This window comes from Agrobacterium sp. 22-221-1 (assembly GCF_053522445.1).
This window is the reverse complement of record NZ_JBNWCL010000004.1, coordinates 170587-285929: the sequence shown is the minus strand read 5'-3', so window position 1 is coordinate 285929 and position 115343 is coordinate 170587. Positions and strand designations below refer to the sequence as shown.

Sequence of the window (115343 nt, the reverse complement as noted above, 5' to 3'; positions counted from 1 at the left end):
TTTGTTTCGCAGGCGCTGGACAAGGGCGAGGCTGTCGGGCGCATCGCGATTGTCCAGACGACAGGCAATGCGGAGAGCCTGAAGCGTGTTGCGGCGCTGAACAGCGGGGCACCTTACCCCGTGCGTATTCGCGGTATCCGCGATGGGCAGGAAGTGGATGAGGAAATTCAGGGCGGGGCTGTCGCGCGGGCGCTGACGGCTGCGACCGACTGGGCCGAAGTGCGCCGCCTTGCCTGCGAGGCCGAGGTTATTCTGTCCAATACGGGCGATCGCGGTTATGAGCTGGATTCGGCGGATAATGCCGGGCTTGCTGACGATTTCACGATCGTACCGAAAAGCTTTCCGGCAAAACTCTGCATGTTGCTGCTGGAGCGTTTTCAGCGCAATCCGGAAGCGCCTGTGTCCATCTTCCCCTGTGAGCTCGTGCCGCGCAATGGCGAAAAGCTGAAACAGGTCATTCGCCGGCTTGCCGATGAATGGCAATTGCCGGCTGGTTTTGCCTTTTATCTGAATGAGAAGTGCCGTTTCGCCAATAGTCTGGTGGATCGCATTGTCTCCGAGCCTATCGACCCGGTGGGTGCGGTGGCGGAACCCTATGCGCTATGGGCTATAGAGAAGCAGGACGGGCTTGTCCTTCCCTGTACGCACCCTGCCGTGGTGCTGACGGACGATCTCGATCACTATGAAAAGCTGAAGCTTTTCCTGCTCAATCTCGGCCATTCCTATCTGGCGGAACGCTGGTTGCAGGATGCGCGTGCGAAGGACGAGACGGTGCGTCAGGCAATGGCCGACGATGCTCTCGTTGCGGATCTGGAGACGCTTTGGCGGAGCGAGGTTCTGCCGGTCTTTGCCGCTGAAGGCATGGGGGACGATGCGCAGGCCTATATTGGCGTGCTGCGGGAGCGTTTGCGCAATCCCTTTCTCGCGCATCGGCTCTCCGATATCGCCGGCAACCACGATGAAAAGAAGCGCCGCCGCTTTGTCCCGGTCATTGCTGCGGCAGAACGGCTGGGTTTGGACCTGCCGCAGACAAAGCTGCGCGCTGCGCTCGCCACCATCAAGCAATAACGGAGTTTTTCATGCAGCGCATGGGCATGGTCATAGGCGTCAAACCGGAAATGATCGGGGAGTATAAAAGGCTGCATGCAGCCGTCTGGCCTGAAATTCTGGCGCTTATCAGCGACTGCAATATCCGCAACTACACGATCTTCCTGCGCGAGCCGGAAAATCTGCTCTTCGGCTACTGGGAATATCACGGCAGCGATATCAGCGCCGACATGGCGAAGATGGCCGCAAGCCCCAAGAACCAGGAATGGTGGTCCTTCACCATTCCCTGCCAGCAACCGCTCGAAAGCCGGAAGGAAGGCGAGTGGTGGGCGATGATGGAAGAAACCTTCCACCACGATTGAACGATTTCCTTTGACACTGACCGCGAGTGAACGGCCATGACCAAAATTACTGATCTGCGTGTTTTCGACCTGCGTTTTCCGACCTCCCAGAGCCTCGACGGTTCGGATGCTATGAACCCCGACCCGGATTATTCGGCGGCTTATGTCATTCTCGATACCGATGAGCCGGGTCTCAAAGGCCACGGGCTGACCTTCACCATCGGCCGCGGTAACGATATCTGCTGCATGGCCATCGAAGCGATGCGTCATCTGGTCGTCGGCACCGATCTTGCCACCGTCACCGAGAACCCCGGCAAATATTGGCGGCATCTGACCAGCGACAGCCAGCTGCGCTGGATCGGGCCGGACAAGGGCGCGATGCATCTCGCCACCGGCGCCGTCGTCAATGCCGTATGGGATCTGCTGGCCAAGAAGGCGGGCAAGCCGGTCTGGCAGCTCGTTGCCGATATGAGCCCGGAAGAAATCGCCGATATCGTCGACTATCGTTATCTGACCGACGTGCTGACCCGGGACGAGGCGCTTGCGATCCTCAAAAAAGCCGAAAGCGGCAAGAAGGAACGTATCGAGACGCTGAAGAGCGAAGGTTATGCCTGCTACACGACCTCGGCCGGCTGGCTCGGTTATGACGACGCCAAGCTGCGCCGTCTTTGCCAGGAAGCCATCGATGCCGGATTCAACCATGTAAAGATGAAGGTCGGCCGCGATCTGGAAGACGACATCCGCCGCCTCACCATTGCCCGTGAGGTGATCGGTCCCGACCGTTACCTGATGATCGACGCCAACCAGGTATGGGAAGTAGATCAGGCAATCGACTGGGTGAAGAAGCTCGCCTTCGCCAAGCCATTCTTCATTGAGGAGCCGACCAGCCCGGACGATATTGCCGGCCATCGCAAGATCCGCGCCGCCATCGGCCCGGTGAAGGTGGCGACCGGTGAAATGTGCCAGAACCGTATCATGTTCAAGCAGTTCATCGCCGAGGGCGCCATCGATGTGGTGCAGATCGATAGCTGCCGTATGGGCGGGCTGAACGAGGTGCTGGCGGTGCTGCTGATCGCCGCCAAATACAATTTGCCGGTCTGGCCGCATGCCGGTGGCGTCGGCCTTTGCGAATATGTGCAGCATCTGTCGATGATCGACTATCTGGTCGTATCAGGCACGAAGGAAGGCCGCGTGATCGAATATGTCGACCACCTGCACGAGCACTTCATCGAACCCTGCGATATCAGAAATGCCGCTTACATGCCGCCGAAACTGCCGGGCTTCTCCATCGAAATGAAGCCGGAGTCCATTGAGACCTACACTTTCGAGGAATAGTCAAAGGATGACAGCGCCTCCTTGAGCCGCTGCCACTCCGTTTCTCTACCGGGAAGGCCGAAACGCATGTCGTTCGGCCTTTCATCAAAAATGCGGACCAGAATGCCGTGTCGGCCAAGATGGCTGAACAGGTCTGCGGCGCGGGGAGCCCGCACCAGAGTAAACAGCGGTGTGCCGCCGGCAATTGCCAGCCCCGCTTTCTCCAGCATGGCGTTCATGCGCCGGGCGTCTTCGGCAAGGTGCAGACGCATGGATGATTGCCATTCCCCATCCGCAAGAGCCTGTGTCGCGATATGCAGCGCCGGGCCGGAAACCGCCCAGGGGCCGAGCCTTGCCTCCAGGTCGGCAGCGATATCGGGATGCGCAATCGCGAAACCCAGCCGAACGCCCGCCATGCCGTAAAACTTGCCGAAGGAGCGCAGGACCACCAGCGCATCCTGACCGGCGGCATCTGCGAGGCTTTCGGCAAGTCCCGTCTCTATGAAGGCTTCGTCCACGACGAGCAGTCCACCCTTGCGGCGCATGGTTTCGGCCAGCGACAACAATGCAGCGCGATCCGTGATGCGGCCATCGGGATTATTGGGATTGACCACCACGGCATAGTCATGAGCCGACATCGCGTTGATGTTTTCCACCTCGGTCACAGCCAGTCCGGCCATGCGTGCGGTCCGGGCATGTTCCGCATAGGCGGGTGAAAGCACGGCGCCGCTCTTGGCCCCGTGGGCGATAGCGATCTGGGCCAGCAATGGCATCAGCATCTGGGTGCCGGGGGAAAGCGCCACATGCCGGGCGGAAGGCGCATCGAAATGCGTTGCGGCCAGATGTCTCAATTTTTCGGCGGCGTCCGGTTCCGGCAGGCGCGCGAATGCGCTGGCGGGGACCGGCGAATGCGGATAGGAGTGCGGATTGATCCCGGTCGAAAGGTCGATCCACGGTTCCGGCGCTTCAGGAAACATCAGACGCGCCCTGCCGAGATTGCCGCCGTGACGGATCGCAGCTTTCGCCTTTTCTGGTACTGTCTCGCCCATGTTTTTTGCTCTCGCTTTCCTGTCGCTCGTGATCGAACGCCTGACCGGCTATCCGGACTGGCTGTTCAAACGCATCGGCCATCCCGTCACCTGGATCGGTTCGCTTATCGCGCTGCTGGACAAAAAATGGAACCGGGAGAGCGCGTCATTTTCACAGCGCAAGGGGGCAGGCGTGGCGGCTCTCGTTGTTTTCGCCGGGCTGACGCTGTTTGTCGCATGGTTAGCGCAATCCGTTCTGCTTTTCCTGCCCTTCGGCCTTTTGCTGGTCGCCGTGCTTGGCGCTTCGCTGCCGGCGCAGAAAAGTCTCGAGCAGCATGTGGAGGCTGTCGCCACTGCGCTGGAGCGCGAGGGTGTGGAAGGCGGCCGCAAGGCGGTATCGATGATCGTCGGGCGCGATCCGCAAAAGCTGGACGAGGCGGCGATCTGCCGGGCGGCGATCGAAAGTCTGGCAGAGAATTTTTCCGACGGCATCGTCGCGCCCGCCTTCTGGCTCGGTCTCCTGGGCCTGCCGGGCGGCGCGACCTACAAGGCGATCAATACGGCCGACAGCATGATCGGCCATCGCTCACCCCGCCATGAGGCCTTCGGCTGGGCCTCCGCCCGGCTGGACGATCTGGTCAATCTGCCGGCCTCACGGCTGAGCGGCGGTCTTTTCGTGGTCGCGGCGTTTTTTGTTAAGGGCGCATCACCTAGCGGGGCCATGGCAGCGATACGTCGCGATGCCCATCATCACCGTTCTCCCAATGCCGGCTGGCCGGAGGCGGCGCTGGCTGGCGCTCTCGGCTTTGCGCTCGCAGGGCCGCGCTCCTATGGCGGGCAGATGATCGAGGCGCGTTTCATGGGCGAAGGCGGCAGGGCGGCGCTGGTTGCCGGCGACATTCGCAGGGCGCTGCGGCTTGCGCGGGTTGCCGACCTGTTGTTGATCGGCCTGTTGGGACTTCTGGCGATCCTTATCGCGCTATAGCGAGCAGACGGTCGAGATCGAGGTGCTGTTCCATATGCGCCGCGAGGCGATCAAGAACGGCGTCCACCTGCGCATCGTAGTTCAGTTCCGTGTTCTGTCCGCCAAGCCGCTCAAGCCACGCGCCGCGTTGGCGGTCATCCGAAAACAGGCCGTGAATATAGGTGCCGAAGATGCGGCCGTCAGGCGACACAGCGCCGTCTTCATGCCCATCAATTTTCGAAAAAGGCAGGCTGTCGGTTCCGCGCGTGGTTTCACCGACATGCATTTCATAGCCGGATAAATCAACACCGTCGAAACTTTTCCCTGTAACGGAAACCAGCCTTTTGTCCCCCGTCAGAACAGTGTCGACATCCAGCAGGCCGAGCCCGTCGACTGTTGCCGGCGGTCCTTCGATGCCTTCGGGATCGGCAACGGTTTTTCCAAGCATCTGGTATCCGCCGCAGAGGCCCAGAACATAGCCGCCGCGTCTCACATGCGCCTTGATATCGATGTCGAGCCCTGTATTTTTCAGCACGGCAAGATCGGCGATGGTGGTTTTCGAGCCGCAAAGCAGTACCAGTCGGCAATCGGCGGGAATGGTTTCGCCCGGCCGCACGCGGATGAGCTCGACATCCGGTTCCATGTCCAGCGGATCGAGATCGTCGAAATTGGAAATATGCGGCAGGATCGGCACGGCGATGCGGATCTTTGCGCTAGGTTTCCGCTCAGCCGGGCCGGAAAGCCCGAGAGCATCCTCTGCCGGCAACTTAGCGGCGTCGGCAAAATGCGGCAGGAGCCCGATGGAGGCCCAGTCGGTCTTTTCCTCAATTATCCGCATGCCGTCCGAAAACAGGGCCGGGTCGCCGCGAAAGCGATTGACGATGAAACCTTCGATCATCGCCGCGTCTTCAGCTTCGAGCACGACTTTGGTGCCGACGAGGCTGGCGATGACGCCGCCCCGGTCGATATCGCCGATCAGGATCACAGGCGCGTCCGCAGCTCTCGCAAAACCCATATTGGCGATGTCATTGGCACGCAGGTTGATTTCTGAGGCGCTGCCCGCGCCTTCCACCAGCACCAGATCGGCCTGTTGTTTCAGGCGGTTGAAGCTTTCGAGCACGCGCGGCATCAGCCCGGCCTTCATGTGCTGATAATCGGCCGCTTTGGCATTTCCGGCGATCTTGCCCTGCACCACCACCTGTGCGCCGGTCTCGCTCTGTGGCTTCAGGAGCACCGGGTTCATGTGCACGGAAAGCGGCACGCCCGCCGCCCGTGCCTGCAGCGCCTGCGCGCGGCCAATCTCGCCGCCATCGGCGGTGACCGCCGCATTGTTCGACATGTTCTGCGGTTTGAACGGCATGACGGACAGGCCGCGCTTGACGAAGGCACGGGCAAGGCCGGCCACCATCAGCGATTTGCCGACATCCGAGCCGGTTCCCTGAAACATCAGCACACGTGCAGCCATGTCAGAATTCTATCCCCGCCTGCGCCTTCACGCCCGCCTTGAAGTGATGTTTCACGAGGGTCATTTCCGTCACCATATCAGCCGCGTCGATGAGCGGTTGCTTGGCGTTGCGGCCGGTAACGATGACATGCAGATCGGGCCTGCGGCTAGAAAGCGTTTCGACCACCTCTTCCAGCGGCAGGTAATCGTAACGGAGCGCGATATTCAGCTCATCGAGGATCAGCAGGCCGATGGTCTCGTCGGCCATCAGTACCTTGGCTTCTTCCCAGGCCTTTGCCGCCGCTGCGACGTCGCGTTTCAAATCCTGTGTGTCCCAGGTGAACCCTTCGCCCATGGTGCGCCACACGACCCTGTCGCCGAACAAAGTCAGCGCCTGCTGTTCTCCCGTCGACCATGCGCCCTTGATGAATTGAACGACACCGACCCGCCGCCCGGTGCCGAGCATGCGCAGGGCAAGACCGAAAGCGGCGGTGGATTTGCCCTTGCCCGGGCCGGTATTGATCATCAGCAGACCTTTTTCGATGGTCTTTTCCGCAACCTCGGCGTCCTGCACCGTCTTGCGGTTGACCATTTTCTGCCGGTGACGTTCGGCTTCGCTGTCGCTGATGTCGCGTGTCATCGCGTTTTCCTTTTCATCCAGCGGTGCGGGACCCGGTGCCCCCGCCGTTCGGAGCGGCGACTATACCCAATTTGCCGCACCCGGCAATGTGCGGGCCACAGGGCCGCGGCATTGACCCTCACGCCCGTTCAGCCTAAGGGTAACGGACTGACGGTCTTTTCCCGGCAACGGGAAAAGCTAAGAGGGAACACGGTTCCAGCCCGACTACCGGGTCATTCCGTGGCTGCCCCCGCAACTGTAAGCGGTAAGCCCGCACCGTAAAGCCACTGGACACCTCAACGGGTTCGGGAAGGCGGTGTCAGGGTGTAAAGCCGCGAGCCAGGAGACCTGCCGTTTCAGGAAAAACGTCTGCCGGGCGGGGTGCTCCGGTCAGTCGGTTAGATCGAACATCCGGTTTGCGCCTGTCCGCTTACCGTATTCGACATCCGCACCCCCGAGATTTTTTTGCAAGGCGCGGGAAACGATACGGTTTGGATATTTCAGCGACATCTTCATGTGCAGGCGGAAACACGCAGGACGAAACGGCGTCCGGCGTGACCGTCTTCGTTTGCAGAAGCTGTCGCGATGAAGCCGACCCCAATGCCGAACCGCGCCCCGGCTCACGCCTCGCCGATGCCGTCATCGCAAAGGCGGAGGAAACGGGTGTCACCGTTCGTTCCGTCAACTGCCTCGCCAATTGCAAGCGCGGGCTTAGCGCCGTGCTGCGCAGCACCGATGGCTGGTCCTATGTTTTTGGCGGGCTGACAATAAGTGACGCGGAAGATTTGCTGACCGGCGCGCGGCTGCTGGCTGCCGCCCCCGACGGTTTGATGCCCTGGCGCGGCCGCCCCGAACCCTTAAAGCGCGGCATGGTGGCGCGCATTCCCCCATTCGATTTTACCGAGGAGAGATCATGAGCACCCTTCTGGACCGCGTTCCCTGCACCATCGTCACCGGCTTTCTGGGGGCTGGCAAAACCACGTTGCTGCGCGGCCTTCTCGAAAAGCTGGACGGCAAGCGGCTGGCGATCATCGTCAACGAATTCGGCGATATCGGCATCGATGGCGAGATTCTCAAAGGTTGCGGTATTGAAAGCTGCCCGGAAGAAAACATCGTCGAACTGGCCAATGGCTGCATCTGCTGCACGGTGGCGGATGATTTCCAGCCCGCCATCGAACAGATTCTGAGCCGCCAGCCGAAGGTGGAGCATATCCTCATCGAAACCTCGGGCCTCGCCCTGCCGAAGCCGCTGGTGCAGGCCTTCCAGTGGCCGGCGATCAAGAGCCGCGTGACGGTGGATGCCGTCGTGGCCGTGGTGGATGGCGCTGCCCTTGCCGAAGGGCAGGTGGCGCACGACATGGAAGCACTCGCGGCCCAACGGGCCAATGACGAGGCGCTCGATCACGATGACCCGGTCGAAGAGGTTTTCGAGGATCAGGTCGCCTGCGCCGATCTTATCGTGCTGACCAAGGCCGATCTTCTTGACGATGCCGGCCTGGACAGGGCCAAGGCGCATGTTCTCGAACATCTGCCGAAGGCGGCAAAGATCGTCGTGGCTTCCAATGGCGCCATCGACCCCGCCGTGCTGATCGGTCTTGGCCTTGCGGTGGAAGAGGATATCGAAAACCGCCGTACCCATCATGACGGTGAACTCGACCACGAGCATGACGATTTCGACAGTTTCGTCATCGATCTGCCGGCCGTGACCGATCCGGAAGCGCTGGCAGCCCGTATCGCCGAGACGGCGGCTGCGGAAAATGTCCTGCGCATCAAGGGCTTCATCGAGGTTTCCGCAAAGCCGATGCGCCTGCAGGTGCAGGCTGTCGGCAGCCGTGTCAACCATTATTACGACCGCCCTTGGGCTGCGGGTGAGGAACGCCGCAGCCGCCTCGTCGTCATCGGCGAAAAGGGCATCAACCGCGAAAAGATCGAACAGATGCTGGCCGCCTGACGATGCACATTCTCGCCACCACATCCTCGTCTCTGGACGACCTGATCGAGCCGGTTGATCTCAACCAGCCCCGGTCGGATGTGGTGGTACTGTCTTTTTCGGCAAGCGATCTGGCCGGGCTGGAACAGGCTTGGCGGCGAACAGAGGGTGCGCTCCCCTCCCTGTCAGCCGCCAACCTCTCCGAGCTTCGACATCCCATGTCGGTCGATCTCTGGATCGAAAAGACGGCGGAACATGCCAGGGTTATTCTTATCCGAATTCTCGGCGGTGCGGAACGCTGGCGTTACGGTGTCGATCAGCTTTCCATTCTTGCACGCAGGCGCGGCATCAAGCTTCTGCTTTTGCCGGGTGAGTGCAGCGAAAGGGACGAGAAACTCGAAGCGGCCTCGACCGTCGATCGGCGGACTTTGGCCTCGGTCCTCTCCTTCTTTCGCGAGGGCGGGCAGGAGAATATGGACCGGCTTGCCCTTGGTCTCGCCGCTCTTGCAAGGGGTGAGGCATGGCCGGATATTGAAGCCGAACCGCTGCCGAAAGCCGGTTTCTACCGGCCCGGCAGGGGCGTTGTGGATAGGGCGGAAGCTTGCGCGGGTTTTCCCGACGGTGCGTCCCTTCTGCCCATCCTCTTTTACCGTTCCATGCTTCTGGCGGCAGATGCCGCACCGGTGGACGCGCTTTTCGAGGCGCTCTCGCAGCGCGGTTTTGCACCCTTGCCGATTTTTGTCAGTGGCCTGAAGGATGGCGAGGCGCTCCGTTTTCTCGAAACGGTGCTGCCCGATCTGAAGCCCGCCGCCATCATTGCCGCCACCGCCTTCGCCAGCCAGACGGATGAAAACGGCGCAACGCTGTTCGACCGTCTCGGCGTGCCGGTGTTTCAGGTGGTGATGGCGACGACGCGGCGGGACGGATGGGCGGAAAATGCGCGCGGTCTCAATCCCGCCGATCTTGCCATGCATGTCGTCCTGCCGGAACTGGATGGCCGGATTCTCGCCGGTGCAATCTCGTTCAAACAGGCGCGCATGGATGGCGGCGCGAGTTTGCTCAATGTACCCGAGGCTGATCGCGTCGAGCAGGTGGCAAATCGCATTGCCTCTTTCCTGCGGCTGAGGAATGCCCTTCCGCGGGATCGCCGCATCGTCATTCTGATGCCGGATTATCCCGGTGCGGCGCCCGGGCGAACCGGTTATGCCGTCGGTCTCGATGTGCCGCAAAGCGTTCTCGAAATGATGCAGGATCTCGCCGGGGCCGGTTATACGGTCAAGGATATTCCTAAGACCGCGCGGGCGCTGCTCGACTGTGTCGAACAGCAGGAAGCGGCAATTGATCTTTCCACCTACGAGGCTTTTTTCTCCGCCTTGCCCTCGGCATCTGCCGGGTCCGTGAACGCGACATGGGGTGTGGCAACCGATGACGATGCACTCGTCGATGGCGCATTCCGGTTCCGCGCCGCCCGTTTCGGCGAAGTGTTCGTGGCGCTAGCGCCGGACAGGGGCCGCAATGAGGATCGTCGGGTGGACTACCACGACCCTGCCCTGCCACCGCGTCACGCGCTTGTTGCCTTCGGTGCATGGATGCAGCGGATTGCGGGTGCGCATGCCATCGTGCATGTTGGCGCGCACGGCACGCTGGAATGGCTGCCCGGCAAAACGGTGGCGCTTTCCCGCAATTGTTTTCCCGAAATCGTCACCGGCTCGCTGCCGGTGGTCTATCCGTTCATCGTTTCCAATCCGGGCGAGGCGGCGGTCGCCAAGCGGCGAATTGCGGCTGTGACCATCGGCCATGTCCCGCCGGTGCTGGTCAATGCCGGGCTTTCGCCGGAACAGTCGGCGCTGGAGCAGCTGGTCGATGAATATGCGCAGGCGGATGGGCTGGATCGCCGCCGGCGTGACCGGCTGGCGAAACTGATCGTCGAAAAGGCGCTGGAGACCGGGCTTGCGGCGGAAGCGGGCGTGGCTGCGAAAGATGATGCCGATGCGGCCCTCTCACGCATCGACGCCTTTCTCTGTGACCTCAAGGATTTCGCCATCAAGGATGGCCAGCATGTTTTTGGTCGCTGTGCAAAAGACGAGACCGATCTTCTGAGGCTCGAAAGCGCTAAATCGGAAAAAGCTGCCCTGCTTGCCGCGCTCGATGGCCGGCATATCGTCCCCGGCCCTTCCGGTGCACCTGCGCGCGGGCGGCTCGATGTGCTGCCCACGGGCCGCAATCTCTATGCCGCCGATCCGCGCACCATGCCGACGCCGACGGCGTTCGAGCTGGGCCGCATGGCGGGCGAAGAAGTGCTGCGCCATCATCTGCAGTCCCATGGCGACTGGCCGAAACATCTGGTTTTCGATCTGTGGGGCAGCGCCAGCCTGCGCAATGGCGGTGAGGATGTGGCGCAGGCGCTGCATCTGATGGGGGCGAGACCGATCCACGACCTCGCGACCGGCCGGGTCACCGGCATCGAGGTGCTGCCGCCAGCGAGCCTGGGGCGGCCGCGTGTCGACGTCACCTTTCGCATTTCCGGCCTGTTCCGCGACATGTTCCCGGCACTGATCGCGCTTCTCGACGCCGCCGCCAAGGCCGTCGCGCGGCGGGAGGAGGCGCCGGGCGACAATCCGCTTGCGGAAGAGGCCGCCACGCTTGGGCATATTCCGGCGCGTATTTTCGGCTCCGCGCCCGGCACCTATGGTGCCGGCATCGAAGAAAAGCTTGCCAGCGGGAAATGGGACGAACGCGAGGAGCTGGGGCAGGCCTATCTCGATGCGGCGAGCCACGCTTTCGGCGGTGCGGACGGGCTGGAGATTTTCGAAGATACCGGTTTTGTGGAGCTGGTCAGGCGCGCCGATCTTCTGGTTCATACCGGGGACGATCCGGGCCGCGACCTTCTGGACGGTTCTTCGGATGTCGCCTTCATCGGCGGTTTTTCCGCCGCGAAGGCTGTGCTTGGCGGCGTCGCCGATATTGTTGCGCTGGATACGACAGATCCGGCGCGCCCGCGTGCAAGGTCGATGACGCAGGCGCTGACGCGGGTGGTGCGTGCGCGTGCCGTCAATCCCCGCTTCATTGCCGGTCAGATGCGGCACGGTCCGCGCGGGGCGGCGGAATTCCTCGAGACGGTGGACCGGTTGATCGGCTTTGCCGAAACCACCCATGCGGTGTCCTCCTCGTTGATCGAGGCGCTTTACGATGCCTATTTCGGCAATGAGGATGTGCGCGATTTCATCCTGCGGGAAAACCCGAAAGCGGCGCAGGTGATGGCCGAACGCTTTTTATCCGCTCGCCGTCGCGGGCTGTGGCACAGCCGCCGCAACGCGGTGGATGCGGAACTTGAAATGCTGATCCTGCCGCGCCCCCAAAGGGTGGAGGCGTGATGATGGCCGTTGCCGATCCCGTTCAGCCATTTGGCCGCCGTGGTCTCTGCCCGGCCCTGTCCGCTCCCATGCGCACCGGTGACGGTTTTTTGTCGCGGATCGCTTTCGAGGCGGATATCGACCCGCGCGACATGGTGGTGCTTTGTCAGCTTGCCGAGCGGCATGGCAACGGATTGATCGACATTACTGCACGCGGCAGCCTGCAATTTCGCGGTCTGACGCCGGAAAGCGCCCGTGCTCTGGAAAAAGACGTTCTGGCGCTGGATTTGCCGTTGCGTGCGGGGCTCGCGGTCGAGACTTCGCCTCTCGCCGGTCGGGATGACGCGGAGATTGCCGATGGTTTCCCTCTTGCCGAGGAGATTCGAAAAGAAGCCGACAGGCTCGTTCTCCATGAACAGCTTGCCGCTAAAATGTCTGTCGTCATTGATGGCGGCGGGCGCCTCTCCATGGAAGATTTTCTGGCGGATATTCGCCTGAAAGCTGTGTCGCTTGATGGGCGGACCGTCTGGCGATTGCTCGTGGGTGGGCCGGAAAGTAAGTCGCTGAATGCCGGATTGGTCGAGACGGACATAGCGGCGGGTGTCGTCCTATCGCTGCTCGTCTATCTGGCCGGCGAAGGGCCGCTTGCCCGTGGCCGCGATCTGGACCATTCGACGATAAAAGCGATCTGCGGTGATCGCCTGCTGGATCGGGTGATTGTTGATGACGCCAGGGCGGCTTTTGCGTCTCTCGGACTGATGATGACGGGAAAGGATCGCTTCGCCATTGCTGTCGCACCTGCTTTCGGGCAAATCCAGGCCTACGATTTGTCGCATCTCTGCGAACGGGCCGGTACCCTCGGCATCACGGCCCTGCGGCCGGCACCAAACCATAGCCTGCTATTCTTTGGATCGTCATCTGTCTGCGGCGGATTGCTTGAGATTGCAAGGGCGGCCGGTTTCATCACGACGGCAGGTGACGCGCGCTCTTCCATTGCCGCCTGTTCCGGCGCGCCGGGCTGCGCTTCGGCTTTTCTTCCCACCCATGAGTTGGCCGCCTTTGCGTCTGAGGAATGCGCCTCGTTGCTGGATGGCTCCTTCACGCTGCATATTTCCGGCTGCGGCAAAGGTTGCGCGCACCCCGCGCCGTCGCTTCTCACTTTTTCCGGCACCGCCGATGGCCTGGCCTTTTCGATTTCGGGCCGCGCCGGTGACGTGCCGGATGGCATTTTACCTTTCCAGCATCAGAGGACGGCGCTTTCGCGGCTTGCCCGTCTTTACGAAAAAGAACATAAGCCCGGGGAAAACGCTGCCAACTTCTTTGCCCGGCTGGGCAAACGGGCGATCGGTGCGGTGCTTCGACAGGATGACCGATGACTGACTATGACTATATTCGCGATGGCAATGCGATCTATGAGCGCTCCTTCGCCATCATTCGCGAAGAAGCGGATTTGTCCGCCTTTACCGAAGAGCAGGCGGATATCGCCATTCGCATGATCCACGCCTGCGGGCAGGTGGAGGCGGCCAGCCATTTCCGCTTTTCGCCGGATTTTGTTGCCGCTGCACGCGGTGCTCTACGAGCCGGCAAGCCTGTTCTCTGCGATGCGGAAATGGTTGCCCATGGCGTGACATGCGCCCGCCTTCCGGCTGATAATGATGTGGTTTGCACCCTTCGCGATCCCCGCACGCCGGAGCTGGCGAAAAAGATCGGCAATACCCGCTCCGCCGCCGCGCTCGATCTCTGGGCAGAGAAGCTGGACGGCGCTCTCGTTGCCATTGGCAATGCGCCGACTGCACTGTTCTATTTGCTTGAGATGCTGGAAAAAGGTGCCGCGCGCCCGGCTGCCATCATCGGCATGCCGGTTGGCTTTGTCGGTGCGGCGGAATCGAAAGACGCGCTGGAGGCAAGTTCGCTTGGCATTCCCTATGCCATCGTCAAGGGACGCATGGGCGGTTCGGCCATGACGGCTGCCGCCATCAACGCCGTTGCGAGGGCTGGCCTGTGAGTGCGGCTCTTTTCGAACATCCGAAGGGTAGGCTCGTTGGCGTCGGCACCGGCCCCGGAGATCCCGAGCTTCTGACGCTGAAGGCTGTCCGCGCCATCGAAAATGCCGATGTGCTTGCGTTCTTCTGCAAGAAAGGCGGCAGCGGCAATGGTCGCGGTATTGTCGAAGCCTTCATCCGGCCCGGAACGCTGGAAATGCCGCTGGTCTATCCGGTAACCGTCGAAAGCGATAAAAACGGTAACGATTATCGTGATGCCATTGCCGCCTTTTTCGATCAGTCGGCGAAGGACATCGCTGTGCATCTCGAAGCCGGGCGCAATGTCGCCGTGCTGTCGGAAGGCGATCCGCTGTTTTACGGTTCTTATATGCACCTTCATCTGCGGCTTGCGCCATCTTACCCGGCGGAGGTCGTTGCGGGCATCACGGCCATGTCCGGCTGCTGGTCCATGGTCGGTCTGCCGCTGGTGCAGGGCGATGATATTTTGAGCGTTCTTCCCGGCACGCTCGGTGAAGATGTTTTGACGGAGCGTCTGTCGGGCACGGATGGAGCCGTTATCATGAAGGTGGGGCGCAACCTTCCAAAAATTCGCCGGGCGCTGGAAAAGGCCGGCAAGCTTGAAGACGCGCTTTATGTCGAACGTGGCACTATGGCCAACAGCCATGCGGTGCGGCTCATCGAGCGTGACGCATCACCTGCCCCCTATTTTTCGCTGGTTCTGGTGCCGGGCTGGAAAACAAGACCCGCTGGAGGCGAAACGCCATGACCGGCAGGCTGGTCGTTGTCGGCCTCGGCCCCGGCAGTGCGGCGCAGGTAACGCCGGAGGCGCTTGCCGCCGTCGGGGCGTCGGAGGATTTCTTCGGCTATATTCCCTATCTCGACCGTCTATCGCTGAGGCCCGATCAACGCCGTCACGCTTCGGACAATCGTGAGGAAATCTCCCGCGCTGAACAGGCGCTGCGACTTGCAGCTTCCGGCGGCAAGGTCTGTGTGGTTTCTGGCGGCGATCCCGGCGTTTTCGCGATGGCCGCCGCGGTTTGCGAGGCGATCGAAAGCGGCCCCTCCGAATGGCGCGATATCGATTTCTCCGTCGTGCCGGGTGTGACTGCCATGCTGGCGGTCGCTGCGAGAGCCGGCGCGCCGCTTGGCCATGATTTCTGCGCCATTTCGCTGTCGGATAATCTGAAACCCTGGGGCATTATTGAAAAACGGCTGATCGCGGCGGCGGAAGCAGGCTTTGTGATGGCTTTCTATAATCCCGTCAGCAAGGCGCGGCCGCACCAGCTCGGTACCGCTTTTGATCTGTTGCGGGCGCATTTGCCCGGTTCGGTGCCGGTGATTTTCGGTCGTGCGGCAGGCCGGGCGGATGAGCGTATTCGGGTCGTGCCTCTTTCGGAAGCCTCGAGCGATATGGCGGATATGGCTACCTGCATCATCGTCGGTTCGGTTGAAACCCGTCTGATCGAACGTCCCGGCAAAGAACCGCTGGTTTATTCGCCACGTTTTTCGAGAAGAGAGAGCTGATGGCGAATGGCGGTGAGCGCAGCTGCAATATCCGGCACCGTCACGTCATTCAGGGGCGCGTCGTTTTGCTGTCGCGGCCGGTCGATCATGATGACCGGCAGACCGAGCCGTCGCGCTGCTTCGATCTTGCCATAGCTCGCGCTGCCACCGGAGTTTTTCGAGATCACCGTCTCGATGCGGTTTTCTTCCAGCATGCGGATTTCGTCGTCCAGCGCAAAGGGGCCGCGCGCGGTAATATAGCGCGCATGCGGCAGTTTCAGTGGCGGCTCTACCGGGTCGACGCTGCGGATGAGATAGTTGTGCCGGGGCGCGGTTTCGAAAGGAAGAAGCTCCTGTCGGCCGAGCGCCAGAAATACATGTTTGCTTTCGTCGCCGAGCGCGGTGACAGCCTGTTCGACGCTGTCGACCTCATACCACCTGTCACCCGGCTGACGCTTCCAGGCAGGACGCGAAAGGACGATCAGCGGAACTTTGGCAAGCCCTGTGGCCTCAATGGCATTGGCGGAAATCTTTGCCGCATAGGGATGGGTGGCGTCCACCAGAATATCGAAATTCTCTGCGCGAATGAAATCCGCAAGACCGCTCGCACCGCCAAAACCGCCGCTGCGCATCGGCACCGGCTGTTCGACCGGCGAGAGCGTGCGGCCGGCCATGGAGAGCAGGATTCGGTAGCCGGGTTCTTCCGCCAGCCTGCCCGCCAGAATACGGGCATCCGCCGTGCCGCCAAGGATGAGTATGGAGCGTGTCATGACGTCTGAATATTCCGGAACGGGTGATGCTTCCAGAGAAAACAAGGCTTCCACCGAAAAGAAAGAAAAGCCCTGGCTTTCCATCGTCGGTATTGGTGAGGATGGGCTCGAGGGGCTGGGCCGGAACGCGATTGAGGCGATAGAGGCGGCCGAGGTGGTTTTCGGCGGCAAACGCCATCTGGAACTGGCGGCTGCGGCCATTCGAGGTGAAGCACGCCGCTGGCCTGTGCCGTTCGATACGGATATGGGCGATGTCGTGGCGCTGCGCGGCAAAAGGGTTTGTGTGCTCGCTTCCGGCGATCCGTTCTTTTATGGCGTCGGTGTTACGCTTCTGCGGCGGATCAAAGCGGGTGAGACAGTTTGTTATCCCTCGCCCTCCGCTTTCTCGCTGGCTGCCGCGCGGCTCGGTTGGGCGCTGCAATCGGTCGAATGCGTTTCGCTGCACGGGCGTTCCATCGATTTCCTGCGGCCGCATCTCCATGCCGGTGCACGCATCATCGCGCTCACCTCGGACGCCCACGCCCCGGCCTTGATCGCGGAACTGCTGTCCGATTTGGGTTTCGGCCAGTCGGAATTCGTCTTGCTTGAAGCCTTGGGCGGAAACCGGGAAAGGCGGCGGCAGGTCAGGGCGGCCGATTTCTCGTTTGAAGACATCGACCCGCTGAATGTGGTGGCGATTGACGTTGTCGTGGCCGAGGGCGCCCGCGTTCTGCCTTTCACATCTGGGCTTGATGACAGCCTGTTCGAACATGACGGGCAAATCACCAAGCGTGAAATCCGCGCCGTGACACTTTCCTCTCTTGCCCCACGGCAGGGTGAGTTGCTGTGGGATATCGGTGCCGGTTCGGGTTCGATCGGTATCGAATGGATGTTGTCCCACCCCTCCCTCCGTGCCATCGCCTTAGAACAACACCCGGAAAGGGCGGAACGTATCGCCCGCAATGCCGAAGCTTTCGGTGTGCCGGGGCTTGAGGTCATGATCGGCGCGGCCCCTGCGGCTTTTGAAGGCTTGCCTCAGCCGGATGCTATTTTCATCGGTGGCGGCGGCAGTGAAGCGGGCGTGCTCGAGGGGGCTATGGAGGCCCTGAAACCCGGCGGGCGGCTGGTTGCCAATGCGGTGACGCTGGAAATGGAGGCCGTGCTTCTTGCGGCCCATGCGCGGCTCGGCGGATCGATGATCCGTCTGGATGTGTCGCGGGTGACGGCCGTTGGCTCCATGTCGGGCTGGCGTCCGGCGATGCCGGTGACACAATGGAGCTGGACCAAGCCATGGTGACAGTGGCTGGCATAGGCTGCCGCAGAGGTACGGGTTCGGATGCCGTGATTGCCGCCGTGCGCGCTGCGGAGCATGTTTTGGGCATGATGGCGGAATGCTTAGCGACTGCGTCGCTCAAAGCCGATGAAGCCGGTCTTTTGGAGGCGGCGAAAAGCTTGTCGCTGTCTCTGGAAATCGTATCGCAGGAACGGCTCGAGGCGGTTGCTTCGAAAACAATGACATTTTCACAGGCAAGCCTTGATAATGCCGGTTCGCCAAGCGTGAGCGAAGCGGCGGCGCTTGCCGCCGCCGGCGAGAATGCAAGACTGGTCGCGCCGCGTCTTGTGGTTGGCAATGTCACTGTGGCCATCGCAACCACTGACGACGGCTCACATGATAGCGGCTGCGCCATCGAACATGGAGAACAACAATGACGGTTCATTTCATCGGCGCCGGTCCGGGCGCCGCCGATCTCATTACGGTGCGCGGGCGCGATCTTATCGCCGCCTGCCCGGTGTGTCTTTATGCCGGGTCGCTGGTTCCGAAGGCGCTTATCGACTATTGCCCGCCGGGCGCCCGCATCGTCGATACGGCAGCACTTTCGCTGGACGAGATCGAGGCGGAATTTGTGGCCGCAGCAAAGGCCGGCAAGGATGTGGCGCGGCTGCATTCCGGTGATCTTTCCGTCTGGAGCGCCATGGGCGAGCAGATCCGCCGGCTGGAGCGACTGGGCCTCGATTACACCGTCACGCCCGGCGTGCCCTCCTTTGCCGCTGCGGCCGCCACTTTGCAGCGGGAACTGACGGTGCCGGAAGTGGCGCAGAGCCTTGTGCTGACCCGCATTTCCGGGCGCGCATCGAAGATGCCTGACGGTGAGACGCTGAAGGCTTTCGGTGCGACGGGCGCGACGCTCGCCGTCCATCTCGCCATTCATGCCATCGGCAAGGTGGTGGAAGAGCTGACGCCGCTTTATGGCTCCGATTGCCCGGTCGCCATCGTCGTTCGCGCGTCCTGGCCGGATGAGCGGGTCATTCGCGGCACGCTGTTCGACATTGAGGACAAGCTCGCCGCCGAACCGGTGGAACGGACGGCCCTGATCTTTGTCGGGCGTGGGCTTGCCTCGACGGATTTTCGCGAAAGCGCGCTTTATAGCACCGACTATGTCCGGCGGTTCCGGTCTCCGAAGGAAGATGCGAAAGGCTGATGCGACGGCGTGGAGGCGGTGCGCCCCTTGAGCGCGCCCTGACGATCGAACACCAGAATATCAAGCGCAATGGCCGGCGTCTTCAGCGCCGCCGCTGCGGTTACCCAGGCTTTTTCCGCCACGATCGCGCCGAGATCTATCCCGGCACGTTCGGACAGCTCAAAGGCGTGCGCGACCATGTTCGCCTGACGGATGGCAATGGCGAGATTTTCATCTCCTCCTGCTTCCGTCGCCAATGCCGCCAGCGCATCGAGATCGGCCAGCCCCTTCTTGGAGTGCACGTCGAGCATGCCCTGGGCAAGCTTGGTCATCTTCGCGACGCCGCCGGCAATCGTCACCCGCTCAACCGGGTGGCTGCGCAGATATTTCAACATGCCGCCAATGAAATCGCCCATGTCGATCAGTGCGGTTTCAGGCAGAGCGTAAAGCGCCTGCCCGGCTTTTTCGGAGGTGTTGCCGGTGGCGCCAAGCACATGCGTGCAGCCGGTGGCGCGCGCCACATCGATGCCGCGCCAGATGGAGTGAATCCACGCCGAGCAGGAAAAGGGAATGACGATGCCCGTTGTGCCGAGGATGGAAATGCCGCCGACGATGCCGAGCCTGCCGTTCAGGGTTTTTTCCGCCAGTTTCTCGCCATCGCGGACGGAAATCTCGACCTCGAAATCGGCCTCTTCGCCAGCCACTTCGCGAATGGCGGTTTCGATCATCTTGCGTGGTACGGGATTGATGGCGGGTTCTCCCGGCGGCAGGGGCAGGCCCGGCCGGGTGATGGTGCCGACGCCCTTTCCGGCCTTGAAGGTGATGCCGCTTCCCGGTTGACCGCGTTTGACCGTGCTTTCGATCAGCGCACCATGGGTAACATCCGGATCGTCTCCGGCATCCTTGACGACGCCGGCGCGCGCGAAGTTTTCGCCCTTTTCCTCGGTGGCGAGGGAAAATGCCGGCCTCGCGCCGCTTGGAAGTTCGACCTCGACAGGGTAAGGAAACTCGCCGGTCAGAAGGGCGGCGCAGGCCGCCTTCGTGGCGGCTGCCGCGCAGGTGCCCGTGGTCCAGCCGCGGCGAAGGGTCTTTCCATCCGTATCCATATGAATTTCTATAGCCGGGACGGCTTTTTCCGTCATCGTTAAAAAGCAGCCAAGAAGAATGTCGATAGCGCAGATTTTGAACAGCATTGCCGCAAAAGGTCCGGTCTTCGAGGCCGGTCACGTCTGGCTCGCGGGCGCAGGGCCGGGCGATGTGCGTTATCTGACGCTGGAAGTGGCGCTCGCGCTGTCTCAGGCCGATATCATCGTGCGTGATGCGCTGGTGAGCGACGAAGTCATAGCGCTTGGTCCGCAGGCGGAGATTGTTTTTGCGGGCAAAAGGGGTGGCAAGCCCTCCGCGACACAGGATGATATTACCGCTTCGCTGATCGATTTCGCCGGCCAGGGCAAAAAGGTGCTGCGGCTGAAGGGCGGTGATCCCTTTATTTTCGGGCGCGGCGGCGAAGAGGCGGAGGCGCTTGTCAATGCCGGCATTCCGTTTCGCATATTGCCCGGCATGACCTCGTCGTTCACCGCGCTTGCTTCCGCCCGCATCCCCGCCACCATGCGCGGCATCAGCCGCGCCGTGACACTCGCCACGGGCCACGCGGCGGGCACCGAAGAGGATCTGGACTGGCTGGCGCTGGCGAAAACACGCGAACCCATCGTCGTTTATATGGGGCTGAAGAATATCGGCACGATCGCCAGCCTTTTGATACAGGGCGGCCGTTCCGGCGAAACGCCGGTCGCCGTCATCATGTCGGCAACGACGGCGCAGGAGCGGATTTTCATCGGTACGCTGAAAAGCATAGCTGACGATGCAAAGCGGGAAAATTTCGAAGCGCCGGCTTTGATCGTTATCGGCGAGATTGTTTCGATGCGGGCGCGTCTTGGAGTTTCCGGTTCATGACGGCGCGGGCGATCATCATCGGTGCGCCACGTTCGGGTTCCGGCAAGACCAGTGTGACCATCGGCCTGCTCCGGGCCTTTGCCCGACGCGGTATCAATGTGCGCGGCATCAAGACGGGGCCTGACTACATCGATCCCGGCTTCCATGCCTTTGCTACCGGCACATCGGGTCTTAATCTGGATAGCTGGGCCATGCGGCCGGAATTGCTGCGGCATCTGTTTTCGCAGCAGACCGGGGATGCGGAGCTTGTTCTGATCGAAAGCGCCATGGGCCTGTTCGACGGCATTCCGGTTGCGGAAAATCGCACGGGTTCGGCGGCGGATCTGGCGCGGCTGTTCGGCATTCCCGTGCTGCTGGTGCTCGACGTGTCCGGCCAGTCGCAGACGGCTGCTGCCGTCGCCCATGGTTTTGCTCACTACGATCCGGCCGTTACCATGGCGGCGGTGGTGCTAAATCGGGCGGGCAGCGAAAGACACCGGACGCTGTGCACGGAAGCCATCGAAAAAATCGGCCTTCCCGTTGCCGGCTGTGTGCTGCGTGATCCATCGCTCATCCTGCCCGAACGGCATCTGGGGCTGGTGCAGGCCAGCGAACATCCGGAAATCGATGCGCATATCGAACGGCTGGCGGATGCGATGGAAAAATCCATCGATCTCGATGCCCTGCTTTCTCTCGCCGCGCCGGTGAACGTGCCTTCCGGCTCGGTGGACACGGCGATTGCACCGCCCGGCCAGCGCATTGCGCTGGCGGAGGACGCGGCGTTCACTTTCCTTTATCCGCATCTCAGGAAGCATTGGCAGGCGGCCGGGGCCGAGATCGTGCCGTTTTCCCCGCTCGCGGATGAGGCGCCCGACGGGAGCTGCGACATCTGCTGGCTGCCGGGCGGGTACCCCGAGCTTTTTGCCGGAAAGCTTGCGGATGCGGCTGGTTTCAAGGCCGGCCTTGCCCGCTTTGCCGCGACAAAGCCCGTTCATGGCGAGTGCGGCGGTTACATGGTGCTCGGCGAGGCGCTGGAAGATGCGGATGGGGTGACCCATGCCATGACCGGGCTTCTGTCCCATGCCACCAGTTTTGCGACGCGCAAGATGAATCTCGGCTATCGGCAGGCGACGATCGCGGCAAGCGGACCGCTCGGCATGGCGGGGGATGTTCTGCGCGGCCATGAATTCCATTATGCGCGGGTTACCGATCCCGGCCGCGATGAGCCCTTCGCCCAGATTGCTGACGGGCAGGATCGTCCGCTCGGGCCATCGGGCGGCAGGAGAGGTTTTGTCTCGGGCACCTTTTTCCACGCCATCGCCAGGGGCGGTTGATCGTTTCCGGGTGTTGTCCGTGGACCTGCGGCAAAGTGGACCAAGCTGCGAAAGTTTGTAGGCCTGGCTCACGGGAAAGTGCTATAGATTTCTTTATAGGGCATGGAAGAGCGGGGTTATTTCCCGTGATCCATGTTCGGTGAAGCGTGGCGGGACCGAAAGCCGCTTCATATTTTTCGGTCCGAACCTGCTCTCGCGCATTTATATCGAGCGTGCCTACCGATGATGAAACCCGGATTTTTTGTCTCCGCTGCTCTTGCCGCATCCATTCTGCTGGCCCCCTTGGGCAGCGGTGTCGATGGTATGGCTGCCCACGGCGGTGAAGACTATGCGACGCTGGAAAAGCTCGGTGCGGCGCTTTTCGACGATCCCAATCTTTCGATGAACCGCACCATGGCCTGTTCCACCTGCCATATGCAGGCCGCCGGTTTTTCCGATGCGCGGGAGAGCGACAAGGTGGGGCGGGATGTATCGCTTGGCGATGACGGCATTTCACTGGGCGACCGCAATGCGCCCACTGCAGCTTATGCCCGCTTCACGCCGCCATTCGGCAGGAATGCGGCAGGAGAATATGTCGGCGGGCAGTTCTGGGATGGCCGCGCCTCCCTGCTTGAAGATCAGGCGGGCGGCCCGCCGCTCAATCCCCTCGAAATGGGCATGCCGGACAAGGCCGCGGTTGTCAAACGGCTCAGGGAAAACCCGGATTATGTCGCGGCTTTCGGCACGCAGTTCGGCAAGGATGTTTTTGCGAGCGACGACACCGCCTATGCCGCGATGACGAAGGCGCTGGCGAGCTTTGAGCGCTCGGATGAGTTCTCCACCTTCGATTCTAAATATGACCGCTTCCTGCGCGGCGAGGAGAAACTGACCGATCAGGAAGAGCTGGGTCGGGTCCTGATCTCCTCGACGCAATTCACCAATTGCAATACCTGCCATGAAATCCGTGGCGCCAAGGGCCTGGAAGACGGCCTCTTCACCAACCACAAATATTTCAACATCGGCGTTCCCGCCAATATATCGGTGCGGGCCGTGAACGGCTCCAAGCCGGGCGCGATCGATCTGGGGCTGGCGCAAAATCCTGAAGTTGCCGGCGATGCCGCCCAGCGCGGCAAGTTCAAGGTGCCGACGCTGCGCAATGTCGCCGTCACCGGTCCTTACATGCACAATGGCGTGTTCAAGGATTTGCGTACGGTGGTGCTGTTTTATGTGAAATATAAAAGCAAGAAGCCGAGCCGCCAGATCAATCCGGAAACGGGCAAGACGTGGGATGCGCCGGAAGTGCCTGAAAACATCGCCATGGCGGAACTGACATCCGCGCCGGCGCTGGACGACAAGCGTGTGGACGCCATCGTCGCCTTTCTGAAGACGCTGACCGACAAAAGATATGAGCATCTTCTGCCGAAGGAGGATGGGCAGGCGAACGCGCCGCCTGCCCAACCGGTTTCGTCGAGCGTTACGCCGAAAGCGCCTTGAATTCGGCGAGAACCGCGTCGCCCATTTCGGAGGTGCCGACCTGGCGGCTGCCCTCGGCCATGATGTCGGCGGTGCGGATGCCCTTGTCGAGCACGTTTGCGATCGCCGTTTCGAGCTTCGTTGCCTCATCCACCATGTTGAACGAGTAACGCAGGCACATGGCGAAGGACGCGATCATGGCGATGGGGTTGGCGATGCCCTTGCCGGCAATATCCGGGGCCGAACCGTGGACCGGCTCATACATGGCCTTGCGCTTGCCGGTCTTGGCGTCAGGCGCGCCAAGCGAAGCGGACGGCAGCATACCGAGCGAGCCGGTGAGCATGGCGGCGACGTCGGAGAGCATGTCGCCGAAGAGGTTGTCGGTGACGATCACGTCGAACTGCTTGGGCTTGCGCACCAGCTGCATGCCGCCAGCATCGGCCAGCATATGTTCCAGCTGAACATCCCTAAACTTGGCGGCGTGGGTTTCGGTGACCACCTGGTTCCACAGAACGCCTGATTTCATCACGTTGCGCTTTTCCATCGAGCAGACGCGGTTGTCGCGGGTGCGGGCCAGTTCGAAAGCGACGCTGGCGATGCGCTCGATTTCGAAAGTGTCGTAGATCTGCGTGTCGATGCCGCGCTTCTGGCCGTTGCCGAGATCGATGATCTGCTTCGGTTCACCGAAATAAACGCCGCCGGTCAGCTCGCGGACGATGAGGATATCGAGGCCTTCGACCAGTTCCGGCTTCAGCGAGGAAGCGGCGGCAAGTGCCGGGTAGCAGATGGCCGGGCGCAGATTGGCGAAAAGCTCGAGATCCTTGCGCAGACGAAGCAGGCCGGCTTCCGGGCGGTGCTCGTAGGGCACGCCATCCCATTTCGGGCCGCCGACGGCGCCGAACAGGATCGCATCGGCAGCAAGCGCCTTTTCCATATCCGCATCGGAAATCGCCACGCCATGGGCGTCATAGGCAGAGCCGCCGACCAGACCTTCCGAGACGGTGAAACCGGCATTGTGCGCGCTGTTCATATAATCGATCAGCTTGCGGACTTCGGCCATGGCTTCGGGGCCGATACCGTCACCGGGCAGAAGGAAAAGCGAACGGACTGTCATGAGAACCCTCCTTGGGCGGCGCGCCGAAAAACATCCTGAAGGGTTTTCGATTGCGGCGAGCGCGGCGTCAAACTCATTCCGTCCTAAACATGGCAAATCGTGTCGCAGCCGGACGGGATTGGAGGCTTCTTATCTCCGCCTCAAGGGCTTTTCAAGCAAAGCAAAAGCCGATCCGGTACTGTTTGGTACGGGATCGGCTTTTTTGAAGAGCAGAAATGTGGTCAGGCCCAGGGGCGGACCGAGGCGTTTGCCTTTTCGAAGGTGTCGATAGCGCCGGAATGTTCGAGCGTCAGGCCGATATCGTCCAGACCGTTCAGCATGCAGTGACGCTTGAATTCATCGATCTCGAAGGTGATCGTACCGCCATCGGGGCCGCTGATTTCCTGACTTTCCAGATCGATGGAGAGAACGGCGTTCGATCCGCGCGACGCATCGTCCAGCAGCTTTTCGAGGTTCTCGGGGCTGACGACGATCGGCAGGATGCCGTTCTTGAAACAGTTATTGTAGAAGATGTCGGCGAAGCTGGTGGAAATCACGCAGCGGATGCCGAAATCGAGAAGCGCCCATGGCGCATGTTCGCGCGAAGAGCCGCAACCGAAATTGTCACCCGCGACAAGAATCTGGGCGTTCTGGTAGGCGGGCTTGTTCAGTACGAAATCCGGATTGGGCGAACCATCCTCGAGATAACGCGACTCGGCGAAGAGGCCCTTGCCGAGGCCGGTGCGCTTGATGGTCTTCAGATAGTCTTTCGGAATGATCATATCGGTGTCGATATTGACCACCGGCATGGGCGCGGCAACGCCCGTCAGCTTGGTGAATTTTTCCATCTGTCGCTTCCCGTGTTTCCCTTCAACAAAATCCGGGGCTGGTTAGAGCCCACCGGACGTGTTCTGCCGGGAAATACTGCAAAACTCATCACTTTAGAAGCGCAAACCCGCGTTCTTCGGTACGCCGCGCGCGGCGCTCTGGCATTTTTGCCGATTCGAGACGATCTCAGAGATCGATAATCGTGCCCTTGCCGTCGTTCCAGACGCGCATATCACGCTGGTTACGGGGCTTGACCGGAATAGGGGCCGGCTTCAGACGCGCGGAAAGCAGGCGGGCAGCACTGAGAACCGCGAGCACGCCGATGAAAGCGACCGTGAGCGACGCGGTGAACAGGGCGACTATCGCCAGAATTGCAATGCCGGATGCGGCGATGAAAAACGAACGTATGCCTTGCATGATCCAAACCTTTCTATCCAGACGAATGTGGGCCTTCTTCTTCCGGCTTGCAAGAGGATTCAGTGGATTGTCAGGTTGCAGATGTCACAAAAGCTTGACACAAGTGCGGCATGACTAATTTTTTCGGAAATATTCTTGTGAGACCGCGCCGTTCGCTGCTGTCAGTTCCGGCCATCAATGCCAGAGCGCTCGAAAAAATCCGCGATCTCGATTGTGATGGGGTAATCCTTGATCTCGAGGATTCCGTTGCGCCGGAGATGAAGGGCGCAGCGCGGGAAAATCTCAGCAGGCTTTTTTCGGACGCGCCATTTGCCGGACGCGAGACCATTATCCGTATCAATCCGCTTTCCACGCCTGATGGGGCGGCGGATTTGAAGCTTGTGCTTTCCTGCCGGCCGGATGCGGTTTTACTGCCGAAGGTGGAGCAGCCCGCAGATATTCATGATGTGGCCGACCTTCTGGCGGAGGCGGATGCGCCCCAGGACCTGAAAATCTGGGCAATGATTGAGACGCCGTTCGGTGTTTTGAACGCCGCTGCGATTGCGGAGGCAGCGCATACGCCCGACGCACGGCTTGCCGCATTCGTTATCGGGCTGAATGATCTGCGCAAGGAAACGCGTGTTCCAGCCCTCCCCGGGCGAACCTATCTCGTACCCTGGATGATGCAGGTGGTGCTCGCCGCCCGCGCCTATGGCCTTGAGGTCATCGACAGCGTGTCCAACGATTTTCGAGACATTGCAGCTTTTGACAGTGAATGCGAACAGGGTCGCGCCATGGGGTTCGATGGCAAGATGCTGATCCACCCGGCACAGATCGAACCGGCCAATCGGCGCTTTGCGCCAGATGATGCCGCTGTTACGGATGCGAGAGAGATTATTGCCGCTTTCGCAAAACCTGAATCTATGGAATTGAACGTCATCAACATGAACGGGCGGATGATCGAACGGCTGCATGTGGGGCAGGCCGAGAGGCTGGTCGCCATGGCCGATATCATCGCACAGAGAAAGGCAAAAAAGACGTGAAGGTCTATCGTTTCATAACCGGTCCCGATGACTCGAAGTTCTGCCATCGGGTCACCGAGGCGCTGAACAAGGGATGGGAGCTTGCCGGTTCGCCAAGCTACGCCTTCAACGCCGCAAGCGGCGTGATGCATTGCGGCCAGGCCGTGACCAAGGTGGTCGAGGGCAAAGAATACCATCCGGATATGAAGCTCGGCGAGCAGTGATTTTAGGTAGAAAATCGAGTGATTCGGGTCCGTCGATCTGATTCTCTCGATCTTCTTGTTTGTTACTGAGCCAAAACGAATATTACGGCGTATTATTCACAGCCCTTGTTCGAAATGTTCGAAAATAAATTAAGTGTATGTTTCTAAAGAATAAAAATTGCAAATCTCATTGTGTCTTGAGATGAAATTGCCGTTGTACATAAAGTGAACAGATACGGCCCATCGCCCTAAGCTTGACTCAAAATATTGAGTCCCAACATATATTTACCAGCTCGGGGGCGGTCTCTGAGCTGGCACGACAAAGCCGAGGGTGCAACCTCGGCTCCGTGTCGAAACCACAATACCTTAGAAAGCTTGCGGATCAGCATATACACGGAGCAAAATACGCTCACAGACTCTTCTGTCAAGTTTGTCCAAGGTTGAAACCTAACAGGACAATCATATGCATCAACAGTCTTATAAATTGACCGAAAAGGACGCGGTAGAAATCTGGTTGCGGTACTGGGGTGGCGAGTTTCAGCACCACATTGCAGCTTCTTACGGTGTAAACCCAGGGCGGGTTAACGAAGTGATCAAGCGCAAACGTCTTGTGGGCAGCGAGACGATTGCGCTTTCAATGAGACGCGACCACTAGTGGCTTGAGGGCCGGCACCGTAGTTTTTCGGTGCCGGTCTTTTTAACGTTCGGCAGCGGCCTCGTCAGCGCTTTCTTCGATCCGCTCCATGTCATCATCCGAGAGGCCGAAATGGTGGCCGATTTCGTGGATGAGGACATGGGTGATGATATCGCCCAGCGTTTCCTCGTTCTCGGCCCAGTAGTCGAGAATCGGACGGCGATAAAGCGTGATGCGGTTCACCATCTCGCCCGTTTCCATGGTGAAACGTTCGGAGATGCCGCGTCCTTCGAACAGTCCGAGAAGATCGAAGGGTGTTTCGAGCGCCATGTCCTCGAACACGTCATCGGTCGGAAAATCGGCGATCTCGATGATGAGATCTTTCGTCAGTGCGCGAAATTCTTCCGGCAGGTGGCCATATGCCTCGATCGCAAGCGACTCGAAGGCGGAAAGTGTCGGCGCATGGCGGTCCCGCCAATCGTCGGTCTGGTCTATGCGGGCCATTTCTGCTCCTTGTTGGAAGGCCCATATAAACACTTGCTGGACAAATTTCGAGACCCGACTGCTTCACCCGCCGAAAAAGCATGAAATTCTTGGCGTTACAGTTACTTTTCAAGCCGTCGTCATCTTGACATAAACGGGCGTCTCGCGTAATCGGCACCCAAATTGATGGCGTAGTGCGCCTTCTGTTTATTCCGCCCTTCAAAAGGCGGCTTCACCGGCAGACATTCAAAGGGGCATTCAGTCCTGACGGATTTCCGCTACTCCGACTGATAAAAAGACGGCCAGCTTGCATTTGCGGGCAGAGCCGGAACGAACATGAAAGGATAAAAAATGTTCGCAGTCATCAAGACCGGCGGTAAGCAGTACCGCGTAGCGGCCGACGCCGTGCTGACCATCGAAAAGCTGGAAGCAGAGGCAGGCGCAACTGTAGAATTCACCGAAGTTCTCGTTGTTGGCGAAGGCGCCGACGCCAAGTTCGGTGCACCCTTTGTCAAGGGCGCCATCGTCAAGGCTGAAGTTGTCGAGCACAATCGCGGCAAGAAGGTCATCGCCTTCAAGAAGCGTCGTCGTCAGAACTCCAAGCGTTCGCGCGGCCATCGTCAGCATCACACTGTCGTCCGCATCACGGACATCGTTGCTGCCTGATCGGCGCGACACGGGAAACAAGGTTTAAAGGAGAACTCCAATGGCACACAAAAAAGCTGGCGGTTCCTCGCGTAACGGTCGCGATTCCGAATCCAAGCGCCTTGGCGTAAAGAAGTTCGGCGGCGAAGCTGTCATTCCAGGCAACATTATTCTGCGTCAGCGCGGCACGCAGTGGCATCCGGGCGCCAATGTTGGCATCGGCAAGGACCACACGATTTTCGCACTGACCGCAGGTAACGTGAACTTCCGTACGAAGGCCAACGGCCGCGTATTCGTATCCGTGGCCCCGAAAGCGGAAGCCGCAGAATAAGCCGGTAAGCGTCATATGCAGCCGGTGTCCCATCGACCCGGCTGAGACGTATCAGGTTCAGTCAAGAAAACAGGGGAGATGGGGTACCACCCAACTCCCCTTTTTCTTTAACCCCAAGGAGGGACTGAACCATGCAAGCTGAATTGTTGAGGGTTGACCAATCACGGTCACCCGAGGATCGGCCGAGGCCCGATCGGTCGAGGAGCGATTGCCCCGTTTTACTGTCGCAGAGGCTGGTTTTGCGCAAGCCTCACGAAGAAGACATCGACGCCCTTGCCCATCTTGCCAACAATGCCAATATCGCGACCATGGTGTCGCGTATGCCGCACCCTTACACGGCCAAAGACGCCGCGGATTTTGTGCGACGCTCCAAAGCTGGCGAGATTGGCAAGTGCGTCTATGCGATTACCCGCATGGACAATGGCGAGTTTCTGGGCTGCTGCGCGCTCGAACCCCAGGAAGACGAAAAGACGCTGGAAATCGGTTACTGGCTGGGGGAACCTTACTGGAACCGGGGTTACATGACGGAAGCCGCGCATGCGCTGATCGACATGGCCTTCCGCACGCGTGAAATCGACCAGATCGATGCCCGTTGCCGGGTCACCAACATCGCATCGCGCCGCGTCATCCAGAAATGCGGTTTTCAGTTCCAGGGCTCCGGCATGGTCGGTTCTCTGGCGCTTGGCGGCATGGTGCCGGTCGAATGGTACAGGCTGGACCGCAAGACCTGGGTTTCGCTGAAGAGCTGGGGGGATATGGGATGAGCACGATAGAGCTTACCCGTCGCCGCGCCGCCACTGCCGTGGCGCCGCCCGGCCCCTGCCCTGTCATCGAGACAAAGCGTCTGGTGCTGCGGCCGCAGCGGCTTTCCGATGCCGGCAGCATTGCGGAATCGCTTGGCGATTTCGCCGTGACCAGAATGCTGGCCCGCGTTCCCGCGCCCTACCACAAGCAGGATGCGCTGGAATGGCTGGTCTTGCGCACCTCCGGCACCCTGCCCGACTGGGATTTCGCCATTACCAGCGGCGACGATACCCTGATCGGCGTCGTCTCGGTGGAATTGCGGCACGGCGAGTGGCATCTCGGCTATTGGCTGAACCGCTTCTACTGGGGCAAGGGTTACATGACCGAGGCGGTGGCCGCCGTGGTAGAGCGGTTCTTCCGCCGCATGCCGGGGGTTACCCTTCACTCCGGCGTATTTGCGGATAATCCCGCCTCGCTGCGCGTGCAGGAAAAACTCGGCTTCCGGGTGACCGGTTGCCACCAGGTCTACGCCACGGCGCGCGCCGCCATGGTGGCGCATATCGGTACGATGATTAAGGCTGAGGATTTCATTCAGCCGCATCGCACTTGAGGAGTATTGCAAGGCCGGTTTGATCCAAACCGGCCTTGTCTCGCGCATGGGCTTCCCGCACGATAGTCTTTGACCTCGTGAAGAAGCGCTTGTATTCGAAACGACGATATTTTTGTTCGACGCAATGGCAAGATTGTTGCGTCCGCAAACCGACAGAACGGCAGTCCGATGAAATTTCTCGATGAAGCAAAAGTCTATATCAAGTCCGGCGACGGCGGCGCGGGTGCCGTTTCCTTCCGGCGCGAAAAATTCATCGAATTCGGCGGTCCTGACGGTGGCGATGGCGGACGCGGCGGCGATGTCTGGGTTGAGGTGGTCAACGGCCTCAACACGCTGATCGATTTCCGCTTCCAGCAGCATTTCAAGGCCTCCATCGGACAGCACGGCATGGGCAAGACCCGTACCGGCGCCAAGGGTTCGGATGTGGTGCTGAAGGTGCCCGTCGGTACGCAGATCTTCGAGGAAGACAATGAAACGCTGATCGTCGATCTGACGAAAGAAGGCCAGCGCTTTCGTCTTGCCGCCGGCGGTAATGGCGGTTTCGGCAATGCCTATTTCAAGTCGTCCACCAATCAGGCGCCCACCCATGCCAATCCGGGCCTCGCAGGCGAGGAAAAGACAGTCTGGCTTCGCCTGAAACTGATCGCCGATGCCGGTCTCGTCGGTCTGCCCAATGCGGGCAAATCCACGTTTCTCGCGACGGTCACCCGTGCGCGGCCGAAGATCGCCAACTATCCCTTCACCACCCTTCATCCGAACCTGGGCGTCGCGACCATCGATGGCCGCGAATTCGTGCTGGCCGATATTCCGGGCCTGATCGAAGGCGCGCATGAGGGTGTAGGCATCGGTGACCGTTTTCTTGGCCATGTGGAGCGTACCCGCGTGCTGCTGCATCTCGTTTCCGCGCAGGAGGAGAAAGTCGGCAAGGCCTATAAGACCGTTAAGGCCGAGCTGGACGCCTATGGCGGCGGGCTGACCGACAAGCCGGAAATCGTGGCGCTGTCGCAGATCGACGTGCTGGATGAAAAAGAGCTGAAAAAGAAGGCCAAGGAACTGGAGAAAGCCTGCGGCCGTCCCCCGCTACTTCTCTCCGCTGCCGCCCATATCGGCATGACGGAAGCGCTGCGCGCCCTTCGCGATGTCATCGTCTCGGCGAGCAATGGCGGCGAAACCGCCCTGCCCGACCGGTCGATGCCGCATGAGGACAGCGAGGCCGAGGAAGAGGACGACCGTCTATGAGCCTGACGCGCAAGCCGCTGGCGAGCCATCACCGGATCGTCATCAAGATCGGATCGGCGCTTCTGGTGGACCGGAAGACCGGTCTCAAGAAAGACTGGCTCGACGCCATCTGCGAGGATATCGCCGCGCTGAAGAAAAACGGTGCGGATGTACAGGTTGTGTCGTCGGGCGCCATCGCGCTTGGCCGCACTGTGCTTGGCTTGCCTTCCGGTGCATTGAAGCTGGAAGAAAGCCAGGCGGCGGCGGCTGTCGGCCAGATCGCGCTGGCGCGGGCATGGTCGGAAAGCCTGTCGCGGCATGAGATCGTCGCCGGCCAGATTCTTCTGACGCTCTCCGATACCGAAGAGCGTCGCCGTTATCTCAATGCACGCGCCACCATCAACCAGTTGCTGAAGATCGGCGCTATCCCGATCATCAATGAAAACGACACGGTTGCGACCACCGAGATCCGTTATGGCGACAATGACCGTCTGGCGGCGCGTGTGGCGACCATGACCGGTGCCGATCTTCTGGTGCTGCTTTCGGATATTGACGGGCTTTACACGGCTCCGCCGCATCTGGATCCCGACGCGAAATTCCTTGAGACGATTGCCGATATTACGCCCGAAATCGAGGCCATGGCAGGCGGTGCGGCATCCGAGCTTTCACGCGGCGGCATGCGCACCAAGATTGATGCGGGCAAGATCGCGACCGCTGCCGGCTGCGGCATGATCATCGCTTCCGGCAAGACGCTTAATCCGTTGAAGGCTATTGAAAACGGCGCGCGCTCCTCATGGTTCGCGCCTTCGGGCACGCCGGTGACGGCGCGCAAGACGTGGATTGCCGGGCAATTGCAGCCGGCCGGCGAAATCCATGTGGATGCCGGTGCGGAAAAAGCTCTCTATGCCGGAAAAAGTCTGCTTCCGGCGGGAGTGCGACTGGTTAAGGGCAATTTCGGCCGTGGTGACGCAATCGCCATTATCGGTGCGGAAGGCCGTGAAGTCGCTCGTGGTCTTGCGGGTTACGATGCTGAAGAGGCGCGTCTTATCATCGGTCACAAGTCCAACGAGATCGAGGCGATCCTCGGTTATGTCGGGCGGGCGGCCATGATTCATCGTGACGATCTGGTGATGACGGGCGCTGCCGTCAAAGTTAAAAATGCAAAGAAGGATGAGGTCCATGCCTGAACAGGCCGTGAAGCAGAGCCACGATATTGACGCGCTGATGATGACCATCGGCGCTCAGGCGAAAGCTGCTTCGCGACCGTTGTCCATTGCCGGCACAGACCAGAAGAACCGCGCGCTGCTTGCCATGGCCTCCGCCATCGAGGCATCCAGGGATGCGATCCTTGCCGCCAACAGGAAAGATCTGGCTGCGGCGGAAAGCGCAGGCCTTGCCGCTTCCTTCGTGGACAGGTTGACCCTCAACGATGCAAGGATCGCCGGTATTGCCGAAGGCATCCGTTCGGTTGCGGCGCTGCCCGATCCGGTCGGTGAAGTCATCGCCGCCTGGGATCGTCCGAATGGGCTGAAGATCGAGCGCGTGCGCACACCGCTCGGCGTCATCGGCGTGATTTACGAAAGCCGCCCGAATGTGACGGCGGATGCCGGCGCTTTGTGCCTCAAGGCGGGCAATGCCGTCATCTTGCGCGGCGGCTCGGATTCGCAACATTCATCGCGTGCTATCCATGGCTGCCTCGTGGAAGGCCTGAAGATCGCCGGCCTTCCCGAGCATGCCATTCAGCTGGTGCCGGTGACCGACCGCGCCGCTGTCGGCGCGCTTCTCAGTGGCCTGAACGGTACGGTTGATGTCATCGTGCCGCGCGGCGGCAAAAGCCTCGTGGCCCGGGTGCAGTCGGAAGCCCGCGTGCCGGTCTTCGCGCATCTGGAAGGCATTTGTCATGTCTATATCGACAAATCGGCCGATCTCGACATGGCGAAACGTATCGTCGTTAATGCCAAGATGCGCCGCACCGGTATTTGTGGGGCGGCCGAAACGTTGCTGGTGGATGCCGCTGCCGTTTCCACGCATCTGACGCCGCTCGTCAAGGCCTTGATCGAAGCCGGCTGCGAAGTGCGCGGTTCGCAGGCCGTTCGCGACGTGGTGGCGGGTCTCACGCCGGCGACGGAAGAGGACTGGCGCACCGAATATCTCGATGCGATCATTTCGGTCGCCGTGGTGGAAGGTATTTCGGGCGCGATCGAGCATATCGGCACTTATTCGTCCAACCACACCGAGGCGGTGATCGCCGAGGATCCCGATGTGGTCGCGCGCTTCTTCAACGAACTCGATTCGGCCATTCTGCTGCACAATGCCTCGACGCAGTTCGCGGACGGCGGCGAATTCGGCATGGGTGCTGAAATCGGCATTGCCACGGGCAAGATGCATGCGCGGGGCCCGGTCGGCGTCGAGCAGCTTACCTCGTTCAAATACCGGGTGCATGGCACCGGCCAGACACGGACCTGATATTTGCCGGCTGACAAGCGCCTCGACAGACGTTATCTCACCATGCCGCATGTGGAGCGCGGCATGGTCGTCGGCCTGTTCGGTGGTTCTTTCAATCCGCCACATGCGGGTCACGCGCTTGTGGCCGAGATTGCGTTGCGCAGGCTCGGTCTTGACCAGCTCTGGTGGATCGTCACGCCAGGCAACCCGCTGAAAAGCCGTTCGGAGCTGGCGTCTCTGGAAGATCGCATCGCCGCCTGCGAAAAGCTGGTCCATGACCCGCGCATCAAGGTGACGGCCTTCGAAAAATCATTGGGGATGAGCTATACGGCCAATACGCTCGCCAAAGTGAAGGCGAAGAATCCGCATGTCCGTTTTGTCTGGATCATGGGAGCGGACAATCTGAAAAGCTTCCATCGCTGGCAGAAATGGCGGCGGATCGCCGAGACATTCCCGATTGCCGTGATCGATCGGCCAGGTTCCACGCTCTCTTATCTCTCCTCCACTATGGCGCAGGCCTTCAGCCATGCACGGGTGGATGAGGACGATGCCGGCGTTTTGTGGAAAAAAGCGGCCCCTGCCTGGGTTTTCATTCACGGTCCGCGCTCGACGCTCAGCTCCACGGCGCTGCGCAACGGTCTAAATGACGCCTTCGATCACAAATGATGTATGTGCCGGGTGTCGAAGGGTCCATATCTTGAAAAGTTAATGCTTTGATGCCACCTTCATTGTGTGACGCAGAGAATCGCGTCGCCAGTACCTGTTTTGTCATTCTTGGAAAGGAAAACCTCTGACAACAGTACACGCCAAGGGAAGAGCATTTGTTGCTATCCCGAAGGGCCAGGACAGTGGCGCCGATGCCGCCGGCCATGCCCTCGAAACCGTCCTCGCGAGCCTCGAGGACTCCAAGGCTGAAGATATCGTCTCTCTCAACATTGCCGGAAAATCGGCGCTTGCGGACTACATGGTCGTGGTCTCCGGGCGGTCGAACAGGCATGTTTCGGCGATTTGCGAGCATCTTCTCAAGGACATGAAGGATGAAGGGTTCGGAAACGCCCGCGTCGAAGGTCTCGAGACCGGAGACTGGGTGCTGATCGATACCGGCGACATCATCGTTCACGTGTTCCGCCCGGAAATCCGCGCCTTCTACAACATTGAAAAAATGTGGGCGACGCCGGACATGCCGGAAGAGACGCTGCATTGATGCGGTGAGCCTTTGAGCGAGTGCATCGCTTTTGCCGAAGATCGTATCTGACTTCGGAAACGGTGCCTCTGGCCGGAAATCAGACCGGCCGCATAGGAATCCGCAGGCTATGCTGTTAAGAGCGTGACCCCTGTTGGGTCACGACGAATGCAGGTTTGCGATGCGGATTTCAATTTTTGCGGTGGGACGGCTGAAATCCGGCCCCGAAAAGGATCTTGCGGCCCGTTATATCGAGCGTCTGGCAAAGACCGGCCCGGCGATCGGGCTGGAGTTTTCGCGGGTGATCGAGGTTGCCGAAAGCCGCGCTTCCAATGCGGAGACCCGCAAGCGCGAAGAAGCCGCGATGCTGGAAAAACATCTGGTTGACGGAGCAGCCCTCGTCCTGCTAGACGAGCGCGGAAAGGCGCTGGACAGTCCTGCCTTTGCTTCATTCTTTGGCGATTTGCGCGATAGCGGCAAGCGAGACCTCGTGATCGCCATAGGCGGAGCCGATGGGCTCGATCCCGCCCTTTACGACAAGGCGACGGCCGTTCTCAATCTCGGCAAGCTGACATGGCCGCATCAGATCGTTCGTATCCTGATCGCCGAGCAGCTTTACCGCGCCGTCACGATCCTCTCCGGTCATCCCTATCATCGCGTTTGATCGGGTTTCGATTCAGATAATTGTCTCAATTTCAACATGAAGCTCCGCGACACCGCTGACAGCGCACGGCTTTGGCGGCGGCCTTTCCAGGGCCTCTTGGAAGATCGCGGCAAAATCCCTAATATCGGCGCTTCTGCTTCGGCATCAAAGAAAGTTCACATGGACAACAGGCCTCAACGAAAACGGCGCGCTGCCCTTGCGGGCGCGGTTATTGCTGCTTTCGTCATGGGTATCGGTCCGACCTATTCGCGGGACGATGCGGGCGCCGTTCCCGCCGCAGGCGATGATTCGTCGCCGGATGCGCTGCAAACGCTGGAGAAGCGCCGCGACCAGAACCGGCAGGATCTGGAGGAGCTGGTCGACAGCATCGGTCTTTCGGAAGACAAGACAAGGAAGCTTGAGGAAAGCATCGCCTCCCTCAATCAGGACAGCGCCCGCATCCGGGAAGAGCTGATCGCATCGGCTGCCCGGCGTAAGGCGCTGGAAACCAAGATCAGCGACGGTGAGGATCGCCTGGCCAAGCTTTCGGTGCGCGAGGATGGCGTCAAGGCGTCGTTGCGGGAAAGACGCGGTGTGCTGGCGGAGGTTCTGGCGGCGTTGCAGCGCATGGGCCGAAACCCGCCCCCCGCCCTTCTCGTCTCGCCGGAGGATGCGCTGGCGTCCGTGCGAAGCGCCATTCTTCTCGGCGCCGTCGTGCCCGGCATTCGCGGTGAAACCGACAAGCTGGTCGCCGCTCTCAAAGAATTGACCGATCTGAGACAGGCAATCGCTCGCGAAAAGGACGATCTTACGGGTATGATGACTGCAAGTCTGGAAGAGGAAAAACGCCTCGACCTGCTGATTGCCGAAAACGATCGCAAGAATACCCAGACGGCGACGGAGCTGGAGGCGGAACGCAAGCGATCTGAAGAGCTTGCGAGCAAGGCGACGAGCCTCGAGGGGCTGGTCAGTTCGCTTGAAGGCGAGATTACCTCGGTGCGGGAGGCGATGGAAAAGGCGCGGGCGGAAGAGCAGCGCCTGGCTCGTCTTTCGGAGGCGGAACGCGAAAAGGCGCGGGCCGCGGCCGAGGCTGGAATGCCCGATAAAAACCGTATTGCGCCCGCATATCCCTTCGCAAGTTTGAAGGGAAAGCTGGAGGTTCCGGTTGCGGGCGAGGTGCTGCGGCGCTTCGGCGATGCGGACGGAACGGGCCATTTTTCCAAGGGAATTGTTGTCGCGAGCGGACCGGAAGCCATCGTGACGGCGCCTGCAGACGGCTTCGTGGTGTTTGCCGGAGATTTTCGCAGTTATGGCCGGATGATCATCCTCAATACGGGTGATGGATATCATGTGGTGATGACGGGCATGGACAATGTGAGGACGCGGCAGGGAATGTTCGTGTTCTCCGGAGAGCCCATCGCCTCCATGGGTGCAAAAAGAGTAGCGAGTGCAGCAGCATTGGCGCTGGAAACCGACAGGCCAACGCTCTACATTGAGTTCAGGAAAGATGGTGTACCGGTTGATTCTCAACCGTGGTGGACCGCAAAAAATACCGGAAGGGCGCACAATGATTCGTAAGGTTTCGCTTCTCCTTATCGGTGGGCTTATGGGCGCCACGGCGATGAGCGTGATTTATTCGGCGAGCATGCCGGCGCAGGCGGCCGGGCCTTCGACCTATAAGGAACTGTCGATCTTTGGCGATGTGTTCGAGCGCGTGCGCGCACAATATGTGACGCCGCCGGATGACGAGAAGCTGGTGGAAAACGCCATCAACGGCATGCTGAGCTCGCTCGATCCGCATTCGAGCTTCATGAATGCCAAGGATGCCAACGACATGCGCACCCAGACCAAGGGTGAATTCGGCGGTCTCGGCATCGAAGTGACCATGGAGAACGAGCTCGTCAAGGTCATCACGCCGATCGACGATACACCGGCTTCCCGTGCAGGCATTCTCGCCGGCGACTTCATTTCGGAAATCGACGGTACGCCGGTTCGTGGCCTGAAGCTGGAACAGGCGGTTGAAAAGATGCGCGGCGCGGTCAAGACGCCGATCAAGCTGACGATCATCCGTCAGGGCGCCGACAAGCCGCTCGAATTCACCGTCATGCGCGATGTGATTGCCGTGCGGGCCGTCAAGTCCCGTGTCGAAGGTGACAATGTCGGTTATCTGCGCGTCATCTCCTTTACCGAGAAGACCTATGACGATCTCGAAAAGGCGATCAAGAAGATCAAGGCGGATGTGCCGGCCGACAAGCTGAAGGGTTATGTGCTCGACCTTCGCCTCAACCCGGGCGGTTTGCTCGATCAGGCGATCAATGTCTCCGACGCCTTCCTCGAGCGCGGTGAGGTCGTTTCGACCCGTGGCCGTAACCCCGACGAGACCCGCCGCTTCAACGCGACGGCAGGCGATCTGACCGATGGCAAGCCGGTAATCGTGCTCGTTAACGGCGGTTCGGCTTCGGCTTCGGAAATCGTTGCCGGCGCCCTGCAGGATCTGCGCCGTGCGACCGTGGTCGGCACGCGTTCCTTTGGCAAGGGTTCGGTCCAGACGATCATTCCGCTCGGCGAGGCGGGCGCGCTGCGCCTGACCACGGCGCTCTATTACACGCCGTCGGGTAAATCGATCCAGGGTACGGGCATTGAGCCTGACATCAAGGTGGAGCAGCCATTGCCGCCCGAGCTGCAGGGCAAGGTGACCACCGAAGGTGAATCCGGTCTTTCCGGCCACATCAAGGGCCAGAGCGAAACCGACGAAGGTTCGGGTTCTTCTGCCTATGTACCGCCGGAAGCCAAGGACGACATCCAGCTCAACTATGCTCTGGACCTGTTGCGCGGCACCAAGACGGATCCGTCTTTCCCGCCGAACCCGGAAAAGGCTGTGGTCAACAAGCAGTAAGATAGTGCGCCGGTCAGCCGGCGCATTCCATCTATTGCCCAACCGTTTGGACGGATCGTTCATTGCCTTCGGACCTGCGAAAACCGCTTCTGGGTCGTCAGAAAAAAGGCGCCGGTATCAACCGGCACTTTTCCGTCATTATGGCTCTGTCGGTGCTTGCGGTTTTCTCAATCGGCGGCCTGTCCGTCTATACGGCGCTTTCGCCCGGCAATTTGCAGAAGACGGCGAGCGGGCCGGATGCACAGCCTCAGCTTGCCGAAAAGACACCTGAAACCCCAGCGGCCAAGGCAACGGCGCCCGCTGACGCTGCCGCTCTGCAGCCGCAAAGCGGGCGCTCCGGCGCCAACATTAATCGTGAGACAATGCCTGATGGCAATGTCGTATCGGTTTACTCTCCCCGCCCTCGCGAGGGTGACGGGCCGGTGCTGATGAGCGGCCAGACCTATGGTCAGGATCCGCGCATGGCGACGCGACCCAATGAGGAACTGCTGGAAGAAACCGCATTCGGGAGATTGCCGGTTGTCGGTGCGGACGGTTTGCGGCCGATGGAGCAATATGCGCGGCCCTGGTCTGGTGCACGCGGCACCCGGGTGGCGATCGTGGTCGGCGGGCTGGGTCTCAGCCAGACGGGCTCGCAAAAAGCGATTCGGGAGCTGCCGCCGGAGGTGACGCTCGGTTTTGCCGCCAGCGGCAACAGCCTGCAGCGCTGGATGCAGGAAGCGCGCCGACAGGGACATGAAATCCTTCTGCAGATACCGCTTGAGCCTTTCGGTTACCCCGGCACCAATCCCGGCCCGGACACCCTGCTGGCGGGTGATCCCGCCAAGGTCAACATCGACCGGCTGCATCGTTCCATGGCGAAGATTACCAACTACACAGGTATCATGAATTATCTCGGTGGGCGTTTCCTTGCCGAGCAGGCGGCGCTGGAGCCGGTAATGCGCGATATCGGCAAGCGTGGCCTGCTGTTTCTAGATGACGGCTCTTCGGCGCAGTCGCTGAGCGGCGGTATTGCCAAGGCGATTTCCGCGCCACAGGGTTTTGCCGATATTCTGCTCGACGGCGAAGTCACCGAAGCTGCCATTCTGCGCAAGCTGGACGAACTGGAGCGAATTGCACGGCGCAACGGCCAGGCGATCGGCGTTGCTTCGGCTTTCGATGAAAGCGTTGCCGCGATCTCCAAATGGTCGCGCGAGGCTGGCGGGCGCGGCATCGAGATTGTCGGTGTTTCTGCGCTTGTTTCCGGGCAGGCAGGGCAGTAAACCTTGCGTGCGGCCATTTCTGGCGCTCAGACAGTGCGGGTTTCCCATGACAATCAAAGCAGAAGATTTGCCTTACCGTCCCTGTGCGGGAATTATGGTGCTGAATGCCGAGGGCCTTGTCTGGGCCGGCAGGCGCATCAAGGAAGGCAATTCCGAATATGATGGCTCACCGCATCTGTGGCAGATGCCGCAGGGCGGCATCGATGACGGCGAACGGCCTTTGACGGCCGCCATTCGCGAACTCTACGAAGAAACAGGCATAAAAACGGTGAGCCTGCTTGCGGAGGCGAGCGACTGGATTCACTATGACCTGCCACCCGAACTGATCGGTATCGGCCTCAGGGGCAAATATCGCGGACAGGCGCAGCGCTGGTTTGCGTTCCGTTTCGAAGGCGACGAAAGCGAGATCCAGATCGATCCGCCGCCGACCGGGCACACGGCCGAATTCGACGCGTGGGATTGGAAGCCGATGGAAAGCCTGCCGGAACTCATCGTACCGTTCAAGCGCGCGGTATACGAGCAGGTCGTGGCGGAGTTCCAACACCTTTCCGGCAAATAAAAAAGGCGGCCAAGGCCGCCTTTTCTGTCCTGTCGCCAGTGCTTATTCCGCTTCGTTGGCGGAATCGGCGTTGAGCTGGCCGTATTTTTCCTCGCCGATCTTGCCGAGCAGTTCGAGCTGGGTTTCGAGAAAGTCGATATGGCCTTCCTCGTCGATCAGCAGTTCTTCGAAAAGCTTCATGGAGACGTAGTCTCCGGCCTCATAACAGATATCACGCGATTTCTTGTAGGAGGTGCGGGCGTCATATTCGCCGGCAAGGTCGGATTCCAGAACTTCCTTGACGTTCTGGCCGATGCGCAGGGGCGCGACGGTCTGAAGGTTGGGATGGCCTTCAAGGAAGATGATGCGTGCGACCAGCTTGTCGGCGTGCTGCATTTCCTCGATGGATTCAGCACGTTCCTTTTTGGCGAGCTTCGTGTAGCCCCAGTCTTCCAGCAAACGATAGTGAAGCCAGTACTGGTTTACCGCACCGAGTTCGAGAAAAAGGGCCTCGTTAAGCCGCTCGATGACTTTTTTGTCGCCTTTCAATGTCCGCTCTCCTGTTCTCTTCATGGAATTGCTTCAGGCGGGACATAAAATCAAAAACATCGGCCTCAGTCGAGTGGCGACGGGCATGATATTCTTCGGTGGTTTTGATGATCAGGTCGACAACGGTGGGGAAACAGCCGCAACAGCGACCGCGTTTTTCCATGGCGTGATATACTTTTGCAGGAACGATGAGCTGCCAACAGTCCTCGTCGAGGAGCTCGTTGATGACGTCCCGGATATCGTGATCGGTGATGTAATTGCAGCTGCAAACCAGCATGATGGACTGCCTGTATGACGCAACACGTTGTTTTCGTTCTTAAACCAAAACAGGACAGCAAATGTCAAGAAAAACCTCTTAATGAGTCGCTGAGGATTTTCTAGACTCATTCTAAACTATACAAAAACTATCGTATTTTCATTAGTTTAGGATGCGTGTCATTCCAGTGTTTCATCTTCAAGTTTTTGTGCGCGGCAAAATTATCGAAGCTGCGATCACGGAAAGTTTACTAAGTTCAGGCGGCCGGGAAGGCAGGATCGACGGCCTCAGGCGAAATATTGTCCGCCATTGGCCGTCATGGTCGAACCGGTGATGAAACCCGCCTCGTCGGAAACCAGAAACAGAACGCAGCGTGCGATTTCTTCCGGCTCACCCAGCCGCCCAACGGGAATTTGCGGCACGATCCGCTCAGCCAGAACCTTCTCCGGTATCGCTTTTACCATCTCCGTGCCGATATAGCCGGGGCAGATGGCGTTGACGGTGATATTGCGGCTGGCGCCTTCCTGGGCGAGCGCCTTGGTGAAGCCGATGTCGCCCGCTTTGGAGGCGGAATAATTGGCCTGCCCCGCCTGGCCTTTCTGGCCATTGATGGAGGAGATGTTGACGATGCGGCCGAAGCCGCGGTCGCGCATGCCCGGCCATACGGGGTGGGTCATGTTGAACACGCCGGTGAGGTTGGTGTCGATCACCTCGCGCCATTGCTGCGGCGACATTTTATGGAACATCGCATCGCGGGTGATGCCGGCGTTGTTGACGAGGACCTCGACGGGACCGAAGGTCTCTTCCACCCTGGCTATGCCATTGACGCAGGCGTCATAGTCGCGCACGTCCCATTGAAAAGCGGGGATGCCGGTTTCTTTCTGGAATACTTCCGCCCTATCCGTCGTGAAGGCGTAATTGACGGCCACCCGGTAGCCGGCCGCCTGCAGGGCGCGGGCGATTGCGGCACCTATGCCGCTCGTCCCGCCGGAAATCAACGCAACCCGGCTCATATTGGCCTCCATGACCTGTCATTGAAGCGCCTGCATATGCGAGGATGCTTCCATATCTTGCAGAACTTGTTCGTCGTGCTCACCGGCCACAGAAATGCGGCCAATGGGAGGCCGCTTCTACCCTATTGCGCGCTGAACCGGAATTGCTTTTTGGCAAGTCGTGTGGCGGTTTCAGAGTGCTTCGATGCACATGGCGACACCCATGCCGCCGCCGATGCAGAGCGTTGCGAGACCCTTCGACACGTTACGGCGGCGCATTTCGAAAATCAGGGTGTTGAGGACGCGCGCGCCGGAGGCGCCGATCGGATGGCCGATGGCAATCGCCCCGCCATTGACGTTGACGATAGCAGGATCAAGGCCAAGTTCGCGCACCACGGCGCAGGACTGGGCCGCAAAAGCTTCGTTGGCTTCCACAAGGCCAATATCGCTGATCGACCAGCCGGCCTTGGCCAGCGCCTTGCGGGAGGCGGGAATGGGACCGGTGCCCATGATCTGCGGATCGACACCCGCCGTCGCCCAGGAGGCGATACGGGCGAGTGGCCTGATACCGCGCTTTCCTGCTTCCTGTTCCGACATCAAAAGCGTGGCGGCGGCGCCATCGTTCAGACCGGAGGCGTTACCGGCCGTGACCGTCCCTTCCTTGTCAAACGCGGGGCGCAGCTTGGCCATGGTTTCCAGCGAAGCCCCGGCGCGGATATGCTCATCTGTATCAATGACGATATCGGCTTTACGGCCCTTCACCGTGAAAGCCACGATCTCGTCTGCAAAACGGCCGGCGCTTTGCGCGGCTTCGGCCTTGTTTTGCGATGCGACGGCGAATTGGTCCTGCTCGTCGCGGGAAAGCTGCCATTGGCGGGCGATGTTTTCAGCGGTGATGCCCATGTGATAGCCATAAAAGGCGTCGGTAAGGCCATCTTTCAGCATGGTGTCGATCATCTTGAAATCGCCCATCTTCACGCCGCCGCGCAAATGGGCGCAGTGCGGAGCCATGGACATGGATTCTTGCCCGCCGGCAATGACGATGTTCGCGTCACCGGTCGCGATCTGCTGCATGCCGAGGGCCACGGCGCGCAGGCCGGAGCCGCAAAGCTGATTGAGGCCGAAGGCGGTCGCTTCCTGTGGAATGCCGGCCTTCATGGCAGCCTGCCGCGCCGGGTTCTGCCCCTCGCCCGCCGTCAGGACCTGACCGAGAATGACTTCATCGATTTCGTTTGCCGCGACACCGGCGCGCTCCAGCACGGCGCCGATGACGGTCGCCCCGAGCTCATGGGCTGGCGTATTGGCGAAGTGGCCATTGAAAGAGCCGACGGCTGTGCGCGCGGCGCTGGCAATCACGATTGAAGGCAGGGTCATCAGTTTTCTCCTCACTTGCGGGCGGAGACTGGCAAAGCTTTCAATACAAGTCAAATGGCGAAAGTTGCTTTAAAAGATGTTGCTAAATCACGCTGAAATCTTGCGGAAAATTGCTGCGCAAAAAACAAACTGTTGCGATGCACAAAACATTTGTCAGAGGGCTCGTTTTGCGCATACACTTTGCGCCGGGAAGAGCAATAACACCAAAAAACAAGAAAATACCATCATCGCGAGGAGGCGGGCATGGCGAAACACGACGGCGAAACAATCATTAAAAAATACGCCAACCGGCGGCTCTACAATACCGGCACCAGCACCTATGTGACGCTCGATGATCTGGCGCAGATGGTCAAGCGCGGCGAGGACTTCAAGGTTCAGGATGCCAAGTCCTCCGAAGACATCACGCATGCGGTACTGACGCAGATCATCGTCGAACAGGAGGCCAAAACCGGCAATACGTTGCTGCCGACGGCGTTTCTGCGGCAATTGATCTCCTATTACGGCGACCAGATGCAGATGGTCGTGCCGACATTTCTCGAACATTCGATGAAGACCTTCTCCGACCAGCAGAGCCAGATGCAGGAGCATATGGCCAAGGCTTTCGGCGATGGTTCGCTTGCCCGCAATTTTCAGGCGCCGCTGCAAATGATGGAAGAGCAGATCCGCCGCAATACGGAACTGTTCCGGCAGGCGATGCAGGGTTTCACACCTTTCGCAATGCCGCAGGCGCCCAAGGAAACCCGTAAGCCGAATGCATCCGAAATCGACGAGCTGAAGGCGCAGTTGCGCGCATTGCAGCAAAAGCTCGATCAGCTCTGATCCTGTCGGGCCGATGCCCGGTTTCAGCAAACCACATCGGCTTTTGCTTCAGACTTTCAGCCTGCCGTTCTTTCCGGCACGCGCAGCAACAGCAGGAAGCCGGATCCCAGAAATACGATGAGCGTCGCCATGCCGATATGGGCGGAGCCGCTTATTGTGGTTGCTATGGAAAACGACAGCGTCGCCATGAAGCTGGTGGCGCGTCCGGAGAGCGCATAAATACCGAAATAACGACCCGCCTCGGCGACAGTGATGTTGCGGGCAAGATAAGATCGTGACGAGGCCTGAACCGGGCCGAAGGCAAGGCCGATCAACACACCATAAAGCAGGTAGGCCTTTTCCGCGCCGGTGGCGAAGATGCCGCCATTATCTGCGGTCGATAATTGTACCCAGCCGAACAGGGTGGAGCCTTTTTCCGTCGAGACGATTCCGAGCGTGGCCAGCAGCAGAAGTACCAGACTGATGAGGATGGTGATGCGCGAACCTAGTTTCTGGTCGACGCGCCCGGCGGCAAAGCAGCCGGCGATGGCAACGATATTGAGCAGAATTCCGAAGAGGCCGATTTCCATCGTTGCCCAGCCGAACATGCCGGCGGCGAAGGCCCCACCGAGAATGAGAACGCCATTGACGCCATCCTGATAGAGCATGCGCGCAATCAGAAACCGCAACAGCACGGGGCGGTAGCGCAGCTCGCGCAGCGTGATCTTCAGTTCCCCCAATCCAGAGCGAATCGCGGCTGCGAAGGGCAAGCCCTTTTCAGCATCGGGAGTGAGAAGAAACATCGGCAGAATGAAGATGAGATACCAGACCGCGGCGAGCGGGCCGGTTATTCTGGCATCCTCGCCGGTTGCGGGATCGAGGCCGAAAAGAGGTTTGATACCGGCGATGGTCACCCCGGTCTGTGGATTGGCGGCCAGAAGCGTCACCACGGCAATCAGCACCACCATGCCGCCGAGATAACCGAGCCCCCAGGCGAGATTGGAAATGCGCCCGACATTTTGCGGGTTGGTCAGCCGCGGCATCATGGAATCGTTGAAGACGATGGAAAATTCCGCCGCGATGGAGGCGAGGATCATGCAGACGATTGGAAGTATGAGCGGCGAACCGGGTGCGGCAAACCAGAGGAAAAAGAGACTGACGATCTTGATGACGGCAAAAAAGGCGATCCACGGTTTGCGCGCGCCGGACTGGTCGGCGATGGAGCCGAGAATGGGGGAGAATAGGGCGATGATGATCGAAGACACCGTCGCCATGTTGCTCCATGTCGCCTGCGCCGAAATCGGATCGTCGGTGAGCCGTGCGACGAAATAAGGCCCGAAAACGAAGGTCGTGACGACCGTAAAGAACGGCTGCGCCGCCCAGTCGAACATCACCCAGCCCCAGATGCCGCGTTTGGCAACCACTGTTTCCGCATTTGGGGAAGGGACAGTCATTCATCGTCCTATCGGAAAATCGGGAAATAAAATGCGCGATGCGGGTACATCCGTCTTGTCTGGCGCCATCCGGGGGGACCCGGATGGCGTTTTTTAAGGCTGCCGATCAGCGTGCCTGGACGATATCGCCAAGCAGCCCGGCCGCGACCGTCAGACGGGCAAGGTTGGTATCGCCGCTGTCGCTGAGCGCGCCGAGTTCGGAGACGATGCGGTTGACGCGCACGCGATCCGCCGCATACCAGGCCTGAACCGGATCCTTTTCTTTGGCATATTCGGTCAGCGCGGAGATGACGATCCGGCGTCTCGACGAGGAGATCTGGTCCTGGCTGCGCAGGAGAGCCAGACTCTCATAATGATCCGCCGGTGTAATGCGCTGGCTTGCATCCAGCAGACGCGCGACGCGGAAGGTCGATGAGACGGTGGCATAGCTTTCGGCGGCGCGGGCAAGCGTGGTGCCGGCGCTTTCGGCGATGCGCATGATTTCCGGCACATAGACGAGCAGGGAAAGCGTATCGAGTTCCTCCAGAAGACCGGAGGGAACGCCGTCGATTTCCGTAACGCCGAGTTCGCGGCGATACTTCGCCGCTGCCGGCGATAGCGTCTTGATGGCGGTTTTCAGTCGCTCGATTTCGGTCGCCATGTCACCTGCGGCCGCACCCGCGCTCCCGGTTTGCAGGTAAAGCCTGCTCGCATCCGAGAAGATACGCGTGATCATGGCATAAAGCCCGTTCTGGACTTCACCGCCGACCTTGCCGTCAAGCGCGTCGACTTCGCTCCACAGGCGTTTGAGACCGAAACCATCCTCGACGATCACTGCCGCCTTGACGACGTCGGCCGCCAGAAGGCCGCTCGCATCGGCAAGTTTCTGCACAAAGCCCGGGCCGCCGCGATTGACGACGGCATTGGCGAGCGCGGTCGCGACGATTTCGCGATGCAGACGATGCGACTTGATATCGTCCGCATAGTTCTTCTGCATCTTGGCCGGGAAATAATCGACCAGAAGATGCTGGAGATAGGGTTCGTCGGGAAGCGTGCTTGCCACCAGTGCGTCGAACAAAGTGAGCTTGGCATAGGAGAGGAGCACGCCGATTTCCGGCCGGGTCAGCGGTTTGCCGGTGGCGTATCTTTCGCTGAATTCGGCATTGTTGGGCAGGGTTTCGACCTTGCGGTTCAGTTGTCCGGTCGCCTCCAGCGCGCTCATCAGGCGGCCGAGTTCTTCCCGGTTCGAAAGGCCCAGCCGCTCCGTCAGCGAGATCGCCAGCGATTGCAGGTAGTTGTTGCGCAATACCAGCTGCGCCACCTCCGGCGTCATGGAAGCAAGAAGCTGGTTGCGTTTCGGCATCGTCAGGCGACCGCTGTTAACGGCGGAGGCAAGCGCGATCTTGATGTTGACCTCCACGTCCGAGGAATTCACACCGGCCGAGTTGTCGATGGCGTCGGAATTGCATCGCCCGCCCGAAAGCGCATAGGCGATGCGCCCCTTCTGGGTGATGCCCAGATTGGCGCCTTCGCCGATGACCTTGGCTCGCAGTTCGGTTGCGTTGACGCGGATGGGGTCGTTCGCCCTGTCACCCACCTCGGCATTGGTTTCCACCGCCGCCTTGATGTAAGTGCCGATGCCGCCGAACCACAGAAGATCGGTCGGCGCCTTCAGGATGGCCGTCATGATCTCGAAGGGCGTGGCGACAGACTTGTCGATGCCGATGGCAGCGACGGCTTCCGGCGTCAGCGTCACCGATTTTTCGGAACGCGAGATGATCATCGCGCCGGCGGAGAGAGCCGAACGATCGTAGTCCTGCCAGCTGGAACGCGGCAGTTCGAAAAGCCGCTTGCGTTCGGCAAAGGACTTGTCGGTGTCGGGATCCGGATCGATGAAGATGTCGCGGTGATCGAAGGCAGCGATAAGCCTGATCTTTTCCGACAGCAGCATGCCGTTGCCGAAAACGTCGCCGGACATATCGCCCACGCCCGCCACCGTGAAGGGGGTGGTCTGGATGTCGGTGTCCATTTCACGGAAATGGCGTTTCACCGTTTCCCAGGCGCCACGGGCGGTAATACCCATCTTCTTGTGGTCGTAACCGGCCGAACCGCCCGATGCGAAGGCGTCGTCCAGCCAGAAACCAGCCTCATGGGCAAGACCGTTCGCCGTATCGGAGAAGGTCGCCGTTCCCTTGTCGGCGGCGACGACGAAATAGGGGTCGTCACCGTCGAGGCGCAGCGTGTCGGCTGGCGGCACGATCGCATCGTCGACGATATTGTCGGTGATGGACAGCAGGGTGCGGATATAGGTCTTGTAGGCCTCGCGGCCGGCATTGAAGACCTCGTCGCGGGAGCCGCCGGCCGGCAGGTTCTTCGGGAAGAAGCCGCCCTTGGCGCCGACCGGAACGATCACCGCATTCTTGACCTGTTGCGCCTTGACGAGGCCGAGCACTTCCGTGCGGTAATCCTGACCGCGATCCGACCAGCGCAGACCGCCGCGCGCGACCTTGCCGAAGCGCAGATGCACGCCTTCGACCTCTGTTCCGTAGACGAAGATTTCGCGGAAAGGCCGTGGGTCGGGCAGGCCGTCCAGATGTTTCGGATCGAACTTGAAGGCCAACAGGTCACGCGGCGTGCCGTCGGCATTTTTCTGGAAGTAGTTGGTGCGCAGCGTCGCGTCTATGGCGTTGACGTAACGCCTGAGGGTGCGGTCCTCATCGAGATTGGGAACGCCGCTCAATGCCGCTTCGATTGCCTTGTGTATTTCGGCGAGTTTCTTCAGCCGCTTCTTTTCGTCGACAGACGGATCGAAGCCGGCCTTGAACAGCGCGAAAATATTGCGGGAAATCGCCGGATACTTATAGAGTGTTTCGGAAATATGTTCCTGCGAATAGACGATGCCGGTCTGGCGGAGATAACGGGCATAGGCGCGCAGTACGGAGACTTCGCGCACGGTGAGGCCGCAGGCGAGGATCAGGCGGTTGAAGTTGTCATTGTCGACCTTGCCGGAGAAGGCGGCGAGGAAAGCTTCTTCAAGTTTCTGTCCATAGTGCGGCAGATCGAGCGTCGTTCCCTTGGCGACGGACAGTTCCATGTCGTGCAGTACGATGTCGCGCTTTTCGCCGTCCGAAACGACGCCGATATCGAAGGTGCGTTCGCTGATGACGTTGAAACCGAGATTTTCGAGCAGCGGCACGCGGCGCGAAAGCGGCAGGTGGCCGTCGCGGTGGAAAATCTTCAGCGACAGCGTCTCCGCCGATTGACCTTCCTGCTGGTAAAATTCGATGCGGACCGGCTCGCCCTTCGCGGCGCCCAGAATATCCGGCATGTCGCCGATCGCTTCTTCCGGCGTGAAGGCTTCCTGATAGGCCTGATCGACCTCCAGCACCGGTGCTCCCGGCTCGGAGAGGGCGACGAAATGGTCTATCCAGCGCGCCGCAATGTCGCTGACGGCGTCTTCGAGCTTATCCTGGGCGATGCGCGGCGTCTTGCCTTCCGTTCGGCCGACAATGAAGTGGACGCGGGCGACGGCGCCTTCGGGGAAGGCGGGGTAATAGGCGGAAATATGCCCGTCATAGACCCTGCTCAGATAGTCGCCGATCTTCTCGCGCACATAGGAATTATACTCCTCGCGCGGAACGAAGATGATGGCCGAAACGAAACGGTCGAAACGGTCGATACGTGCAAGTACGCGCACGCGCGGCCGGTCGCTCAGTTCCATGATCTGCTCGACGAAGCGGATCAGAAGATCGGTTTCGATCTGGAAGAGATCGTCACGCGGATAGGCTTCCAGCGTGTTCTGCAGGATGCGGCCGGAGTGGCTGTTCGGATCGAAGCCGAAATGCCGCTCGACTTCCGCCACCTTGGCGCGCAGCAGCGGTATCTGCTTGACCGAGCGCGTATAGGCGGTGGCGGTGAAGAGGCCGACGATGCGCAGTTCGCCGATGACATTGCCGTCCTCGTCGAAGCGCTTGATGCCGATATAATCCATATAGGCGCGGCGGTGCACGATAGATTTCACATTGGCCTTGGTGACGATGAGGAAATCCGGGCCGTCGAGGAAGGCAAGGATTTCCGGCGTGGTCGTCACGGCATTCTTGCCGAGACGCAGTACGCGCACATCCGGATCGCTGAGGCTGCCGAGACCGACGCCGTCACCGCGCTCGATCTTCGCGTTCTTTCCCTTGCCGGAATAGGTGTAGTCACGCATGCCGAGGAAGGTGAAATTGTCGTTGCGAAGCCAGTTGAGGAATTCGACGGCTTCCGCACGCTCGGTCTTGCGCCGCGACGAGCCGCGCTTGGACAATTCATCCAGCGCCTCGTCGAGTTTCGCCAGCATGGGCCGCCAGTCGCGATAGGCGAACTGGACCTGCGTCAGCACGAAGCGCAGTCTTTCTTCCAGCGCTGCGGCGGCTTGCGGCGTGAGCGGTGCGATATGCAGCTGGATGAGGCTGATATTTTCAGCGGGATCATCCTCGGGTTCCGCAAGACGATAGCCTGCCTGCGCGCTTTCGTCGCGCACCAGGATCGGGTGCACCGCGAGGTAAAGACCGCGATAGCTGCTGGTGACCTCGCCCATGACGGAATCGTAAAGGAAGGGCATATTGCGGCCGATAATGGTCAGCACCGTTACCGGAATATCCCGCGGCGAAACGCCCTCCACCTGGGAGATGCCGATGTACGGAGCGTCTCCGGTCCAGTGCGAAAGCGCCTCGAAACTGTGAGCGGCGCTCGCAGCCAGCATCTCTGCGGAATAATATTCTATATCGTCGGCGCTTGCCCTTCCATAAAGAATACCCGGATCAAGAAATTGGACATTTTCGGCAATTGCCTGCTGGCGCGCTTTTTCGATCTGTTTTTCGCGTTTTGGATTATTTCTGTAGCCCATTTGACGTGGATTCCTCCAAAAATCACACTTTAATATAAAAAAGCATCGCCAATTTGCGGATTTTGCCTTTTCAGTCGAATCGGATATTGGCGTGGAATTACGAAGAGTTTAAGAGGCTTTCGTGTTTCTTCAGTCGGTAAGTGAAATTTTTTTGCTCCTTTTGCCATGAGGGCCTGTCACGAAGCATTTTGACAGTATTTCTGCGGCTAATTTTTAGGCGGTTCTTTGGCTGCCATGTGATGTTGCGGCCACGGTCGAAGCAAATTATTGATTTGCGCCTATTTTTGTGGTACACCAACGACACTGATCCACAGCGTGGCATTTGTGTGCCCAAAAACACCACGAAAGCAACACCTCTTTTGCACGCGGTTTCCGTGACATATCGAGCGTTTACGTTATCGAACCCCGCAAGACGGGAAGGTGTATTTTTGCGTGCACGGCTGGACCAGTGCGGAGTCACCTGACGGTTCCCCCGTCTCATCAGGGCCTGACCGACCCAACCCCGGCATCCCCGGGTATGTAACAGGGAGTTTTTAGAACGAATGACGACCCAGCAGAAGAAATCTCCAGCACATCACGGTTTTAAGACCGGTGAAGCGATTGTGTATCCCGCTCATGGTGTCGGTACCATTTCTGCAATCGAGGAACAAGAAGTCGCCGGCATGAAGCTTGAGCTTTTTGTCATTGATTTCGAAAAAGACAAGATGCGTCTTAAAGTTCCCGTCGCCAAAGCCGTCAGCATCGGCATGCGCAAGCTTTCCGAAGGCGATTTTGTCGAGCGGGCGCTGAAAGTGGTGCAGGGCAAGGCGCGTGTGAAGCGTACCATGTGGTCGCGCCGCGCGCAGGAATATGATGCGAAGATCAATTCCGGCGATCTCATCGCGATTGCGGAGGTCGTGCGCGATCTCTACCGTGCGGAAAATCAGCCGGAGCAGTCCTATTCCGAGCGTCAGCTTTATGAAGCTGCTCTCGACCGCATGGCGCGCGAAATCGCCGCCGTCAACAAGATGTCTGAAACCGAGGCTGTTCGCCTGGTGGAAGTGAACCTTGCCAAGGGCCCCAAGCGCGGCAAGACCGTCGAAGAGGACGATTCTCAGGACGAAGCCGCTTAATAACCGGCTTTTTCCCTCTAAAAAAACCCGCCTTGATGGCGGGTTTTTTGTTGCCCGATTGCAGGCTGAAATTTACAGGATGCGGATTTTCGTGCCCTTGCGCAGATGCGGCAGGATGCGCCGCATGTCACGGGGATGGAGGGCGACGCAGCCCGCGGTCGGCTCATATCCCGGTCTGATCAGATGCATGAAGATTGCCGAGCCGCGGTTGCGGCTTCTCGAGGTGATATTCCAGTCGAGCACCAGGCAGACGTCGTAGAGGCTGTCCTTCCGCATCATCTCTTCATGGCTCGGGGCGAAGGGCGCCTTGACCAGCCTGTTGTAATTGGGACTGCGGGGCTCGTCGCACCACAGCATGGACTTGCGTGTTCGCTGCATCGGCAGTGCCGTGGCGATGCCGGGAAGGCGGTCGCCGCGATAAAACCCGTGCAGCAGGCCGATGGTCGAGATGGGAGATTTTCCGTCTCCCTCGCGTTTCAGCGCAGTGCGGCCATTGCGTCCGATCGCGGCTGGGAAGGTGAGATGTCCGAGCTGGACGATGGCGCGGCTGATTTTCGAGGGGGCCGGCCGAACCATGAGCGTCGATGCGCGTTTACGTTGTCTTACGGGCTGGGTGCTCATGTTTTTCACGAGATTTTGCTTTGCAGGTTATTTAACGTGAAGTCATAGCACTTCGTTATATCATGGCAATGGGTTGACCTTTTATCGGCAAACCGCTGAATTGGCTGATAATTAGAGCGCCGGGCGTCTTTTGGGATGCATAAGGGACGCTCTAACTCTTTTAAACTACGCGTCGTGTCTCTCGAAAATCGAGCCTGATTTTTGGGCTGATGCGCTAAAGTAAGAAAGGCTGAGAATCCGAATGACGGCTCGCACTATCCTTCTGGTGGACGATGACGACGATCTTCGGGAGACGCTGACCGAGCAATTGTCTCCCTATGAGGAATTCTCGCTGCTCAGCGGCGCCAATGCCGCGCAGGCGATGCAGACCGCCAAGACCGCCCAGGTCGATCTTCTGATCATGGATGTCGGCCTTCCGGATATGGACGGCCGTGAGGCGGTAAAGCTGTTGCGCAAGGGCGGCTTCAAGGCGCCGATCATCATGCTGACCGGGCATGATACCGATTCCGATACTATTCTTGGGTTGGAAGCCGGGGCGAATGACTATGTGACGAAACCCTTCCGTTTCGCCGTGCTTCTGGCGCGTATCCGGGCACAGCTGCGTCAATACGAACAGAGTGAGGATGCGGTTTTTACCGTCGGTCCCTATCAGTTCAAGCCCAGCCAGAAGCTGTTGACGACGGAGGACGGCAAGAAAATCCGCCTGACGGAAAAGGAAGCGGCGATCATCCGTTATCTCTACCGCGCCGGCAGCACCGTCGTTACCCGCGACGTCCTGCTGGAAGAGGTCTGGGGTTACAATTCCGGCGTGACAACGCATACGCTGGAAACGCATGTCTATCGTCTGCGCCAGAAGATCGAACGCGACCCGTCCAACGCCGAAATTCTGGTGACCGAGAACGGCGGATACAAGATCGTTCCCTGAGCAGGGGGCCTCTTTGCACCTGTCATGTGTCCAAAGCTCACGCTGCGCGTCCGAAAAGGCGCGCGGCGTTCTAACAGCTTGTATTTTGAAAACCGATATTGGAAAACCGCTATAGTGATGCAGGCGTTTTTCCGGAGTAACGATCGAAATGGCCTTGACGGACGATATCATGCTGCTGGGGCAAGTGCCGTTATTTGCGGGGTTCAGCGATGACCAGTTGCGGCTCATCGCCTTCGGTGCGGAGCGCCGCCGTGTATCGGCCGGGCAGACATTGTTCCGGGAACACTCACCGGCCGAATGCGCTTTTGCGGTGACGGCTGGCCATTTCGAGCTTTTCACGGCAGGGCGGGATGGCAAGCCCGTGCTGCAGGCGACGCCGGGTAAGGGGGCGCTGCTTTCGGAGCTTGCGCTTTTCACGCTCTGCGAACGGAAGTTCACTGCCGTGGCAGTGGAGGATTCCGAAGTCATCCGCATAACGCGCATCCTCTTCCACCGGCTGGTGGAGGAGTTTCCGGAGGTTGCCGATATCGTGTCGGCGCGTATTCGCGACAATATCGCGTCGCTGGCGGCGGGGGCGGCCCGTTTGCAGAACCGCTTCGTCTGACGCCAGACAATTCCGCCTGTTCAGAACCGGAAATGGGCGGTGACGGGAACATGGTCGGATGGCCGGTTCCAGCCGCGGGCCTCGCGCAATATGTCGATTTTTTCGAGCGAGGAACCGAGATCCTGCGAAGACCAGATGTGGTCGAGGCGGCGGCCGCGATCAGCCGCTTCCCAGTCCTTGGCGCGGTAGCTCCACCAGGTATAGATTTTTTCCGTCTCCGGCACGTTCAGGCGCATCAGATCGAGCCAGTTGCCCTTCTTCATGATGTCAAGCATGCCTTCGGTTTCGACAGGCGTATGGCTGACGATCTTGAGAAGCTGCTTGTGCGACCAGACGTCATTTTCGAGCGGTGCGATGTTGAGATCGCCGACGAGAATCGACGAGGTGCCAGGCACGCTATCGGCGCGTAACGCCTTCATTTCCTCGATGAAATCCAGCTTGTGGCCGAATTTCGGATTGATCGAGCGATCCGGCTCGTCACCGCCTGCCGGCACATAAAAATTATGCAGCCGCACGCGGCGCGATCCGACCTCAAAAATCGCGGAAATGTGGCGTGCGTCGCCGATACCGCAATAGTCCTGTCGATGATCTTCGGTCAGCGGAATCTTCGAGGCGATGGCGACGCCATGATAGCCCTTCTGGCCATGGATGATGACGTGCTCATAACCGAGCGCCTTTAGCGGCTTCATCGGAAACTCGCCATTCGGGCATTTCGTTTCCTGCAGGCAAAGAATGTCGGGTTTGTAACGTACCAGAAACTGCTCAACGATCGGCATTCTGAGCCTGACCGAGTTGATGTTCCAGGTGGTTATCGAAAACGACATGCATGTGCTCCGCTTTTACTGCCGCGAACCGCTTGGCCCGTGACATGTTTCCGGGGCGCAGGCTTATAACATCGCGACGAAAACGGGAATGTATTTTAGCGGTAAAATGAAAAAGGCGACCGCAGGGCCGCCTTTCGAAGAATTTCCTTGGGGCTCGAAGCCTCAGCCGCCTTTGCGAACTTCCTCGTAATTGATGTTGAAGACGCGCTCATCGAGGTTCACGCCGGTCTGGACGTTGAAGATCATGACGGTCGTGTCCTTGTTCTGGGCGTCGGTCGTGGTCCATTGCCGCAGATCGAAGGTCTTCGGATCGAACATCAGGGTAATTGTGGAATCGCCGAAGACGCTCTTGTCGCCCAGCACGATGGTGGTCAGGTCCGATTCTTCCTTGACGTTGCGGACCTTCTGATTGCCGAGATCGATCTTGTCGGACAGAAGCAGGCTGAGCGGCGTCTTGGAAAGCGGATAAAGATCCCAGGTCTTGAGCTTCATATTGCCGATGACGACGTTCTTGCCGTCGGCGATGACCCGCATGGGCGAGGGGTCTTCGTAGTTGAAGCGGAGTTTGCCGGGGCGCTCGATGTAGAACTTGCCGCCGGTCTGTTCACCGCGCGGGCCGAACTGGACGAATTCCCCCATCATGGTTTTGACCGACGAGAAGTGATTGGCGATTTTCTGCGCAGTCGCCGTGTTGCCGGCCGCCTGGGCAAAGGCGTCAAGCGGCGACAGGCCGGCCATGATTGCGGCCATGGAAAATGCCGTCAGCACGCCACGACGCGTCACGCCGTTTTGCGGTGTGTTTGCGTTGGCCGTTTCGCCGGTGGTGAGGTCGTTCATTCTATTCTCCTTCATCGCAGCGATTGTCCGCATAAAAGGCGGCGGCTTCATGACGTTGAAAGCGTGGAATAACGCTTCTTCGCCCCGCTTGGTTGCGGACGTTACCGCTCGATGATGTCTGCTTCCGTCGGTACGAGTATTTCGCGTTTTCCGGCGTGGTTGGCGGGGCCGATAATGCCCTCCTGCTCCATGCGCTCGATCAGCGAGGCGGCGCGGTTATAGCCGATGCCGAGACGCCGCTGCACATAGGAGGTGGAGGCTTTGCCATCGCGAAGCACGACGGCCACGGCCTGATCGTAAGGGTCCTCGGAATCGGAGAAATTGCCGGCGCCGGCCGGACCGCCGCCATTGCCTTCCTCGTCGTCTTCCTCGGTAATCGCTTCCAGATATTCCGGTGTGCCCTGTGTCTTCAGATAGGCGACGATCTCTTCCACCTCGTTGTCGGAGACGAAAGGACCGTGCACGCGCTGGATGCGTCCGCCGCCTGCCATATAGAGCATGTCGCCCATGCCGAGCAGCTGCTCGGCGCCCTGCTCTCCAAGGATGGTGCGGCTGTCGATCTTCGACGTCACCTGGAAGGAGATGCGGGTCGGGAAGTTTGCCTTGATCGTGCCGGTGATGACGTCGACGGAGGGGCGCTGGGTCGCCATGATGACATGGATGCCGGCGGCTCGCGCCATCTGCGCCAGGCGCTGCACCGCGCCTTCGATGTCCTTGCCGGCTACCATCATCAGGTCGGCCATTTCGTCGATGATGACGACGATATAGGGCAGGGGCTTCAGATCGAATTCTTCCGTCTCGTAGATCGCCTCGCCGGTCTGGCGGTCGAAACCGGTCTGCACCGTGCGGGTGAGTATCTCACCCTTGTCCAGCGCCTGCTGCACGCGGCTGTTGAAGCCGTCAATATTGCGCACGCCGATCTTCGACATCTTCTTGTAGCGCTCTTCCATCTCGCGCACCGTCCATTTCAGCGCCACAACGGCCTTTTTCGGATCGGTAACGACGGGAGAGAGCAGATGCGGAATGCCGTCATAGATCGACAGTTCGAGCATTTTCGGGTCGATCATGATCAGGCGGCACTGTTCCGGCGACATGCGGTAAAGCAGCGACAGGATCATGGTGTTGATGGCGACCGACTTGCCCGAACCGGTGGTGCCGGCAACGAGAAGATGCGGCATCTTGGCAAGATCGGCGATGACGGGTTCGCCGCCGATGGTCTTGCCGAGGGCCATGGCGAGTTTGGCCTTGCTGTTTTCGAAATCGCGGCTGCCGATCAGTTCCCGGAGGAACACGGTTTCGCGCGTCTGGTTCGGCAGTTCGATGCCGATGGCATTGCGGCCGGGAACGACGGCGACGCGGGCGGCGATCGCGCTCATGGAGCGGGCGATGTCATCGGCAAGGCCGATGACACGAGAGGATTTGATGCCGGGTGCCGGTTCCAGTTCGTAGAGCGTGACGACCGGGCCGGGGCGGACATGAATGATTTCGCCCTTGACGCCGAAATCCTCGAGAACGCCTTCCAGAAGGCGGGCATTCTGTTCCAGCACTTCCTCGCTCAGCATATTGTCGCGCACGACATTCTTCGGCTCTGCCAGAAGATGGACTGTGGGGAGCTGGAAACCGTCTGCGGCGATGAAAGAGGCCTGCGCCTCCCTTGTCACGCGCTCACTGGGCTTCGGGCGCGCGGAAGGGGCGGTTATTCTCGGCTGCCCGCGTCCCGGCGCCTGTCGAGTGGTGAATTTCTTGTCGGACTCGTCGTCGGAGAGAATGCCGTTCGGCAGCCGGCGTCCATCCGCGTCGAAGGGTTGTTCGTCATCCATGTCGTCGTCATGATCGAGCGCGATGGAGGGAGGTGACATCTGGCGACGCGATGCGGCGCGTTCTTCAAAAGACGGCTCTGCGCGCTGGTCGAGACGGTTGATCGCGGTCTTGAGGCGCGACGGTTCGTTCAGCGTGCCGAATTCATATTCGTTGAAGTCGTAAGGATGTTCGAATTCATCGTGCAGGGATTTAGACTTCAGGCCGAACAGGCGGCGCAGGCGCGCCTGGGTGATGTACCAGTAATGCGCCAGTGCGCCGAAGGCGAGCATATTGGCGAAGAAACCCTCGCCGTCGTCTTCGTCATCCTCTTCGACCTCACGGGCGGCACGGGCCTTGCTGGTGGCGACGGGAGCGGCCTCTTCGCGTTCCAGCTCGTCATCCAGACCGCCAACGACACCGGCGGCAAACAGCATCAGCCATGCGGCAGGCGCCGCAAATATCACACCCAGTACCGTGGCAATCGTGCCGGTAGGGTAAGCGCCGATGAAAAGAGCGGGAAAACGCAGGATCATGTCACCGATGACGCCGCCGATGCCGTTCGGCAGCGGCCATGTCACGGGGGCCGGAAAACAGCCGAGCGAGGCGGCGCAGACGATGGCGCCTGCGACCCAGGCCACGAGGCGAACGGGTATGCGGTGGAATTTGCGGCCGGCGATCAGCGCGATCGCCCAGGCGATGACGGGCAGGAGCGAGATGATTGCGGAAAGCCCGAGGAACTGCATCACGATATCGGCGAAAATCGCACCGCCGTAACCCAGAAGATTGGTGGGCTGGTTTCCTGTCGCGTAGGAGAGGCTCGGATCCGCGACATTCCATGTCGCTAGCGCGGCGATGCCCAGTGCAATCGTGGCCAGCAGAGCGAAACCGGCGAGAGCCATGATCTGACGCACGAAAAACGCCGTCAACACGAAGCGCGTGTGACGACCATCGAATGTCGGAGAATGCATTCTGCCCATGTCCCTGAACCCGTCGTTTTATGGTTTCGGCAAGATCCGGCAGGAGACCTGATCCCGGATTGACAGGGAAAACTAACCGCTTGCTGGTTAATGTCGTGTTAACCATGCGGTTTTTTGAAGCGCTTCGGATTTACGGCAAAGAAAAAGGCCCGCCGGAGCGGGCCTTCTTTTGGGAGAGGGGATGGAGAACCCCTTTTCCCGGATATCAGGAATGGTAGGCGGCTTCGCCGTGGGTTGCGAGGTCGAGACCTTCGCGTTCGGCTTCGACCGGAACCCGCAGACCGACGATCACGTCGACGATCTTGTAGAGGATCGCGGAGACGATGGCGCACCAGACGATGGTGATGGCGACGGCGACGAACTGCGTCCAGAGCTGCGAGGCGATGGAGAAGTCTTCCTTGCCCGTGCCGCCAAGCAGCGGCGAGGTGAAGATGCCGGTGCCGAGCGCGCCGATGATGCCGCCAATGCCGTGGACGCCGAAGACGTCGGCAGTGTCGTCATAACCGAACTTGTTCTTCACCACGGAGACGAAGAAGTAGCAGATCGGCGAGACGATGAGGCCGAGAACGATGGCGCCCATAGGGCCGACGGAGCCGGCGGCGGGGGTGACGGCGACGAGACCGGCGATCATGCCCGAAGCGGCGCCCAGCATGGAGGCCTTGCCGCGGGTGAAGCTTTCAACCAGCGACCAGGAAACGATGGCGGCTGCGGTTGCGAGGAAGGTGTTCATGGTTGCGAGAACCGCACCGCCCGATGCTTCGAGGTTGGAGCCGGCGTTGAAGCCGAACCAGCCGAACCACAGCATGGCCGCACCGACGAGGGTCAGCGTCATCGAATGGGGGGCCATCATGTCCTTGCCGAAGCCGGTACGCTTGCCGACCATGATCGCGCCGATCAGGCCTGCGATACCGGCATTGATGTGAACCACGGTGCCGCCGGCGAAGTCGAGAGCGCCCATGCCGAAGATCAGGCCGTTTGCATCCCAGACCATGTGAGCGATCGGGAAATAGACGAAGGTGGCCCACAGGATGGTGAAGAGGATGACGGCGGAGAATTTGACGCGTTCTGCGAATGCGCCGATGATCAGCGCCGGCGTGATGGCCGCGAAGGTCATCTGGAAGGCGATGAAGGTGTATTCGTAGATCACGACGCCCTCAGAGAAGGTTGCCGAGGTGCTGTCAAGCGAAACGCCCGACAGGAACAGCTTGCCGAAACCGCCGAAATAGGGGCCGGTGCCGCCGCCAAAGGCGAAGGAGTAACCGTAGATTACCCAGACGAGCATCATGACTGCGCCGACGACCGTGCACTGCATGAGAACGGAGAGCATGTTCTTGGTGCGGACGAGACCGCCGTAAAACAGGGCCAGGCCCGGAATGATCATGAAAAGCACGAGGATCGTCGCGACATACATGAATGCGGTGTCGGCTTTTTCCGGAACGGGCGCTGCGGCTGCTGCCGGCGCGGCATCCTGGGCAAAGGCGATGGCCGGAGCCATCAGGGCCGCCGCTGCGGCGCCCAGCTTGCCGAGCGTTGAAAACTTGTTGAGTTGCATAGCTAGAAAACTCCCCTGTCAGCCGTGCTTCAAAGCGCTTCTGTGTTGGTTTCGCCGGTACGGATGCGCACGGCCTGTTCGATAGAGTAGACGAAGATCTTGCCGTCACCGATCTGCCCGGTCTTTGCCGCAGACGCGATCGCTTCGACAGCCTTGTCGACGACGTCGGATGGAACTGCGATCTCGATCTTCAGCTTGGGAAGGAAGCTCACCGCATATTCCGTGCCGCGATAAATCTCGGTATGCCCCTTCTGGCGTCCGTAACCCTTTACCTCGGTCACGGTCAGGCCCTGGATGCCGACGCCGGTGAGCGCTTCGCGCACTTCATCCAGCTTGAACGGCTTGATAATGGCCATCACAATTTTCATCTGGTTTCCCATCCTTTGTTTTGTCCTCGGCACGGAGCCGACTCTCCTGCCGCTGGCAGATCAGTAACAGCGACTGCGGACATACATTCAAAGGGCGTGCCAGTTTTGAGTGTGTATCTAACTTATTGAAATATAAAACTTATATGAAAGGCGTCTGAAAAAGGGGCATTTGTCGCCAAAATTTGCGTCTATTAAATGTGCGATTTTCAGAAAAAGCACATTATTTAATCATTTGCCCTTTTGCGGATCAAACCCTCCTGCGCCACGGAGGCGACCAGTTCACCCTGTCTGGTGAAAATATTGCCACGGGTCAAACCGCGTGCGCCGGAAGCGCTGGGGCTGTCCTGTGTGTAGAGCAGCCAGTCGTCCAGCCGGCAGGGGCGGTGGAACCACATGGCGTGGTCGAGGCTCGCCACCTGAATGGAAGGATCGAAGATGGTCGTGCCATGGGCGTAGAGCGAAGTGTCGAGCAGGGTCATATCCGACAGATAGGCGAGAATGGCCGATTGCAGGCGCGGATCATCGGGCACATCGCCGACGGCGCGAACCCAGATATCCTGTTGCGGTTCGAGTTTTTCCTTGGAGATATAGTGGGTCAGCGATACCGGCCGTATCTCTATCGGCCGCTTGTTGCTCCAGTATTTGCGGATAGAGGCGGGCGCCTTGGCAAGAAAGGCTGCCTGCATCTGCTCCTCGCTCATCAGTTTTTCAGGCGGCGTCACGTCAGGCATTTTGATCTGATGGTCGAAACCATCCTCAAAAATCTGAAACGAGGCCGACATGGAAAAAATAGCCTTGCCATGCTGGATGGCGACCACCCGGCGTGTGCAGAAGCTCGCGCCATCGCGGATGCGCTCCACCTGGTAGACGATAGGCACCAGCGGATCGCCGGGGCGCATGAAATAGGCATGCAGCGAATGCACGAAACGGTCGTTATCCACGGTTCTCTGCGCGGCGATCAGGGCCTGCGCGATGACCTGGCCGCCGAAAACCCGCTGCCAGCCGATCTGCGGGCTTTCGCCCCGGAACAGGTTCTCTTCCAGCTTCTCAAGATCGAGTGTGGCGATGAGATTGGCCATCGGGTCTGACGTTTGCGAGGGATGCGACATTTTTTCGGCCTGCTCCGGCTGTAGGAAGACGTCACATGGTCTATAGTGCGCCGATGATGTGTGCACAAGATTTGAGGAGAAGCGCGATGCTGGACGTAGTGGTGGCAGGCGGCGGATATGTCGGTCTTTCCGTTGCTGTCGCAATCAAGCAGGCGGCCCCGCATCTTGATGTGCAGGTGATTGAGGCCTCTCCCGAGGATGTCTGGTCGAAGGACGTTCGCGCTTCCGCCATTATTGCGGCAGCCACCCGGATGCTTGATGTTTTCGGCATATGGAACGAAATCGAGCCGGAAGCGCAACCGATACACAAGATGATCGTCACCGATTCGAAGACCGCCGATCCGGTGCGTCCCGTGTTCCTGACTTTCGACGGCGCCGTGGAAGAGGGCAGGCCGTTTGCCCATATGGTTCCGAACGTCGCTCTGGTGGGCGCATTGCGAGGCCTGTGCGAGCGTCTTGGCATAAAAATCCGTCACGGTCTCAGTGTTTCCGATTTTACCGCGGGCCCCCAGTCGACGGCCATTCGCCTTTCCGACGGGTCGACGCTCGAAGCGCGATTGCTGATTGCCTGTGACGGCGTTCGCTCCGCGCTCAGGGACATGGCCGGTATCAAGACCGTGCACTGGGCTTACGATCAGTCCGGTATCGTGACGACCGTTGAGCATGAGCGGCCGCATGAGGGCTGCGCCGAGGAGCATTTTCTGCCATCGGGGCCCTTCGCCATCCTGCCGCTGAAGGGAAACCGCTCTTCGCTCGTCTGGACCGAACGCACGGCCGATGCCGACAGGCTGGTAGCCTCGGACGATCTGGTGTTCGAGGAAGAACTGGAGCGCCGGTTCGGTCACAAACTCGGTCCTCTTCGTCCGGTCGGTCCCCGCCGCGCCTTCCCATTGGGTCTGACGCTGGCGCGCTCTTTCGTTGCACCGCGTTTCGCGCTTGCGGGCGATGCGGCCCACGGCATTCACCCGATTTCCGGGCAGGGCCTCAATCTTGGCTTCAAGGACGTGGCGGCTCTCGCCGAAACCGTGGTCGAGGCCGACCGTCTCGGCCTCGATATCGGCTCGCTCAACGTTCTGGAGCGTTACCAGTCCTGGCGGCGTTTCGACACGTTGCGGATGGGCGTGACGACGGATGTGCTGAACCGGCTTTTCTCCAACGATATTGGCCCCATCCGCATCATGCGTGATTTCGGTCTCGGCGTGGTGGATCGTTTGCCGGGTCTCAAATCCTATTTCATCGGTCAGGCCGCCGGCACGACGGATGCTAATGCGCCGCGTCTGCTTGCCGGCGAGGCGCTCTGACCCGACCCTTCATGTATGTTTCTGATCGGCTTTTCCGGTATTGCCGCTTGACAGCCGATTCCGGGATTTTCTGCCCGGCTGCTTTACCGTAAAGCCGAATCCGGCCAAGGACTTATCCGGATTCATAATCTGGTATGGTCTGCGCCCTGGCCAACCAGATATTGCGGAGAACAAAAGCTGAATCCCATCGAGTCAGCGATTCGTATTCGATTCGTTCGCAGACTGTTCCGCAGCCGAATCGATTTCATTTTCGCCGGATTCTTTTTGTTCGTTCAACTGTTTGAATCTGAACGGAAAATTCCGTCGACCGGTCGCCCTGCGCCACTTTGCGGGTGAGGCCTATTGCCTTTGTCGGCGGGCATTGCCATGTGTGGTGCGTGCGGCCCGTATCGGTGATGCCGGGCGGCACGGCAAGCAGATGAAGTCGATTCGCGGATAGTACGTTGAATTTTCGCCCCATGATCCTGAGCGGCCGCGGTGTCACGGCCGTTCTCGGCCCCACCAATACTGGCAAGACCCATTACGCGATTGAGCGGATGGTCGCGCATGGCAGCGGTGTCATTGGCCTGCCGCTGCGTCTTCTGGCGCGGGAGGTCTATACCCGTCTCGTTGAAAAGGTGGGCGCGCCGAATGTGGCGCTGATTACCGGCGAAGAAAAAATCGCACCGCCCAAAGCCAAATATTCCGTCTGCACGGTGGAAGCCATGCCGCGCGAGACGACGGCCGCCTTCGTCGCGATAGACGAGGTGCAGCTGGCGGGCGATCTCGAACGCGGGCACATCTTCACCGACCGGGTGCTGCATCTGCGCGGGCGGGAGGAAACGCTGCTGCTCGGCGCGGGCACGATGCGTCCCATCCTCGAAAAACTGCTGCCGGGAATTACCGTTGTGGAACGCCCGCGCCTGTCGCAGCTTTTTTATGCGGGTCAGAAGAAGATCACCCGCCTGCCGCAACGCACGGCGATCGTCGCCTTTTCCGCCGATGAGGTCTATGCCATTGCCGAGCTGGTGCGCCGCCAGCGCGGCGGTGCGGCTGTGGTGCTGGGCGCGCTTTCGCCGCGCACGCGCAATGCGCAGGTGGGGCTCTACCAATCCGGGGATGTCGAATATCTCGTGGCGACGGATGCCATCGGCATGGGTCTCAACCTCGATGTCGACCATGTTGCCTTCGCGCAGGACCGCAAATTCGACGGCTATCAGTTCCGCAATCTCAATCCGGGCGAGATCGGCCAGATCGCCGGCCGCGCCGGCCGCCATCTTCGCGATGGCACATTCGGCGTGACGGGGCGTGTCGATCCGTTCGATGACGAGCTGGTGGAGCGGATCGAAACCCATCAGTTCGATGCGGTGAAGGTTCTGCAGTGGCGGACGAAAAATTTCGATTTTTCCTCCATCGCCAATCTGCGCCTGAGCCTCGATGCCGCGCCGGCGATCCAGGGACTTTCGCGCGCCCTGCCGGCAATCGACCAGCAGGCGCTGGAATATCTGTCGCGTTATCCCGAGATCATCGATGTGACGACGACCGATTCGCGGGTGGAAAAACTCTGGGAGGCGTGTGCGCTTCCCGACTATCGCCGTATTGCTCCTGCCCAGCATGCGGATCTGATCTCCACGCTCTATTTCGACCTCGTCAAACGCGGGGCGGTGAACGAGGATTTCATGGCCGAGCAGGTACGCCGTGCCGATCGAACGGATGGAGAGATCGATACCTTGTCTGCGAGGATTGCGCAGATCAGAACATGGACTTATGTATCGAACCGCCCAGGATGGCTTGCCGATCCGACACACTGGCAAGAAAAGACTCGGGAAATCGAGGATCGATTGTCCGATGCGCTACATGAAAGGTTGACGAAACGCTTTGTTGATCGCAGGACATCTGTGCTCATGAGGCGCCTGAGAGAGAATGCGATGCTTGAAGCTGAAATCAGTGTAAATGGTGATGTCTTTGTAGAAGGTCATCACGTCGGCCAGTTGGCCGGGTTCCGGTTCACGCCGGTGCCGGGAATGGAAGGGCCGGATCAGAAGGCCGTGCAGGCTGCGGCGCAGAAGGCGCTTGCGCTCGAATTCGAGGCGCGTGCCGCGCGTCTGCATGCCAGTGGAAATGGCGATCTCGCTTTGAGCTCCGATGGTCTGGTTCGCTGGTTGGGCGAACCGGTTGCCCGCCTTTCTGCTGGCGACAACATCATGAAGCCGCGGGTGATCCTGCTTGCCGACGAGCAGCTGAACGGCAATGCCCGTGATCACGCGCTGGCGCGCGTCGAGCGTTTCGTCAATCATCAGATTGCGACCGTGCTGAAGCCGTTGGACGATATTTCCCGCGCCGAAGACCTTCAGGGTCTGGCGAAGGGTCTGGCGTTCCAGCTCGTGGAAAATCTTGGCGTGCTGTTCCGCCGCGACGTTGCCGAAGACGTGAAGTCTCTGGATCAGGACGCGCGCGCCTCAATGCGCCGTTACGGCGTGCGTTTCGGCGCCTACCACGTTTTCCTGCCTGCGCTTCTCAAGCCCGCCCCGGCGGAGCTTGTGACGCTACTCTGGGCTTTGAAGAATGACGGTCTCGGCAAGCCGGGTTACGGCGATCTCATTCCGGTGCTGGCCGCAGGCCGTACCTCGGTCGTCACCGATGCCAGCTTCGAGCGCATGTTCTACAAGCTCGCTGGTTTCCGCTTCCTCGGAAAGCGCGCCGTGCGTATCGACATTCTCGAGCGTCTGGCCGATCTCATCCGCCCGCTGCTGCAGTGGAAGCCCGGTCAGCAGCCGCGTCCGGAAGGCGCCTATGACGGTCGCCGTTTCACGACGACGACCGCCATGCTTTCCATTCTCGGCGCGACGCTTGACGACATGGAAGAAATTCTGAAGGGCCTCGGTTACCGCGCCGATCAGGTGACGGCGGAAGAGGCGCAGGCCTTCCTCGCCAGCCACGCCGGTGCCTCTGCTCCGACTGCCGCGGAAGCGGCGACGGCTGAAGAGGAAAGCGTCGAGACCGAGGAACACGAGCCGGCTTCCGAAGAACAGGTGTCCGAGACGGTGGCTGCTGTCGAAGGCGAAGCTGTCGAGGCACCGGTTGCGGAGGCTGCAGGCGAAGAGGCTGTCGCAGCCGAGGCTGCGCCGGAAAGCGCTGAGGCCGCCGAGCCCAAGCCCGTTCTTCTGTGGCGTCCGGGTGGTCGCAACGAAAATCAGCGTGGCGAAAACCGTCGTCCCGGCAATCGTGGTCAGGGCCGTGGGGAAGGAGCGCGCGAACAGGGCGAGCGTCGCGGTGAAGGCCGCCGCGACAATCGTGACGGTGCAAGTGCCAATCGCAGTGGCGACGGTGAGCGCAAGCGCGATGGCGGCCGTCCGGACCGTGGCAACAACCGCAACAATGATCGTCATGATCGCGGGGAGCGCAAGGACCGGCCGGAACGCAATGACCGTGGCGGAAAGCCGCAGGGTCAGCAGCGCTTCGAAGCCAAGCCGCCGCGCAAGGAAAAACCGCTCGATCCGGATTCGCCTTTCGCAAAGCTCGCTGCTCTCAAGGAGCAGCTGAAGAAGTAAGCCTATGGGAAGCAGCGAACAGCCACTGGAAAGCACGCGTCAGCGTCTGGACAAGTGGCTGTTCTTTGCCCGCATGGCAAAATCCCGTTCGCTTGCCCAGAGCTACATTCAGTCGGGCCACGTCAAGGTCAACGGCATTGCCATTCGCCAGTCCAGCCATGTGGTGAAGGCGGGCGACAGGCTGGAGATCGACTTCGAGCGGATGGACAAGGTGCTCGTCGTCAAGTCCGGCGGAACACGGCGTGGACCCTATGAGGAAGCCAGACTTCTCTATGACGACGAGACGCGGCCACGGGAACCTTCCGACAGGCTGACACCTCTCGAGCAGGCGTTGCGCCAGCCGGGAAGCGGGCGTCCCACCAAAAAAGAGCGCAGGGCGCTCGACAGGTTTCTGTCTGACAGCGACGGAAGCAAAGATTAGAATAAACCTCCGGGTCGCACCCCTTTTTCAGAATTGTTTATCCTTGCTATCTGTAAGCAAAGGCATTACGTCACTTGCGAAATTGCCCTGTCTGAATTCCGGGCGACGGCTTGTGTTCCGAAGCCCACAGACCCGGCCTGCATATTCTGGAGTTCATCATGACATATGTCGTGACCGACAATTGCATCCGCTGCAAATATACCGATTGCGTTGAGGTCTGCCCCGTCGACTGCTTTTACGAGGGTGAAAATTTCCTCGCGATCAATCCCGATGAATGTATCGATTGCGGTGTGTGCGAACCGGAATGTCCCGCCGAAGCCATAAAGCCCGATACGGAGCCGGGTCTCGACAAGTGGCTGAAGCTCAATGCCGAATATGCGGCAATCTGGCCTAATATCACGATCAAGCGCGACCCGATGCCGGAAGCCAAGGAAATGGACGGTGTCGAAGGTAAGCTTGAGCTCTATTTCTCCGCCGAGCCCGGACAGGGCGACTGAGTTTTACGGCCTGACGGCGAAACCATGATTTAAAAAGCCCTCGCAGCAGCAGCGCGAGGGCTTTTTGCTGGGCCTCATCCGCCGCGGCCGGATTGCAGCGTGGTCGACAGCAATGTCAGAAGGGCCACGCTTTCCTCCAGGCTTTGCCGCTGACGGCTTTGCAGGATGGCGGCCTGCAGACGGTTCATCTCGCGGGCGATTGCCGCTGGCTGCCAGGTTCGCAGTGCTCTTTCGATGATGGGTTTTCTGCGGAAATGGATGTGGCGTCCAAGTGTCTGCATGACCTGACCGGCCTGCAGTTTTTTCTCATCCATTTCGGCCCGCATCTGGTCGAGCAACTGGAGTTGCTTGAGGCACCCCTGGAGCACAAGAAAGATCGGGGTCTTCGAAGAGACGATCTTCTGCGTCGCGTGGAAAAAGGCGTTTCTGTCGCCTTTCAGAATGGCGTCTACGGCATCGTCTGCGGAAACCGTGCTGGCGTCTCCGATGATCGCCAGCACATCGTCTTCCTCGACCACGTCGGCTCCGCGGCAATAGAGCGCCAGCTTGCGGATTTCGTTGCGCGAGGCGATACGGTCACCACCCAGGGATTCGATTAGCCTCTGTCGTGCGGCTGGCGCAATGCTCAGATTATCGGAGGAGAGTTCCTGATCGATCAATGCGTTCAATGAGCGCGCATCGTCGGCATAACAGGGAATCGCAGCGATGGAGCGCGCCGGTTCTGCGATCTTGCGTAGTCCCGTACCCTTCTTGATGTCGCCTGCTTCGATGATGAGGAAGCTCGCTTCCGGCGGTGTCTCGGCAAGAATCTGCAGCGCATCCACCAGCGCCTTTTCGGCCGAAGCACTTTTGATCCAGACGAGTTTTTCGCCGCCGAAAAGGCCGATGGCATTTACCTCGTCGAGCAGACGGCCGGGGTCGCCCTGCAAATCGGATGCGGTCAGTTTCAGCGATGCGAAAGCGTCATCGGGATCGATACCGGTCTTTTTGGCGATGACGCCTGCGCGTTCCGACACGAGACCGCGATCCGGGCCGTAAAGGACGAAAACGCGAAAGCGCTCCGCCGGATTTTCGGCGAAGCGCTCAAATTCATGGGACTTTATCTCCGTCACGGCCGCCGCTCTCAGCGGCCGAGCGTGGCGGCGATATCGGTGCGGATGATTTCAGCCAGTTCCCGGGCCGCACGGTTCTCGGCGTCGCGGATTGCCCGGATCTTGGCGAATTCCTGCTGTGGCAGATCCACCTGCGCTGTTACGCTGCGGCGTGCGGAGCGCAGGATTTGACCGTCGGAAACGCGGGTCAGCACATATTGACCGCTCATCACGACTCGACCCGGGTAGGGGCCATCGTAATTGTTGTTCGCGCGGGTCGTCAGGTCGTAATTCTGCACTTCCGTTGACGTGGCGCTCGAGCTTACGGAAATCTTGACGTTATATTGCGCCGTGGCCGGTTGGCCTGCGCCGCCGGCCATCAGAAAGATCAGTTGGTTGCGGACTTCCTGCCCGACTCTGCCACCGACGTCGGAGACGCTGACGGCTGCCAGTCTTTCCTTGGTTCCGGAAGCCTCGCCATAGAGCGGGCGCACCTGGCAGCCTGCCAAAAGACCAGCCATCGTCACGACGGAAATTGCTGCCGCGAGGCGGCCCCATCTTGAAAAAACGTCAGACAACAATGTTCACAATCCTCTGCGGAACCACGATGACTTTCTTGGGCTCGCCACCGGCAAGAATGGATTTGACGGCATCCAGCGCAAGGGCGGCCGTTCGGACCGCATCTTGATCCGCATCGCGCGCGATTGTCAATTCGCCACGCTTCTTGCCGTTGACCTGCACGGGCATGACCACATCGTTTTCCTCGACCAGCGAAGCGACGAAGGCCGGCCACGGCGTCTGGGCCACGAGGCCCGTATTGCCCAGTGCGGACCAGCATTCTTCCGCCAGATGCGGCGTCATGGGGGCAATGATGCGGATGAGGATTTCGACGGCGTCGCGCGCTGCCGCCTTGACGTCCTCAGGCTTGCCGCCAGAAGCAACATCGGCGAGCGGGCCGGCCAGCGCATTGACCAGTTCGTAGATGCGGGCGATGGCCTTGTTGAAGGCGAGCTTGTCCAGGTCTTCCTGAACAGCCTTCAGCGTCTTGTGGGCAGCCTTGGAGGCCGCCAGTCCTTCGCCTTCGGTCGCAGGCTTCGGCTGGACGGTTCTCAGCTCTTCCGCCGCTTCGCCGATGATGCGCCAGACGCGTTGGACGAATCGGTTTGCGCCTTCCACCCCGGCTTCGGACCAGATGACGTCGCGATCGGGCGGAGAGTCCGATAGCACGAAGAAGCGGGCGGTATCGGCGCCGTAGGATGCGATGATATCGTCAGGGTCGACCACGTTCTTCTTCGACTTCGACATCTTCTCGATGGAGCCGATCTTCACCTCTTCGCCGGAAGAGAGCAGGAAGGCGCGGCGCGTGCCGTCGTTTTCTTCGATCCTCAGTTCGGCCGGCGGCACCCATTCGCGTGCGGTGCCTTCGCCGCGGCTATAGGTCTCGTGCACCACCATGCCCTGCGTGAACAAGCCCTTGAAGGGTTCCTTGACGCCGACATGGCCTGTCTCGCGCATGGCACGGGTGAAGAAGCGCGAATAGAGCAGATGCAGGATCGCGTGCTCGATGCCGCCGATATACTGATCGACCGGCAGCCAGTGATTGGCGACCTTCGGATCGGTCGGTGCGTCTTCCCACGGCGCGGTGAAGCGCGTGTAATACCAGCTGGAATCGACGAAAGTATCCATCGTGTCGGTTTCGCGGCGCGCGTCATGGCCGCATTGCGGGCAGGAGACATGACGCCAGGTGGGGTGCCGGTCCAGCGGGTTGCCGGGCACGTCGAACGTCACGTCGTCGGGAAGCTTGACCGGCAGGTCCTTTTTCGGGACCGGTACGACGCCGCAGACTTCGCAATGGATGACCGGGATTGGGCAGCCCCAATAACGCTGGCGGGAAATGCCCCAGTCGCGAAGGCGGAAATTGACCTTGCGCTCGGCCTGCGGCGTGTTGCACAGTGTCTGCGCAGAAAGCTTCTGCGCCATCGCCTCAAAGGCGTCAGCCGTCTTCATGCCGTTCAGGAAGCCGGAATTGATCATCACGCCGTCATCGGTGAAGGCGGTATCATCGATGGTGAAGTTTGCAGCATCGGGGCCTTCAGGCGCGACGACGGCCACGACCGGCAGGCCGTATTTGCGGGCGAAATCCAGATCGCGCTGGTCACCCGACGGGCAGCCGAAGATCGCGCCGGTGCCATAGTCCATCAGCACGAAATTGGCGACATAGACCGGCAACTCCCAGCTGGGGTCCAGTGGGTGCACGACCTTGACGCCGGTATCGATACCCTTCTTTTCAGCCGTTTCGAGTGCTGCGAGCGAGGTGCCATGGCGGCGGCATTCGTCGCAGAACTCGGCAATCGCCGGGTTGTTCGCGGACAGTTCCTTGGCCAGCGGGTGGTCGGCGGCGATTGCCAGGAAGGATGCGCCGAACAGGGTGTCCGGGCGTGTCGTATAGACGGTGATGTCGGAGAAACCTTCCGGCGCCGTGTCGGCAACCGTCTGCCAGCGCAGCGACAGGCCTTCGGAGCGACCGATCCAGTTCTTCTGCATCAGGCGCACTTTTTCCGGCCATTGGTCGAGCGTATCCAGCTCGTCCAGCAGGTCCTGACTGAAATCGGTGATGCGGAAGAACCATTGCGTCAGCTCGCGCTGTTCGACCAGCGCGCCGGAGCGCCAGCCACGGCCGTCGATCACCTGCTCGTTGGCGAGAACGGTATGGTCGACCGGATCCCAGTTGACCTTGGACTGCTTGCGGTAGACCAGACCCTTTTCCATGAAATCGACGAAAAGCGCCTGCTGGCGATGGTAATATTCCACGTCGCAGGTCGCGAATTCGCGGGTCCAGTCCAGCGACAGGCCCATGGATTTCAGCTGGCCGCGCATGGTGGCGATGTTCTGGTAGGTCCAGTCCTTCGGGTGAACCTTGTTCTGCATGGCGGCGTTTTCGGCAGGCATGCCGAAGGCGTCCCAGCCCATCGGGTGCAGGACGTTGAAACCGCGGGCGCGCTTGTAGCGGGCGACCACGTCGCCCATGGCATAGTTGCGGACATGGCCCATGTGGATGCGTCCCGACGGATAGGGAAACATCTCCAGAACGTAGTACTTCTCGCGCGGATCGCTGTTGTCGGTGACGAAAACCTTGTCTTCGTTCCATTTCTGCTGCCAGCGCGGCTCGGCGTCGCGAGGATTGTAACGTTCGATGGCCATTGTTTAGAATTCCGGGTATCGAGGGGAAAAATTTGCGCTGACCTTCACCATGAAACGACCGGGGCGTCAAGTTTGGCGGGGCATTCGGGCGTTCAATCTTGGCCAGCGTGCCTCAAATGGTGCTAAACCCGCTTGGCATCAAGGCAATCGGCGTCTAGTTAGCGTTGCGAATGGTTCAAATGAAGGTCTTGTGATGGAAATCGAAGCACGTCTTGAGGATGTCAGGCAGCGCATTGCCGATGTTGCGGAAAAATCCGGACGCAAGGCGGCGGATGTTGCCCTCGTCGCGGTCTCGAAGACCTTCGAGGCGGAGGCGATCCAGCCGGTCATCGATGCGGGCCAGCGCGTGTTCGGCGAGAACCGCGTGCAGGAGGCGCAGGGCAAGTGGCCAGCGCTTAAAGAGAAGACGCCTGATATCGAGTTGCATCTGATTGGCCCGCTGCAGTCCAACAAGGCGGCGGATGCCGTGGCGCTGTTTGATGTGGTGCAGAGCGTCGACCGGGAGAAGATCGCCCGCGCGCTTGCCGAGGAATGCGGCAAACAGGGCCGCAGCCTTCGTTTTTATGTGCAGGTCAATACCGGGCTAGAGCCGCAAAAGGCGGGCATCGATCCGCGTGAGACAGTTGCATTCGTCGCCTTTTGTCGGAATGAGCTGAAATTGCAGGTCGAAGGACTGATGTGCATTCCGCCGGCGGATGAAAATCCAGGTCCGCATTTTGCGCTTCTGGCGAAGCTTGCCAAACAATGTGGGCTTGAGAAGCTTTCCATGGGCATGTCGGGCGATTTCGAAACCGCCGTGGAATTCGGCGCAACGAGTGTCCGTGTGGGCTCGGCGATCTTCGGTACGCGATAAGGCTGCAAATAAAAAACCCGGCGCTGAGGCCGGGTTTTCAAACTCTAAAAGACGTCCGATCAGTAGTGATCGTCCTCGTCTTCGTCATTCTGCGTAGACTTCAGCGAGCTGAGCTTCTTGAAGACCGCATCGGCGTCGATCTGCTCGTCTTCGTCGCGCTGGAAGCTGTAGTCCAGACCTTCCGTCGCCGTTGCCGGCTGCAGCGTATTGTCGAGTTCTTCCGCGGTCGGAAGCGGACGGCCGCGCGAGGCGCGTTCGACTTCGAGGTCGAGATCGATCTGGCTGCAGAGGCCGAGCGTCACCGGGTCCATCGGCGTCAGGTTGGCCGAGTTCCAGTGGGTACGGTCGCGAATCTGCTCGATCGTCGACTTCGTGGTGCCGACGAGACGCGAGATCTGCGCATCCTTCAGTTCCGGGTGGTTGCGAACGAGCCAGAGAATGGCGTTCGGACGGTCCTGGCGCTTGGAAACCGGGGTGTAGCGCGGGCCGCGGCGCTTGGATTCCGGCACGCGGACCTTCGGTTCGGAAAGCTTGAGCTTGTGGTTGGGATTGGCTTCGGCGCGGGCGATCTCGTCGCGGGAGAGCTGTCCGGTTGCAATCGGATCGAGACCCTTGATGCCCTGTGCGGCTTCACCGTCGGCAATCGCCTTGACTTCAAGCGGATGCAGTTTGCAGAACGTGGCGATCTGATCGAACGACAGCGCGGTGTTGTCAACCAGCCATACAGCCGTAGCCTTTGGCATGAGCAATTGTTGAGCCATAGATACAGTCCTTCTGTCCGTCCGCGCCGGTGTCGCGGGCCGTGGGTATCAACCACTAATTTCCGGGATATGGGGGCTCTATAGCCGCATTGCATCAGAATTGCAATTCTTTGCGAAACAAATGACCTTTGTCTAATTGCCGTGCGAATTTGAACTGCTATGAATTCAACACATGCCTGAGGTGGGAGTCTCGGGCCACGTTAAAAGCCATATCGGTTCCAGGAGGAGTTCATGTCTGCCAAAATCTACCCGGTTCTCAAATCGGCGAAGGCCCGCACGCTCATCGACAATGAGCGTTACCAGAAATGGTATCAGGAGAGCGTCGAGGATCCGGAAAAGTTCTGGGACAAGCACGGCCGGCGGATCGACTGGTTCAAGCCCTATACCAAGGTCAAGAACACGTCCTTCAAGGGCAGGGTGCCAATCAAGTGGTTCGAGGACGGCCTGACGAACGTTTCCTATAACTGTATCGACCGGCACCTGAAGACGCATGGCGAGCGCACGGCGATCATCTGGGAAGGCGACAACCCCTATATCGACAAGAAGATCACCTATAACCAGCTCTATGACTATGTCTGCCGTCTGGCGAATGTGCTGAAGAAGCACGGCGTCAAGAAGGGCGACCGCGTCACCATCTATATGCCGATGATACCCGAGGCGGCTTACGCGATGCTCGCCTGCGCCCGCATCGGCGCCATCCATTCCGTTGTGTTCGGCGGGTTCTCGCCGGAAGCGCTGGCGGGCCGCATCGTCGATTGCCAGTCCACCTTCGTGATCACCTGCGATGAGGGCGTGCGCGGCGGCAAGCCGATACCGCTCAAGGAAAATACCGACAAGGCGATCGATATCGCCGCCAAACAATATGTCATCGTCAACAAGGTTCTGGTGGTGCGCCGCACCGGCGGCAAGACCGGCTGGGCGCCCGGCCGCGATATCTGGTACCATCAGGAAATCGCCACCGTGAAGCCGGATTGCCCGCCGGTGAAGATGCGTGCGGAAGACCCGCTATTCATCCTCTATACGTCCGGCTCCACCGGCAAGCCGAAGGGCGTGTTGCACACGACGGGCGGCTACCTCGTCTATACGTCGATGACGCATGAATATGTCTTCGACTACAAGGATGGTGAGGTTTTCTGGTGTACGGCCGATGTCGGCTGGGTCACCGGCCATTCCTATATCGTCTACGGGCCGCTTGCGAACTGCGCGACGACGCTGATGTTCGAAGGTGTTCCCAATTTCCCGGATCAGGGCCGTTTCTGGGAAGTCATCGACAAGCACAAGGTCAATATTTTCTACACCGCGCCGACGGCGCTCAGATCGCTGATGGGGGCGGGCGACCAGTTCGTCCAGCGCTCCTCGCGCGAGAGCCTGCGGCTTCTCGGCACGGTCGGCGAGCCGATCAATCCGGAAGCCTGGGAGTGGTATTACCATGTGGTCGGCGAGGACAAGAGCCCGATCGTCGACACCTGGTGGCAGACGGAAACCGGCGGCATTCTCATTTCGCCGCTGCCGGGCGCGACCGATCTGAAACCCGGTTCGGCCACAAGGCCGTTCTTCGGCGTGCAGCCGCAGCTTGTCGACGCCGAGGGCAATGTGCTGGAAGGACCCGCTGACGGCAATCTCTGCATCATCGATAGCTGGCCGGGCCAGTCGCGCTCCGTCTATGGCGATCATCAGCGCTTCGTCGATACGTATTTTTCGACCTACAAGGGCAAGTACTTCACCGGCGACGGTTGCCGGCGGGACGAGGACGGCTATTACTGGATCACCGGCCGCGTCGATGACGTGCTGAACGTTTCGGGTCACCGCCTCGGCACGGCCGAGGTGGAATCGGCGCTGGTGTCGCATCACCTCGTTTCGGAAGCGGCCGTGGTGGGCTACCCGCATGCCATCAAGGGCCAGGGCATTTATTGTTATGTCACGCTGATGGCGGGCCAGAATGGTGACTATGCGCTGCGCGAAGAGCTGGTGAAGCACGTGCGCAACGAGATCGGACCGGTTGCGACACCTGACAAGATCCAGTTCGCGCCGGGCCTGCCCAAGACCCGATCCGGCAAGATCATGCGGCGCATCTTGCGCAAGATCGCCGAGGACGACTTTGGTGCGCTGGGGGATACGTCGACGCTCGCCGATCCGGCGGTGGTCGAGGACCTCATCGCCAACCGACAGAACCGCACCGCGTCCTGATCCTCTGGAAAGGCTGTTTCGGCAGCCTTTTTCCATCTGCGATTTTCACAAGCAAAAACACCCGGAGGCGGAACCTCCGGGTGTTTTCAATTGTATCCGGTAAGGATTACTGGCCGCGGATCTTTTTCAGGTCCGCCAGAACGGCGTCGACGACGTCGGCGCCGATCTCAGCTTTGTGCTTTTCGTAGACGACCATCGACTTTTCGCGGATACGGGTCTGCTCTTCGGCAGACAGCGTGTTCACTTCGAGGCCGGCAGCCTTGATCTTCTCCAGCGACTTCTGGTTCAGTTCGCGGATGACCTTGCGCTCTTCGTCGCGGCCGACGACTGCGCATTCACGCAGGGCGGCCTGTTCTTCGGGCGTGTAGCTGTCGAAGATCGGCTTGGAGAAGAGGAAGAGGAACGGCGTATAGGCGTGGTTCGTCTCGGTGATGTATTTCTGCACCTCGTAGAACTTCGAGGTGTCGATCGTCACATAGGGGTTTTCCTGCGCGTCGATCGCGTTGGTTTCCAGCGCCGAGAAGACTTCGCCGAAGGCCATCGGCGTTGCATTGGCGCCGAGGTTCTGGAAGGTGTCGAGGAAGATGTTGTTCTGCATCACGCGGACCTTAAGGCCCGAGAAGTCTTCCCACTTGTTCACGGCATGCTTGGAGTTCGACAGGTTGCGGAAGCCGTTTTCCCAGTAGGCCAGGTTTACGAGGCCCTGTTCTTCCAGCTTCTTGTTCATCATGTCGCCGAAGGCGCCGTCCATGACGGCATCGGCTTCCTTGGCGTTGGCGAAGAGGAACGGCAGGTCGAAGACGCCGAGCGACGGGATGAGACCGACGAGCGGCGACGAGGACGTCACGACCGCTTCCTGAACGCCGGAGCGCAGGGCCTGCGTCGCCTGCAGGTCACCGCCGAGAGCGCCGCCCCAGAATGCCGTCAGCTTCAGCTTGCCACCGGACTTGTCGTCGAGGCAGGCCTGCATGGCCTTGATGCCGTTGCCGACCGGATGATCCTGGTTGATGCCGTTCGAAACGCGGATATTGCGGCTGTTGAATTCGGCCATTGCCGGAGCGGCGGCGCCAACTGCGAAAGCGATGGCCGTGGTGGTCAGAAGAAGCTTTCTCATAATATCCTCCCTTGGATTGTTTGCGAGAAGCAGGTTGAATTAACGAAGATACTGCAGCGGTACGAGGACGATGTCCGGGAAAATCACCAGCAGCGCCAGTACGATGGTTTCGGCAACGAGGAACGGCCAGACGCCGACCGTGACCTTGCCGAGCGGGATGCGGCCGACGCCGCTGACGACGTTCAGCACCACGCCAACCGGAGGGGTAATCAGGCCGATGGCGTTGTTGATGATGAAGAGAACGCCGAAATAGACCGGGTCGATGCCCGCCTGTTTGACGATAGGCATCAGAACAGGCGTCAGGATCAGGATGGTCGGCGTCAGGTCGAGTGCGGTTCCGACAATGAAGACCAGCACCATCATCGCGGCCATCAGAAGCATCGGGCGGTCGATCAGCGGCTCGATATAGCCTGCGACTTCGTTCGGAATGTTCGCTGCGGTGATGAGCCATGCGGAGACGAGTGCCGCGCAGACCAGGAACATGATGATGGACGTGCTTTTGGCGGCGCGCAGAAGCACGTGGAACAGATCGGCCGGTTTCAGTTCGCGGTAGATCACCATACCTACGAAAAGCGCGTAGACAGCCGCAACGACGGCAGCTTCCGTCGGCGTCATGATGCCTGCCTTGATGCCGCCGAGAATGATGACAGGCATACCGAGCGCCCAGCCGGCGCGAGCAGTGGCGGTCAGACGTTCCTTGGCGGAGGTCTTCGGCAGCGGCTTGACGTTATCCTTACGGACCACAATCAACCAGGCGATGATGAGCGATGCACCCATCAGAATGCCGGGAACGATACCCGCAAGGAAAAGCTGTGTGATCGAGACGTTGGCGGCAACACCGAAAACGATGAAGGCCATGGATGGCGGGATGACCGGGGCGATGATGCCGCCTGCGGCGATGAGGCCGCCGGAGCGCGGAATATTGTAGCCGGCCTTCGCCATCATCGGGATGAGGATTGCGGCAAGGGCTGCGGTATCGGCTGCGGCCGAACCGGAAATGCTGGCCATGATGATGGCCGCAACAATGGCCACGATGCCGAGACCGCCACGGATATGACCGACGAGTGCGATTGCAAAGTCGATGATGCGGCGAGACAGACCGCCGGAATTCATCAGTTCGCCAGCCAGAATGAAGAAGGGGATGGCGAGCAGCGTGAAGGTGTCCGCGCCCGAAATCATGTTCTGGGCAATGATGGCGGTGTTGAACATGCCCATGTACCACATGAGCACGACGCCGCAGAACATCAGCGAGAACGCGACGGGAACGCCAATCGCCATGGCTCCCAGCAGAGAGCCGACAAAAACGAGAAGTGTCATGGTATCAGCGCTCCGAAAGCTGTTCGATCGTCAGATTCTCGCCCGCGAACTGGGCGATTTCGTCTTCTGTCACGCCGCCCGTCAAGTAACGGTACAGGCGTTCCAGCGCGATGATGAACATCAGGCCGCCGGTGAACATGCCGACGCCATAGACCCAGATCATCGAAAGCTTGGTGACGGGCGCATGCATGCTGGCATTGATGCCGGATTGCTTCCAGGTGCCCCAGAAGAAGATGGCGGAACAGGCCAGAATGATGATGTTCGACACGATCATGCAGACGATGCGGGCGCGACGGGACAGGAACATCACGAGCGTTTCGATGCCCATGTGGCTGTTCTCACGGAAGGTCAACACGGCGCCAATGAAGGTCAGCCACACGAAGAAATAACGCGACAGTTCTTCCGAGACGTTGATGCCGGAGTTCATCGTATAACGCATGACGACGTTGACGAAGACCATGATCGACATGCCGGCGAGCAGCAGGACGAGAATGATTTCGAGAATCCGGTAAAAGAGATTGATGGTCTTTTGCATTTTCCCCTCCCGAAGAAATATCTAGAGCAGCCCTCGTTTCGCCAGGTTGCGCATCAGGGCCGCGGTGCCGAATGTCCATTCCGGGCATTCGTCGGTCGTGGTGACCCAGTTGATCAGCTTACCGAGCTTGGGCGTGGAGATTTCGACCCGGTCACCCTTTGAATGGGTGAAACCGAGGCCTGGGCCATGGCGATCCTTCACCGGCGCGAACATCGTACCGAGGAAAAAGACGGCGCCGTCAGGATATTGATGGTTACGGTTCAAGAGCTGCGAAGCGAGGTTTTCCGGCGTGCGGCTGATCGCTTCCATCGGGCTGACGCCCGTCATGGTGAAACCGTCTTCGCCCTCGACCAGAAGCGAGATCTGCGACTTCTTCACATCTTCGATGGTGAAGTTACCGTCGAACAGGCGGATAAAGGGACCGATCGCGCAGGATGCGTTATTGTCCTTCGCCTTGCTGAGCAGCAGGGCGGAACGGCCTTCAAAGTCGCGCAGGTTGACGTCGTTGCCGAGCGTCGCGCCGACGATGCGGCCGTCGGAGGTAATGGCCAGCACCACTTCCGGCTCCGGGTTGTTCCATTGCGATTTCGGGTGAACGCCGATCAGCGCGCCGCAGCCGACGGAAGCCATGGCCTGCGCCTTGGAGAATATCTCCGCATCCGGGCCGATGCCCACTTCCAGATATTGCGACCAGAGGCCCATTTCCTGCAGCAGTTTTTTCACTTCGGCAGCTTTTTCGGAGCCGGCCTCAAGTCCCTTGAGATTGTCACCGAGAACCGGCGCCAGCCGTCCGCGAATTTCCTGCGCACGCAGCGGGTCGCCCTTGGCCTGCTCTTCGATCACGCGTTCCAGCATGCTGTCGGCGAAGGTGACGCCGGCGGCCTTGACGGCCTGAATGTCGTTGGGGGCAAGGAGTTCGCCGGCGGAACCGTCCAGAAAAGCTTCCAGTGCGCCGAGTGCGACGAAAGTGCCGGTGTCGGCGAGCCGCTCCAGCAGATCGGTCTTCTCCAGAAGTTCGGACATGGTAGGGGAAATCGAAGTGAGGTCATAAAGCACGCCGCCCTTCAGCAGAACGGGGCAGGGGCCGCCTTCGCTTTTCGACCAGACACGGCCGACGAGCAGCGCGTTTTCGAAATCTTCAGGCAAAATTGCGGTAGCGTCGATGGACCTTGTACCGGTCATATAGTCCTCCCCTTCAGCACCCGACAGGCCGCCTCCTGCGGTCTTATTGTCTGGATGTCTGACAACCTAATCCCATTCTTCTTAGTATGACTTTTGTTACGAGTCTAGCGGCCTTGCCGACAAAATTATCGTGTTTCGCGTCTCAATTCCCGGAAAGCCGTAAACCTGTCCTATAGCTCTGCCGGCGTGCTCATTTGCTGCTCAGAAGATATCCAGTTCGAGATTGACGCGGCTGGCTGCGCCGATCAGATGCTTGCGCATGGCGTTCTTGGCGGCAGTGGCATCGGCCTTCTCGACGGCTTCGTAGATTGCCACATGTTCGGCGATCGTCACCTCAAGAATTTCACCAAAGACCGCACGCGAAAAAGCAATGTTGATGGCGGAGCTGATGCGTTCCGCGATGAAGCCGAGGAACATCAGGAAATATTCGTTCTCAGTCGCTTCCGCCAGAATGCGGTGGAAGTCGAGATCGGCGGCAACGCCTTCCGTCGACCAGTCATCGGCGGTTTTCATCTTTTCCAAGGCTGCCGCCAGCCGCGTCAGCTGCTGCGGGCTGCGGTGCAATGCGGCCAGCCCCGCCGCCTCTATTTCCAGCGGCATGCGAAGCTGAAAAAGATCGCGGAAATTTTCCGGGTCGTTCAGCCGCGACCGCTCGATGCGGATGGATAGTCGTTGCCGGGGATCGGTGACGAATGCGCCCACACCCTGCCGGGTTTCGACAAAACCCTCGTTGCGCAATTGTGCGATCGCTTCGCGGATGACCGAACGGCTGACGCCGAAGGTTTTTGCCAGAACATGTTCGGTCGGCAGCCTGTCACCCGGTCCGAGCTTCGAATCATTGATTTCGCGCGCAATCTCCGCGGCGATCCGGCCGGGCAGATGATCGTTGCGATGTATCTGATTGAACTCCAGCGTCATGGTTGCTCCCGTTCCACAGAAACGTTTGGTTCGTTTTCCCGCGACAGGCGACTTCCTCCTTCGCCGTCAGCGGGGTTTTCAAAGGCAGCGTTTTCAGCCGCCTTTGCCGTTCCTCGATTAGCTATCCGGTTGCAGGGTTATCTGGCAACCGGGATTCATCCGCAAATCAGGGTCGAAGGTGTTTTTCAGGCCGGTGATCATCCGGCGCTGCACGTCGGATAGCCGGCTTTCGAAATCGGAGCGTTTCAGGCGGCCGATGCCGTGCTCGGCACTGATGCTGCCGACATAGCGGTCGAGGACCTCGTTAACGAGTGTCTTGGACTTGTAGATGAATGCTTCGCGCTCTTCCGGCGTCGAACCGTTCGCTGGCAGCACGTTGAGGTGGACGTTGCCGTCTCCAACGTGGCCATAGGAAACCGCCAGGCATTCCGGCAGTTTTTCCGCAAGTTCCGCCTCGGCTTCGGCCACGAAAGCGGCGAGTTTCGACAAAGGTACGGAAATATCGGTACGCATATGCGCGCCGCGCAACGCCTGACCCTCGTTCATGCCTTCGCGGAACAGCCAGAGCGATTGGGCCTGTGCCCGTGAAGAAGCGATGACGCCGTCCAGCACCAGTCCGTCTTCCATCACGCCCTCAAGGAAGCGTCCCATCAGGTCGGCCGTGTCCACCAGACCGGAGCCTGAAATTTCCATCAGCACATAAGCGGGGTAATCGCCGGCAATCGGCATTTTGAGGTCGGGGATCGCTTCGATCGCCAGGGTGAAGGCGACAGGCGGCATGAATTCGAAGGCGGACATCAGGTCGCAGCATTCGCGGCGGGCGCGTCGGTAAAGCTTGATGGCATCGTCAAGCGAATTGAGGCCGAGCAGCGCCGTCTCTACATGTTCGGGATTGGGATAAAGCTTGACGGCAACGGCCGTGATGATGCCGAGCGTTCCTTCCGCGCCGATGAAGAGCTGCTTCAGATCGATGCCGCGATTGTCCTTGCGCAGCGTCGACAGCCCGTTCCAGATGGTGCCGTCAGGCAATACGACTTCGAGACCCAGCACCAGTTCGCGGGTCATGCCGTAGCGCAGGACATTGATGCCGCCGGCATTGGTGGAGACGTTGCCGCCGATGCGGCAGCTGCCCTGTGCGCCGAGCGACAGAGGGAAGAACATGCCCTTGTTCTCAACCGCATCCTTGAATTCCGACAGAATGCAGCCGGCTTCCACGACGGCGGAAAAATCGTCGCTATCGATGGTGCGGATGGCGTTCATGCGCTCGAGGCTCAATACGACCTGATGCTTGGGGGCATCGGGAATGCCACCGAGCACCAATCCGGTGTTGCCGCCCTGGGGGATGATGGCAAGGCCGAGTTCCGCGCAGGCGCGAACCGTGTCGGAGACTTCCTTGGTCGACCGGGGGCGGATGACGGCGACGGCCGAGCTGGTGACATCGCCGTGCCAGTCGCGGCAATAGCGCAGCATGTCTTCCTGCGATGTCAGCAGCAAAGCCTCGCCGAGCCTGTTCTTCAACGAGAACCGCAATTCCTCGATATCGGTTTCGCTCACGATCGTCATTCCACCCTCTCCGTCCAATCCGCCCTAAGTTTCCGGACAGGGCTCTTTCGCCCTTGCTTTTGCCGGTTTGTGAAAAAATACTATTTTCAATCCGATCATATAAGGTTATCAGACAACCTTACAAGCTAATTTATCGGTCGACTGGCCGATGATGTTTTTTCGGTCCCGGGAGAATGGCCGGGACAAAGAGGAGGAAGACATGCATATCGCAATCATCGGCGCCGCAGGCATGGTTGGCCGCAAGCTGACGCAGCGTCTCGTCAAGGATGGATCGCTTGGCGGCAAGCCAATCGACAAGTTCACGCTTATCGACGTGTTCCAGCCCGAAGCGCCCGCCGGTTTTTCCGGTACGGTCGATGCGCGCGCCGCCGATCTCTCCGCGCCGGGTGAGGCCGAAAAGCTGGTTGAAGCCCGTCCCGATGCCATTTTTCACCTCGCTGCCATCGTCTCCGGTGAAGCCGAACTCGATTTCGACAAGGGCTACCGCATCAACCTCGACGGTACGCGTTATCTCTTCGACGCCATCCGCATTGCCAATGGCAAGGATGGTTACAAGCCGCGCGTGGTCTTTACTTCGTCTATCGCCGTCTTCGGTGCGCCGCTTCCCTATCCGATCCCGGATGAATTCCACACCACGCCGCTGACCAGCTATGGTACGCAGAAGGCGATCTGCGAATTGCTGCTGTCCGATTACAGCCGTCGCGGTTTCTTTGACGGCATCGGCATTCGTCTGCCGACCATCTGCATTCGTCCCGGCAAGCCGAATGCGGCCGCCTCCGGCTTCTTCTCCAATATCCTGCGCGAGCCGCTGGTCGGCCAGGAAGCGGTTCTGCCGGTGCCGGAAAGCATTCGCCACTGGCACGCCTCGCCACGTTCCGCCGTCGGCTTCCTCATCCATGGCGCAACGATTGACGTCGAAAAGGTCGGCCCGCGCCGCAACCTGTCGATGCCGGGCCTCAGCGCCACCGTCGGAGAACAGATCGAGGCGCTGCGCAAGGTCGCTGGTGAAAAGGCTGTTGCCCTTATCCGCCGCGAGCCGAACGAGATGATCATGCGCATGTGCGAAGGCTGGGCCCCCGGTTTCGAGGCCAAGCGCGCCCGCGAACTGGGCTTTACGGCTGAAAGCTCGTTCGAAGAGATCATTCAGGTTCATATCGAGGACGAACTGGGAGGTTCACTGAAATGAGTGTTGGCGGGGAGGAGAAGAAGCGGTCTGTCGCCTTTATCGGCACAGGCCTGATGGGCGGGCCGATGGCCCGGCGTCTGCTGGGCGCCGGCTTTTCGGTCACCGTCTGGAACCGTAGCGTCGATAAGGCCGAGGCACTGGTTGCCGATGGCGCGGTCGTCGCGGCATCGCCGGCGGAGGCTGCCAGAGGTGCCGATATCGTCATCACCATGCTGAGCGACGGCAAGGCTGTGGGCGAGGTGCTGTTCGAGGCCGGCGTGGCTGAAGCGCTGAAAAAGGGTGCGGTTGTGATCGACAGCAGCTCGATTGCGCCGCCGATTGCGCGGGAACATTCCTCCCGGCTTCAGGCGCTTGGTATTCAGCATGTCGACGCGCCGGTTTCCGGCGGTGTACCGGGCGCGACGGCCGGTACGCTCGCCATCATGGCCGGTGGGGACGAAGCGCTGATCGCGGCTCTTGCGGATGTCTTTGCGCCGATGGGCCGGCTCACCTATGTCGGCCCCTCGGGCGCGGGCCAGCTCTGCAAGCTTGCCAACCAGCAGATCGTCGCCATCACCATCGGCGCGGTTGCCGAGGCGATGATGCTGGTGGAAGCGGGCGGCGCATCGCGTGAAGGGTTCCGCAACGCCATTCGCGGCGGTTTTGCCGAAAGCAGGATCCTGGAACTGCATGGCGACCGCATGGTGAAGCGCAATTTCGTGCCGGGCGGTCCCTCCAAGTTCCAGCTCAAGGATCTGAATGGCGTATTGGCGACGGCGAAGGATCTGTCTCTCAACCTGCCGCTTACCCAGCAGGTGACGCGGGAATTTGACGATTTCGTTGGTGATGGCGGTGCCGATATCGACCATAGCGGCATCCTGCTCTACCTCGAAAAACTGAACAACCGGGAACAGGGCTGAGGCAGGTTCATGAGCGACGAGAAGACACCGATGCGCCGCCTGCGGTCGCAGGACTGGTTCGACAATCCCGACCATCTCGACATGACGGCGCTCTATCTGGAGCGCTTCATGAATTACGGTGTGACGCCGGAAGAGTTGCGTTCCGGCAAGCCGGTCATCGGCATCGCCCAGAGCGGCAGCGACCTGACGCCCTGTAATCGCGTCCATGTGGAACTGGTCAAGCGGGTGCGGGACGGCATCCGCGATGCGGGCGGCATTCCCATCGAGTTTCCGACCCACCCGATGTTTGAAAACTGCAAGCGCCCGACGGCTGCGCTCGACCGCAATCTTGCCTATCTCAGCCTCGTGGAAGTGCTTTACGGTTATCCGCTCGACGGCGTCGTTCTGACCACGGGTTGCGACAAGACCACGCCTTCGGCGCTGATGGCGGCAAGCACGGTGGATATTCCAGCCATCGTTCTATCCGGTGGGCCGATGCTCGACGGCTACCATGATGGTGATCTGGTCGGTTCCGGCACCGTCATCTGGCGTATGCGCCGTAAATACGGCGCCGGCGAAATCACCCGCGAGGAATTCTTGCAGGCGGCGCTCGAATCCGCGCCTTCGGTCGGCCATTGCAACACCATGGGCACGGCCTCCACCATGAATGCCATGGCGGAAGCGCTCGGCATGTCGCTCACGGGCTGCGGCGCGATCCCTGCCGCTTACCGCGAGCGTGGCCAGATGGCCTATCGCACCGGCCGCCGCGCCGTCGAGCTGGTTGTCGAGAACATCAAGCCCTCCGACATCATGACGCGCGAGGCGTTTTTGAACGCGATCTGCGTCAATTCGGCAATCGGCGGTTCCACCAACGCTCAGCCGCATCTGGCAGCCATGGCGAAACATGCGGGCGTGGAGCTTCGCGAGGAAGACTGGCAGGTCCACGGTTACGACATTCCGCTCATCGCCAATGTCCAGCCTGCCGGCAAATGGCTGGGCGAGAAATATCACCGCGCCGGCGGCACGCCTGCCATCATGTGGGAGCTTCTCAAGGCGGGCAAGCTCGACGGAAACTGTCCGACCGTGACCGGCAAAACCATGGCGGAAAATCTGGAAGGGCGGGAATCGACCGACCGCGACGTGATCCTGCCTTACGATAAGCCGTTGAAGGAACGGGCCGGTTTCCTCGTTCTCAAGGGCAATCTGTTCGATTTCGCCATCATGAAGACGAGCGTGATCTCGGCGGAATTCCGCCAGCGCTATCTGAGCGAACCGGGCCGCGAGGGCATTTTCGAGGGCAAATGCGTGGTGTTCGATGGTTCGGAAGACTATCACGCCCGCATCAACGACCCGTCCCTCGATATTGATGAGCGCACCATTCTCGTCATTCGCGGTGCGGGGCCGCTCGGCTGGCCGGGTTCGGCTGAGGTCGTCAACATGCAGCCGCCGGATGCGCTGTTGAAAAAGGGCATCACCAGCCTGCCGACGATCGGCGACGGCCGGCAGTCGGGAACGGCGGACAGCCCGTCCATCCTCAACGCCTCGCCGGAAAGTGCGGCCGGTGGCGGGCTGGCATGGCTTCGCACGGGCGATGTGATCCGTATCGATTTCAATGAGGGCGAGTGCAATGCGCTGGTGCCGGATGAGGAGCTTGCCGCCCGCAAGGTCGACGGCATTCCCGCCGTTCCCGCGGATGCGACGCCATGGCAGCGCATCTACCGCCAGTCGGTGACCCAGCTTTCGGATGGTGCGGTTCTGGAAGGGGCCGCGGATTTCCGCCGGATTGCCGAAAAGATGCCCCGGCACAATCATTGATCACATAGGACAAAATCCCCGGCCACGTCCGGGGATTTTTCTTTTCCGGGCGGTTTCGCAATTGATTGCGACCTCTTAATGTACCCGCAAATCCGCATCACAGGGGCACGACATGACAGATATTTCGATGATAGAAGCCGCGCGTGGGCGCATCGGCAACCATGCGGTTCGCACACCGCTTCTTTCATCGCCTTTTCTGGACGAAATTGCCGGGCGAAAGCTGTTCGTGAAGGCTGAATGCCTGCAAAGAACGGGTTCCTTCAAGTTTCGTGGCGGCTGGTCGGCTGTCTCCGGCCTTCCGGCGGAGGTGCGCGCCAAGGGCGTGATCGCCTTTTCCTCCGGCAACCATGCGCAGGGCGTGGCGCTTGCCGCCCGGCTGCACAATGTTCCCGCCGTCATCATCATGCCGTCGGATGCACCGAAAATCAAAATCGACAATACCCGCGCCTATGGCGCGGAGGTGGTGCTCTATGACCGGGCAAATGAGGACCGTGACGCCATCGGCGACCGCCTGTCGCGCGAGCGCGGGCTGACGCTGATCAAGCCGTTCGACGAGCCGCTGGTCATTGCCGGGCAGGGCACGGTGGGGCTGGAAATTGCCGAGCAGGGCGCGGAGCTTGGCGTTGGCGCGGCCGAGGTTCTGGTGCCGTGCGGCGGCGGCGGTCTCACCTCGGGCATTTCGCTCGCGCTCGCCGCTAAGGCTCCAAATTACAAAGTAAGGACCGCCGAGCCCGAAAATTTCGATGACGTGGCGCGCTCGCTCGCCTCGGGCAGGATAGAGCGTAACGTTTCGACATCCGGTTCTGTCTGCGATGCGATCATCACGCCGCAGCCCGGCAACATCACCTTCCCGATCATGGCGGGGCTTTGCGGGAAAGGCGTTGCCGTGACCGAGGAGGAAGCGTTGCGGGCTATGGTTCTCGCCTTCAACCGGCTGAAGATCGTTGTCGAACCCGGTGGTGCGGTGGCGCTGGCGGCGGCGCTGTTTCATGGCGATGAACTGGAAAGCGAAACGGTGATCGCAGTCGCTTCCGGCGGCAATGTCGATCTGGAGATCATGGCCGGCGCGCTGTCCCGTTTCGGCTGAGGTTAAGGTTAGGCGTCTAGCCGTTCAGCGACCTCATCGGCAATCGCCAGCGAGGCGGTGAGGCCGGGGCTTTCTATGCCGAAAAGATTGACGAGGCCGGCAAGGCGGTGGGTTTCCGGCCCATCGATGCGGAAGTCCATGGCCGGTTCGTCCGGGCCGGAAATCTTCGGCCGGATACCGGAATAGGCCGGGATCAGTGCGTCATCGGGAAGGCCCGGCCAATAGCGCCGTATCGCATCGCCAAACCCCTCCATGCGGCGGGGATCGACGGCATAGTCGATGGCGTCCACCCACTCCACATCCGGCCCGAAACGGGCCTGGCCGGCGAGATCGAGCGTGAGATGCACGCCGAGGCCATGGGTGTGCGGCGCGGGGTAGATCAGCCGTGAAAACGGCGACTTGCCGGCCAGCGAAAAATAGCTGCCCTTGGCGAAACGCGCATGCGGGATTCCATCCTCCGGCAATCCTTCGATCTTTCTCGCCACCATGGGTGCAACAAGCCCGGCGGAATTGACAAGCAGCCGGCATGTCAGGCTGGTGGGCTCCGCTCCGCCGACATGAACGCGGAAACCATTGCCCATCGCCTCTGCCTTTTCGAAGGGTGCGTTCAGGGCAAGGGCCGCGCCATGATCCTGCGCGTCTCCAAGCAGCGCCAGCATATAGCCGTGGCTATCGATGATACCGGTCGAGGGCGATATCAGGGCTGCGACGCAGGCGAGCGCGGGTTCGAGCAGGAGCGCCTGTAGCGCATCGATCAGCTCAAGGTCGTTGCAGCCGTTAGCTTCGCCTTTTTCGTGCAGGGTGGCGAGCATGGCCACCTCTTCATCGCTCGTGGCGACGATGAGCTTGCCGCAACGACGATGTGAAACGCCGTGGCTTTGGCAGAAGGCATAGAGCCGCTCCTTGCCCTCCACGCAAAGTCGAGCCTTGAGGCTTCCGGCCGGATAATAGAGCCCGGCGTGGATGACTTCGCTGTTGCGGGAGGAGGTGGCAGAGCCGAATTCCTTCCCGCTTTCGAGGATGATGACGGAGAGGCCGCGCATCGCCAGTTCACGCGCTGTCGCGAGCCCTATCACCCCGGCTCCGATGATGATGGCGTCGATATCCGTCATGGTCTTTTCCGTACCCGCCACCGGTTTTGAACGGAAATGCCCTCCACCGCGTTGATCCTGCGCAATGGGTAGATTGATGCTTGCCGGTGGGCAAGTCGCAATCGGTATTTTTCCCGATGCGCCAATCTTATGGAATTTTATCTCTACTGAAACAGTGGGGAATAAAGCTATTCTATAAGTGAAATAAGCAATGCCCGCTTTGAAGCGGCCGAGCAGGAAGGGAGTGTACAATGTCTTATTCCAAGGCAGGAAAAGTAAAAGACTTTGTCTCGCAGCCCCAGTCGCCGCGCAACTGGAAAGATTCGGTTCATGCGGCTCTTGTCGGCGTCTGCGTGGCTTTTGTCGCTGCCGTCATTTTCGGTCTCGTTCCCTGATCCTCCCGATTTTCTCATCAGGTAATTTGAGAATAAAAGGCCGGTCGCTCCTCCGACCGGCCTTTTTCATGCCCATTCATGCCTTCAGGTAATCTTCCGCCAGATCGACCCAGAAAGCGGTTCCGATCGGCAGGATATCGTCGTTGAAATCGAATTTCGGATGGTGCAGCGGCGGGTCGTTATCGGTGCGCGCGGTGCCGAGGAAGAAATAACAGCCGGGCCGTTTCTCCAGCATATAGGCGAAGTCTTCCGCACCCATCGATGGGCGCTGCATCTCGACCACCTTTTCAGGTCCGGCAAAACGCCGGGCGAGATCGGCGACATAATCCGTTTCCGCCTTGTGGTTGACGGTTGCATTATAACCGCGCTCGTAGTCGATGGTGACGCTCATGCCGTAGCTGGCCGCCTGGCCTTCGGCTATCGCCCGGATGCGCTTTTCCAGCTCGTCGCGCACGCCCGGATCGAAGGAGCGGATGGTCAGCAGCATTTCCGCCGTTTCGGGAATGACATTGCTGGCAGCACCGGCATGGAACGCGCCAACCGTGACGACCGCCGATAATTGCGGATGGATGTTGCGTGACACCACGGTTTGCAGCGCCATGATGATGCTTGCGCCGGCAACGATGGGGTCGGCCGCATCCTGCGGTTCGGCGCCGTGGCCGCCGTAACCGTTGACGGTAATCTTGCACTCGTCGACGGCGGCAAGGATCGGCCCGTCGCGTAGCACGAATTGCCCGAAGGGCACGCCGGGATCGTTATGAAGGGCAAAAACCGCATCGCAGGGAAAACGTTCGAACAGCCCGTCTTCGATCATGATGCGGGCGCCGCCGAAATTCTCTTCCGCCGGCTGGAAGATCAGATGCAGGGTTCCGTCGAAATTTTTGCGCTCGGCAATGATCTTCGCCGCGCCGAGCAGCATGGCGGTGTGGCCGTCATGACCGCAGGCATGCATCACGCCCTGATTGGCGCTCGCATAATCCGCCCCCGTCTCCTCGTGGATCGGCAGGGCGTCGATATCGGCGCGAATGCCGAGCGTGCGGGTGCTGTCGCCATTGCGGAGTGTGGCGACGACCCCGGTTCCGGCCAGCCCCCGCGTAACCTCATAGCCCATTGCCGCCAACTGTTCGGCGATAAAATCCGACGTTTTGAATTCCGAAAGGCCGATTTCGGGGTTGCGGTGCAGGTGGCGGCGAATGGCCACCACATCCGGCATATGGTTGGCAAAGGATGCGAGATTTGCGGTCTGTCTGGTCATTTTTAAAGTCCCGGGTTCGGCCGTTTTTTCCGGCGCCTTTTGCAAATGCCATAGCAGCATATGCAGCCATGCGTAAGAGGCGTAGCCTGCCCGGAAATGCCCCGAAATTCAGCGCTTGCATCGTGCCGCGACAGGTGGCATGGAACTATTGACGTCCTGGGGCATTAGCTTCTTTCGGATGTAGCGCGGGCCTCTCGGTTCGTGTTGCCCTTCAGGTTGTCAACGGGGGATTATCGGACGTTGCGCGAACAATTTTCGCCATCGGGGAGGGTGCGAAATCCGGTCGGAACGGCATTGCCGGGCCGAACGACGCCATTTTCTTCCCCTCATCGAAAACGCCCTGTCCGCGCCGATCTCCAGCTTCGCAGATATTCCGGAATAATGACGCTGCAGCATGACGCGCCTGCGGATATTCTGCACTTGACGATCCGTTCCGCACAGCGTCCGGTCCGGTTCACCGAAGGTTCAGGATAAGTCATAAATATAGCGTGGCCCGATTTTCGTGTGTGTTCCCGCCACGGACGAAATGCCGGTCAAGTCGAACAGGTTTCCATAAAGTTCAGAATACGAGCCCGATGTCATTTCATATTACCCCGACCGCCGCCGCCCGTGATTCCGAGACGAAGCAGATCGATCACAACGATTCGATCCGCGCGTCCTATATGACGGTGGAGGAACTGCATGATGCGGGCGCTGCGCTTTCGCGCGATGGCGCCGACAGTCTTCCCGGCTTCATGGAGTTCGATTTCTTCGAGCGTCATCGCGAGAACGAGAAGGAAATCCTCAGGGTCTATCGCACCACGGCCGTCGATGCGGAAAATGGCGCGACGATAACGCCGGCGGCGGAATGGCTGCTCGACAATCACTACGTCATCGAAGAGGCGATCCAGGAAGTCCGCCGCGATTTTCCTCGCAAATTCTATCGCCAGCTGCCGACGATGACGGTGGGCGGCGTGACTATCCCGCGGGTCATGGCGCTCGGCTGGCTTTATGTCGCCCATACCCACAGCACGGTTTCGCGCGAAAACATGACGGCGCTGGTGGATGGCTACCAGACCTCGAAGACGCTGCAGATCGGCGAATTGTGGGCTTTGCCGTCGATCATCCGTTTCGTCCTCATCGAAAATCTCCGCCGCATCTCCATCCGCGTGGAGCGTTCGCGCCGCATGCGCCAGAAGGCGAATGAGGTCGTCGATGAAATCATCCGTCTGAACGATGCGGAAGCCTCGGCAGCGCTTCTCAAGCAGGTCGATTCGCTGGTCGACGACCCGACTTTCGCGACGCAGTTCCTTTATCGTCTGCGGAACGGTTCGCAGACCTCCGGTTTTGCCGTTGCCTGGCTCGAAGAGCGTCTTCACGCTGCCGGCACCGATGCCGAAAATGTCATGATGTCGGAACATAATCGCCTGGCATCCGGCAATGTGACGATGGGCAACATCGTCAAGAGCCTGCGCGAAATCGACGATACCGAATGGTCGGTGTGGTTCGAGGAAGTCAGCCATATCGACAAGGTTCTGCGCGAAGAGACCGACTACGAGGTTCTCGATTTCGGTTCGCGCAACACCTACCGCAACACGATCGAACTTCTGGCGCGCCGTTCTCCCAAGACCGAAGTCGAGGTTGCGCGCGCCGCCGTGGAAATGGCGCGTTCGGAGACGCCGGCCGGTGCGGATGAAACCCATCGCGTCAATGTCGGCTCCGTGCTTGTCGGCCAGCGCCGCTTCGAGCTTGAAAAGGCTTTGGGTTACCGGCCGCTGGTGTCGCAGCGCATCGTGCGCTCGATGCGCAAGTTCAACTGGCTGGCAATCGCCGCGCCGGTGCTGCTGATCACTGCGCTCGCCATGCTTGCTGTCGGCTGGTTCCTGGCGCAGGCCGGCATGCCCTGGTATGTCGTGACCGCGTTCCTGCTGATGTTCGCATTGCCGGCATCCGAAGGCGCGACTGGCCTCTTCAACACCCTCGTCACCTTCTTCGTGAAACCGTTCCGGCTGGTCGGATACGAGTTCAAGAACGGCATTCCGCAGGATGCCCGCACATTGGTCGCCGTGCCCTGCATGCTGACCAGCCGCGACAGCGTCGACGAGATGATGCGCAATATCGAAGTGCATTATCTGGCCAATCCGCATGGCGAGATTTACTTTTCGCTGGTGAGCGACTGGCGCGATGCGCAATACGAGCAGTCCGACGACGACCTTGAAATTCTCGACTATGCCAAGCGCGAGCTTGCGGCGCTGAACAGCCGTTATGCCTTTGATGGCAAGACGCGCTTTTACCTGCTGCATCGCCGCCGCCTCTACAATCCGGCCGAAGGCTGCTGGATGGGCTGGGAGCGCAAGCGCGGCAAGCTGCATGAGCTGAACATGCTGCTGCGCGGCGACAAGGATACGACCTTCCTCGGTGGCGCGAACATCGTGCCGGAGGGCGTGAAATACGTCATGACGCTGGATGCCGATACGCGCCTGATGCGCGATGCGGTGACCAAGCTCGTCGGCAAGATGCACCACCCGATCAACCGTCCGGTCATCGATCCGGTATCCGGACGGGTTGTCGAAGGCTACGGCCTGCTGCAGCCGCGGGTAACGCCTTCGCTGACGACCGGCAAGGATGCCTCCGTCTTCCAGCGCGTCTTCTCGATCAACCGTGGTATCGACCCTTATGTCTTCACCGTTTCCGACGTCTATCAGGATCTGACCTCCGAAGGCACCTTCACCGGCAAGGGGCTTTACGATGTGGATGCCTTCGAGGCGGCGCTGAAGGGCCGTATCGAGGAAAACTCCATTCTCAGCCACGATCTGCTTGAAGGCTCCTTTGCGCGTTGCGCGCTGGTGACCGATGTGGAGCTGGTGGAGGACTTCCCGACCCGTTATGAGGTGGAAGTGTCGCGCCAGCATCGCTGGGCGCGTGGCGACTGGCAGCTTCTGCCCTTTATCCTCGATCGTGCCCGCGGCGTTACCGCCATCGGCCGCTGGAAGATGGTCGACAATCTGCGTCGCTCGCTGACGCCGATCGCCTGGTTCTTCGCCTCGATCCTCGGCTGGTATTTCATGGATCCGCTCGGTGCGTTGATCTGGCAGATCCTGCTGATCTTCTCGCTGTTCGTCGCGCCCACGCTTTCCCTGCTGTCTGGTCTCGTGCCGCGCTCCACCGATATCGTGCCGCAGGCGCATTTCCATACCATCTGGTCGGAAATCCGCGCCACCAATGCACAGGTTGCGCTGCGCATCGTCTTCATCGCCGATGCCGCCTGCATGATGACGGATGCGATTGCCCGTTCGCTTTACCGTCTGCTTGTGAGCCATAAGCTGATGCTGGAATGGCGTACCGCCGCCAGCATGCAGTCGAGCGCGCAGGGCAGCATCGTCGATTATTACCGCCAGATGTGGCATGCGCCCGTGGTGGCGATGCTCGGCCTGCTGTTTGCGGCACTGCCGGGCGACAACGCCTTCCTGATCGGCATTCCTTTCACGCTGCTCTGGGTTCTGTCTCCCGCCGTTGCCTGGTATGTCAGCCAGTCCGCTGAAACCGAAGACCGACTGTTCGTTTCGGAACACGTTTCCTTCGAGCTTCGCAAGATCGCACGCCGCACCTGGCGTTATTACGAGGCCTTCGTGACACCGCAGGAAAACCACCTGCCGCCGGACAACTTCCAGGAAACGCCCGAGCCGATCGTCGCTTCGCGCACTTCACCCACCAATATCGGCGTCTATCTGCTTTCCATCATTTCGGCGCGTCAGTTTGGCTGGATCAGCTTTGCCGATACGCTGGAGCGGATCGAGAACACGATCCAGACCGTCGAAAAGATGGAGAAGCATCGCGGCCATCTCTACAACTGGTATCATACCGACACGTTGCAGACGCTTGGACCGCGCTATGTTTCGGCGGTGGACAGCGGCAATCTCGCGGGTCACCTGATTGCGGTTTCGTCCGCCTGCCGTGATTGGGCAGAAGCGCCGTCCGCGCATCTTCAGGGCAATCTTGACGGTATCGGCGATGTCGCCGGCATTCTGCGTGAAACGCTGAAGGCGCTGCCCGACGACCGCAAGAACCTGCGTCCGCTGCATCGTCGCCTTGAGGAGCGCATCATCGGCTTCTCGAACGCTCTGGCCTCGGTCAAGCGCGAGCATGAATTCGCTTCGATCCGTGTCATCAATCTCGCGGTTCTTGCGCGCGATATCCAGAAACTCGCAACCAACGTCGATCACGAGGTGAAGTCCGCGCAGAGCGCGGAAGTGACCCGCTGGGCGCAATTGCTCGTCGATTGCTGCGAGGCGCATATTTCCGACAGCGCCATCGACCTCACCAATATGGAGCCGCTGCGCCAGCGCCTCGCATCGCTGCGCGACCGTAGCCGCAACCTCGCCTTCTCGATGGATTTCACTTTCCTTTACCGCAAGGATCGTCGTCTTCTGTCGATTGGCTACCGCGTCGAAAGCAAGGAGCTGGACGAGGCCTGCTACGACCTTCTGGCTTCCGAATGCCGCCTGACCAGCCTCTTCGCCATCGCCAAGGGCGATCTGCCGACCGAACACTGGTATCGTCTCGGCCGTCAGGTCGTTCCGATCGGTGCGCAGGGCGCGCTGGTTTCCTGGTCCGGCTCGATGTTCGAATATCTGATGCCGCCGCTCGTCATGCAGGAGCGTCAAGGTGGCATCCTCAACCAGACCAATAATCTGATCGTCAAGGAACAGATGAACCACGGCCGTCGCCTCGGCACGCCATGGGGCATTTCCGAAGCGGCGTTCAACGCCCGCGATCACAACATGAATTACCAGTACACCAACTTCGGCGTGCCGACCCTTGGCCTCAAGCGCGGCCTTGGCCAGAATGCGGTGATCGCGCCTTATGCATCGATCCTCGCCAGCCAGTATGATCCTGACGGTGCGCTCGAAAACCTCGACAAGCTGCGCAAGCTTGGCGCTCTCGGCCAGTACGGTTTCCATGATGCGGTGGATTTCACGCCGACACGTGTGCCCGATGGCAAGGTCTGCGCGGTGGTCTACAACTATTATGCCCACCATCACGGTATGTCGATTGCGGCCGTCGCCAACGTCGCTTTCGACGGCGTGCTGCGCGAACTCTTCCATTCCGATCCGGTAATCGAGGCCGCCGAACTGCTGCTGCAGGAAAAGGCACCGCGCGAAGTGCCGGTCATGAGCGCCAAATACGAGCCGGAAACCCCCGGCAAGGAACAGGCCGACCTGCTGCGCGCAGAAGTGCGCTCCATTGCCGATCCGGCCGTGCGCGACCGCGAAGTGGTGTTCCTGTCGAATGGCCACTACTCGACCATGCTCACCTCCACGGGTGCCGGTTATTCGAAATGGAACGGCCAGGCGATTTCCCGCTGGAAGGCCGACCCGACCGAGGACCGCTGGGGCACCTTCATCTTCCTGCGCGACACCACCAATGGACAATGGTGGAGCGCGACGGCGGAGCCGCGCGTTATCGAAGGTGAAAAGACCAAGACGATCTTCACCGACGACAAGGCCGAGTTCCACAAGACTACCGGCGATCTGCAGAGCGTGGTCGAATGCATCGTCGCCACCGAGCACGATGCCGAAGGCCGCCGCGTCACCCTGCTCAATGTCGGTTCCGAGGATCGCTATATCGAAGTGACCTCCTATATGGAGCCGGTCATTGCGTCGGAGGATGACGACAACGCCCATCCGCTGTTCTCGCGCATGTTCGTGCAGACGGAAATCGGCCGCCGCGGTGACGTTATCCGCGCCTGGCGCAACCGTCGCAGTCCGAACGAACCCGGCACCGTCATCGCGCATCTTGCCGCCGACAATGCCGGCCCGTCGCGCCCGACGGAATTCGAGACGGATCGCGCCAAGTTCATCGGTCGCGGACGTTCGCTGCGCGAAGCGGCGGCGTTCGATGCCGGTGCGACGCTTTCCAGCACCGATGGCTTCACGCTTGATCCGATCCTGTCGCTACGCCGCACCGTGCGTGTGCCGGCGGGCAAGAAGGTGAGCGTGATCTTCTGGACGATCGCCGCGCCGAGCCGTGAGGAAGTCGACAAGGCAATCGACCGTTATCGTCATCCGGATGCCTTCGCGCATGAACTCGTGCATGCCTGGACACGCACACAGGTGCAGATGCGCCATGTCGGCGTCACCTCGCAGCAGGCGGCCGCCTTCCAGCATCTCGGCCGTTATCTGACCTATCCCGACATGCATCTGCGGGCGGATTCGGAAACCCTGAAAACGGGTCTCGCTTCGCAGCGCGCTTTGTGGCCGCTTGCGATTTCGGGCGATTTCCCGATCTTCAGCCTGCGCATCAACGACGATATGGACATGGATATCGCCCGTGAAGCGCTGAGCGCCCATGAATATCTGCGCTCGCGTGGCGTGATCTTCGATCTCGTCATCGTCAACGAACGGGCTGCGTCCTATGCGCAGGACATGCAGCATGCGCTGGATCATATTTCCGAGGCGCAGCGCCGCATCAATCCCGCCGATGGCGGACGTCCGCACGTCTTTTCGGTGCGCCGCGACCTGATGGATGAAGAGACCTGGAGCGCGCTTCTCGCCGCTTCCCGCGTCGTTCTCCACGTGCGCAACGGCAAGATCGTCGACCAGATCAACCGCGCGGTATCGCTGTTTGCGGCCCATCGCGGTCCTGACGGCACGAGTGACGCCGCACAGGCCCGTCTGCCTGTTCCGGTCTTCCCTGTGGCGGAGCCGGTGGAGGATGCGGGCGATCTCGATTTCTGGAACGGTTTCGGCGGTTTTGCCAGAAGCGGTCAGGAATATGTCGTGCGCCTCAATGGCGGGCAGTCCACGCCGCATCCATGGATCAACGTCATCTCGAACGAGAATTTCGGCTTCCATATTTCGGCGGAAGGCGCCGGTTTCAGCTGGAGCCGCAATTCACGCGACTATCAGCTGACACCCTGGAGCAACGATCCGGTCATCAACCGGCCGGGCGAGGCCTTCTATGTCGTCGATGTGGAGACAGGAAAGCTCTATACGCCCTGCGCCGCGCTGTCGCGCGATCCGGAAGCCATGTTCGAAACCCGCCATGGCCTCGGTTACTCCGTGTTGACGGGCGTGGCCGATACGCTTGAGGTGGAGCTGACGCAGACCGTGGACCGTGAAAAACCGGTGAAGCTCTCGCAGGTCATCGTTCGCAACAAGGGTTCGAAAAGCCGCCGCCTGAAGGTCTATGCCTATGTGGAATGGGTGCTCGGCAATAACGGCCAGAAATCCGCGCCGTTCATTCTGAGCAGGCACGATGCCGGCAACAACGCGATCTTCGCGTCGAACCCCTACAGCATCGACTATAGCGCCCGCACCGCTTTCCTGACACTCGACAGCGAGGCGAGCGGGTTTACCACCAGCCGCCGGGAATTCATCGGCCGCTTCGGGTCGACGCAGGCGCCGCAGGGCATCGTGTCCGGCGCCGCACTCAGCGGCAGCACCGAGGTCGACGGCGATCCCTGTGCCGCACTGATGCAGGAAATCCACCTGAAGCCCGGCGAAGAACGGCACATGACCTTCATTCTCGGTGATGCCGACAATGCGGAAGAGGCCGAAGCGCTGGTGAAGGATGTTCGCAAGGCGGACTTCCAGACGGTGCTGGATGAGAGCAAGGCGTTCTGGACGGGCTTTACCGGCCAATTGCAGGTTTCCACGCCCGATTCCGGCTTCAACCACATGGTCAACAACTGGTTGCCCTATCAGGCGCTGGCGTGCCGCATTCTGGCGCGCACCGCCTTTTACCAGTCGAGCGGCGCCTTCGGTTTCCGCGACCAGCTTCAGGATACGCTGGCCTTCCTGCTCTACCAGCCGGATCTCGCCCGCAAGCAGATCCTGCGTGCGGCAGGCCGCCAGTTCCCGGAAGGCGATGTGCAGCACTGGTGGCTGCCGCTGACGGGCGCCGGTGTTCGCACCACCATTTCGGATGATGTGGTCTGGCTCGCTTATGCGATCAACCAATATGTCTCGGCCACGGGTGATGCCGCCATCCTCGATGAAAGCATCCCCTTCCTGAAGGGTGCGGCATTGATGCCCGGCCAGCATGACGCCTTCTTCCAGCCTGAGACCAGCGACAGATCCGCCACGCTTTACGAGCATGCGGCGCTGGCGCTCGATCTTGCCATTCATCGCACTGGCGAAAATGGCCTGCCGCTGATCCTCGGCGGCGACTGGAACGACGGCATGAACCGTGTCGGCGTGGGCGGTAAGGGCACCAGCGTCTGGCTTGGCTGGTTCCTGTCCGGAGCGTTGCGCGATTTCATCGAGATTGCGGAAAAGCGTGGCGATACCGACCGTGTCGGCAAATGGGCGGCGCACCGGGAAAGGCTGCGCAATGCGCTGGAAACGGCGGGTTGGGATGGCAGCTATTACCGGCGTGGTTATTTCGATGACGGCACGCCGCTCGGTTCCGCCGAAAGCGAGGAGTGCCGGATCGATTCGCTCGGCCAGAGCTGGAGCGTTCTCTCCGGCGAAGGCGAAGAGGTTCGGTCGCGGCAGGCAATGGATGCCGTCATGGAGCATCTGGTTGATGAGCAGACCGGCATTATCCGGCTGTTCACGCCGCCCTTCTCGCGTGCGCCGCATGATCCGGGCTACATCAAGGGATATCCGCCGGGTGTGCGCGAAAACGGCGGACAATATACCCACGCGGCGACCTGGGTGGTTCTCGCCCTTGCGAAGCAGGGTAGGGCGCAGGAGGCATGGAACTGCTTCAAGCTGCTCAACCCCGTCAATCATGCGCTCGATGCGGCAGCGTCGGAAACCTATCGGGTCGAACCCTATGTGGTGACTGCGGATGTCTACGGTGAAGGCGCTTATGCGGGCCGTGGCGGCTGGAGCTGGTACACGGGTTCCGCCGGCTGGCTCTACCGCGCCGCCGTCGAGGGTATTCTCGGCATCACCCGCACCGACGGCAAGCTGCATATTTCGCCGTCGCTACCGGAGGACTGGAGCGGCTTCTCGGTGAAGATCACGCTCGACGGCAAGGCCAGGGACATCGTCGTAAGCCGCAAGGCCGATACGGCGGAAGTCTCCGTTTCCGTCGATGGCAAGGCCCTGTCGGCAGGTGATCGGGTGATCCCCTTCGACTGAGACGATCAAGTCTCCGTTCGCCTTTAAACTCAGGCTCCTGTGGTAACGCAGGGGCCTGAATTTTTGTGGGCTACCCTGGCCTCTGACTCAGTTAATGGGTCGGATCATGGCACGGAACCGGGCTCCTTCGCAGCGTCGGCTGGAAGCTCCCGCAGCACCGAGATAGGGTCATATTGGCGAAGGTTTTGATGGCGCGGTGCCGGATCGCCCGGTGCGGACTGTCTCGTCAATCTTTTCGAGAAAAGCAGCAGTCGCGAATAGTCGGTCGACCGGAAGGGAGTTATCTTGCAATTCAGCGCATCTTTCACAGAAATTGCACTGTTGGCGTTGCTCGCCATTCTTTCCCTGGCGTTGTCGTGTTGGCTGGCGCGCTACCCACGCAAAACGAGCGTCGGAATAATGCTTGGCGTGGTGCTTGGAGTTTTCCTGACCAATCTCGCAGCAGGTATTGTCGCCTTTCTGGGAAATGTCCTCCCCTTCGGGCAGATCGATTTCTGGCTGGCAAGTTTCTTGACCGGAATTCTTCGATAGGCGACCTGTGATCTGGTATGGCTGTCGGGAAGCGCACAAAGAAAAAGGGCGGACAACATGCTGTCCGCCCTGTCTTCATTCTGTTAGCCAAGCCGTCAGGAGGCAATGGCCTTTGGCCGGGGCTGCTGGTTTTCGTCTTCCGTCAGCAGGCCGCTGGTGCGCAGCAGCGAGGTAAAGCGTCCGCCGCGCTGGCTCAGCTCATCGAAAGTACCCTTTTCGATGATCCGGCCCTGATCGAGGAAGAGGACGAGATCGGCATCGCGGACCGTGGAAAGGCGGTGGGCGATGATGAAGGTCGTACGGTTCTTTCTCAGCGCGTCGACAGCGGCCTTCACCCGGGCTTCCGTTTCCACATCCAGCGCACTGGTCGCTTCGTCGAGAACCAGAATGGGAGCGTTCTTCAGGATGGCGCGGGCAATGGCGATGCGCTGGCGCTCGCCGCCGGACAGGCGGTTGCCGCGTTCACCCACCTGGGTCAGATAGCCGTTGATGCGGCTGTCGATGAAATCCGTCGCCGCTGCGGCTGCCGCTGCTTCCACCACTTCCGCATCGGTGGCCGATTCACGGCCGAGGCGGATGTTTTCGCGAATGGAGCGGTTCAGCAGGCCGGCATCCTGAAACACGGTGGCGATGGAGTTGCGGAGCGAATTTTTCGTCACCGTCGAAATATCGGTTCCATCGATCAGAATCTGGCCGGAATCGGGATCGTAGACCCGCTGCAGAAGGTTGATGAGCGTGGTCTTGCCGGCGCCCGTCGGTCCGACGATCGCGACTGTCTCGCCGGCCTTGGCCGTGAACGAAACGTCGTGAACGCCCTGCTTGGTGTTGGCGAAACCGAAATTGATGTTGCGGAACTCCACGGTGCCGGAGACATTCGACAATTCGCGCGCATCGCCCGGCTCTTCCCGTTCCTTGACGGAATCTTCCAGTACGAAGAAGTCCTCGAGCTTGGCGCGGGCTTCGAAAATCTGCGTCACGAATTGGCGCATCTGGTCCAGACGGCCGATCAGGAGATTGGCGAAACCGATGAAGGCGATGACATCGCCAACGCGCAACTCGCCGTTCTTCACCAGCACGGTGCCGATGACGAGGATGATCATCATCGAAACGGTGGAGGCCGTGCGGTTCAGAGCACTGGCGAAGGCCCACCAGTCGAGCACCGGATATTGCGCGCTCAGCAGCTTTTCAGTGAAAGATTTCAGCGCCTTCGTTTCGGCCTCGATGCGATTGTAGCTGTGCAGCACCGAGACGTTGCTGATGGAATCGCTGACATGGGCAAAAACGCTGTGATAGTGTTCTTCGACAGAAGCCTGGCCGTCCTTGGTGCGGCCCATCACCCACTTGCCGATGAACCAGTAGACGATACCGAGGCCGATCAGCACGAAGCTGAGGCGCAGGTCCATGGACATGGCGGTCGGCACAAGCAGCACCAGTGCGACGAAGGTGGCCAGATGCGTGCGCATGAATTCGAGCCACAGGCCGAACAGCGTTTCGCTGGCGCGTAGCAGCGTGTGCAGGGCATTGGATGTGCCGCGCTGATGGTGCCAGGAAAGCGGCATCGAGATGATGCGCCCGAAGGCTTCCGTCAGGAGCGAAGCGCGCCGGCCATGGGCCAGCCGGTCTGCCTCGCGGGCGACAGCCACATAAGCGACGGTGTTGAAGACACCGAAACCCGCCCAAAGGATAAGGATCGGCGTGACGTTGGTGCCGGAAGAGATGGCGTCGATGATCCGGCCGAACAGCACCGGTTCGGCGATGGTGATCGCTGCAAGAATGACGTTGGCGATGACGACCACCGTCACCCGCCATTTATGTACGGTCAGATAGCGCAGAGCGCGTGTGTAAACCTGAAACAAGGTCAAATTTTCAATCCAGTCCGAGCGTCTTTTTCGAGCGGTTGTTTGTTCGGCCTCAAGGCAAGTTATTTTAGCAAGGTTGCATGAGACGGCGAAATTTGTGTAATTATCGCTCTTTCTGTCTGAATGGCGGCTTAACAGATTGACCGCGCGTGCGAACCGAAAAAAACCGAACCCGATGTTTCCCGGGGCCTGCCGTCACAAGATTTCGCATCTTCGTTTCAGGGATTGCTAACGACGATATGTTCAATCTCAACCGACCGGCGCCCGAGTAACATGACGTCATCGCGGGACCACGTCCTTCGTGTCATTCCCTTCAAGCCAAGCTCCGGACCACGTGTCTTTATGCATGATATTCTTCACTTCATCTCTGCGTGTTACCAGGCGGGAAGCGCCGACCGCGTTCGTTCCGAATTTGCAACGCTCATTCGCGAATACGGTTTCGAATATTTTCTCGTCAGCAGGCGGATGACGGGGGAGCTCGCCTCCACCGGACACATCCTTGCGCAACATCTGCCCGAAGGCTGGCTGGAGGTCTACAGGGCCAAGAAATACAATCTCGTCGATCCCGTCCGCAAGGTGATCGGCATGGTGCACAAGCCGTTTCAGTGGAAGGAAGCGCTGGAGGGTCTGCCGCGTGCGATGCATCGCAAAAGGGCGAGCGTCTTTTTCCACGATGCCGGCCGGTACGGCCTGCAGGGCGGCTACGCCTTTCCCGTGCACGGCCGTGCGGGCTTCATCGGTGCGGTCTTCATTGGCGGTCAGGATCGGCAATTGCCCTCTTTGCAGGTGGAACTGCTGGATGCGGCCACGCGTGCCGTGTTCTGGCGCCTGCTCGATCTTTCCGGGCAGGCTCATGGCTTCAGCAATGCCCCCGAAGTTTCCGCTCTCGAGCTTACAAAGCGCGAAATGGAGGTCCTGACGCTGATGGCGGACGGTATGACCTCCACCGAAATTGGACGCCAACTATCGATCTCCAACCACACGGTCGACTGGTATATCAACGGAATTCAGCGCCGTTTCAGCGCCAAGAACCGGCAGCATACCGTAGCGCTTGCTTTTCGTCATGGTTTGCTGAGCTAGCGCAAACAGGACAGTTCTCGCCGGAATTGCCCTTTCCAAGACCGGGTTTTGCTGCTTAATTCCGCAGTGCAGCAGAAATTTTGTTTTGGCGTGTGGGGAGACCGTCTTGAAAATATCGAAAATACTTGTTGCCAACCGATCCGAAATTGCGATCCGCGTTTTCCGGGCAGCGAACGAGCTTGGGATTAAAACCGTTGCGATTTGGGCGGAAGAGGACAAGCTGTCTTTGCACCGCTTCAAGGCGGACGAATCCTATCAGGTCGGCAGGGGTCCGCATCTCGCCAAGGATATGGGGCCGATCGAGAGCTATCTTTCGATCGAGGAGGTTATTCGCGTAGCCAAGCTCTCCGGAGCGGACGCGATCCATCCCGGTTACGGTCTTCTGTCTGAAAGCCCCGAATTCGTGGAGGCCTGCAACAAGGCCGGCATCACCTTCATCGGACCGACGGCGGATACGATGCGCCAGCTCGGCAACAAGGTGGCTGCGCGCAATCTGGCGATCTCGGTCAACGTCCCCGTTGTTCCCGCTACCGATCCGCTGCCCGACGATATGGCGGAAGTGGAGCGCATGGCCGAGGAAATCGGCTATCCGGTCATGCTGAAAGCCTCCTGGGGCGGCGGCGGACGCGGCATGCGCGCCATCCGCAAGAAGGAAGATCTCGCCCGCGAGGTGACGGAAGCCAAGCGCGAGGCGAAGGCTGCTTTCGGCAAGGACGAGGTCTATCTGGAAAAGCTGGTCGAGCGTGCTCGCCACGTCGAAAGCCAGATTCTCGGCGACACACACGGCAATGTCGTGCATCTGTTCGAGCGTGATTGTTCGATCCAGCGCCGCAATCAAAAGGTGGTCGAGCGTGCGCCCGCGCCCTATCTCACCGAAGCGCAGCGTCAGGAACTTGCTGCCTACTCCCTGAAGATCGCCGCCGCCACCAGCTATATCGGCGCAGGCACGGTCGAATATCTGATGGATGCCGATACCGGCAAATTCTACTTCATCGAGGTCAATCCGCGCATCCAGGTGGAGCATACCGTCACCGAAGTCGTGACCGGTATCGATATCGTCAAGGCGCAGATCCATATTCTCGAAGGCGCTGCCATCGGCACGGCGGAATCCGGCGTGCCTCGCCAGGAGGATATCCGTCTCAACGGCCATGCGCTGCAGTGCCGTATCACGACGGAAGACCCCGAACATAACTTCATTCCGGATTACGGCCGTATCACCGCCTACCGTTCCGCCTCTGGCTTCGGTATCCGTCTGGATGGCGGTACTTCCTATACCGGCGCTGTCATCACCCGCTATTACGATCCGCTGCTCGTCAAGGTAACGGCCTGGGCGCCGCAACCGGATGAGGCGATCAACCGCATGGACCGCGCGCTGCGCGAATTCCGTATTCGCGGCGTGGCAACGAACCTCACCTTCCTCGAAGCCATCATCGGTCACGACAGCTTCCGCAATAACACCTATACGACCCGCTTCATCGATTCGACGCCGGAACTGTTCGCGCAGGTCAAGCGTCAGGACCGTGCCACCAAGCTCCTGACCTATCTTGCCGACGTGACCGTCAACGGCCACCCGGAAACCAAGGGCCGCGCCAGGCCGTCCGAAAAGGCGGCAAAGCCCGTCGTTCCTTATATCGATGCGCCGACGCCCGATGGCACCAAGCAGTTGCTGGACAAGCTTGGCCCGAAGGGCTTTGCGGACTGGATGCGCAATGAAAAACGTGTTCTGGTCACCGACACGACCATGCGCGACGGGCACCAGTCGCTGCTGGCCACCCGCGTTCGCACCCATGATATTGCCCGTGTCGCCAGCGTTTACGCCAAGGCGCTGCCGCAGCTTCTCTCGCTGGAATGCTGGGGCGGGGCGACGTTCGACGTTTCCATGCGCTTCCTGACAGAAGACCCATGGGAGCGTCTTGCGCTGATCCGCGAAGGCGCGCCGAACCTGCTGCTGCAGATGCTTCTGCGCGGCGCAAATGGCGTCGGATACAAGAATTATCCCGACAATGTCGTCAAATACTTCGTCCGTCAGGCCGCAAGGGGCGGGGTCGATCTTTTCCGCGTCTTCGACTGCCTGAACTGGGTGGAGAATATGCGCGTCTCGATGGATGCGATTGCCGAGGAGAACAAGCTCTGCGAGGCGACCATCTGCTATACCGGCGATCTGTTGAATTCGGCTCGTCCGAAATACGATCTTAAATATTATACCAACCTTGCCGCCGAGCTTGAAAAGGCCGGAGCTCATATCATCGCCGTCAAGGACATGGCGGGCCTATTGAAACCGGCCGCCGCCAGGGTTCTGTTCAAGGCGCTGCGTGAGGCGACCGGTCTGCCGATCCATTTCCACACCCACGATACCTCGGGCATTTCCGCCGCGACCGTTCTTGCGGCCGTGGATGCCGGTGTCGACGCCGTCGATGCTGCAATGGATGCCTTCTCCGGCAATACGTCGCAGCCATGCCTCGGCTCGATCGTGGAGGCGCTGGCGGGATCGGAACGCGATACGGGTCTCGATACCGAATGGATCCGCCGCATTTCCTTCTACTGGGAGGCGGTGCGCAACCAGTATGCCGCCTTCGAGAGCGATCTCAAGGGACCGGCCTCGGAAGTCTATCTGCACGAAATGCCGGGCGGCCAGTTCACCAACCTCAAGGAACAGGCGCGTTCGCTGGGTCTCGAAAGCCGCTGGCATGAGGTGGCGCAGGCCTATGCAGACGCCAACCGCATGTTCGGCGATATCGTCAAGGTGACGCCGTCCTCCAAGGTCGTCGGTGATATGGCGCTGATGATGGTCAGCCAGGATCTGACGGTGGCTGACGTTGAAAACCCTGATCGTGAAGTGTCTTTCCCGGAATCGGTGGTGTCGATGCTGAAGGGCGATCTTGGACAGTCGCCCGGCGGCTGGCCGGCAGCCCTGCAGAAAAAGGCGCTGAAGGGCGAAGCGCCCTATACGGTTCGTCCGGGTTCGCTGCTGGAAGATGCAGATCTCGATGCCGAACGGAAGGTGATCGAGACAAAGCTGGAGCGCAACGTCGACGATTTCGAGTTCGCGTCCTATCTGATGTATCCGAAGGTGTTCACGGATTTCGCGCTGACAGCCGAGACCTATGGCCCGGTTTCGGTGCTGCCCACCCATGCCTATTTCTACGGCATGGAGGACGGCGAGGAACTGTTTGCCGATATCGAACGCGGCAAAACGCTTGTCATCGTCAATCAGGCCTCGTCCGGCACTGACGATAAGGGCATGGTGACGGTGTTCTTCGAGATCAACGGCCAGCCGCGCCGCATCAAGGTGCCGGATCGTGCCCATGGTGCTTCCGGCTCCGCCGTGCGCCGCAAGGCCGAGCCCGGCAATGCCGTCCATATCGGCGCGCCGATGCCGGGCGTGATCAGCCGCGTTTTCGTCAACCAGGGCCAGGACGTCAAGGCCGGCGACGTGCTGCTTTCCATCGAGGCCATGAAGATGGAAACCGCGCTTCACGCCGAACGCGATGGCAAGATCGCAGAAGTTCTGGTGCGCCCCGGCGATCAGATCGATGCGAAGGATCTGTTGATCGCTTACGGGGAATAAAGCCGTATCCGATCATTGATGAGTGTCAGACGCCCGCCTCTCCGGCGGGCGTTTTTTGTTGCGCAGCCGTAAAAACTCGAATATGCATGTTCGTGCACGTTTATTCCTGTTTATGCATGAGTTCCGATGAGCGATCATTTTGTCAGCGAGCGGCAGGCGCTCATCCTTGCGCAGTTACGGCAAAGCGGCCGGGTGCTGGCGCAGGATCTCGCGCAGAATTTCGGCGTTTCCGAAGACACTGTGCGCCGCGACCTGCGTGAGATGGCAGCCCGGGGAGAATGCCTGCGGGTTTATGGCGGGGCGTTGCTTTCCGACAGCAAAACGGTGCCGCTGAAGACGCGCATTGCCGAGGATGCCGACCGCAAGGCCCTGCTGGCGCGCGCCGTTGTCCCGCTTCTCGAGCCGGGCATGGTCGTCTTCATCGATGCCGGTTCCACCAATCTCGCCATTGCAAGGGCGCTTCCCGCCGGGCTCAACCTGACGGTGGTGACGAATACGCCCGCCATTGCCGCTGAACTGACGGGGCGGGCCGATATCGATCTGGTGCTGATCGGCGGCAAGGTCGATCCGGCCGTAGGTGCTGCGATTGACGCCATGGCGCTTCGGCAGCTCGAACTGATGCGGCCCGATCTCTGCATTCTCGGTGTTTGCGGCGTTGCGGCCGAGATGGGTCTGTCGGCGGATGTTTTCGAGGATGCGGTGTTCAAGCGGCTTGCCTGCAGCGCCAGCCAGCGGATTGTCGCCGCCATCACCACGGAAAAGCTCGGCCACAGGGCAGCTTTCCATGTGCATGATTTTTCTCCACCTCTCTCCCTCGTGCTGGAGCAGGATGCCGACCGCGCATTCGTCGAGGCGCTGTCGGCAAAGGGCGTACAGATTTATTGCGGCGATGATGACGTCGCTCAGTTTTCTCATGGTCAAGTCTGAAGGATATTGCCGATGAATGGCCCCACGACATTTTCGCCGACAGGCATACGCTCGTCCTATCTGACGCGGCACAGGCTGGGCGTTTCCCTGCTGTTCTTGATGAACGGTTTCATGATGGGGTCATGGGCGCCCAAGATTCCGGAATTTGCGGCGCGCCTGTCCCTCAGTGAGAGCGCGCTCGGCCTGATCATTCTGGTCTTCGGTATCGGTTCGCTGGTTTTCATGCCGATTGCCGGTTCGCAGATCGCCCGTTTCGGCTCACGTACGGTGAGCCTCGTCACTGCGGCGATCTTTTTGCCGACTCTGCTTTTCATTTCCTGGGCGGGCACGGTATGGGCCGGGGTGATTGCGGTGTTTCTGTTCGGCGGGCTGACGGGGGCGATGGATGTCGCCATGAACGCCAATGCGGTAGCAGTGGAACGGGATATGCGCCGCGCCATCATGTCGTCGTGCCACGCCTTCTGGAGCCTTGGCGGCCTGATCGGCGCCGGTCTTGGCGGTTATCTCATCACGGCCATCGGTGTGCAGGGGCACGCCATTGCGCTGACGGTCATTGCACTCGTGCTGCTGGTCATCGCGTGGCCGCGCGTCCTTGCGGATCGTCCGCATCCGGAGGAGGAACGCCCGAAAGGCGGCCTGCCGCTGACGCCGCTGCCGTGGATCATCGGCCTGATGGCGCTGTTCTCGATGATTCCTGAAGGCGCTATCCTTGACTGGGGCGCGCTTTATCTGCGCAATGAACTCGGTGCTTCGGTATCGCAGTCCGGTTTCGCCTTCGCGGCCTTCTCCATGACCATGGCGGCCATGCGTTTTGCCGGCGATCTGGTGCGTGACCGCTTCGGCGCCGTGACGACCCTGCGCTTTTGTTCGGCCATGTCGATTATCGGTCTTATGATTGCTGGTCTTGCGGGAAATTCCACTATCGCGATCATCGGCTTCGCGATTGCCGGCATCGGCATTTCCAACATGGTGCCCATTGCCTTTTCCGCCGCCGGCAACATGCCGGGACTGGCGCCCGGCATTGGTCTCTCGGTGGTCACCACCATGGGCTATTCCGGTATTCTGGTGGCGCCATCGGCCATCGGCTTTATTGCCGAGCATACCGGTCTTGCCAGCGTCTTCATCGCCCTGCCGCTCTTGCATGTGGTGGTTCTGCTGCTTTCACGGCTCGCCCGCCATGCGGATGGTGCGGGCAAGGAATAGGCGTCTCGAATTTTGCCATGATTGCGGTAAAGTAGAAGCTCTCATGCGTTGGGTGTTGACAAGCAGGCTTGCCTGTTTCACCTCAATTGCCAGACCTTGCCGCAAGCTCCAGAGACCGCCATGACGTCACATGCCGATTACGATCCCAAGCCCCGCCGCGCATCCGTCGCCGTAGACGTGGGCGGTGTCATCGTCGGTGGCGGCGCGCCCGTCGTCGTGCAGTCGATGACCAACACCGATACGGCGGACATCGACGCCACCGTGCAGCAGGTGGCGGCGCTCTTCCGGGCCGGTTCGGAAATCGTGCGCATCACCGTCGACCGCGACGAGAGCGCGGCCGCCGTGCCGAAAATCCGCGAGCGGTTGCTGCGTCTTGGGCTTGATGTGCCGCTTGTCGGCGATTTTCATTATATCGGCCACAAGCTTCTGGCCGATCATCCGGCCTGCGCCGAAGCTCTGGCGAAATACCGCATCAATCCGGGCAATGTCGGCTTCAAGGACAAGAAGGACAAGCAGTTCGGCGAGATCGTCGAAATGGCGATCCGCTACGACAAGCCGGTCCGAATCGGCGTCAACTGGGGGTCGCTCGATCAGGAACTTCTGACGACGCTGATGGACAAGAACAAGGAGCAGGGTTTCCCTCTCTCCGCCCGTCAGGTCACGCGTGAGGCCATCGTTCAGTCGGCGCTGATTTCCGCCGAGCTTGCCGAAGAAATCGGCCTGCCGCGCAACCGCATCATCCTGTCGGCCAAGGTCAGCCAGGTGCAGGACCTGATCGCCGTTTATTCCATGCTGTCGGAACGCTCCGATCACGCCCTGCATCTCGGCCTCACCGAAGCGGGCATGGGCTCCAAGGGCATCGTCGCCTCGTCCGCCGCCATGGGTTATGTGCTGCAGCACGGCATCGGCGATACGATCCGCGTCTCGCTGACGCCTGAGCCGAATGGCGACCGCACCCGCGAAGTGCAGGTGGCGCAGGAATTGCTGCAGGTCATGGGTTTCCGTCAGTTCATTCCGGTCGTTGCGGCATGTCCCGGCTGCGGGCGCACCACGTCCACCGTTTTTCAGGAACTTGCCCAGAACATCCAGAACGATATTCGCAAGAACATGCCGATCTGGCGTGAGAAATATCCGGGTGTCGAGGCCCTCAATGTCGCCGTCATGGGCTGCATTGTTAATGGCCCCGGTGAAAGCAAACATGCCGATATCGGCATTTCCCTGCCCGGAACCGGTGAAAGCCCGGCAGCGCCCGTCTTTATTGATGGCGAAAAGGCGCTGACCCTGCGTGGTCCCAATATCGCCGCTGATTTTGAAGCGCTTGTGATCGATTACATCGAAAAGCGTTTTGGCCGGAAAGATGCGGCGGAGTAAAGAGTACCGTGAAAAGGCCGGAATTCTACTGTCATACCTCCTGAACCTCTCGGAGCATCAAAACACATGATCAAAAAAATCGCGATCGTCGCCCTTTGCGGGACCTATCTTTCCGCCTGCACCACCACCGATCCCTATACGGGTGAGCAGAAGATGTCGAACACGGCCGGCGGCGCCGGCATCGGCGCCGTGGTCGGTGCTCTGGGCGGTCTGGCTGTCGGCGGTTCGCCGACCGGTCGCCGCAATGCCGCGCTTATCGGTGCGGGCATCGGTGCGCTCGCTGGCGGCGCCATCGGCAATTACATGGATGGCCAGGAAGCCGAGCTTCGCGCCCAGCTTCAGGGAACCGGCGTTTCGGTTACCCGCCGTGGCGACAGCATCGTTCTCAACATGCCGTCGAACATCACCTTCGCGACGGACCAGGATCAGGTCATCCCGCCATTCTATCAGACGCTCGATTCCGTCGCCATCGTGCTGAACAAGTTCAACCGCACGCTCATCGACATCAACGGCCATACCGATTCCACCGGCAGCGCCGGTTACAATCAGGGCCTTTCGGAGCGTCGTGCCGCATCGGTCGCCAATTATCTCGGCGCGCGCGGCGTTGACCAGCGCCGTATTTCGACGCTCGGCTTCGGCCCGTCGCAGCCGATCGCTTCGAATGCAACGCCGGATGGCCGCGCCCAGAACCGTCGCGTCGAAGTGCTGATTTCGCCGCTCAAGGGCTGATTGGGTAATGAAAAGCTGAGTGGAAGCCGCTCAGCTCTTTCGTTCAGCGATGAATCTGGCGGCCGCGATGAGAATCGCGGCCTTTTCTCCATAAGGGGCCAGCAGTTCGCTGGCTTCCGCCACTTGCTCCCGCAGCTGGTTGCGTGCCCAGTCCTCGCCGCGCAGCGCCACAAGCGTTCCCTTGCCGCGCGCGGCGTCCTTGCCGGTTGCCTTGCCCATGGTGGCGGCATCGGCCGTCAAATCCAGAAGGTCGTCGGCAAGCTGGAAGGCGAGGCCGATCTTTTCGCCGAAGAGACGCAGCCTTTGCCTTTCGGAAATATCGCTGCCGGCGATGATTGCGCCTGCTTCGCAGGCAAAACGCAGCAGTGCACCGGTTTTCATAGCCTGCAATGTAATGACACCGGCTTCATCGGGTGCTTTTTTCTCCGCAGCGAGATCGAGGGCCTGGCCGCCGGCCATGCCGCCGATGCCCGCCGCGCGGGCAAGCGAGAGTACGAGCGCGGCCTTGCGCTCGGCCGCAAGCGGATTTTCGTCCGAGGCGATGATATCGAAGGCAAGCGTCAGCAGGCTGTCGCCGGCGAGAATAGCGGTCGCCTCATCGAATTTGCGATGCACGGTCGGCTGGCCGCGGCGCAGGTCGTCATCGTCCATGGCCGGCAGATCGTCATGAACAAGCGAATAACAATGGAGGCATTCCAGTGCCGCGCCGACATGAAGGGCGGCTTCGGCATTCCCGCCCGCAAGGGCGGCACTTTCGATGACGAGGAAGGGCCGCAGGCGTTTACCGCCGTTCAACACGCCATGGCGCATGGCGTCGAGCAGATTTTGTGGGCGCGTGATCTCATCCGCGCGGGCTTCGCCGGAAAGCAGGCGGCCAAGCAGGGCTTCGGTTTTTGTCGCGTTTTCGCGCAGCTTCGTTTCGAAATTTGTCATCGCAGCGTCCATGCCGCGCTCTTTGGCATGCCGCGCGAATGCAGGCAAACCTTTTCGTGATTCCAGAGGTGCAACTATTTGAGCGGACTCGCCTTGAAGGCGGCAATGGACTATGAAAGGCTTCAATTGGTGCGGGGCTTTGACGAATATTGAGCAGTACGCCTGAAAGCGACGCAGATTACGCCGTGCTGGCGGAAGACCGGAGCAGTCCGAAGGTGGATTTTCGCACGTTGGCAAAGCGCATCTTCATGACCTTGCTGGCATTGCTGATCCTGCCCTATCTGCTGATCCCGGTTTATGCGCTGCCGTTTATCCGGCCGGTCTCGACGCTGATGCTCGCCGATCTGGCGACCCTGCAGGGATATGACCGGCGCTGGGTGCCGCTTGAGGATATTTCGCCGCGCCTTGTGCAATCCGTGATGATGTCCGAGGATGGGCAATTCTGTTTCCATGGCGGCGTGGACTGGAACCAGATGCAATCCGTGGTCAGCAATGCGCTCGATGGGGCTTCCACCCGCGGTGCAAGCACCATTCCGATGCAGACGGCCAAGAACCTGTTTTTGTGGAATGGCCGTTCTTTCCTGCGCAAGGGATTGGAACTGCCGCTGGCGATCGCGGCTGATTTCGTCTGGTCGAAAAAACGGATGATGGAGATTTATCTCAACGTTGCCGAATGGGGACCGGGCATTTATGGAATCGAGGCTGCCGCCCAGTACCATTTCAAGGTGCCGGCCGCGAAACTCAGCTCCCGTCAGGCGGCGCTGCTGGCTGTGTCATTACCCAATCCAATCGACCGCGTCGCCAGCAAGCCGGGACGCGGGCTGCAACGGCTCGCCGGCCTTATCGAACGGCGCGCCCGCGCCTCCGGCGGCTATGTCGGCTGCGTGCTGGATTGACCCCGGCGCGCCGCGTCAGCCTTTCTTGAAAATATAGTCTGTTTCCTGTCGCAGCGTTTCACCCGGCCGCAGGATGGCGTGCGGGAAATCCGGGTGATTGACGGCGTCCGGCCAAATCTGCGTTTCCAGGCAGAAACCGGCAAAGGGGCCGTAGTGACGGCCATCGAGGCCGGGAACCGGAACGTCCAGTTTGAAGGCCGAATAAAACTGCACACCGGGTTCGGTGGTGTGAACCTCAAGGGCGATATCGGAGGCCGGTGAATAGGCGCGGGCAACCTTGCGCTTGGCGCGGCGCTCGGGCGAGAGGCAGAAATTATGGTCGTAGAGAACCTGCTCGCCATTCTCCTTGCGCCGCATCGGTGTCGGGTGGCGCAGGTCGAAGACGGTACCTTCGACGGAGCGGATTTCTCCCGTCGGTATCTGCTTGTCATTGGTGGGCAGGTAAAAATCAGCCGCGATGCTGATCTCATGCCCAAGTGCGGTGTCTGCGCCATCGAGATTGAAATAGGAATGCTGGCAGACATTGGCGATGGTCGGCTTGTCGGTCACCGTTTCATAGACCACCGAAAGCACGCCGCCGTCGAGGATCGTATAGGTGGCCGTGACCGTGCAATTACCGGGATAACCGGCGCGGCCATCGGGATCGATGATCTGTAGAACCGCATGGCTTTCGCCATGTTCCATCAGCATCCAGTTGCGTTTGCCCATGCCGTCGCTGCCGCCATGCAGGTGGGTTACGCCTTTTTCGTTGAGCTCCAGCTGGTATTCGTGCCCGTCGATCGAGAACCGACCGTCGCCGATGCGGTTGGCGTTGCGGCCGGGGGTGGCGCCGAAATAGGAGGAATATTTGTAGTCCTCGAATTTATCGAAGCCGAGAACGAGCGGCGGCTGGTGGCCTTCAAGGCGCAGATCCTGAATGACCGCGCCCCAGGTAATGACCTTGGCCGTCAGCCCGCCTTTCGAGATGGTGACGCGTTCGACTTTTTCGCCGGTCGCCGTGAAACCGAAATTCTCCCGCGCCGCCGCGTCGCTCATCTCGTCATTCTCCCTGATGTTGCGAATTGCCGGGCGGACGTTGCGTCATTTTCCGGCAATTCGCAATCCCGCAATTCAAAGCATGTCTCCCAAAAGTGTGCCGCGGTTTTGGGAAAAAGACATGCTTAAAACAGAACGAAAGCGCGTCGCATGCGTTCGATAAAACGCGACGCGCTTTACGCGGCCAGTTGCCCGATGGCTTCGAGATCATAGGGCGTCGTCTGGTATATCTCGTTGATCCAGTTGCCGAAAAACAGATGGGCATGGCTGCGCCAGCGGTTGAGCGGGGCAAGCTCCGGGTCGTTGTGCGGAAAATAATCATGCGGCAGCTTGATGGGCACGCCGGCATTCGCGTCACGGAAATATTCGTCCGAAAGCGATGTCGAATCATATTCGACATGGTTGAACATATAGAGCCGGTTGCCCTCTTTCTCATGCACCAAACAAACGCCCATTTCCTCGGATTCCATCAGGATTTCGAGTTTCGGATGTTTTTCGATATCGGCGCGGCGTACTTCCGTCCAGCGCGAGACCGGGACCTGGAAATCATCCGAAAATCCGTTCAGATAGATCGATGAGGGGCAGAGATTGCGGTGACGGTAGACCCCGAAAGCCTTTTCCTTCAGCTCGTGTTTCGGCACGCCGTGGAAATGATAGATGGCGGCCATCGCGCCCCAGCAGACATTCAGCGTCGAATGAACGTTGGTCTGCGTCCATTCGAAAATTTGTCGCATTTCGTTCCAGTAGGTCACGTCTTCATAGGCCAGCGTCTCCACGGGGGCGCCGGTAATGATGAAACCGTCAAACTTGCGGTGGCGCACTTCTTCCCACGTCTCGTAAAAGGACAGAAGATGTTCTTCCGGCGTGTTCTTGGCGCGATGGCCGCCGATCCGCACCAGCGACAGCTCCACCTGCAGCGGCGAGGCGCCGACGAGGCGCGCCATCTGGATTTCCGTCTTGATCTTGTTCGGCATGAGGTTGAGAAGCCCGATCTGGAGCGGGCGGATATCCTGCCGGATGGCCGCCGTTTCGGTCATGACCCGCACGCCCTCATGAACGAGGGTCTCAAAAGCGGGAAGCGTATCGGGAATCTTGATCGGCATGTCGAACTCTCTTTTCCGGATCACGTAAAGAACGTTGCGAAAACAAAAAAACCGGCAGCGAAATCGCGACCGGTCCCAGGAAATTGCCTTTTTCCTCGACCCTTTAGCGACTTCTTTAAAGTGGCTGCAAGCCGGTCGGCAAATCACCACTGAGGCGTTTCATAATCCCGAAGCCGGCGAAAATCAATATAGGCCGATTTCATCGGGTTTCCGCTTTCCATTTTTGGCGGAGGTGCGATAAGGCAGGGCATGGATAAAGAGCGCTTCACCATTCTGCTTGGCGGCGATGTTACGGTGACCGATCGTTTGCAAGAGGCGGTCGCGGATAGCCGTGTGATTGCGGCCGACGGCGGCATGCGCCATGCCGGGCCGCTTGGCCTTGCGCCGGAGTTGTGGGTCGGGGATTTCGATTCCGCCAGCAAAGAGTTGCTGGAGGCCTGGCCCGATGTAGCGCGGCAGCCATACCCGGCCGCAAAGGCGGTGACGGATGGCGAGATCGCGGTATCGGAAGCTCTCTCCCGTGGAGCGCATTCGCTGGTGCTTGTCGGTGCGCTTGGAGGCGCGAGAAGCGACCATGCGCTTCAGCACCTCCTTTACGCGGTGGCGCTCGCCGAACGTGGTATCGATGTTACGCTGACCTCCGGTGAAGAAGAGGCGCGGCCGCTGCTTGCCGGTTCGCTGGATATCGATCTGCCGCCCGCCTCGCTGTTTTCGGTCGCCGGATTTACCGCCCTTGAGGGGCTCGATATCGGCAATGTGCGTTATCCGCTGAAGGATTTCGCGCTTGCTTTCGGTTCGTCCCGCACTATTTCCAATGTCGCGAATGGCGGCCCCGTGCATTTCTCGCTGAAAAGCGGAAAAGCCATCGTGCTCGCCCGCCCTTATGATCTGACCGGAGCCTGACGCCTTGGCACCCCCTATTTTGAAACTCGATGACATCAAGCTGACCTTCGGCGTGACCCCGCTGCTCGATGGCGCCAATCTCCAGGTGGAACCGGGCGACCGCATCTGCCTTGTTGGGCGCAACGGTTCCGGCAAGTCCACCCTGATGAAGATCGCCGCGGGTCTGGTCGAGGCGCAGTCGGGCGAGGTTTTCCGGCATCCGGCCGCCACCATCCGCTATCTGGAGCAGGCTCCGGATTTTGCCGGTTACGACACGGTTCAGGCCTATGCCGAAGCCGGGCTCGGCCCCGG

General features: G+C 60.1%; 97 protein-coding genes and 2 riboswitches (2 of these 99 only partly in view). Of the genes, 59 read left to right on the top strand and 38 right to left on the bottom strand.

What is annotated here, in order from left to right:
- The 3 genes in view from ACQZ5N_RS08715 to ACQZ5N_RS08705 are tightly spaced (at most 36 nt apart) and all read left to right on the top strand, a layout consistent with a single transcriptional unit that may run on beyond the window.
- Positions 1 to 1068, top strand: partial view of a mannitol dehydrogenase family protein gene (locus tag ACQZ5N_RS08715; protein WP_448732686.1) — the 3' portion only. Its footprint begins 66 nt before the window's first position; the window shows 1068 of its 1134 coding nt (coding positions 67–1134); its start codon lies off the left edge, out of view; it ends in the stop codon at positions 1066 to 1068.
- A gap of 11 nt (positions 1069 to 1079) precedes the next feature.
- Positions 1080 to 1409 carry an L-rhamnose mutarotase gene (locus tag ACQZ5N_RS08710; protein ID WP_448732685.1) on the top strand — a complete coding sequence of 110 codons (330 nt, stop codon included), beginning with the start codon at positions 1080 to 1082 and terminating at the stop codon, positions 1407 to 1409.
- 36 nt (positions 1410 to 1445) lie between these two features.
- Positions 1446 to 2723, top strand: coding sequence for an L-fuconate dehydratase (locus tag ACQZ5N_RS08705; RefSeq protein ID WP_448732684.1), 1278 nt, complete (start codon positions 1446 to 1448; stop codon positions 2721 to 2723).
- On the opposite strand, the gene cobD is transcribed toward ACQZ5N_RS08705, so the two are convergent.
- Positions 2705 to 3751, bottom strand: coding sequence for a threonine-phosphate decarboxylase CobD (gene cobD / locus ACQZ5N_RS08700; RefSeq protein WP_448732683.1), 1047 nt, complete (start codon positions 3749 to 3751; stop codon positions 2705 to 2707). The two genes, ACQZ5N_RS08705 and cobD, sit on opposite strands and share 19 nt — an antisense overlap.
- Here cobD and cbiB point away from each other — a divergent pair.
- Positions 3750 to 4715, top strand: coding sequence for an adenosylcobinamide-phosphate synthase CbiB (cbiB, locus tag ACQZ5N_RS08695; RefSeq protein WP_448732682.1), 966 nt, complete (start codon positions 3750 to 3752; stop codon positions 4713 to 4715). The two genes, cobD and cbiB, sit on opposite strands and share 2 nt — an antisense overlap.
- On the opposite strand, the gene ACQZ5N_RS08690 is transcribed toward cbiB, so the two are convergent.
- The gene (locus tag ACQZ5N_RS08690; RefSeq protein WP_448732681.1) at positions 4702 to 6159 is read right to left on the bottom strand and encodes a cobyric acid synthase; all 1458 of its coding nucleotides are present in this window, start codon (positions 6157 to 6159) and stop codon (positions 4702 to 4704) included. The genes cbiB and ACQZ5N_RS08690 overlap by 14 nt on opposite strands.
- A gap of 1 nt (position 6160) precedes the next feature.
- The gene (cobO, locus tag ACQZ5N_RS08685) at positions 6161 to 6778 is read right to left on the bottom strand and encodes a cob(I)yrinic acid a,c-diamide adenosyltransferase (protein WP_059760031.1); all 618 of its coding nucleotides are present in this window, start codon (positions 6776 to 6778) and stop codon (positions 6161 to 6163) included.
- A gap of 134 nt (positions 6779 to 6912) precedes the next feature.
- Positions 6913 to 7127: riboswitch (cobalamin riboswitch) on the top strand.
- A gap of 121 nt (positions 7128 to 7248) precedes the next feature.
- Here cobO and ACQZ5N_RS08680 point away from each other — a divergent pair.
- The 7 genes from ACQZ5N_RS08680 to ACQZ5N_RS08650 are packed head-to-tail and all read left to right on the top strand — an operon-like array spanning position 7249 to position 15567.
- Complete coding sequence (locus tag ACQZ5N_RS08680) at positions 7249 to 7674, top strand: DUF1636 family protein (protein ID WP_448732680.1); 426 nt, start codon at positions 7249 to 7251, stop codon at positions 7672 to 7674.
- Positions 7671 to 8708: a cobalamin biosynthesis protein CobW gene (cobW, locus tag ACQZ5N_RS08675; RefSeq protein WP_448732679.1), complete on the top strand. Its 1038-nt coding sequence runs from the start codon at positions 7671 to 7673 to the stop codon at positions 8706 to 8708. Before ACQZ5N_RS08680 ends, cobW begins: the two co-directional genes overlap by 4 nt.
- A 2-nt stretch (positions 8709 to 8710) precedes the next feature.
- Positions 8711 to 12061 (top strand): cobaltochelatase subunit CobN, encoded by a 3351-nt coding sequence (gene cobN / locus ACQZ5N_RS08670; protein WP_448732678.1) that lies wholly within the window; start codon positions 8711 to 8713, stop codon positions 12059 to 12061.
- Positions 12061 to 13416 carry a precorrin-3B synthase gene (cobG, locus tag ACQZ5N_RS08665; RefSeq protein ID WP_448732677.1) on the top strand — a complete coding sequence of 452 codons (1356 nt, stop codon included), beginning with the start codon at positions 12061 to 12063 and terminating at the stop codon, positions 13414 to 13416. Before cobN ends, cobG begins: the two co-directional genes overlap by 1 nt.
- Positions 13413 to 14045: a precorrin-8X methylmutase gene (locus ACQZ5N_RS08660; protein ID WP_448732676.1), complete on the top strand. Its 633-nt coding sequence runs from the start codon at positions 13413 to 13415 to the stop codon at positions 14043 to 14045. Before cobG ends, ACQZ5N_RS08660 begins: the two co-directional genes overlap by 4 nt.
- Positions 14042 to 14809, top strand: coding sequence for a precorrin-2 C(20)-methyltransferase (locus ACQZ5N_RS08655; protein WP_448732675.1), 768 nt, complete (start codon positions 14042 to 14044; stop codon positions 14807 to 14809). The genes ACQZ5N_RS08660 and ACQZ5N_RS08655 overlap by 4 nt, the downstream gene beginning before the upstream one ends.
- Positions 14806 to 15567, top strand: a complete 762-nt coding sequence (locus ACQZ5N_RS08650) for a precorrin-3B C(17)-methyltransferase (protein ID WP_448732674.1) — start codon at positions 14806 to 14808, stop codon at positions 15565 to 15567. The genes ACQZ5N_RS08655 and ACQZ5N_RS08650 overlap by 4 nt, the downstream gene beginning before the upstream one ends.
- On the opposite strand, the gene ACQZ5N_RS08645 is transcribed toward ACQZ5N_RS08650, so the two are convergent.
- Entirely contained in the window at positions 15534 to 16316 is a 783-nt protein-coding gene (locus ACQZ5N_RS08645; RefSeq protein WP_448732673.1) for a cobalt-precorrin-6A reductase, read from the bottom strand. The two genes, ACQZ5N_RS08650 and ACQZ5N_RS08645, sit on opposite strands and share 34 nt — an antisense overlap.
- On the opposite strand from ACQZ5N_RS08645, the gene cbiE reads away from it, so the two are divergent.
- The 3 genes from cbiE to cobM are packed head-to-tail and all read left to right on the top strand — an operon-like array spanning position 16315 to position 18775.
- Positions 16315 to 17592 (top strand): precorrin-6y C5,15-methyltransferase (decarboxylating) subunit CbiE, encoded by a 1278-nt coding sequence (cbiE, locus tag ACQZ5N_RS08640; protein WP_448732672.1) that lies wholly within the window; start codon positions 16315 to 16317, stop codon positions 17590 to 17592. The two genes, ACQZ5N_RS08645 and cbiE, sit on opposite strands and share 2 nt — an antisense overlap.
- On the top strand, positions 17586 to 18005 hold the full coding sequence (locus ACQZ5N_RS08635; RefSeq protein ID WP_448732730.1) for a cobalamin biosynthesis protein: 420 nt from the start codon (positions 17586 to 17588) through the stop codon (positions 18003 to 18005). Before cbiE ends, ACQZ5N_RS08635 begins: the two co-directional genes overlap by 7 nt.
- Complete coding sequence (gene cobM / locus ACQZ5N_RS08630) at positions 18002 to 18775, top strand: precorrin-4 C(11)-methyltransferase (RefSeq protein ID WP_448732671.1); 774 nt, start codon at positions 18002 to 18004, stop codon at positions 18773 to 18775. The genes ACQZ5N_RS08635 and cobM overlap by 4 nt, the downstream gene beginning before the upstream one ends.
- Here the strand turns inward: cobM and ACQZ5N_RS08625 are convergent.
- Positions 18730 to 19860 carry a cobalt-precorrin-5B (C(1))-methyltransferase gene (locus ACQZ5N_RS08625; protein ID WP_448732670.1) on the bottom strand — a complete coding sequence of 377 codons (1131 nt, stop codon included), beginning with the start codon at positions 19858 to 19860 and terminating at the stop codon, positions 18730 to 18732. The two genes, cobM and ACQZ5N_RS08625, sit on opposite strands and share 46 nt — an antisense overlap.
- 58 nt (positions 19861 to 19918) lie before the next feature.
- Between ACQZ5N_RS08625 and cobA the strand changes: the two genes are divergently transcribed.
- The 3 genes from cobA to ACQZ5N_RS08610 all read left to right on the top strand — a co-directional run bounded on the left by cobA (position 19919) and on the right by ACQZ5N_RS08610 (position 23493).
- Positions 19919 to 20707 carry a uroporphyrinogen-III C-methyltransferase gene (cobA, locus tag ACQZ5N_RS08620; protein WP_304981914.1) on the top strand — a complete coding sequence of 263 codons (789 nt, stop codon included), beginning with the start codon at positions 19919 to 19921 and terminating at the stop codon, positions 20705 to 20707.
- On the top strand, positions 20704 to 22020 hold the full coding sequence (locus ACQZ5N_RS08615; RefSeq protein ID WP_448732669.1) for a cobyrinate a,c-diamide synthase: 1317 nt from the start codon (positions 20704 to 20706) through the stop codon (positions 22018 to 22020). Before cobA ends, ACQZ5N_RS08615 begins: the two co-directional genes overlap by 4 nt.
- 222 nt (positions 22021 to 22242) lie before the next feature.
- The gene (locus tag ACQZ5N_RS08610) at positions 22243 to 23493 is read left to right on the top strand and encodes a cytochrome-c peroxidase (RefSeq protein WP_448732668.1); all 1251 of its coding nucleotides are present in this window, start codon (positions 22243 to 22245) and stop codon (positions 23491 to 23493) included.
- Here the strand turns inward: ACQZ5N_RS08610 and leuB are convergent.
- The 3 genes from leuB to ACQZ5N_RS08595 form a co-directional block, all read right to left on the bottom strand.
- Complete coding sequence (leuB, locus tag ACQZ5N_RS08605) at positions 23474 to 24586, bottom strand: 3-isopropylmalate dehydrogenase (protein ID WP_107677657.1); 1113 nt, start codon at positions 24584 to 24586, stop codon at positions 23474 to 23476. The genes ACQZ5N_RS08610 and leuB overlap by 20 nt on opposite strands.
- Before the next feature lie 221 nt (positions 24587 to 24807).
- Positions 24808 to 25413 carry a 3-isopropylmalate dehydratase small subunit gene (leuD, locus tag ACQZ5N_RS08600; RefSeq protein ID WP_003520255.1) on the bottom strand — a complete coding sequence of 202 codons (606 nt, stop codon included), beginning with the start codon at positions 25411 to 25413 and terminating at the stop codon, positions 24808 to 24810.
- Positions 25414 to 25579: 166 nt separating this feature from the next.
- Complete coding sequence (locus ACQZ5N_RS08595; protein WP_020809819.1) at positions 25580 to 25810, bottom strand: hypothetical protein; 231 nt, start codon at positions 25808 to 25810, stop codon at positions 25580 to 25582.
- 110 nt (positions 25811 to 25920) lie between these two features.
- Between ACQZ5N_RS08595 and ACQZ5N_RS08590 the strand changes: the two genes are divergently transcribed.
- Both ACQZ5N_RS08590 and ACQZ5N_RS08585 read left to right on the top strand, forming a co-directional pair.
- On the top strand, positions 25921 to 26832 hold the full coding sequence (locus ACQZ5N_RS08590) for an HpcH/HpaI aldolase/citrate lyase family protein (protein ID WP_448732667.1): 912 nt from the start codon (positions 25921 to 25923) through the stop codon (positions 26830 to 26832).
- Complete coding sequence (locus ACQZ5N_RS08585; protein ID WP_003492695.1) at positions 26829 to 27035, top strand: DUF1737 domain-containing protein; 207 nt, start codon at positions 26829 to 26831, stop codon at positions 27033 to 27035. The genes ACQZ5N_RS08590 and ACQZ5N_RS08585 overlap by 4 nt, the downstream gene beginning before the upstream one ends.
- A gap of 676 nt (positions 27036 to 27711) precedes the next feature.
- Here ACQZ5N_RS08585 and ACQZ5N_RS08580 read toward each other — a convergent pair.
- The gene (locus ACQZ5N_RS08580; protein WP_003492693.1) at positions 27712 to 28152 is read right to left on the bottom strand and encodes a metallopeptidase family protein; all 441 of its coding nucleotides are present in this window, start codon (positions 28150 to 28152) and stop codon (positions 27712 to 27714) included.
- Between the two features lie 330 nt (positions 28153 to 28482).
- Between ACQZ5N_RS08580 and rplU the strand changes: the two genes are divergently transcribed.
- The 14 genes from rplU to ACQZ5N_RS08510 all read left to right on the top strand — a co-directional run bounded on the left by rplU (position 28483) and on the right by ACQZ5N_RS08510 (position 40667).
- The gene (rplU, locus tag ACQZ5N_RS08575) at positions 28483 to 28797 is read left to right on the top strand and encodes a 50S ribosomal protein L21 (RefSeq protein WP_003492690.1); all 315 of its coding nucleotides are present in this window, start codon (positions 28483 to 28485) and stop codon (positions 28795 to 28797) included.
- A 40-nt stretch (positions 28798 to 28837) separates the two neighbouring features.
- Positions 28838 to 29107, top strand: a complete 270-nt coding sequence (gene rpmA / locus ACQZ5N_RS08570; RefSeq protein WP_003492686.1) for a 50S ribosomal protein L27 — start codon at positions 28838 to 28840, stop codon at positions 29105 to 29107.
- A gap of 131 nt (positions 29108 to 29238) precedes the next feature.
- Positions 29239 to 29871 carry a GNAT family N-acetyltransferase gene (locus tag ACQZ5N_RS08565; protein ID WP_448732666.1) on the top strand — a complete coding sequence of 211 codons (633 nt, stop codon included), beginning with the start codon at positions 29239 to 29241 and terminating at the stop codon, positions 29869 to 29871.
- Positions 29868 to 30461 carry a GNAT family N-acetyltransferase gene (locus ACQZ5N_RS08560; RefSeq protein WP_174057523.1) on the top strand — a complete coding sequence of 198 codons (594 nt, stop codon included), beginning with the start codon at positions 29868 to 29870 and terminating at the stop codon, positions 30459 to 30461. Before ACQZ5N_RS08565 ends, ACQZ5N_RS08560 begins: the two co-directional genes overlap by 4 nt.
- Before the next feature lie 168 nt (positions 30462 to 30629).
- Positions 30630 to 31700 (top strand): GTPase ObgE, encoded by a 1071-nt coding sequence (gene obgE / locus ACQZ5N_RS08555; RefSeq protein ID WP_035265258.1) that lies wholly within the window; start codon positions 30630 to 30632, stop codon positions 31698 to 31700.
- Positions 31697 to 32866 carry a glutamate 5-kinase gene (gene proB / locus ACQZ5N_RS08550; RefSeq protein ID WP_059759775.1) on the top strand — a complete coding sequence of 390 codons (1170 nt, stop codon included), beginning with the start codon at positions 31697 to 31699 and terminating at the stop codon, positions 32864 to 32866. The genes obgE and proB overlap by 4 nt, the downstream gene beginning before the upstream one ends.
- A complete protein-coding gene (locus ACQZ5N_RS08545) occupies positions 32859 to 34145 on the top strand; it encodes a glutamate-5-semialdehyde dehydrogenase (protein ID WP_448732665.1) in 1287 nt (428 codons plus the stop codon). The genes proB and ACQZ5N_RS08545 overlap by 8 nt, the downstream gene beginning before the upstream one ends.
- 42 nt (positions 34146 to 34187) lie before the next feature.
- Positions 34188 to 34790 carry a nicotinate-nucleotide adenylyltransferase gene (locus ACQZ5N_RS08540; protein ID WP_448732729.1) on the top strand — a complete coding sequence of 201 codons (603 nt, stop codon included), beginning with the start codon at positions 34188 to 34190 and terminating at the stop codon, positions 34788 to 34790.
- Between the two features lie 94 nt (positions 34791 to 34884).
- A complete protein-coding gene (gene rsfS / locus ACQZ5N_RS08535; protein ID WP_035236703.1) occupies positions 34885 to 35328 on the top strand; it encodes a ribosome silencing factor in 444 nt (147 codons plus the stop codon).
- Positions 35329 to 35488: 160 nt separating this feature from the next.
- Positions 35489 to 35971: a 23S rRNA (pseudouridine(1915)-N(3))-methyltransferase RlmH gene (gene rlmH, locus ACQZ5N_RS08530; RefSeq protein ID WP_174039746.1), complete on the top strand. Its 483-nt coding sequence runs from the start codon at positions 35489 to 35491 to the stop codon at positions 35969 to 35971.
- Between the two features lie 159 nt (positions 35972 to 36130).
- Entirely contained in the window at positions 36131 to 37528 is a 1398-nt protein-coding gene (locus ACQZ5N_RS08525; protein ID WP_448732664.1) for a murein hydrolase activator EnvC family protein, read from the top strand.
- Positions 37518 to 38846, top strand: coding sequence for a S41 family peptidase (locus ACQZ5N_RS08520; protein ID WP_035265249.1), 1329 nt, complete (start codon positions 37518 to 37520; stop codon positions 38844 to 38846). The genes ACQZ5N_RS08525 and ACQZ5N_RS08520 overlap by 11 nt, the downstream gene beginning before the upstream one ends.
- 62 nt (positions 38847 to 38908) lie before the next feature.
- Positions 38909 to 40108, top strand: a complete 1200-nt coding sequence (locus ACQZ5N_RS08515) for a divergent polysaccharide deacetylase family protein (protein WP_448732663.1) — start codon at positions 38909 to 38911, stop codon at positions 40106 to 40108.
- A gap of 46 nt (positions 40109 to 40154) precedes the next feature.
- Positions 40155 to 40667, top strand: a complete 513-nt coding sequence (locus tag ACQZ5N_RS08510) for an RNA pyrophosphohydrolase (protein WP_448732662.1) — start codon at positions 40155 to 40157, stop codon at positions 40665 to 40667.
- A 42-nt stretch (positions 40668 to 40709) separates the two neighbouring features.
- Here ACQZ5N_RS08510 and bfr read toward each other — a convergent pair whose 3' ends face one another.
- The 4 genes from bfr to ACQZ5N_RS08490 all read right to left on the bottom strand — a co-directional run bounded on the left by bfr (position 40710) and on the right by ACQZ5N_RS08490 (position 43817).
- A complete protein-coding gene (bfr, locus tag ACQZ5N_RS08505) occupies positions 40710 to 41195 on the bottom strand; it encodes a bacterioferritin (protein ID WP_003520274.1) in 486 nt (161 codons plus the stop codon).
- Positions 41161 to 41472, bottom strand: coding sequence for a (2Fe-2S)-binding protein (locus ACQZ5N_RS08500; RefSeq protein WP_003505234.1), 312 nt, complete (start codon positions 41470 to 41472; stop codon positions 41161 to 41163). Before ACQZ5N_RS08500 ends, bfr begins: the two co-directional genes overlap by 35 nt.
- 266 nt (positions 41473 to 41738) lie before the next feature.
- On the bottom strand, positions 41739 to 42464 hold the full coding sequence (phbB, locus tag ACQZ5N_RS08495; protein WP_448732661.1) for an acetoacetyl-CoA reductase: 726 nt from the start codon (positions 42462 to 42464) through the stop codon (positions 41739 to 41741).
- A gap of 171 nt (positions 42465 to 42635) precedes the next feature.
- On the bottom strand, positions 42636 to 43817 hold the full coding sequence (locus ACQZ5N_RS08490; RefSeq protein ID WP_448732660.1) for an acetyl-CoA C-acetyltransferase: 1182 nt from the start codon (positions 43815 to 43817) through the stop codon (positions 42636 to 42638).
- A gap of 243 nt (positions 43818 to 44060) precedes the next feature.
- On the opposite strand from ACQZ5N_RS08490, the gene phaR reads away from it, so the two are divergent.
- Positions 44061 to 44636, top strand: a complete 576-nt coding sequence (gene phaR, locus ACQZ5N_RS08485; RefSeq protein WP_003520279.1) for a polyhydroxyalkanoate synthesis repressor PhaR — start codon at positions 44061 to 44063, stop codon at positions 44634 to 44636.
- Between the two features lie 56 nt (positions 44637 to 44692).
- On the opposite strand, the gene ACQZ5N_RS08480 is transcribed toward phaR, so the two are convergent.
- The gene (locus ACQZ5N_RS08480) at positions 44693 to 46069 is read right to left on the bottom strand and encodes an MFS transporter (RefSeq protein WP_448732659.1); all 1377 of its coding nucleotides are present in this window, start codon (positions 46067 to 46069) and stop codon (positions 44693 to 44695) included.
- Positions 46070 to 46175: 106 nt separating this feature from the next.
- Positions 46176 to 50936 carry an NAD-glutamate dehydrogenase gene (locus tag ACQZ5N_RS08475; RefSeq protein WP_448732658.1) on the bottom strand — a complete coding sequence of 1587 codons (4761 nt, stop codon included), beginning with the start codon at positions 50934 to 50936 and terminating at the stop codon, positions 46176 to 46178.
- Between the two features lie 542 nt (positions 50937 to 51478).
- Here ACQZ5N_RS08475 and ACQZ5N_RS08470 point away from each other — a divergent pair.
- Positions 51479 to 52048, top strand: a complete 570-nt coding sequence (locus tag ACQZ5N_RS08470; RefSeq protein WP_003505223.1) for a CarD family transcriptional regulator — start codon at positions 51479 to 51481, stop codon at positions 52046 to 52048.
- A 72-nt stretch (positions 52049 to 52120) separates the two neighbouring features.
- On the opposite strand, the gene ACQZ5N_RS08465 is transcribed toward ACQZ5N_RS08470, so the two are convergent.
- Positions 52121 to 52624, bottom strand: a complete 504-nt coding sequence (locus tag ACQZ5N_RS08465) for a L,D-transpeptidase family protein (RefSeq protein WP_003520282.1) — start codon at positions 52622 to 52624, stop codon at positions 52121 to 52123.
- A 286-nt stretch (positions 52625 to 52910) separates the two neighbouring features.
- On the opposite strand from ACQZ5N_RS08465, the gene ACQZ5N_RS08460 reads away from it, so the two are divergent.
- Together ACQZ5N_RS08460 and ACQZ5N_RS08455 are read left to right on the top strand one after the other, a co-directional pair.
- A complete protein-coding gene (locus ACQZ5N_RS08460; RefSeq protein ID WP_003505216.1) occupies positions 52911 to 53594 on the top strand; it encodes a response regulator transcription factor in 684 nt (227 codons plus the stop codon).
- 148 nt (positions 53595 to 53742) lie between these two features.
- Positions 53743 to 54198, top strand: coding sequence for a cyclic nucleotide-binding domain-containing protein (locus ACQZ5N_RS08455; RefSeq protein ID WP_003520283.1), 456 nt, complete (start codon positions 53743 to 53745; stop codon positions 54196 to 54198).
- A gap of 20 nt (positions 54199 to 54218) precedes the next feature.
- Here the strand turns inward: ACQZ5N_RS08455 and ACQZ5N_RS08450 are convergent, their stop codons facing one another.
- From ACQZ5N_RS08450 to tesB, 6 genes are all read right to left on the bottom strand, one after another.
- A complete protein-coding gene (locus ACQZ5N_RS08450) occupies positions 54219 to 55022 on the bottom strand; it encodes an exodeoxyribonuclease III (protein ID WP_448732657.1) in 804 nt (267 codons plus the stop codon).
- 162 nt (positions 55023 to 55184) lie between these two features.
- Positions 55185 to 55910 (bottom strand): outer membrane lipoprotein carrier protein LolA, encoded by a 726-nt coding sequence (locus ACQZ5N_RS08445; RefSeq protein WP_052025744.1) that lies wholly within the window; start codon positions 55908 to 55910, stop codon positions 55185 to 55187.
- A gap of 50 nt (positions 55911 to 55960) precedes the next feature.
- On the bottom strand, positions 55961 to 58627 hold the full coding sequence (locus ACQZ5N_RS08440; protein ID WP_448732656.1) for a DNA translocase FtsK: 2667 nt from the start codon (positions 58625 to 58627) through the stop codon (positions 55961 to 55963).
- A 214-nt stretch (positions 58628 to 58841) separates the two neighbouring features.
- On the bottom strand, positions 58842 to 60188 hold the full coding sequence (locus ACQZ5N_RS08435; protein ID WP_020810628.1) for an ammonium transporter: 1347 nt from the start codon (positions 60186 to 60188) through the stop codon (positions 58842 to 58844).
- A gap of 29 nt (positions 60189 to 60217) precedes the next feature.
- Positions 60218 to 60568: a P-II family nitrogen regulator gene (locus ACQZ5N_RS08430; protein WP_004444057.1), complete on the bottom strand. Its 351-nt coding sequence runs from the start codon at positions 60566 to 60568 to the stop codon at positions 60218 to 60220.
- A 212-nt stretch (positions 60569 to 60780) separates the two neighbouring features.
- Entirely contained in the window at positions 60781 to 61665 is an 885-nt protein-coding gene (gene tesB / locus ACQZ5N_RS08425) for an acyl-CoA thioesterase II (protein ID WP_080852969.1), read from the bottom strand.
- Between tesB and ACQZ5N_RS08420 the strand changes: the two genes are divergently transcribed.
- The 4 genes from ACQZ5N_RS08420 to fdxA all read left to right on the top strand — a co-directional run bounded on the left by ACQZ5N_RS08420 (position 61641) and on the right by fdxA (position 67414).
- Positions 61641 to 62966, top strand: coding sequence for a ubiquinone biosynthesis hydroxylase (locus tag ACQZ5N_RS08420; RefSeq protein ID WP_448732728.1), 1326 nt, complete (start codon positions 61641 to 61643; stop codon positions 62964 to 62966). The genes tesB and ACQZ5N_RS08420 overlap by 25 nt on opposite strands.
- Before the next feature lie 458 nt (positions 62967 to 63424).
- Complete coding sequence (locus ACQZ5N_RS08415; RefSeq protein ID WP_448732727.1) at positions 63425 to 66496, top strand: helicase-related protein; 3072 nt, start codon at positions 63425 to 63427, stop codon at positions 66494 to 66496.
- Positions 66497 to 66500: 4 nt separating this feature from the next.
- Complete coding sequence (locus ACQZ5N_RS08410; protein ID WP_448732655.1) at positions 66501 to 66917, top strand: RNA-binding S4 domain-containing protein; 417 nt, start codon at positions 66501 to 66503, stop codon at positions 66915 to 66917.
- A 158-nt stretch (positions 66918 to 67075) separates the two neighbouring features.
- Positions 67076 to 67414 carry a ferredoxin FdxA gene (gene fdxA / locus ACQZ5N_RS08405; protein ID WP_003520294.1) on the top strand — a complete coding sequence of 113 codons (339 nt, stop codon included), beginning with the start codon at positions 67076 to 67078 and terminating at the stop codon, positions 67412 to 67414.
- A gap of 74 nt (positions 67415 to 67488) precedes the next feature.
- Here fdxA and holA read toward each other — a convergent pair whose 3' ends face one another.
- The 3 genes from holA to leuS are packed head-to-tail and all read right to left on the bottom strand — an operon-like array spanning position 67489 to position 71706.
- Positions 67489 to 68526 carry a DNA polymerase III subunit delta gene (gene holA / locus ACQZ5N_RS08400; protein WP_448732654.1) on the bottom strand — a complete coding sequence of 346 codons (1038 nt, stop codon included), beginning with the start codon at positions 68524 to 68526 and terminating at the stop codon, positions 67489 to 67491.
- 11 nt (positions 68527 to 68537) lie between these two features.
- The gene (lptE, locus tag ACQZ5N_RS08395) at positions 68538 to 69083 is read right to left on the bottom strand and encodes an LPS assembly lipoprotein LptE (protein ID WP_448732653.1); all 546 of its coding nucleotides are present in this window, start codon (positions 69081 to 69083) and stop codon (positions 68538 to 68540) included.
- Positions 69076 to 71706, bottom strand: a complete 2631-nt coding sequence (gene leuS / locus ACQZ5N_RS08390) for a leucine--tRNA ligase (RefSeq protein ID WP_448732652.1) — start codon at positions 71704 to 71706, stop codon at positions 69076 to 69078. Before leuS ends, lptE begins: the two co-directional genes overlap by 8 nt.
- A 193-nt stretch (positions 71707 to 71899) precedes the next feature.
- Here leuS and ACQZ5N_RS08385 point away from each other — a divergent pair, with 193 nt between their 5' ends.
- Complete coding sequence (locus tag ACQZ5N_RS08385; protein ID WP_162935962.1) at positions 71900 to 72559, top strand: YggS family pyridoxal phosphate-dependent enzyme; 660 nt, start codon at positions 71900 to 71902, stop codon at positions 72557 to 72559.
- Between the two features lie 59 nt (positions 72560 to 72618).
- Here the strand turns inward: ACQZ5N_RS08385 and ACQZ5N_RS08380 are convergent, their stop codons facing one another.
- Positions 72619 to 73320 (bottom strand): DUF1013 domain-containing protein, encoded by a 702-nt coding sequence (locus tag ACQZ5N_RS08380; protein ID WP_448732651.1) that lies wholly within the window; start codon positions 73318 to 73320, stop codon positions 72619 to 72621.
- 231 nt (positions 73321 to 73551) lie between these two features.
- On the opposite strand from ACQZ5N_RS08380, the gene acs reads away from it, so the two are divergent.
- Entirely contained in the window at positions 73552 to 75507 is a 1956-nt protein-coding gene (gene acs / locus ACQZ5N_RS08375) for an acetate--CoA ligase (protein WP_003520300.1), read from the top strand.
- A 106-nt stretch (positions 75508 to 75613) separates the two neighbouring features.
- Here acs and ACQZ5N_RS08370 read toward each other — a convergent pair whose 3' ends face one another.
- The 6 genes from ACQZ5N_RS08370 to ACQZ5N_RS08345 all read right to left on the bottom strand — a co-directional run bounded on the left by ACQZ5N_RS08370 (position 75614) and on the right by ACQZ5N_RS08345 (position 82136).
- Positions 75614 to 76621 carry a TRAP transporter substrate-binding protein gene (locus ACQZ5N_RS08370; protein ID WP_080815532.1) on the bottom strand — a complete coding sequence of 336 codons (1008 nt, stop codon included), beginning with the start codon at positions 76619 to 76621 and terminating at the stop codon, positions 75614 to 75616.
- Positions 76622 to 76660: 39 nt separating this feature from the next.
- A complete protein-coding gene (locus tag ACQZ5N_RS08365) occupies positions 76661 to 77938 on the bottom strand; it encodes a TRAP transporter large permease (RefSeq protein ID WP_035265222.1) in 1278 nt (425 codons plus the stop codon).
- A gap of 4 nt (positions 77939 to 77942) precedes the next feature.
- Positions 77943 to 78473 (bottom strand): TRAP transporter small permease, encoded by a 531-nt coding sequence (locus ACQZ5N_RS08360; RefSeq protein ID WP_003520303.1) that lies wholly within the window; start codon positions 78471 to 78473, stop codon positions 77943 to 77945.
- 21 nt (positions 78474 to 78494) lie between these two features.
- The gene (locus tag ACQZ5N_RS08355; protein WP_080852978.1) at positions 78495 to 79655 is read right to left on the bottom strand and encodes a fumarylacetoacetate hydrolase family protein; all 1161 of its coding nucleotides are present in this window, start codon (positions 79653 to 79655) and stop codon (positions 78495 to 78497) included.
- A gap of 201 nt (positions 79656 to 79856) precedes the next feature.
- Positions 79857 to 80573 (bottom strand): FadR/GntR family transcriptional regulator, encoded by a 717-nt coding sequence (locus ACQZ5N_RS08350; RefSeq protein WP_003520305.1) that lies wholly within the window; start codon positions 80571 to 80573, stop codon positions 79857 to 79859.
- Positions 80574 to 80690: 117 nt separating this feature from the next.
- Positions 80691 to 82136 (bottom strand): FAD-binding oxidoreductase, encoded by a 1446-nt coding sequence (locus ACQZ5N_RS08345; protein WP_448732650.1) that lies wholly within the window; start codon positions 82134 to 82136, stop codon positions 80691 to 80693.
- Between the two features lie 199 nt (positions 82137 to 82335).
- Here ACQZ5N_RS08345 and denD point away from each other — a divergent pair, with 199 nt between their 5' ends.
- From denD to ACQZ5N_RS08325, 4 genes are all read left to right on the top strand, one after another.
- Positions 82336 to 83322 (top strand): D-erythronate dehydrogenase, encoded by a 987-nt coding sequence (gene denD, locus ACQZ5N_RS08340; RefSeq protein WP_080836872.1) that lies wholly within the window; start codon positions 82336 to 82338, stop codon positions 83320 to 83322.
- Entirely contained in the window at positions 83319 to 84221 is a 903-nt protein-coding gene (locus ACQZ5N_RS08335; RefSeq protein ID WP_448732649.1) for an NAD(P)-dependent oxidoreductase, read from the top strand. The genes denD and ACQZ5N_RS08335 overlap by 4 nt, the downstream gene beginning before the upstream one ends.
- Before the next feature lie 9 nt (positions 84222 to 84230).
- Positions 84231 to 86015, top strand: a complete 1785-nt coding sequence (locus tag ACQZ5N_RS08330) for an IlvD/Edd family dehydratase (protein ID WP_448732648.1) — start codon at positions 84231 to 84233, stop codon at positions 86013 to 86015.
- Between the two features lie 112 nt (positions 86016 to 86127).
- Positions 86128 to 87102: a threonine ammonia-lyase gene (locus ACQZ5N_RS08325; RefSeq protein ID WP_448732647.1), complete on the top strand. Its 975-nt coding sequence runs from the start codon at positions 86128 to 86130 to the stop codon at positions 87100 to 87102.
- An 8-nt stretch (positions 87103 to 87110) separates the two neighbouring features.
- Here ACQZ5N_RS08325 and ACQZ5N_RS08320 read toward each other — a convergent pair whose 3' ends face one another.
- The gene (locus tag ACQZ5N_RS08320; protein ID WP_448732646.1) at positions 87111 to 88214 is read right to left on the bottom strand and encodes an NAD(P)/FAD-dependent oxidoreductase; all 1104 of its coding nucleotides are present in this window, start codon (positions 88212 to 88214) and stop codon (positions 87111 to 87113) included.
- Positions 88215 to 88444: 230 nt separating this feature from the next.
- On the opposite strand from ACQZ5N_RS08320, the gene ACQZ5N_RS08315 reads away from it, so the two are divergent.
- A complete protein-coding gene (locus ACQZ5N_RS08315; protein ID WP_003505150.1) occupies positions 88445 to 88588 on the top strand; it encodes a hypothetical protein in 144 nt (47 codons plus the stop codon).
- 76 nt (positions 88589 to 88664) lie between these two features.
- On the opposite strand, the gene ACQZ5N_RS08310 is transcribed toward ACQZ5N_RS08315, so the two are convergent.
- Positions 88665 to 89843: a M20 aminoacylase family protein gene (locus ACQZ5N_RS08310; protein WP_448732645.1), complete on the bottom strand. Its 1179-nt coding sequence runs from the start codon at positions 89841 to 89843 to the stop codon at positions 88665 to 88667.
- Positions 89844 to 90418: 575 nt separating this feature from the next.
- Between ACQZ5N_RS08310 and ACQZ5N_RS08305 the strand changes: the two genes are divergently transcribed.
- Both ACQZ5N_RS08305 and ACQZ5N_RS08300 read left to right on the top strand, forming a co-directional pair.
- Positions 90419 to 98914, top strand: a complete 8496-nt coding sequence (locus tag ACQZ5N_RS08305; RefSeq protein WP_448732644.1) for a GH36-type glycosyl hydrolase domain-containing protein — start codon at positions 90419 to 90421, stop codon at positions 98912 to 98914.
- Positions 98915 to 99199: 285 nt separating this feature from the next.
- Positions 99200 to 99445, top strand: a complete 246-nt coding sequence (locus tag ACQZ5N_RS08300) for a hypothetical protein (protein WP_448732643.1) — start codon at positions 99200 to 99202, stop codon at positions 99443 to 99445.
- A 95-nt stretch (positions 99446 to 99540) separates the two neighbouring features.
- On the opposite strand, the gene ACQZ5N_RS08295 is transcribed toward ACQZ5N_RS08300, so the two are convergent.
- The gene (locus ACQZ5N_RS08295; protein WP_003520317.1) at positions 99541 to 101307 is read right to left on the bottom strand and encodes a glucan ABC transporter ATP-binding protein/ permease; all 1767 of its coding nucleotides are present in this window, start codon (positions 101305 to 101307) and stop codon (positions 99541 to 99543) included.
- Positions 101308 to 101646: 339 nt separating this feature from the next.
- Here ACQZ5N_RS08295 and ACQZ5N_RS08290 point away from each other — a divergent pair, with 339 nt between their 5' ends.
- The 6 genes from ACQZ5N_RS08290 to ACQZ5N_RS08265 all read left to right on the top strand — a co-directional run bounded on the left by ACQZ5N_RS08290 (position 101647) and on the right by ACQZ5N_RS08265 (position 110182).
- Positions 101647 to 102384, top strand: a complete 738-nt coding sequence (locus ACQZ5N_RS08290) for an autoinducer binding domain-containing protein (RefSeq protein WP_448732642.1) — start codon at positions 101647 to 101649, stop codon at positions 102382 to 102384.
- A gap of 106 nt (positions 102385 to 102490) precedes the next feature.
- Complete coding sequence (gene pyc, locus ACQZ5N_RS08285; RefSeq protein WP_448732641.1) at positions 102491 to 105952, top strand: pyruvate carboxylase; 3462 nt, start codon at positions 102491 to 102493, stop codon at positions 105950 to 105952.
- Positions 105953 to 106078: 126 nt separating this feature from the next.
- Positions 106079 to 106879, top strand: coding sequence for a DeoR/GlpR family DNA-binding transcription regulator (locus ACQZ5N_RS08280; RefSeq protein WP_448732640.1), 801 nt, complete (start codon positions 106079 to 106081; stop codon positions 106877 to 106879).
- A gap of 12 nt (positions 106880 to 106891) precedes the next feature.
- Positions 106892 to 108082, top strand: coding sequence for an MFS transporter (locus tag ACQZ5N_RS08275; protein WP_020810992.1), 1191 nt, complete (start codon positions 106892 to 106894; stop codon positions 108080 to 108082).
- 120 nt (positions 108083 to 108202) lie between these two features.
- Positions 108203 to 109453, top strand: coding sequence for a flavodoxin-dependent (E)-4-hydroxy-3-methylbut-2-enyl-diphosphate synthase (ispG, locus tag ACQZ5N_RS08270; protein ID WP_020010805.1), 1251 nt, complete (start codon positions 108203 to 108205; stop codon positions 109451 to 109453).
- Positions 109454 to 109519: 66 nt separating this feature from the next.
- Positions 109520 to 110182 carry an OmpA family protein gene (locus ACQZ5N_RS08265; protein WP_003520323.1) on the top strand — a complete coding sequence of 221 codons (663 nt, stop codon included), beginning with the start codon at positions 109520 to 109522 and terminating at the stop codon, positions 110180 to 110182.
- 30 nt (positions 110183 to 110212) lie between these two features.
- Here the strand turns inward: ACQZ5N_RS08265 and ACQZ5N_RS08260 are convergent, their stop codons facing one another.
- Entirely contained in the window at positions 110213 to 111127 is a 915-nt protein-coding gene (locus ACQZ5N_RS08260) for a polyprenyl synthetase family protein (RefSeq protein ID WP_448732639.1), read from the bottom strand.
- Positions 111128 to 111264: 137 nt separating this feature from the next.
- On the opposite strand from ACQZ5N_RS08260, the gene mtgA reads away from it, so the two are divergent.
- On the top strand, positions 111265 to 112011 hold the full coding sequence (gene mtgA / locus ACQZ5N_RS08255) for a monofunctional biosynthetic peptidoglycan transglycosylase (RefSeq protein WP_448732638.1): 747 nt from the start codon (positions 111265 to 111267) through the stop codon (positions 112009 to 112011).
- Positions 112012 to 112026: 15 nt separating this feature from the next.
- Here the strand turns inward: mtgA and ACQZ5N_RS08250 are convergent, their stop codons facing one another.
- Together ACQZ5N_RS08250 and metA are read right to left on the bottom strand one after the other, a co-directional pair.
- Positions 112027 to 113046, bottom strand: coding sequence for an aldose epimerase family protein (locus ACQZ5N_RS08250; RefSeq protein ID WP_448732637.1), 1020 nt, complete (start codon positions 113044 to 113046; stop codon positions 112027 to 112029).
- 176 nt (positions 113047 to 113222) lie between these two features.
- On the bottom strand, positions 113223 to 114149 hold the full coding sequence (metA, locus tag ACQZ5N_RS08245; protein WP_003520328.1) for a homoserine O-acetyltransferase MetA: 927 nt from the start codon (positions 114147 to 114149) through the stop codon (positions 113223 to 113225).
- Between the two features lie 83 nt (positions 114150 to 114232).
- A riboswitch (SAM riboswitch) is annotated at positions 114233 to 114309 on the bottom strand.
- Positions 114310 to 114398: 89 nt separating this feature from the next.
- Here metA and ACQZ5N_RS08240 point away from each other — a divergent pair.
- Both ACQZ5N_RS08240 and ACQZ5N_RS08235 read left to right on the top strand, forming a co-directional pair.
- Positions 114399 to 115052 (top strand): thiamine diphosphokinase, encoded by a 654-nt coding sequence (locus tag ACQZ5N_RS08240; protein WP_003520329.1) that lies wholly within the window; start codon positions 114399 to 114401, stop codon positions 115050 to 115052.
- A 4-nt stretch (positions 115053 to 115056) separates the two neighbouring features.
- Positions 115057 to 115343: the 5' end (the start) of an ABC-F family ATP-binding cassette domain-containing protein gene (locus tag ACQZ5N_RS08235; protein WP_448732636.1), read on the top strand. Its footprint extends 1540 nt past the window's final position; the window shows 287 of its 1827 coding nt (coding positions 1–287); it begins with the start codon at positions 115057 to 115059; its stop codon lies beyond the right edge, outside the window.

Coding starts and splice junctions, on each gene's coding strand:
- ACQZ5N_RS08710 (WP_448732685.1), top strand. CDS start 1,080: ATGCAGCGCATGGGCATGGTCATAGGCGTCAAACCGGAAATGATCGGG.
- ACQZ5N_RS08705 (WP_448732684.1), top strand. CDS start 1,446: ATGACCAAAATTACTGATCTGCGTGTTTTCGACCTGCGTTTTCCGACC.
- cbiB (WP_448732682.1), top strand. CDS start 3,750: ATGTTTTTTGCTCTCGCTTTCCTGTCGCTCGTGATCGAACGCCTGACC.
- cobD (WP_448732683.1), bottom strand. CDS start 3,751: ATGGGCGAGACAGTACCAGAAAAGGCGAAAGCTGCGATCCGTCACGGC.
- ACQZ5N_RS08690 (WP_448732681.1), bottom strand. CDS start 6,159: ATGGCTGCACGTGTGCTGATGTTTCAGGGAACCGGCTCGGATGTCGGC.
- cobO (WP_059760031.1), bottom strand. CDS start 6,778: ATGACACGCGACATCAGCGACAGCGAAGCCGAACGTCACCGGCAGAAA.
- cobW (WP_448732679.1), top strand. CDS start 7,671: ATGAGCACCCTTCTGGACCGCGTTCCCTGCACCATCGTCACCGGCTTT.
- cobN (WP_448732678.1), top strand. CDS start 8,711: ATGCACATTCTCGCCACCACATCCTCGTCTCTGGACGACCTGATCGAG.
- cobG (WP_448732677.1), top strand. CDS start 12,061: ATGATGGCCGTTGCCGATCCCGTTCAGCCATTTGGCCGCCGTGGTCTC.
- ACQZ5N_RS08660 (WP_448732676.1), top strand. CDS start 13,413: ATGACTGACTATGACTATATTCGCGATGGCAATGCGATCTATGAGCGC.
- ACQZ5N_RS08650 (WP_448732674.1), top strand. CDS start 14,806: ATGACCGGCAGGCTGGTCGTTGTCGGCCTCGGCCCCGGCAGTGCGGCG.
- cbiE (WP_448732672.1), top strand. CDS start 16,315: ATGACGTCTGAATATTCCGGAACGGGTGATGCTTCCAGAGAAAACAAG.
- ACQZ5N_RS08645 (WP_448732673.1), bottom strand. CDS start 16,316: ATGACACGCTCCATACTCATCCTTGGCGGCACGGCGGATGCCCGTATT.
- ACQZ5N_RS08635 (WP_448732730.1), top strand. CDS start 17,586: ATGGTGACAGTGGCTGGCATAGGCTGCCGCAGAGGTACGGGTTCGGAT.
- cobM (WP_448732671.1), top strand. CDS start 18,002: ATGACGGTTCATTTCATCGGCGCCGGTCCGGGCGCCGCCGATCTCATT.
- ACQZ5N_RS08625 (WP_448732670.1), bottom strand. CDS start 19,860: ATGGATACGGATGGAAAGACCCTTCGCCGCGGCTGGACCACGGGCACC.
- cobA (WP_304981914.1), top strand. CDS start 19,919: ATGTCGATAGCGCAGATTTTGAACAGCATTGCCGCAAAAGGTCCGGTC.
- ACQZ5N_RS08615 (WP_448732669.1), top strand. CDS start 20,704: ATGACGGCGCGGGCGATCATCATCGGTGCGCCACGTTCGGGTTCCGGC.
- ACQZ5N_RS08610 (WP_448732668.1), top strand. CDS start 22,243: ATGATGAAACCCGGATTTTTTGTCTCCGCTGCTCTTGCCGCATCCATT.
- leuB (WP_107677657.1), bottom strand. CDS start 24,586: ATGACAGTCCGTTCGCTTTTCCTTCTGCCCGGTGACGGTATCGGCCCC.
- leuD (WP_003520255.1), bottom strand. CDS start 25,413: ATGGAAAAATTCACCAAGCTGACGGGCGTTGCCGCGCCCATGCCGGTG.
- ACQZ5N_RS08595 (WP_020809819.1), bottom strand. CDS start 25,810: ATGCAAGGCATACGTTCGTTTTTCATCGCCGCATCCGGCATTGCAATT.
- ACQZ5N_RS08590 (WP_448732667.1), top strand. CDS start 25,921: ATGACTAATTTTTTCGGAAATATTCTTGTGAGACCGCGCCGTTCGCTG.
- ACQZ5N_RS08580 (WP_003492693.1), bottom strand. CDS start 28,152: ATGGCCCGCATAGACCAGACCGACGATTGGCGGGACCGCCATGCGCCG.
- rplU (WP_003492690.1), top strand. CDS start 28,483: ATGTTCGCAGTCATCAAGACCGGCGGTAAGCAGTACCGCGTAGCGGCC.
- rpmA (WP_003492686.1), top strand. CDS start 28,838: ATGGCACACAAAAAAGCTGGCGGTTCCTCGCGTAACGGTCGCGATTCC.
- ACQZ5N_RS08565 (WP_448732666.1), top strand. CDS start 29,239: ATGCAAGCTGAATTGTTGAGGGTTGACCAATCACGGTCACCCGAGGAT.
- ACQZ5N_RS08560 (WP_174057523.1), top strand. CDS start 29,868: ATGAGCACGATAGAGCTTACCCGTCGCCGCGCCGCCACTGCCGTGGCG.
- obgE (WP_035265258.1), top strand. CDS start 30,630: ATGAAATTTCTCGATGAAGCAAAAGTCTATATCAAGTCCGGCGACGGC.
- proB (WP_059759775.1), top strand. CDS start 31,697: ATGAGCCTGACGCGCAAGCCGCTGGCGAGCCATCACCGGATCGTCATC.
- ACQZ5N_RS08545 (WP_448732665.1), top strand. CDS start 32,859: ATGCCTGAACAGGCCGTGAAGCAGAGCCACGATATTGACGCGCTGATG.
- ACQZ5N_RS08540 (WP_448732729.1), top strand. CDS start 34,188: ATGCCGCATGTGGAGCGCGGCATGGTCGTCGGCCTGTTCGGTGGTTCT.
- rlmH (WP_174039746.1), top strand. CDS start 35,489: ATGCGGATTTCAATTTTTGCGGTGGGACGGCTGAAATCCGGCCCCGAA.
- ACQZ5N_RS08525 (WP_448732664.1), top strand. CDS start 36,131: ATGGACAACAGGCCTCAACGAAAACGGCGCGCTGCCCTTGCGGGCGCG.
- ACQZ5N_RS08520 (WP_035265249.1), top strand. CDS start 37,518: ATGATTCGTAAGGTTTCGCTTCTCCTTATCGGTGGGCTTATGGGCGCC.
- ACQZ5N_RS08510 (WP_448732662.1), top strand. CDS start 40,155: ATGACAATCAAAGCAGAAGATTTGCCTTACCGTCCCTGTGCGGGAATT.
- ACQZ5N_RS08500 (WP_003505234.1), bottom strand. CDS start 41,472: ATGCTGGTTTGCAGCTGCAATTACATCACCGATCACGATATCCGGGAC.
- phbB (WP_448732661.1), bottom strand. CDS start 42,464: ATGAGCCGGGTTGCGTTGATTTCCGGCGGGACGAGCGGCATAGGTGCC.
- ACQZ5N_RS08490 (WP_448732660.1), bottom strand. CDS start 43,817: ATGACCCTGCCTTCAATCGTGATTGCCAGCGCCGCGCGCACAGCCGTC.
- phaR (WP_003520279.1), top strand. CDS start 44,061: ATGGCGAAACACGACGGCGAAACAATCATTAAAAAATACGCCAACCGG.
- ACQZ5N_RS08480 (WP_448732659.1), bottom strand. CDS start 46,069: ATGACTGTCCCTTCCCCAAATGCGGAAACAGTGGTTGCCAAACGCGGC.
- ACQZ5N_RS08475 (WP_448732658.1), bottom strand. CDS start 50,936: ATGGGCTACAGAAATAATCCAAAACGCGAAAAACAGATCGAAAAAGCG.
- ACQZ5N_RS08470 (WP_003505223.1), top strand. CDS start 51,479: ATGACGACCCAGCAGAAGAAATCTCCAGCACATCACGGTTTTAAGACC.
- ACQZ5N_RS08465 (WP_003520282.1), bottom strand. CDS start 52,624: ATGGTTCGGCCGGCCCCCTCGAAAATCAGCCGCGCCATCGTCCAGCTC.
- ACQZ5N_RS08460 (WP_003505216.1), top strand. CDS start 52,911: ATGACGGCTCGCACTATCCTTCTGGTGGACGATGACGACGATCTTCGG.
- ACQZ5N_RS08455 (WP_003520283.1), top strand. CDS start 53,743: ATGGCCTTGACGGACGATATCATGCTGCTGGGGCAAGTGCCGTTATTT.
- ACQZ5N_RS08450 (WP_448732657.1), bottom strand. CDS start 55,022: ATGTCGTTTTCGATAACCACCTGGAACATCAACTCGGTCAGGCTCAGA.
- ACQZ5N_RS08445 (WP_052025744.1), bottom strand. CDS start 55,910: ATGAAGCCGCCGCCTTTTATGCGGACAATCGCTGCGATGAAGGAGAAT.
- ACQZ5N_RS08440 (WP_448732656.1), bottom strand. CDS start 58,627: ATGCATTCTCCGACATTCGATGGTCGTCACACGCGCTTCGTGTTGACG.
- ACQZ5N_RS08435 (WP_020810628.1), bottom strand. CDS start 60,188: ATGCAACTCAACAAGTTTTCAACGCTCGGCAAGCTGGGCGCCGCAGCG.
- ACQZ5N_RS08430 (WP_004444057.1), bottom strand. CDS start 60,568: ATGGGAAACCAGATGAAAATTGTGATGGCCATTATCAAGCCGTTCAAG.
- tesB (WP_080852969.1), bottom strand. CDS start 61,665: ATGTCGCATCCCTCGCAAACGTCAGACCCGATGGCCAATCTCATCGCC.
- ACQZ5N_RS08415 (WP_448732727.1), top strand. CDS start 63,425: ATGATCCTGAGCGGCCGCGGTGTCACGGCCGTTCTCGGCCCCACCAAT.
- ACQZ5N_RS08410 (WP_448732655.1), top strand. CDS start 66,501: ATGGGAAGCAGCGAACAGCCACTGGAAAGCACGCGTCAGCGTCTGGAC.
- fdxA (WP_003520294.1), top strand. CDS start 67,076: ATGACATATGTCGTGACCGACAATTGCATCCGCTGCAAATATACCGAT.
- leuS (WP_448732652.1), bottom strand. CDS start 71,706: ATGGCCATCGAACGTTACAATCCTCGCGACGCCGAGCCGCGCTGGCAG.
- ACQZ5N_RS08385 (WP_162935962.1), top strand. CDS start 71,900: ATGGAAATCGAAGCACGTCTTGAGGATGTCAGGCAGCGCATTGCCGAT.
- ACQZ5N_RS08380 (WP_448732651.1), bottom strand. CDS start 73,320: ATGGCTCAACAATTGCTCATGCCAAAGGCTACGGCTGTATGGCTGGTT.
- acs (WP_003520300.1), top strand. CDS start 73,552: ATGTCTGCCAAAATCTACCCGGTTCTCAAATCGGCGAAGGCCCGCACG.
- ACQZ5N_RS08370 (WP_080815532.1), bottom strand. CDS start 76,621: ATGAGAAAGCTTCTTCTGACCACCACGGCCATCGCTTTCGCAGTTGGC.
- ACQZ5N_RS08365 (WP_035265222.1), bottom strand. CDS start 77,938: ATGACACTTCTCGTTTTTGTCGGCTCTCTGCTGGGAGCCATGGCGATT.
- ACQZ5N_RS08360 (WP_003520303.1), bottom strand. CDS start 78,473: ATGCAAAAGACCATCAATCTCTTTTACCGGATTCTCGAAATCATTCTC.
- ACQZ5N_RS08355 (WP_080852978.1), bottom strand. CDS start 79,655: ATGACCGGTACAAGGTCCATCGACGCTACCGCAATTTTGCCTGAAGAT.
- ACQZ5N_RS08350 (WP_003520305.1), bottom strand. CDS start 80,573: ATGACGCTGGAGTTCAATCAGATACATCGCAACGATCATCTGCCCGGC.
- ACQZ5N_RS08345 (WP_448732650.1), bottom strand. CDS start 82,136: ATGACGATCGTGAGCGAAACCGATATCGAGGAATTGCGGTTCTCGTTG.
- denD (WP_080836872.1), top strand. CDS start 82,336: ATGCATATCGCAATCATCGGCGCCGCAGGCATGGTTGGCCGCAAGCTG.
- ACQZ5N_RS08335 (WP_448732649.1), top strand. CDS start 83,319: ATGAGTGTTGGCGGGGAGGAGAAGAAGCGGTCTGTCGCCTTTATCGGC.
- ACQZ5N_RS08330 (WP_448732648.1), top strand. CDS start 84,231: ATGAGCGACGAGAAGACACCGATGCGCCGCCTGCGGTCGCAGGACTGG.
- ACQZ5N_RS08325 (WP_448732647.1), top strand. CDS start 86,128: ATGACAGATATTTCGATGATAGAAGCCGCGCGTGGGCGCATCGGCAAC.
- ACQZ5N_RS08320 (WP_448732646.1), bottom strand. CDS start 88,214: ATGACGGATATCGACGCCATCATCATCGGAGCCGGGGTGATAGGGCTC.
- ACQZ5N_RS08315 (WP_003505150.1), top strand. CDS start 88,445: ATGTCTTATTCCAAGGCAGGAAAAGTAAAAGACTTTGTCTCGCAGCCC.
- ACQZ5N_RS08310 (WP_448732645.1), bottom strand. CDS start 89,843: ATGACCAGACAGACCGCAAATCTCGCATCCTTTGCCAACCATATGCCG.
- ACQZ5N_RS08305 (WP_448732644.1), top strand. CDS start 90,419: ATGTCATTTCATATTACCCCGACCGCCGCCGCCCGTGATTCCGAGACG.
- ACQZ5N_RS08290 (WP_448732642.1), top strand. CDS start 101,647: ATGCATGATATTCTTCACTTCATCTCTGCGTGTTACCAGGCGGGAAGC.
- ACQZ5N_RS08280 (WP_448732640.1), top strand. CDS start 106,079: ATGAGCGATCATTTTGTCAGCGAGCGGCAGGCGCTCATCCTTGCGCAG.
- ACQZ5N_RS08275 (WP_020810992.1), top strand. CDS start 106,892: ATGAATGGCCCCACGACATTTTCGCCGACAGGCATACGCTCGTCCTAT.
- ispG (WP_020010805.1), top strand. CDS start 108,203: ATGACGTCACATGCCGATTACGATCCCAAGCCCCGCCGCGCATCCGTC.
- ACQZ5N_RS08265 (WP_003520323.1), top strand. CDS start 109,520: ATGATCAAAAAAATCGCGATCGTCGCCCTTTGCGGGACCTATCTTTCC.
- ACQZ5N_RS08260 (WP_448732639.1), bottom strand. CDS start 111,127: ATGGACGCTGCGATGACAAATTTCGAAACGAAGCTGCGCGAAAACGCG.
- ACQZ5N_RS08250 (WP_448732637.1), bottom strand. CDS start 113,046: ATGAGCGACGCGGCGGCGCGGGAGAATTTCGGTTTCACGGCGACCGGC.
- metA (WP_003520328.1), bottom strand. CDS start 114,149: ATGCCGATCAAGATTCCCGATACGCTTCCCGCTTTTGAGACCCTCGTT.
- ACQZ5N_RS08240 (WP_003520329.1), top strand. CDS start 114,399: ATGGATAAAGAGCGCTTCACCATTCTGCTTGGCGGCGATGTTACGGTG.